Origin of the sequence: Pseudomonas sp. BF-R-24 (genome assembly GCF_019947335.1) — a bacterium.
In the GTDB taxonomy this organism is placed as follows: Bacteria; Pseudomonadota; Gammaproteobacteria; order Pseudomonadales; family Pseudomonadaceae; genus Aquipseudomonas; species Aquipseudomonas jessenii.
The window spans coordinates 56,893-163,509 of record NZ_JAGYGG010000012.1; the positions used below are offsets into that span (position 1 = coordinate 56,893).

General features: G+C 58.6%; 99 protein-coding genes and 1 pseudogene. 67 read left to right on the plus strand and 33 right to left on the minus strand.

From position 1 onward, the window contains the following. Nucleotides 1-40: 40 nt before the first annotated feature. Nucleotides 41-2,020, minus strand: a complete 1,980-nt coding sequence (gene mnmC / locus KGA98_RS12175) for a bifunctional tRNA (5-methylaminomethyl-2-thiouridine)(34)-methyltransferase MnmD/FAD-dependent 5-carboxymethylaminomethyl-2-thiouridine(34) oxidoreductase MnmC (protein WP_223502419.1) — start codon at nt 2,018-2,020, stop codon at nt 41-43. Between the two features lie 207 nt (nt 2,021-2,227). Between mnmC and pap the strand changes: the two genes are divergently transcribed. The 3 genes from pap to KGA98_RS12190 all read left to right on the plus strand — a co-directional run bounded on the left by pap (nt 2,228) and on the right by KGA98_RS12190 (nt 6,242). After that, nucleotides 2,228-3,748, plus strand: a complete 1,521-nt coding sequence (gene pap / locus KGA98_RS12180; RefSeq protein WP_154863392.1) for a polyphosphate:AMP phosphotransferase — start codon at nt 2,228-2,230, stop codon at nt 3,746-3,748. A gap of 102 nt (nt 3,749-3,850) precedes the next feature. Next, nucleotides 3,851-5,035 (plus strand): thiolase family protein, encoded by a 1,185-nt coding sequence (locus KGA98_RS12185; protein WP_223502420.1) that lies wholly within the window; start codon nt 3,851-3,853, stop codon nt 5,033-5,035. A gap of 247 nt (nt 5,036-5,282) precedes the next feature. Beyond that, nucleotides 5,283-6,242, plus strand: a complete 960-nt coding sequence (locus tag KGA98_RS12190) for a DMT family transporter (protein WP_223502421.1) — start codon at nt 5,283-5,285, stop codon at nt 6,240-6,242. A gap of 130 nt (nt 6,243-6,372) precedes the next feature. Here the strand turns inward: KGA98_RS12190 and KGA98_RS12195 are convergent, their stop codons facing one another. Continuing rightward, nucleotides 6,373-7,767 carry a class II fumarate hydratase gene (locus KGA98_RS12195; RefSeq protein WP_223502422.1) on the minus strand — a complete coding sequence of 465 codons (1,395 nt, stop codon included), beginning with the start codon at nt 7,765-7,767 and terminating at the stop codon, nt 6,373-6,375. Between the two features lie 191 nt (nt 7,768-7,958). Here KGA98_RS12195 and KGA98_RS12200 point away from each other — a divergent pair, with 191 nt between their 5' ends. The 7 genes from KGA98_RS12200 to KGA98_RS12230 all read left to right on the plus strand — a co-directional run bounded on the left by KGA98_RS12200 (nt 7,959) and on the right by KGA98_RS12230 (nt 15,775). Further along, nucleotides 7,959-8,483, plus strand: a complete 525-nt coding sequence (locus tag KGA98_RS12200; RefSeq protein ID WP_007997268.1) for a DUF2059 domain-containing protein — start codon at nt 7,959-7,961, stop codon at nt 8,481-8,483. Between the two features lie 12 nt (nt 8,484-8,495). Beyond that, complete coding sequence (locus KGA98_RS12205; RefSeq protein WP_090457159.1) at nt 8,496-8,795, plus strand: BolA family protein; 300 nt, start codon at nt 8,496-8,498, stop codon at nt 8,793-8,795. A gap of 102 nt (nt 8,796-8,897) precedes the next feature. Then, nucleotides 8,898-9,839: a rhodanese-related sulfurtransferase gene (locus KGA98_RS12210; RefSeq protein WP_223502423.1), complete on the plus strand. Its 942-nt coding sequence runs from the start codon at nt 8,898-8,900 to the stop codon at nt 9,837-9,839. Between the two features lie 3 nt (nt 9,840-9,842). Continuing rightward, complete coding sequence (locus tag KGA98_RS12215) at nt 9,843-10,478, plus strand: DsbA family protein (RefSeq protein WP_057713760.1); 636 nt, start codon at nt 9,843-9,845, stop codon at nt 10,476-10,478. Then, nucleotides 10,471-12,288 carry an ABC transporter ATP-binding protein gene (locus tag KGA98_RS12220; RefSeq protein WP_223502424.1) on the plus strand — a complete coding sequence of 606 codons (1,818 nt, stop codon included), beginning with the start codon at nt 10,471-10,473 and terminating at the stop codon, nt 12,286-12,288. Before KGA98_RS12215 ends, KGA98_RS12220 begins: the two co-directional genes overlap by 8 nt. Before the next feature lie 189 nt (nt 12,289-12,477). Next, nucleotides 12,478-14,937 (plus strand): EAL domain-containing protein, encoded by a 2,460-nt coding sequence (locus KGA98_RS12225; RefSeq protein ID WP_057713762.1) that lies wholly within the window; start codon nt 12,478-12,480, stop codon nt 14,935-14,937. A gap of 76 nt (nt 14,938-15,013) precedes the next feature. Continuing rightward, nucleotides 15,014-15,775: an iron-containing redox enzyme family protein gene (locus tag KGA98_RS12230; protein ID WP_263287841.1), complete on the plus strand. Its 762-nt coding sequence runs from the start codon at nt 15,014-15,016 to the stop codon at nt 15,773-15,775. Between the two features lie 136 nt (nt 15,776-15,911). Here the strand turns inward: KGA98_RS12230 and KGA98_RS12235 are convergent, their stop codons facing one another. The 5 genes from KGA98_RS12235 to KGA98_RS12255 form a co-directional block, all read right to left on the minus strand. Beyond that, nucleotides 15,912-16,838: a GGDEF domain-containing protein gene (locus tag KGA98_RS12235; protein WP_057713764.1), complete on the minus strand. Its 927-nt coding sequence runs from the start codon at nt 16,836-16,838 to the stop codon at nt 15,912-15,914. 377 nt (nt 16,839-17,215) lie between these two features. Next, on the minus strand, nt 17,216-17,956 hold the full coding sequence (locus KGA98_RS12240) for a YciK family oxidoreductase (protein ID WP_007999919.1): 741 nt from the start codon (nt 17,954-17,956) through the stop codon (nt 17,216-17,218). A gap of 171 nt (nt 17,957-18,127) precedes the next feature. Then, entirely contained in the window at nt 18,128-18,799 is a 672-nt protein-coding gene (gene mupP / locus KGA98_RS12245) for an N-acetylmuramic acid 6-phosphate phosphatase MupP (RefSeq protein ID WP_057713765.1), read from the minus strand. Nucleotides 18,800-18,803: 4 nt separating this feature from the next. Next, nucleotides 18,804-19,502, minus strand: coding sequence for a bifunctional 2-polyprenyl-6-hydroxyphenol methylase/3-demethylubiquinol 3-O-methyltransferase UbiG (gene ubiG, locus KGA98_RS12250; protein WP_057713766.1), 699 nt, complete (start codon nt 19,500-19,502; stop codon nt 18,804-18,806). A 58-nt stretch (nt 19,503-19,560) separates the two neighbouring features. Continuing rightward, nucleotides 19,561-20,895, minus strand: a complete 1,335-nt coding sequence (locus KGA98_RS12255; protein ID WP_090457151.1) for a TRZ/ATZ family hydrolase — start codon at nt 20,893-20,895, stop codon at nt 19,561-19,563. A 108-nt stretch (nt 20,896-21,003) separates the two neighbouring features. On the opposite strand from KGA98_RS12255, the gene mtnA reads away from it, so the two are divergent. The 28 genes and pseudogenes from mtnA to fabF all read left to right on the plus strand — a co-directional run bounded on the left by mtnA (nt 21,004) and on the right by fabF (nt 53,168). After that, nucleotides 21,004-22,080: an S-methyl-5-thioribose-1-phosphate isomerase gene (mtnA, locus tag KGA98_RS12260; RefSeq protein ID WP_057713768.1), complete on the plus strand. Its 1,077-nt coding sequence runs from the start codon at nt 21,004-21,006 to the stop codon at nt 22,078-22,080. Between the two features lie 446 nt (nt 22,081-22,526). Then, a complete protein-coding gene (gyrA, locus tag KGA98_RS12265; RefSeq protein WP_057713769.1) occupies nt 22,527-25,181 on the plus strand; it encodes a DNA gyrase subunit A in 2,655 nt (884 codons plus the stop codon). Between the two features lie 237 nt (nt 25,182-25,418). Further along, nucleotides 25,419-26,504: a 3-phosphoserine/phosphohydroxythreonine transaminase gene (serC, locus tag KGA98_RS12270; RefSeq protein ID WP_057713770.1), complete on the plus strand. Its 1,086-nt coding sequence runs from the start codon at nt 25,419-25,421 to the stop codon at nt 26,502-26,504. Next, nucleotides 26,504-27,598 (plus strand): prephenate dehydratase, encoded by a 1,095-nt coding sequence (pheA, locus tag KGA98_RS12275; RefSeq protein WP_007939916.1) that lies wholly within the window; start codon nt 26,504-26,506, stop codon nt 27,596-27,598. The genes serC and pheA overlap by 1 nt, the downstream gene beginning before the upstream one ends. A 13-nt stretch (nt 27,599-27,611) precedes the next feature. Next, nucleotides 27,612-28,724 carry a histidinol-phosphate transaminase gene (hisC, locus tag KGA98_RS12280; protein WP_090457149.1) on the plus strand — a complete coding sequence of 371 codons (1,113 nt, stop codon included), beginning with the start codon at nt 27,612-27,614 and terminating at the stop codon, nt 28,722-28,724. Nucleotides 28,725-28,752: 28 nt separating this feature from the next. Continuing rightward, on the plus strand, nt 28,753-30,960 hold the full coding sequence (locus KGA98_RS12285; protein WP_238786611.1) for a bifunctional prephenate dehydrogenase/3-phosphoshikimate 1-carboxyvinyltransferase: 2,208 nt from the start codon (nt 28,753-28,755) through the stop codon (nt 30,958-30,960). Next, nucleotides 30,957-31,646, plus strand: a complete 690-nt coding sequence (gene cmk, locus KGA98_RS12290) for a (d)CMP kinase (RefSeq protein ID WP_007985391.1) — start codon at nt 30,957-30,959, stop codon at nt 31,644-31,646. Before KGA98_RS12285 ends, cmk begins: the two co-directional genes overlap by 4 nt. Nucleotides 31,647-31,766: 120 nt before the next feature. Continuing rightward, complete coding sequence (gene rpsA / locus KGA98_RS12295; RefSeq protein ID WP_007973639.1) at nt 31,767-33,458, plus strand: 30S ribosomal protein S1; 1,692 nt, start codon at nt 31,767-31,769, stop codon at nt 33,456-33,458. A 204-nt stretch (nt 33,459-33,662) separates the two neighbouring features. Continuing rightward, nucleotides 33,663-33,947 (plus strand): hypothetical protein, encoded by a 285-nt coding sequence (locus tag KGA98_RS12300; protein ID WP_223502426.1) that lies wholly within the window; start codon nt 33,663-33,665, stop codon nt 33,945-33,947. A gap of 150 nt (nt 33,948-34,097) precedes the next feature. After that, nucleotides 34,098-34,400: an integration host factor subunit beta gene (ihfB, locus tag KGA98_RS12305; protein ID WP_154910848.1), complete on the plus strand. Its 303-nt coding sequence runs from the start codon at nt 34,098-34,100 to the stop codon at nt 34,398-34,400. A gap of 24 nt (nt 34,401-34,424) precedes the next feature. Further along, a complete protein-coding gene (locus tag KGA98_RS12310) occupies nt 34,425-34,661 on the plus strand; it encodes a lipopolysaccharide assembly protein LapA domain-containing protein (protein WP_223502427.1) in 237 nt (78 codons plus the stop codon). Between the two features lie 61 nt (nt 34,662-34,722). After that, nucleotides 34,723-35,772: an LPS O-antigen chain length determinant protein WzzB gene (locus tag KGA98_RS12315; protein WP_223502428.1), complete on the plus strand. Its 1,050-nt coding sequence runs from the start codon at nt 34,723-34,725 to the stop codon at nt 35,770-35,772. Nucleotides 35,773-36,022: 250 nt separating this feature from the next. Beyond that, entirely contained in the window at nt 36,023-36,595 is a 573-nt protein-coding gene (locus KGA98_RS12320; RefSeq protein ID WP_223502429.1) for an acyltransferase, read from the plus strand. After that, the gene (gene rffA, locus KGA98_RS12325; RefSeq protein WP_223502430.1) at nt 36,582-37,724 is read left to right on the plus strand and encodes a dTDP-4-amino-4,6-dideoxygalactose transaminase; all 1,143 of its coding nucleotides are present in this window, start codon (nt 36,582-36,584) and stop codon (nt 37,722-37,724) included. The genes KGA98_RS12320 and rffA overlap by 14 nt, the downstream gene beginning before the upstream one ends. Further along, nucleotides 37,714-38,997, plus strand: coding sequence for an O-antigen translocase (locus tag KGA98_RS12330; RefSeq protein WP_223502431.1), 1,284 nt, complete (start codon nt 37,714-37,716; stop codon nt 38,995-38,997). Before rffA ends, KGA98_RS12330 begins: the two co-directional genes overlap by 11 nt. Then, a complete protein-coding gene (locus KGA98_RS12335; RefSeq protein ID WP_223502432.1) occupies nt 38,997-40,115 on the plus strand; it encodes an EpsG family protein in 1,119 nt (372 codons plus the stop codon). The genes KGA98_RS12330 and KGA98_RS12335 overlap by 1 nt, the downstream gene beginning before the upstream one ends. Nucleotides 40,116-40,130: 15 nt before the next feature. After that, complete coding sequence (locus KGA98_RS12340) at nt 40,131-41,342, plus strand: glycosyltransferase family 4 protein (protein WP_223502433.1); 1,212 nt, start codon at nt 40,131-40,133, stop codon at nt 41,340-41,342. An 80-nt stretch (nt 41,343-41,422) separates the two neighbouring features. Then, nucleotides 41,423-41,560, plus strand: a pseudogene (locus tag KGA98_RS12345) (Vi polysaccharide biosynthesis UDP-N-acetylglucosamine C-6 dehydrogenase TviB); the annotation flags it as partial. A gap of 144 nt (nt 41,561-41,704) precedes the next feature. Further along, nucleotides 41,705-42,949 (plus strand): glycosyltransferase family 4 protein, encoded by a 1,245-nt coding sequence (locus KGA98_RS12350; RefSeq protein WP_223502434.1) that lies wholly within the window; start codon nt 41,705-41,707, stop codon nt 42,947-42,949. Continuing rightward, nucleotides 42,946-43,803, plus strand: coding sequence for a dTDP-4-dehydrorhamnose reductase family protein (locus tag KGA98_RS12355; RefSeq protein ID WP_223502435.1), 858 nt, complete (start codon nt 42,946-42,948; stop codon nt 43,801-43,803). The genes KGA98_RS12350 and KGA98_RS12355 overlap by 4 nt, the downstream gene beginning before the upstream one ends. 33 nt (nt 43,804-43,836) lie before the next feature. Beyond that, a complete protein-coding gene (locus KGA98_RS12360) occupies nt 43,837-44,847 on the plus strand; it encodes a polysaccharide biosynthesis protein (protein WP_056727149.1) in 1,011 nt (336 codons plus the stop codon). Continuing rightward, nucleotides 44,840-45,967 carry a non-hydrolyzing UDP-N-acetylglucosamine 2-epimerase gene (gene wecB / locus KGA98_RS12365; RefSeq protein WP_090457125.1) on the plus strand — a complete coding sequence of 376 codons (1,128 nt, stop codon included), beginning with the start codon at nt 44,840-44,842 and terminating at the stop codon, nt 45,965-45,967. Before KGA98_RS12360 ends, wecB begins: the two co-directional genes overlap by 8 nt. A 20-nt stretch (nt 45,968-45,987) precedes the next feature. Continuing rightward, nucleotides 45,988-46,950, plus strand: a complete 963-nt coding sequence (locus tag KGA98_RS12370; protein ID WP_090457123.1) for a UDP-glucose 4-epimerase family protein — start codon at nt 45,988-45,990, stop codon at nt 46,948-46,950. A gap of 64 nt (nt 46,951-47,014) precedes the next feature. After that, entirely contained in the window at nt 47,015-48,040 is a 1,026-nt protein-coding gene (locus KGA98_RS12375; protein ID WP_223502436.1) for an MraY family glycosyltransferase, read from the plus strand. Nucleotides 48,041-48,143: 103 nt separating this feature from the next. Beyond that, entirely contained in the window at nt 48,144-50,138 is a 1,995-nt protein-coding gene (locus KGA98_RS12380; RefSeq protein ID WP_223502437.1) for a polysaccharide biosynthesis protein, read from the plus strand. Between the two features lie 112 nt (nt 50,139-50,250). Continuing rightward, on the plus strand, nt 50,251-50,586 hold the full coding sequence (locus tag KGA98_RS12385; protein WP_154910834.1) for a ComEA family DNA-binding protein: 336 nt from the start codon (nt 50,251-50,253) through the stop codon (nt 50,584-50,586). 481 nt (nt 50,587-51,067) lie between these two features. Next, nucleotides 51,068-51,862, plus strand: a complete 795-nt coding sequence (locus KGA98_RS12390) for an SDR family NAD(P)-dependent oxidoreductase (RefSeq protein ID WP_223502438.1) — start codon at nt 51,068-51,070, stop codon at nt 51,860-51,862. 31 nt (nt 51,863-51,893) lie between these two features. Beyond that, entirely contained in the window at nt 51,894-53,168 is a 1,275-nt protein-coding gene (gene fabF, locus KGA98_RS12395; protein ID WP_223502439.1) for a beta-ketoacyl-ACP synthase II, read from the plus strand. On the opposite strand, the gene KGA98_RS12400 is transcribed toward fabF, so the two are convergent. The 6 genes from KGA98_RS12400 to rfbB all read right to left on the minus strand — a co-directional run bounded on the left by KGA98_RS12400 (nt 53,165) and on the right by rfbB (nt 58,693). Next, complete coding sequence (locus tag KGA98_RS12400) at nt 53,165-53,722, minus strand: TetR/AcrR family transcriptional regulator (protein WP_057713786.1); 558 nt, start codon at nt 53,720-53,722, stop codon at nt 53,165-53,167. The two genes, fabF and KGA98_RS12400, sit on opposite strands and share 4 nt — an antisense overlap. Nucleotides 53,723-53,888: 166 nt before the next feature. After that, nucleotides 53,889-54,056 carry a DUF2897 family protein gene (locus tag KGA98_RS12405; RefSeq protein ID WP_007985427.1) on the minus strand — a complete coding sequence of 56 codons (168 nt, stop codon included), beginning with the start codon at nt 54,054-54,056 and terminating at the stop codon, nt 53,889-53,891. Between the two features lie 141 nt (nt 54,057-54,197). Further along, the gene (gene eat, locus KGA98_RS12410) at nt 54,198-55,562 is read right to left on the minus strand and encodes an ethanolamine permease (protein WP_223502440.1); all 1,365 of its coding nucleotides are present in this window, start codon (nt 55,560-55,562) and stop codon (nt 54,198-54,200) included. Nucleotides 55,563-55,822: 260 nt separating this feature from the next. Beyond that, nucleotides 55,823-56,692: a dTDP-4-dehydrorhamnose reductase gene (gene rfbD / locus KGA98_RS12415; protein WP_154910832.1), complete on the minus strand. Its 870-nt coding sequence runs from the start codon at nt 56,690-56,692 to the stop codon at nt 55,823-55,825. A 49-nt stretch (nt 56,693-56,741) separates the two neighbouring features. Continuing rightward, entirely contained in the window at nt 56,742-57,614 is an 873-nt protein-coding gene (rfbA, locus tag KGA98_RS12420) for a glucose-1-phosphate thymidylyltransferase RfbA (protein ID WP_154860264.1), read from the minus strand. Then, on the minus strand, nt 57,611-58,693 hold the full coding sequence (gene rfbB / locus KGA98_RS12425; protein WP_154860263.1) for a dTDP-glucose 4,6-dehydratase: 1,083 nt from the start codon (nt 58,691-58,693) through the stop codon (nt 57,611-57,613). The genes rfbA and rfbB overlap by 4 nt, the downstream gene beginning before the upstream one ends. Nucleotides 58,694-59,039: 346 nt before the next feature. Between rfbB and kdpF the strand changes: the two genes are divergently transcribed. From kdpF to KGA98_RS12455, 6 genes are all read left to right on the plus strand, one after another. Next, nucleotides 59,040-59,129 (plus strand): K(+)-transporting ATPase subunit F, encoded by a 90-nt coding sequence (gene kdpF / locus KGA98_RS12430; protein WP_007899818.1) that lies wholly within the window; start codon nt 59,040-59,042, stop codon nt 59,127-59,129. 8 nt (nt 59,130-59,137) lie between these two features. Further along, nucleotides 59,138-60,832 (plus strand): potassium-transporting ATPase subunit KdpA, encoded by a 1,695-nt coding sequence (gene kdpA / locus KGA98_RS12435; protein WP_223502441.1) that lies wholly within the window; start codon nt 59,138-59,140, stop codon nt 60,830-60,832. A 10-nt stretch (nt 60,833-60,842) separates the two neighbouring features. After that, a complete protein-coding gene (kdpB, locus tag KGA98_RS12440; protein WP_223502442.1) occupies nt 60,843-62,903 on the plus strand; it encodes a potassium-transporting ATPase subunit KdpB in 2,061 nt (686 codons plus the stop codon). A gap of 143 nt (nt 62,904-63,046) precedes the next feature. Continuing rightward, nucleotides 63,047-63,592 (plus strand): potassium-transporting ATPase subunit KdpC, encoded by a 546-nt coding sequence (kdpC, locus tag KGA98_RS12445; RefSeq protein WP_223502443.1) that lies wholly within the window; start codon nt 63,047-63,049, stop codon nt 63,590-63,592. 131 nt (nt 63,593-63,723) lie between these two features. Next, complete coding sequence (locus tag KGA98_RS12450; RefSeq protein WP_223502444.1) at nt 63,724-66,375, plus strand: sensor histidine kinase; 2,652 nt, start codon at nt 63,724-63,726, stop codon at nt 66,373-66,375. A gap of 48 nt (nt 66,376-66,423) precedes the next feature. Next, entirely contained in the window at nt 66,424-67,122 is a 699-nt protein-coding gene (locus KGA98_RS12455; protein WP_159390290.1) for a response regulator, read from the plus strand. 123 nt (nt 67,123-67,245) lie between these two features. Here KGA98_RS12455 and KGA98_RS12460 read toward each other — a convergent pair whose 3' ends face one another. Beyond that, the gene (locus tag KGA98_RS12460; RefSeq protein ID WP_057713795.1) at nt 67,246-68,283 is read right to left on the minus strand and encodes a patatin-like phospholipase family protein; all 1,038 of its coding nucleotides are present in this window, start codon (nt 68,281-68,283) and stop codon (nt 67,246-67,248) included. A gap of 221 nt (nt 68,284-68,504) precedes the next feature. Between KGA98_RS12460 and KGA98_RS12465 the strand changes: the two genes are divergently transcribed. From KGA98_RS12465 to KGA98_RS12475, 3 genes are all read left to right on the plus strand, one after another. Continuing rightward, nucleotides 68,505-68,783 carry a hypothetical protein gene (locus KGA98_RS12465; protein ID WP_034150181.1) on the plus strand — a complete coding sequence of 93 codons (279 nt, stop codon included), beginning with the start codon at nt 68,505-68,507 and terminating at the stop codon, nt 68,781-68,783. A 93-nt stretch (nt 68,784-68,876) separates the two neighbouring features. Further along, nucleotides 68,877-69,635: a CHAD domain-containing protein gene (locus KGA98_RS12470; RefSeq protein ID WP_223502445.1), complete on the plus strand. Its 759-nt coding sequence runs from the start codon at nt 68,877-68,879 to the stop codon at nt 69,633-69,635. Nucleotides 69,636-69,866: 231 nt separating this feature from the next. After that, entirely contained in the window at nt 69,867-70,664 is a 798-nt protein-coding gene (locus tag KGA98_RS12475; RefSeq protein WP_090457089.1) for an acyl-CoA thioesterase, read from the plus strand. Here KGA98_RS12475 and KGA98_RS12480 read toward each other — a convergent pair whose 3' ends face one another. The 3 genes from KGA98_RS12480 to KGA98_RS12490 all read right to left on the minus strand — a co-directional run bounded on the left by KGA98_RS12480 (nt 70,665) and on the right by KGA98_RS12490 (nt 73,731). Next, nucleotides 70,665-71,030 (minus strand): Mpo1-like protein, encoded by a 366-nt coding sequence (locus KGA98_RS12480; RefSeq protein WP_057713798.1) that lies wholly within the window; start codon nt 71,028-71,030, stop codon nt 70,665-70,667. It lies immediately after the preceding gene. Between the two features lie 221 nt (nt 71,031-71,251). Continuing rightward, nucleotides 71,252-72,733: a methyl-accepting chemotaxis protein gene (locus KGA98_RS12485; RefSeq protein WP_223502446.1), complete on the minus strand. Its 1,482-nt coding sequence runs from the start codon at nt 72,731-72,733 to the stop codon at nt 71,252-71,254. A gap of 188 nt (nt 72,734-72,921) precedes the next feature. Next, nucleotides 72,922-73,731 carry a TatD family hydrolase gene (locus KGA98_RS12490; protein WP_218494453.1) on the minus strand — a complete coding sequence of 270 codons (810 nt, stop codon included), beginning with the start codon at nt 73,729-73,731 and terminating at the stop codon, nt 72,922-72,924. Nucleotides 73,732-73,968: 237 nt separating this feature from the next. Here KGA98_RS12490 and KGA98_RS12495 point away from each other — a divergent pair, with 237 nt between their 5' ends. The 3 genes from KGA98_RS12495 (at nt 73,969) to KGA98_RS12505 (ending at nt 76,484) form a co-directional block, all read left to right on the plus strand. Beyond that, a complete protein-coding gene (locus KGA98_RS12495; RefSeq protein ID WP_223502447.1) occupies nt 73,969-75,390 on the plus strand; it encodes a transglycosylase SLT domain-containing protein in 1,422 nt (473 codons plus the stop codon). 103 nt (nt 75,391-75,493) lie between these two features. Then, complete coding sequence (locus KGA98_RS12500) at nt 75,494-75,928, plus strand: DoxX family protein (RefSeq protein ID WP_008049052.1); 435 nt, start codon at nt 75,494-75,496, stop codon at nt 75,926-75,928. Nucleotides 75,929-76,175: 247 nt separating this feature from the next. Continuing rightward, nucleotides 76,176-76,484 carry a hypothetical protein gene (locus KGA98_RS12505; RefSeq protein ID WP_057713803.1) on the plus strand — a complete coding sequence of 103 codons (309 nt, stop codon included), beginning with the start codon at nt 76,176-76,178 and terminating at the stop codon, nt 76,482-76,484. A gap of 3 nt (nt 76,485-76,487) precedes the next feature. Here KGA98_RS12505 and greB read toward each other — a convergent pair whose 3' ends face one another. From greB to KGA98_RS12520, 3 genes are read right to left on the minus strand one after another with little or no spacing between them, the layout of a single operon-like run. After that, on the minus strand, nt 76,488-76,985 hold the full coding sequence (gene greB / locus KGA98_RS12510) for a transcription elongation factor GreB (protein WP_057713804.1): 498 nt from the start codon (nt 76,983-76,985) through the stop codon (nt 76,488-76,490). Between the two features lie 34 nt (nt 76,986-77,019). Next, nucleotides 77,020-79,524 carry an ABC transporter permease gene (locus KGA98_RS12515; protein WP_223502448.1) on the minus strand — a complete coding sequence of 835 codons (2,505 nt, stop codon included), beginning with the start codon at nt 79,522-79,524 and terminating at the stop codon, nt 77,020-77,022. Further along, entirely contained in the window at nt 79,524-80,207 is a 684-nt protein-coding gene (locus tag KGA98_RS12520) for an ABC transporter ATP-binding protein (protein WP_046043370.1), read from the minus strand. Before KGA98_RS12520 ends, KGA98_RS12515 begins: the two co-directional genes overlap by 1 nt. A gap of 10 nt (nt 80,208-80,217) precedes the next feature. Between KGA98_RS12520 and KGA98_RS12525 the strand changes: the two genes are divergently transcribed. The 3 genes from KGA98_RS12525 (at nt 80,218) to KGA98_RS12535 (ending at nt 82,623) form a co-directional block, all read left to right on the plus strand. Next, nucleotides 80,218-80,823, plus strand: a complete 606-nt coding sequence (locus KGA98_RS12525; RefSeq protein ID WP_090457081.1) for an arylesterase — start codon at nt 80,218-80,220, stop codon at nt 80,821-80,823. A 56-nt stretch (nt 80,824-80,879) separates the two neighbouring features. Then, nucleotides 80,880-81,173, plus strand: a complete 294-nt coding sequence (locus KGA98_RS12530; RefSeq protein WP_003226812.1) for a hypothetical protein — start codon at nt 80,880-80,882, stop codon at nt 81,171-81,173. A gap of 475 nt (nt 81,174-81,648) precedes the next feature. Further along, entirely contained in the window at nt 81,649-82,623 is a 975-nt protein-coding gene (locus KGA98_RS12535; protein ID WP_057713807.1) for a L,D-transpeptidase family protein, read from the plus strand. 123 nt (nt 82,624-82,746) lie between these two features. On the opposite strand, the gene oprI is transcribed toward KGA98_RS12535, so the two are convergent. Next, entirely contained in the window at nt 82,747-82,998 is a 252-nt protein-coding gene (oprI, locus tag KGA98_RS12540; protein WP_003199355.1) for an outer membrane lipoprotei OprI, read from the minus strand. Between the two features lie 640 nt (nt 82,999-83,638). Between oprI and KGA98_RS12545 the strand changes: the two genes are divergently transcribed. Further along, nucleotides 83,639-83,926, plus strand: coding sequence for a GNAT family N-acetyltransferase (locus KGA98_RS12545; protein ID WP_150812280.1), 288 nt, complete (start codon nt 83,639-83,641; stop codon nt 83,924-83,926). An 86-nt stretch (nt 83,927-84,012) separates the two neighbouring features. Here KGA98_RS12545 and KGA98_RS12550 read toward each other — a convergent pair whose 3' ends face one another. Next, on the minus strand, nt 84,013-85,089 hold the full coding sequence (locus KGA98_RS12550) for a 3-deoxy-7-phosphoheptulonate synthase (RefSeq protein ID WP_007973561.1): 1,077 nt from the start codon (nt 85,087-85,089) through the stop codon (nt 84,013-84,015). Between the two features lie 187 nt (nt 85,090-85,276). Beyond that, nucleotides 85,277-85,720 carry a PilZ domain-containing protein gene (locus KGA98_RS12555; protein WP_079246728.1) on the minus strand — a complete coding sequence of 148 codons (444 nt, stop codon included), beginning with the start codon at nt 85,718-85,720 and terminating at the stop codon, nt 85,277-85,279. Here KGA98_RS12555 and KGA98_RS12560 point away from each other — a divergent pair. The 5 genes from KGA98_RS12560 (at nt 85,719) to cysB (ending at nt 89,673) form a co-directional block, all read left to right on the plus strand. Beyond that, nucleotides 85,719-86,105, plus strand: a complete 387-nt coding sequence (locus tag KGA98_RS12560) for a thioredoxin family protein (protein WP_223502449.1) — start codon at nt 85,719-85,721, stop codon at nt 86,103-86,105. The genes KGA98_RS12555 and KGA98_RS12560 overlap by 2 nt on opposite strands. Beyond that, nucleotides 86,102-87,055 (plus strand): putative 2-dehydropantoate 2-reductase, encoded by a 954-nt coding sequence (locus KGA98_RS12565; protein WP_223502450.1) that lies wholly within the window; start codon nt 86,102-86,104, stop codon nt 87,053-87,055. The genes KGA98_RS12560 and KGA98_RS12565 overlap by 4 nt, the downstream gene beginning before the upstream one ends. Nucleotides 87,056-87,080: 25 nt before the next feature. Then, on the plus strand, nt 87,081-87,986 hold the full coding sequence (locus tag KGA98_RS12570; protein ID WP_223502451.1) for a 5'-nucleotidase: 906 nt from the start codon (nt 87,081-87,083) through the stop codon (nt 87,984-87,986). Between the two features lie 95 nt (nt 87,987-88,081). Then, the gene (locus KGA98_RS12575) at nt 88,082-88,585 is read left to right on the plus strand and encodes a universal stress protein (protein ID WP_057713811.1); all 504 of its coding nucleotides are present in this window, start codon (nt 88,082-88,084) and stop codon (nt 88,583-88,585) included. 113 nt (nt 88,586-88,698) lie between these two features. Next, nucleotides 88,699-89,673 carry an HTH-type transcriptional regulator CysB gene (gene cysB / locus KGA98_RS12580; RefSeq protein WP_015094029.1) on the plus strand — a complete coding sequence of 325 codons (975 nt, stop codon included), beginning with the start codon at nt 88,699-88,701 and terminating at the stop codon, nt 89,671-89,673. A 16-nt stretch (nt 89,674-89,689) separates the two neighbouring features. Here the strand turns inward: cysB and KGA98_RS12585 are convergent, their stop codons facing one another. After that, a complete protein-coding gene (locus tag KGA98_RS12585) occupies nt 89,690-90,172 on the minus strand; it encodes a GreA/GreB family elongation factor (protein WP_150812285.1) in 483 nt (160 codons plus the stop codon). Nucleotides 90,173-90,174: 2 nt separating this feature from the next. Next, nucleotides 90,175-90,585 (minus strand): hypothetical protein, encoded by a 411-nt coding sequence (locus KGA98_RS12590; RefSeq protein ID WP_057713813.1) that lies wholly within the window; start codon nt 90,583-90,585, stop codon nt 90,175-90,177. A gap of 124 nt (nt 90,586-90,709) precedes the next feature. On the opposite strand from KGA98_RS12590, the gene earP reads away from it, so the two are divergent. Both earP and KGA98_RS12600 read left to right on the plus strand, forming a co-directional pair. Continuing rightward, complete coding sequence (gene earP / locus KGA98_RS12595) at nt 90,710-91,852, plus strand: elongation factor P maturation arginine rhamnosyltransferase EarP (RefSeq protein ID WP_223502452.1); 1,143 nt, start codon at nt 90,710-90,712, stop codon at nt 91,850-91,852. A gap of 48 nt (nt 91,853-91,900) precedes the next feature. Beyond that, entirely contained in the window at nt 91,901-92,470 is a 570-nt protein-coding gene (locus tag KGA98_RS12600; RefSeq protein WP_007943632.1) for an elongation factor P, read from the plus strand. 174 nt (nt 92,471-92,644) lie between these two features. Here KGA98_RS12600 and KGA98_RS12605 read toward each other — a convergent pair whose 3' ends face one another. The 4 genes from KGA98_RS12605 to KGA98_RS12620 all read right to left on the minus strand — a co-directional run bounded on the left by KGA98_RS12605 (nt 92,645) and on the right by KGA98_RS12620 (nt 95,961). Continuing rightward, nucleotides 92,645-93,658 carry an alpha/beta hydrolase gene (locus tag KGA98_RS12605; RefSeq protein ID WP_218494459.1) on the minus strand — a complete coding sequence of 338 codons (1,014 nt, stop codon included), beginning with the start codon at nt 93,656-93,658 and terminating at the stop codon, nt 92,645-92,647. A 34-nt stretch (nt 93,659-93,692) separates the two neighbouring features. Further along, on the minus strand, nt 93,693-94,112 hold the full coding sequence (locus KGA98_RS12610) for an organic hydroperoxide resistance protein (protein ID WP_046031808.1): 420 nt from the start codon (nt 94,110-94,112) through the stop codon (nt 93,693-93,695). 363 nt (nt 94,113-94,475) lie between these two features. Then, nucleotides 94,476-94,937 (minus strand): MarR family winged helix-turn-helix transcriptional regulator, encoded by a 462-nt coding sequence (locus KGA98_RS12615; protein WP_150812289.1) that lies wholly within the window; start codon nt 94,935-94,937, stop codon nt 94,476-94,478. A gap of 67 nt (nt 94,938-95,004) precedes the next feature. Then, a complete protein-coding gene (locus tag KGA98_RS12620; protein ID WP_223502453.1) occupies nt 95,005-95,961 on the minus strand; it encodes a LysR family transcriptional regulator in 957 nt (318 codons plus the stop codon). 111 nt (nt 95,962-96,072) lie between these two features. Here KGA98_RS12620 and KGA98_RS12625 point away from each other — a divergent pair, with 111 nt between their 5' ends. Next, on the plus strand, nt 96,073-96,822 hold the full coding sequence (locus tag KGA98_RS12625; RefSeq protein ID WP_223502454.1) for a sulfite exporter TauE/SafE family protein: 750 nt from the start codon (nt 96,073-96,075) through the stop codon (nt 96,820-96,822). Here KGA98_RS12625 and KGA98_RS12630 read toward each other — a convergent pair. Continuing rightward, a complete protein-coding gene (locus KGA98_RS12630) occupies nt 96,812-97,666 on the minus strand; it encodes a LysR substrate-binding domain-containing protein (RefSeq protein ID WP_150812291.1) in 855 nt (284 codons plus the stop codon). The genes KGA98_RS12625 and KGA98_RS12630 overlap by 11 nt on opposite strands. 95 nt (nt 97,667-97,761) lie before the next feature. Between KGA98_RS12630 and KGA98_RS12635 the strand changes: the two genes are divergently transcribed. Then, entirely contained in the window at nt 97,762-97,977 is a 216-nt protein-coding gene (locus tag KGA98_RS12635; protein WP_008049076.1) for a DUF1127 domain-containing protein, read from the plus strand. A 64-nt stretch (nt 97,978-98,041) separates the two neighbouring features. Further along, nucleotides 98,042-99,271: a winged helix-turn-helix domain-containing protein gene (locus KGA98_RS12640; RefSeq protein ID WP_223502455.1), complete on the plus strand. Its 1,230-nt coding sequence runs from the start codon at nt 98,042-98,044 to the stop codon at nt 99,269-99,271. Nucleotides 99,272-99,393: 122 nt separating this feature from the next. Here the strand turns inward: KGA98_RS12640 and KGA98_RS12645 are convergent, their stop codons facing one another. After that, on the minus strand, nt 99,394-100,740 hold the full coding sequence (locus KGA98_RS12645; protein WP_150759484.1) for a class II 3-deoxy-7-phosphoheptulonate synthase: 1,347 nt from the start codon (nt 100,738-100,740) through the stop codon (nt 99,394-99,396). A gap of 150 nt (nt 100,741-100,890) precedes the next feature. Here KGA98_RS12645 and KGA98_RS12650 point away from each other — a divergent pair, with 150 nt between their 5' ends. After that, a complete protein-coding gene (locus KGA98_RS12650) occupies nt 100,891-101,646 on the plus strand; it encodes a spermidine synthase (protein ID WP_102672544.1) in 756 nt (251 codons plus the stop codon). A 106-nt stretch (nt 101,647-101,752) separates the two neighbouring features. On the opposite strand, the gene KGA98_RS12655 is transcribed toward KGA98_RS12650, so the two are convergent. Beyond that, nucleotides 101,753-102,544: a crotonase/enoyl-CoA hydratase family protein gene (locus KGA98_RS12655; RefSeq protein WP_218494463.1), complete on the minus strand. Its 792-nt coding sequence runs from the start codon at nt 102,542-102,544 to the stop codon at nt 101,753-101,755. Between the two features lie 422 nt (nt 102,545-102,966). Between KGA98_RS12655 and KGA98_RS12660 the strand changes: the two genes are divergently transcribed. Continuing rightward, nucleotides 102,967-104,640, plus strand: a complete 1,674-nt coding sequence (locus tag KGA98_RS12660) for a DEAD/DEAH box helicase (RefSeq protein WP_007973525.1) — start codon at nt 102,967-102,969, stop codon at nt 104,638-104,640. A 169-nt stretch (nt 104,641-104,809) separates the two neighbouring features. On the opposite strand, the gene KGA98_RS12665 is transcribed toward KGA98_RS12660, so the two are convergent. After that, a complete protein-coding gene (locus KGA98_RS12665) occupies nt 104,810-105,577 on the minus strand; it encodes a DODA-type extradiol aromatic ring-opening family dioxygenase (protein ID WP_223502456.1) in 768 nt (255 codons plus the stop codon). Nucleotides 105,578-105,679: 102 nt separating this feature from the next. Here KGA98_RS12665 and KGA98_RS12670 point away from each other — a divergent pair, with 102 nt between their 5' ends. Next, complete coding sequence (locus KGA98_RS12670) at nt 105,680-106,336, plus strand: thiopurine S-methyltransferase (RefSeq protein ID WP_223502458.1); 657 nt, start codon at nt 105,680-105,682, stop codon at nt 106,334-106,336. Nucleotides 106,337-106,617 lie beyond the last annotated feature (281 nt).

Consider the following 106,617-nt stretch of genomic DNA (forward strand, 5'->3'; position numbering starts at 1 on the left):
CCGAATCGCCCCGTGAGGGCGACTTCGGCTGCTGTATCGACTACTTGCCCCGGATCAGGCGTCGCAGGGCAAATCGGTTGGGGTGACAGGCTTCGGCCACGCTTCTGGGCAACGGCAGGGGTTCGTTGTCCAGCCAGGCTGCCAGCAGTTCTGCGGACAGCGGCGCGGTGATCAGGCCGCGCGAGCCGTGACCGCTGTTGACGTACAAACCGTCAAGCCATGGGCATGCGACGTCCGGCACCTGCCGGGCATCCTTGCCCAGCGCCGCATACGCCTGAGTGAACGCCTGGGTGTCGGCCAAGGGGCCGACGATTGGCAAGTAGTCGGGGCTGGTGCAGCGAAAAGCGGCGCGCCCCTGGAGACTTTCAGGCGCAAGTTTATCGGCCTGTAAACGCTCGACCAGATCGTGGGAAATCTCTTCGAGCATGGCCAGGTTGCCCAGGTGTTCTGCCGTGGTCGGTGTCAGGTCATCGCTCTTGAAATCGAAACTGGCCCCCAGGGTGTGTTCGCCCAAACGGGCGGGGGCGACATAGCCTTCGGCACACACCACGGTGCTCAGGGCCTGGCTTTGCGGAGTTTGCGCCAAACGGGTGATTTGCCCGCGAATGCGCTTGAGCGGCAGCTCGGCGCTCTCGGGGAAACGCTGGATCTCAGCCGCACCGGCGAGCACCACCACGGGAGCATCGGCAAGCAACCGCTCGCCGTCCCAGGCTTGCCAACGGCCTTCAACCTTGCGCAGTTCCAGCGCATCGTGATGGGTGAGCAATTGAATCTGTGGATGTGCAGCCTGCCACTGGCACAGCGCCGGTGGGTGGACCCAGCCGCCTTCGGGATAGAACAGGCCGCCGTGTGCCAGTCCGATACCGGCCACGGCCTGTGCTTCGGGTTGATCCAGCAGGTGCAGCAAGTCCGCTGGAAACGCCGAGGCCAATTGCGCCTGGCGTTCGGCTTCCTTGGCATTGAAGGCCAGTTGCAGCACGCCGCAATCGTCCCAGTCGCGGCCCCGTTGCAAGTGTTCGAGCAGACGTCGGGTGTAGCCGAATCCACTGACGATCATTTGCGACAGCGCCGTGCCATGGGCGGATAACTTCAGGTAGAGCACACCCTGCGGGTTGCCCGAGGCTTCCCGGGCGATGGCGTCGTGGCGCTCCAGCAATGTCACTTGCCACCCCCGCGCGGCGAGGCTGGCGGCGCTGGCACAACCGGCCAGGCCGGCACCGATCACCAGTGCCTGGCGCTCGCCGGTCAGCGGGGCCGGGCGGGCGAACCAGGGTTTATCCAGGGCCGGGGCCGGCGTTTCCCGGGGCCAGCCGAGGAACTCGCCGCGCAGGATCTCCCATTTGTGGCCGATGCCGGGAGTGCGTTTCATCTTGAAGCCGGCGGCGTTGAGCAGACGCCGCACCCAGCCGGTGCTGGTGAAGGTGCTGATGGATGCACCGGGAGCGGCCAGGCGAGCCAGCTCGGCAAACAGTTCGGCGGTCCACATGTCGGGGTTTTTCGCCGGGGCGAAACCGTCGAGGAACCAGGCGTCGATTCGGGCATCGAGTTGCGGCAGTTGCTCCAGTGCATCACCGATCAGCAGCGTCAGGGTGACGCGGCCGTGGTCCAGCGTCAGGCGCTGAAAACCCTGATGGATGGCCACGTATTGCTCAAGCAGTTGATCGGCAAATACCTTGAGTTCCGGCCACAGTGCCAGGGCCCGTTGCAAGTCGTCCGGGCTCAGCGGGTATTTCTCTACGCTGACAAAATGCAGCCGCGCTCCGGCCGCTGCGTGTTGCTCGAACACCTGCCAGGCGCACAAAAAATTCAGCCCGGTGCCGAACCCCGTCTCACCGATGACCAGCCGCCCACCCTTGGGCAAGGCGGCAAAGCGTTCGGCCAGTCGATTCTGCTCGATGAATACATAGCGGGTTTCATCCAGCCCTGACTTGTCGGAGAAGTACACATCGTCGAACACTCGCGAATACGGGCGACCTTGGTCGTCCCAGTCGAGCTGGGCGTGGGGCAATACAGGTTTCATGGCAGGCTCGGCAACGGCAAGGGCGCCATTCTAGCCGATTGAAGGTGTGGTGCTTGATCCGTGGCAAGGTATGAACGGGCTGAAACCGGGAAAATCATCAACCTGCACAAAGCCCCCTCGCCACAGGAATCCGCAACCATCCGGAAAATCTCCACTGACCTTCAGGTCCATCCGCTAGTCTTGCTCACATCTGGAAGGGAGCCGCCCATGTTTGAATCCGCCGAAATCGATCACGCCATCGACAAAGAAACCTACGACGCCGAAATCCCGGCCCTGCGCGAAGCGTTGCTCGAGGCGCAATTCGAATTGCAGCAGCAACGCCGCTTCCCGGTGATCATTTTGATCAATGGCATCGAAGGTGCCGGCAAGGGTGAGACGATCAAGGTGCTCAACGAGTGGATGGACCCGCGCCTGATCGAGGTCCGCACGTTCGATCAGCAAACCGACGAAGAGCTGGCGCGGCCACCGGCCTGGCGGTACTGGCGGATGCTCCCGGCCAAGGGGCGCATGGGGATTTTCTTCGGCAACTGGTACAGCCAGATGCTGCAGGGGCGGGTCCATGGCGAGTTCAAGGATCCGCGTCTGGATCAGGCGATCAATGCCGCCGAGCGCCTGGAAAAGATGCTCTGCGATGAAGGTGCGCTGATCTTCAAGTTCTGGTTTCACCTTTCAAAGAAGCAAATGAAGGCACGCCTCAAGGCACTGGCCGACGACCCGCTGCACAGCTGGCGCATCAGCCCGCTGGACTGGCAGCAGTCGCAAACCTACGACAGGTTCGTGAAATATGGTGAACGGGCGCTGCGCCGCACCAGTCGCGTTTATGCACCCTGGCATGTGATCGCCGGGGCGGATGCCCATTATCGCAGCCTGGCCGTGGGGCGGATTCTGCTGGCGGGCCTGCAGGGTGCATTGAAGCGACCGAAGATCCATCCGGAAAAGGTCAGTGCCGCGCCAGTGTTCCCCAGTGTCGATCAAGTGAACCTGATCGACAGCCTGGACCTGACCCTGCAGTTGGACAAAGAAGATTACGAAGAACAACTGATCACCGAGCAGGCGCGGTTTTCCGGGTTGATGCGTGACAAACGCATGCGCCGCCACGCGCTGGTGGCGGTGTTCGAAGGCAACGACGCGGCCGGCAAGGGCGGGGCGATCCGCCGGGTAGCGGCAGCGCTTGATCCGCGCCAGTACAGCATCGTGCCGATTGCCGCGCCCACCGAGGAAGAACGGGCGCAACCGTATCTGTGGCGCTTCTGGCGGCACCTGCCGGCCCGGGGCAAGTTCACCGTGTTCGACCGCTCCTGGTATGGCCGGGTGTTGGTGGAGCGCATCGAAGGTTTTTGCAGCCCGGCAGACTGGCTGCGTGCCTACGGTGAAATCAACGATTTCGAAGAACAGCTCACCGACGCCGGTGTGATCGTGGTCAAGTTCTGGCTGTCCATCGATAAACAGACGCAACTGGAGCGCTTCGAAGAGCGCGAAAAGATCCCCTTCAAACGCTTCAAGATCACTGAGGACGACTGGCGCAACCGTGATAAATGGGACGACTATCGCGCGGCGGTCGGCGACATGGTCGACCGGACCAGCACCGAGATTGCGCCATGGACCCTGGTGGAAGCCAACGACAAACGCTGGGCGCGGGTAAAAGTCTTGCGCACCATCAACCGGGCACTGGAGGAGGCTTTCGAAAAATCCGCCAAGCATGAGCGCAAGCGTAAGGACAAGGATTGAGGCCATGGTTACGCATACGCGGGGTGAATGATCGTCGCGGTCGGTGAAGAGCTGGACTTATGCTCGGTCCACTCTCAACCGATAACAACAATGAGGTATGTCATGCGTGAAGTGGTGATCGTCGACAGCGTGCGGACCGGCCTGGCCAAATCCTTTCGCGGTAAATTCAACATGACCCGCCCGGACGACATGGCGGCACACTGTGTCGATGCACTGTTGGCGCGCACCGGTATCGATCCGGCGAGCGTCGAGGACTGCATCGTTGGCGCCGGCTCCAACGAAGGCGCCCAGGGTTTCAATATCGGTCGCAATGTCGCGGTGCTCTCGCGCCTGGGCATCGGCACGGCCGGCATGACCCTCAACCGGTTCTGTTCCTCGGGCCTGCAGGCGATCGCCATTGCCGCCAACCAGATCGCTTCGGGTTGCAGCGACATCATCGTCGCCGGCGGCGTCGAGTCCATCAGCCTGACCATGAAGAGCGTCAACACCGACAACCTGATCAATCCGCTGCTCAAGGAACAGGTGCCGGGCATCTACTTCCCGATGGGCCAGACTGCTGAAATCGTCGCGCGTCGGTACAACGTCAGCCGCCAAGAGCAGGACCTGTATGCGTTGCAAAGCCAGCAGCGCACCGCAGAGGCTCAGGCCGCCGGGCTGTTCACTGATGAAATCGTGCCGATGTCGGTGAAGTATCGCGTCGAAGACAAGGCCACAGGTCAGGCACAGATCCTCGACGGCATCGTCGACCGCGATGACTGCAACCGCCCGGACACCACCCTGGAAAGCCTGGCCGGGTTGAAACCGGTGTTTGCCGAAGATGGCTCGGTCACGGCGGGCAACTCTTCGCAACTGTCTGACGGCGCGTCCATGACTCTTGTGATGAGCCTGGAGAAAGCGCTGGAACTGGGGCTCAAGCCGAAAGCGTTCTTCCGCGGCTTTACCGTGGCCGGTTGCGCGCCGGACGAGATGGGCATCGGCCCGGTGTTTTCGGTACCGAAACTGCTCAAGGCCAAAGGCTTGCGGATTGATGACATCGACCTGTGGGAACTCAACGAAGCGTTCGCCTCGCAGTGCCTGTACAGCCGCAATCGCCTGGAAATCGACAACGCCCGGTACAACGTCAACGGCGGCTCGATTTCCATCGGTCACCCGTTCGGCATGACCGGCTCGCGCCAGGTCGGGCATCTGGTTCGTGAATTGCAGCGACGCAATCTGCGGTACGGCATCGTCACCATGTGCGTGGGTGGCGGGATGGGGGCTACGGGGTTGTTTGAGGTGGTGAGGTAAACTCCGGTTTTTTGCGTTGTCTGCCAGATAGCTTTCGCGAGCAAGCCCGCTCCCACATTGAACGGTGTACGCGGTCAACTGTGGGAGCGGCGGTGCGGCGATCCGACTTGCTCGCGAATGCAGGCGCCGCGGTCTTTCACTTTACGACCCGCACAGTTTCATTCGCGGCCAGACCGAAACTGTGCCTGTGTACGCCAAGGCTCCAGGCCTAGAATGTCGACTCCTGTCAGTTGGCGTTGGGGTTCACATGCACATTTCATCGGGTCGCTGGGGTTACGGTCTGTTCCTGGCTTTGTTGACCGCGTTGTTGTGGGGAATCCTGCCGATCAAGCTCAAACAAGTGTTGCTGGTAATGGACCCGGTGACGGTGACCTGGTTTCGCCTGATGGTATCCGGCGGCTGCCTGTTCATTTACCTGGCGGCCACCAGGCGTCTGCCCAGCCGCAAGGTGCTCGGTCCTCATGGTGGCTGGTTGGTGCTGATGGCGGTACTCGGCCTGGTCGGTAACTATGTGTTGTATCTGATGGGCCTGAACCTGCTCAGCCCCGGTACGGCGCAACTGGTAGTGCAGATGGGACCGATCATGCTGCTGATCGCCAGTCTGTTTGTGTTCAAGGAGCGTTTCAGCCTGGGGCAGGGGATTGGCCTGCTGGTGCTGCTGATCGGCTTTGCGCTGTTTTTCAACCAGCGCTTGAGTGAGTTGCTCACGTCTCTGACCGACTACACCGCCGGTGTGCTGCTTGTGTTGCTGGCGTCCACGGTCTGGACCTTCTATGCCCTGGGGCAGAAGCAATTGCTGACGGTGTGGAATTCGCTGCAGGTGATGATGGTGATCTACCTGTTCTGCGCAGCGCTGTTGACGCCGTGGGTGCATCCGCTCGAAGCGTTGCAATTAAGCCCCTTGCAGGGTTGGTTGCTGCTGGCGTGCTGCCTCAACACCCTGATTGCCTATGGCGCGTTTGCCGAGGCCCTGGCCCATTGGGAAGCCTCCCGGGTCAGCGCGACGCTGGCCATCACGCCGTTGGTGACCTTTGCCGCGGTTGCCATGGCTGCGTGGCTGTGGCCCGACTATGTGCATGCCGAGACGATCAATGGCCTGGGATATGGCGGTGCGGTGCTGGTGGTGCTGGGGTCGGCGCTGGTGGCGTTGGGGCCTTCGTTGATTGCCGGGCTGAAGGCGCGGAAGGTGCGGATGGCAGCCAGTTAGACTGCGTTATCGTTCATCGCGGGCAAGCCACGCTCCCACAGGGTTTGCGTCGTCCACAATATCAATGAACGACTCAGCACCTGTGGGAGCGTGGCTTGCCCGCGATGACGGACGATCAGGTGCTACCGATTCAGCCCTTGGCCCCAGCCTCCAGCATGTTCTCCGGCCTCACCCACGCATCGAACTCTTCGTCTGTCAGATACCCGAGCTGCAACGCCGCTTCGCGCAAGGTCAGGCCTTCGCTGTAGGCTTTCTTGGCGATCTCCGCCGATTTGTCATAGCCGATGTGCGGGTTGAGTGCCGTCACCAGCATCAAGCCACGCTCCAGGTGCTCAGCCATTTTTTCTGCATCCGGCTCCAGACCGGCCACGCAGTGCTGCTGGAAGTTGCTGCAGCCATCAGCCAGTAAACGGATCGATTGCAGCAGGTTGTGGATGATCACCGGTTTGAACACGTTGAGCTGCAAGTGGCCCTGACTGGCGGCAAAGCCAATGGCGACATCGTTGCCCAATACCTGGCAGGCCAGCATCGACAGCGCTTCGCATTGGGTCGGGTTGACCTTGCCCGGCATGATCGAACTGCCCGGTTCATTGGCCGGCAGCCTGACTTCGGCGAAGCCGGCGCGTGGGCCGGAACCCAGCAGGCGCAGATCGTTGGCGATTTTCATCAGCGTCACGGCGAGGGTTTTCAGCGCGCCGGACAGCGTGGTCAGCGGCTCATGACCGGCCAGCGCGGCAAACTTGTTCGGCGCGGTGATAAACGGCAAACCGGAGAGGGCGGCCAATTCTGCGGCGATGGCCTCACCGAAGCCGTGGGGTGAATTGAGCCCGGTGCCGACGGCCGTTCCGCCCTGGGCCAGCTCGCAGACCGCGGGCAGTGCGCTGCGGATCGCCCGCTCGGCGTAATCGAGTTGCGCGATGAAGGCCGAGATTTCCTGGCCGAAGCTGATCGGTGTCGCATCCATCATGTGGGTGCGGCCGGTCTTGACCAGTTTCATGTGGCGTGCGGCCAGTTCGGCCAGACCGCCAGACAGTTCGCTGATCGCCGGCAGCAAGTGCTGTTGCACTGCCTGGACGGCCGCGATATGCATGGCGGTGGGGAAGCAGTCGTTGGAGCTCTGGGAGCGATTGACGTGATCGTTGGGGTGCACCGGGGACTTGCCGCCACGGGGGTTGCCGGCCAGCTCGTTGGCGCGACCGGCGATCACTTCATTGACGTTCATGTTGCTCTGGGTACCGCTGCCGGTTTGCCAGACCACCAGCGGAAACTGGTCGTCGTGGTCACCGGCGAGCACCTCGTCGGCCGCCTGCTCGATCAGGCGGGCGATATCGGCGGGCACGTCGCCATTGCGATCATTGACCCGTGCCGCGGCTTTCTTGATCAGCGCCAGGGCATGCAACACGGCCAGCGGCATGCGTTCGTTGCCGATGGCGAAGTTGATCAGCGAGCGTTGCGTCTGAGCGCCCCAATAGGCTTCATCCGGGACTTCAACCTGGCCGAGGCTGTCGGTTTCGATACGGCTCATCTTGCTCACTCCTGTAGGTCCGATTGCGCAGTTTAGGCCGTGATCGACGGCCGTGGTTCCATCAGTCTGAAATTGACCATTCAACCCCTCTAAATCAAGTGCGACAAGGCTTGGGGTTGAGCGACACACTTTTTTAGGCGCAGAATGGACGCCCTTGGGGTCTTACCTCGCCAGCTAAAAAAGGAAACTCGATGACTCGTCTTCGTGCCATCTGTACCGCCGTTGCTTTGGTCTGCGCCAGCGGCCAGGTTCTTGCCGACACCGCCAGCCATAACGCCAGTGCCGAGGCTTTCCTGACCATGGCGCACGCTGACAAACTGGGCACCCCTGTGTACATGCAAGTACAGCAGATGTTTGCCCAGCGTTTCGAACAGACCAAAGCCCCTGAGTCGAAAAAGGCCGTGCTGGAAACCTACCAGGCCAAGGCCAACGCCGCTCTGGACCAGGCCATTGGCTGGAACAAGCTGAAACCGGACATGGTCAAGCTCTACACCACCAACTTCACCGAATCCGAGCTCAAGGACCTGGTTGCGTTCTACCAGTCGCCACTGGGCAAGAAAGTCCTGGAAAAAATGCCTCAGCTGACCCAGCAATCGGCCCAGATGACCCAGGCCAAGCTGGAAAGCGCGGTGCCTGTGGTCAACAAGCTGCTGGCTGACATGACCGCCGAGCTGACGCCGAAAGACGCAGCCGCGCCAGCCAAGAAAAAGCCTTAAGCGGAGTTCGGTATGACCATGCAACAACGCATCGAATCGACGCTGGGCCTGCTTCAGCCCGAGCATCTGCAAGTGCTGGATGAAAGCCACATGCACAGCCGTGGGCTGCAAACCCATTTCAAGGCTGTGGTCGTCAGTACGCAGTTCGAAGGCCTGAACCGGGTCAAGCGCCACCAGAAGGTCTACGGCACGCTTGGCGAGCTGATGGGCGAGTTCCATGCGTTGGCGCTGCATACCTACACGCCAGAAGAATGGGCACAGATTGACGCAGCTCCGGCCTCGCCGACCTGTGCCGGCGGCAGCAAGCACTAAACACCGGTTTTTTGTTAGAATGCCCAACGCGCCGCTAACCCGGCGCGTTTTTTTTCGCATCCGGTTCACCCCTTACGAGGGTAGCCACCTGGAGATTTACCCATGACACAACAGATTGTCGTGGCGGCACTGTATAAGTTCGTCACCCTGGAAGATTACGTCGCCCTGCGCGAGCCCCTGCTGCAAGCGATGGTCGACAACGGCATCAAAGGCACGCTGCTGATTGCCGAAGAAGGCATCAACGGCACCGTGTCCGGCAGCCGCGAAGGCATCGACGGGCTGATGGCCTGGCTCAAGAACGACCCGCGCATGGACGACATCGACCATAAAGAGTCGTACTGCGACGAGCAGCCGTTCTACCGCACCAAAGTCAAACTCAAAAAAGAAATCGTCACCCTCGGCGTGGAAGGCGTGGACCCGAACAAAAAGGTCGGCACCTACGTCGATCCGCAGGATTGGAACGCGCTGATCAGCGACCCGGAAGTGTTGTTGATCGACACCCGTAACGACTACGAAGTCTCGATCGGTACCTTCGAAGGCGCCATCGACCCGAAAACCACCAGTTTTCGCGAATTTCCCGATTACATCAAAGCCAACTTCGACCCGGCCGTGCACAAGAAGGTCGCGATGTTCTGCACCGGTGGCATCCGCTGCGAGAAGGCCTCTAGCTACATGCTCAGCGAGGGCTACGGTGAGGTTTTTCACCTCAAGGGTGGCATCCTGAAGTACCTCGAGGAGGTGCCGCAGGAAGAAACCAAGTGGCAGGGCGATTGCTTCGTGTTCGACAACCGCGTGACCGTTCGTCACGACCTGAGCGAGGGCGACTACGATCAATGTCATGCCTGCCGCACGCCTGTGAGTGTGGAAGACCGCGCGTCCGAGCATTACGTGGCCGGCATCAGTTGCCCGCATTGCTGGGATAAGCTGAGCGAGAAGACCCGTCGCAGTGCGATCGACCGGCAGAAGCAGATCGAACTGGCCAAGGCTCGTAACCAGCCTCACCCGATCGGCTTCAACTACAAGCAAGCATCTACCGAGGCCTGAACCATGTCTGCGCGCCTGCTCTATGTGATGGACCCGATGTGTTCCTGGTGCTGGGGGTTTGCCCCCGTGGCCAAGTCACTGGTCGAGCAGGCGCAAGCCGCGGGTGTGGATGTGCACTTGATCGTGGGTGGTTTGCGCACCGGTAGCGGTGCGGCGCTGGAGCCGACCACCCGACGCTACATTCTTGAGCACTGGCAGGCGGTCACCGAGGCCACCGGCCAGCCCTTCAAGTTTGAGGGCGCGTTACCCGATGGCTTTGTCTACGACACCGAGCCTGCCTGCCGGGCACTGGTGACGGCGCGCGGACTGGCGCCGGATTGTGCCTGGAAGCTGCTCGGGCTGATTCAGCATGCGTTTTATGTCGAAGGTCGGGACGTCACCCGCGCCAGCGTGCTGGTGGAACTGGCCGAGCAGGCCGGCGTGCCGCGCATCGAGTTCGCCGCCGCTTTCGACCGTGCCGACATGCACACTGCGACTGAAGCCGATTTCACCTGGGTCCAGGACCTGGGCATTGCCGGTTTCCCCACCCTGCTGGCCGAGCGTAACGGCCAACTGGCGTTGTTGACCAATGGCTATCAGCCGTTGAGCGAGTTGTCCCCGCTGCTCGGCCGCTGGCTGGAGCGTGCTGCCTGTGCATGACCTGCCTGATGATGTCGCACCCGCTAAACGTGTCGACCGTCTGAGCTGGGCGGAAATCCGCCGCCTGGCCCTGCATCACAAGAAATCCCTGTGGATCGCCAACGGCGTAGCCGTGCTGGCGACCTTGTGCAGCGTGCCGATTCCCTTGCTCCTGCCGTTGCTGGTGGACGAGGTGTTGCTGGGGCATGGTGATGCCGCGCTGAAGATCATGAACCACGTGCTGCCCGAAGGCTGGCAGAAGGCCGCTGGCTACATCGGCCTGATGCTGGTGGTGACCTTGACCCTGCGTTGCACGGCTCTGCTGTTCAACGTGGTGCAGGCGAAATTGTTCGCCGGGTTGGCCAAGGACATCGTCTACCGCATTCGCATACGCTTGATCGAGCGTCTCAAGGGTATCTCCCTGGGCGAATACGAAAGCCTGGGCAGCGGAACGGTGACTACGCACCTGGTCACCGATCTGGACACGCTGGACAAATTCGTCGGCGAAACCCTCAGCCGTTTCCTCGTGGCCATGCTGACCCTGGTCGGCACGGCGGGCATTCTGATGTGGATGCACTGGAAACTGGCTTTGCTGATTCTGCTGTTCAACCCGCTGGTGATCTATGCCACGGTGCAGTTGGGCAAGCGGGTCAAGCACCTGAAGAAACTCGAGAACGACAGCACTTCGCGCTTTACCCAGGCGCTGACCGAAACGCTGGATGCCATCCAGGAAGTTCGCGCCGGCAACCGCCAGGGGTTTTTCCTCGGTCGCTTGGGCCAGCGCGCCCGGGACGTGCGCGACTATGCGGTGAATTCGCAATGGAAAACCGATGCATCGAACCGGGCCAGCGGTTTGCTGTTCCAGTTCGGCATCGATATTTTCCGGGCCGCGGCGATGCTCACCGTGCTGTTTTCCGACCTTTCAATCGGCCAGATGCTCGCGGTGTTCAGCTACCTGTGGTTCATGATCGGCCCGGTCGAACAGTTGCTGAACCTGCAATATGCCTACTACGCTGCCGGCGGTGCGCTGTCGCGGATCAACGAGTTGCTGTCCCGAGCCGATGAGCCCCAATACCCGGGCGGCATCGACCCTTTCGTCGGTCGCGAGACGGTCGGGCTGGAAGTACAAGGGTTGAGCTTCGGTTACGGTGACGAACTGGTCCTGAACCAGATGAACCTGTCCATCGCCCCTGGCGAAAAGGTCGCGATCGTCGGCGCCAGTGGTGGCGGCAAGAGTACGCTGGTGCAACTGCTGCTGGGCTTGTACACGCCGTTGGCCGGAACCATTCGCTTCGGCGGTTCGACCCAGCAGGAGATCGGCCTGGAAACCGTGCGGGAAAATGTTGCCGTGGTCCTGCAACATCCGGCGCTGTTCAACGATACCATCCGGGCCAACCTGACCATGGGTCGCGAGCGCAGTGACGAGGCCTGCTGGCAGGCGCTGGAAATCGCCCAATTACACGGTACGGTTCGGGATTTGCCCAAGGGCCTGGACAGCATCGTCGGGCGCTCCGGGGTGCGGTTGTCCGGCGGGCAACGTCAACGCCTGGCCATCGCCCGGATGGTACTGGCCGAGCCCAAGGTGGTGATCCTCGACGAAGCCACCTCTGCGCTGGATGCCGCCACCGAATACAACCTGCACCAGGCCTTGGCGCGGTTTCTGAGCAACCGCACCACGTTGATCATTGCCCACCGCCTTTCGGCGGTAAAACAGGCCGACCGTGTGCTGGTGTTCGACGGCGGGCAAATTGCCGAGGATGGCGATCATCAGCAACTGATTGCCGACGGTGGCCTGTACGCCAAGCTGTATGGGCATTTGCAGCGGTTGTAGTGAAATGATATCAAGGTTGCAGGGCGCCACTTCAATACTATAAAAAAACATCATCGCGGCCGAATTCAGTGGTCGCGATATTCCCCTCCGGGCATAGCTTGTCGCTTGCCGGGATCGGAATCGCAACCTAGTCTAGCTATAGCGATTTCGTCCGGAAGACGAGCAAGCAGTGCTAATGCAAGGGACCTCATGAATCAAACGCGGACTCTCGGAACGCCACGGCTGTTGGGCATCGTCTGGCCATTTATCGCCGTTGTGGTGTTTCAAGCCTTGTTGGGCGGCGTTAGCCTTTACGTACTGTCGGCGGTTCGCGGCTATGTTGCCGGCGAAAGCCTCTGGTCCAAGGGCCAGAAGGACGCAATCTATTACCTCAACCTCTATGCCGACAGTGGCGACGAAGCGATTTTTCGTAAATACCAGCACGCCATTTCCGTGCCTCAGGGCGGGCATGAGTTGCGCGTGGCGCTGGATCATCAACCGCCGAATGTAGAGGCGGCACGTGTGGCGATTCTCAAGGGTGGCAACCACCCGGAAGACGTTTCCAGCCTGATCTGGCTGTACCTCAACTTTCGTCACTTCAGTTACCTCGAAAAAGCCATCAACCTTTGGACCGTGGGGGATGCCTATCTGGTCCAGCTCGATGACGTTGCGCGGGACATGCATCAGCACATCACTGCCGGCCCGGCCTCCGGTGCGGATGTACAGCGCTGGAAGGAGCAGATTTTCGCCATCAACGACGGCGTGACGCCGGCGGCAAAGGCGTTCAGCGATGCCTTGGGTGAAGGTTCGCGGGTCATTCTTCGTTTGCTGCTGCTGACTAACCTCGCCACTGCTCTTGGATTGATTGCGCTGGCGCTGATGCGCACCCATAAACTGCTCAAGCAGCGCCATGCGTTCGCCGATGCGCTGCAACTGGAAAAAGAACGGGCGCAGATCACCCTGCAATCAATTGGTGATGGGGTGATCACCACGGATGTTTCCGGTGCAATCGCCTACATGAATCCTGCGGCCGAGGCGATGACCCACTGGAAGGCCGAGCAGGCGACGGGATTGCCCCTGGCGGCGCTGTTCAACCTGTTGGACGAAAATGCCCAGACAGATGGTTTCACCCTGATCGAGCATATTCTGAGCGGCCAGCTCAGTGGCGGCAGTGAACACTCCAAGTTGATTCAACGCCTGGACGGCAGCACGGTGTCGGTCACGCTGGTGGGCGCGCCCATCCGCAATGCCGGAAAAGTCAGCGGGACGGTGCTGGTGCTGCATGACATGACCCAGGAGCGGCAGTACATCGCCAATCTGTCGTGGCAGGCGACCCACGATGCCTTGACCGGCCTTGCCAACCGTCGCGAGTTCGAATATCGCCTGGAACAGGCGCTGCACAACCTGACCCGCCATTCGGGTCGCCATGCCCTGATGTTCCTCGATCTGGACCAGTTCAAGCTGGTCAACGACACCTGCGGCCACGCGGCGGGGGACGAACTGCTGCGGCACATCTGCGCGCTGTTGCAATCGGGGCTGCGCGAAGGCGACACCCTGGCGCGCCTTGGCGGCGACGAGTTCGGCATCCTGCTGGAAAACTGCGCACCGGAAGCGGCGGAGAAAATTGCCGAAAGCCTGCGCCAGACGGTGCAGAATCTGCATTTTGTCTGGAAAGGCCGGCCTTTCGTGACCACAGTCAGCATCGGGCTGGTCCATGTCGCGCAGAACCCGACGACGCTCGAAGCCTCGCTGCGTGCTGCCGACATGGCGTGCTACATGGCCAAGGAAAAGGGTCGGAACCGGGTCCAGGTCTATCATCCGGATGACTCGGAATTGTCCCTGCGCTTCGGCGAGATGGCCTGGGTGCAGCGTTTGCACATGGCGCTGGAGGAAGACCGCTTCTGCCTGTACGCCCAGGAAATCGCCCCCTTGGGTCATGTCGATCAGGACGGCGGGCACATTGAAATCCTGCTGCGATTACATGATGAAGCCGGGCGGATGATCTTGCCCGACAGCTTCATTCCGGCAGCTGAACGCTATGGCTTGATGAGCTCGCTTGATCGTTGGGTGGTGCAGAACGTGTTCAAGATCATCGCCCAATGCCGGGCCGAGCAAGGCCACGGACCGCTGGCCATGTGTGCGATCAATCTGTCAGGCACGACGATCGGGGATGAGGCGTTTCTGGACTTCTTGCGCGAACAGTTTGTGACGTATTCGATTCCGCCTGAAATGATTTGTTTTGAAATTACTGAGACCAGTGCTATTTCAAATCTTGGCAGCGCCATTCGATTCATTAATGAACTCAAAGGCTTAGGCTGCCATTTTTCACTGGATGACTTTTGCGCCGGAATGTCCTCATTCGCGTACCTGAAACATTTGCCTGTAGACTTCCTGAAGATCGACGGGAGTTTCGTAAAGGATATGCTGGACGACCCGATTAACCGCGCCATGGTCGAAGTGATCAATCACATTGGCCATGTAATGGGTAAGCGCACGATTGCCGAGTTTGTCGAAACGCCCCAGATCGAGCAGGCATTGCTGGAGATCGGGGTGGATTACGCTCAAGGGTATGTGATTGAACGCCCGCAGTTGTTTACCAGCGATAGTCTGTTAAGTCGTCCCGCCAGGCCTCAACCGCTGTTGTTCAAGGCGCCTGGCACGTTCCGTTGAGACTCCTGCCGGTCTTACAATCACAATCAAAAGGAGCTCGACAGTGATCGATACATTCAACCGAACCGGACCGCTCATGGAAGCTGCAAGTTACCCTGCCTGGGCCCAGCGCCTGATCCAGGATTGCAGCGAGAGCAAGCGCCGGGTTGTCGAACACGAACTGTACCAACGCATGCGAGACAACAAACTCAGTGCGAAGACCATGCGCCAGTACCTGATCGGTGGCTGGCCGGTGGTCGAACAGTTCGCGTTGTATATGGCACAAAACCTGACCAAGACCCGCTTTGCCCGTCATCCCGGCGAAGACATGGCCCGTCGCTGGCTGATGCGTAACATCCGCGTCGAGCTGAACCACGCCGATTACTGGGTGAACTGGAGTCGCGCGCACGGTGTCAGCCTGGAAGAGCTGCAGGCTCAGCAGGTTCCCCCCGAGCTTCACGCCCTGAGCCATTGGTGCTGGCACACCAGTTCAGCCGACTCGCTGATCGTTGCGATTGCCGCCACCAACTACGCCATCGAAGGGGCGACCGGGGAATGGTCGGCGGTAGTGTGTTCCAACGGTATCTACGCCGCCTCGTTCCCCGAGGAAGATCGCAAGCGGGCGATGAAGTGGCTGAAGATGCATGCCCAGTACGACGATGCCCATCCATGGGAAGCCCTGGAGATCATCTGCACATTGGCGGGCACCAACCCCGGCAAATCCCTGCAGGTGGAGTTGCGTCAGGCCGTTTGCAAGAGCTACGACTATATGTACCTGTTTCTCGAACGTTGCATGCAAATGGAGCACGCAGAGCGGGTACCGGTCGTGCGTGAGCGGATGGCGCTGGTCGAGAGCTGATCCAGAAATCACGCAATAAAAACTGTGGGAGCGGGCTTGCTCGCGAAGGCGGAATATCAGTGACATCCATGCCACCTGATACACCGCATTCGCGAGCAAGCCCGCTCCCACATTGGTTTGTGTCGTGGCTGAAAAATCAGCCCGCCATCTCCAGCCGGTTACGACCTTCGCGCTTGGCCACATACAACGCGCTGTCTGCCCGTCGCAACAGGCTTTCGGCAGACTCGCCGGGCAACAGGGTCGAACAGCCGAGGCTGACCGTCAGCAGGATCCTGTGACCATCGGCCAGGTACTCTTCAGACTGGGCTGCAAACCGCAGCCGCTCACCGACCATGGCCGCGGCCTCGCGACAGGTATTCGACAGCAGGATCAGGAACTCCTCGCCGCCATAGCGGAACACCATGTCCACGTTGCGCAGCTGGTTTTTGATCGTGGCGGCGACCGCCTTGAGCACGTCATCACCTGTGCTGTGGCCATGGGTATCATTGACTAGCTTGAAATGATCGATGTCCAGCATCAGTACTGACAACGGTTGCAGATGGCGCCGGGACAGTTCGATTTCCCTTTGCAGCGTCTGGTCCATGGCGATGCGGTTACCGGCACCTGTCAGCGGGTCACGCAGTGCGCTTTGGGTGGCGGTACGGTACAGCAGCGCATTGCGCATCGGGAAAAGCAGTGCGGCCAGCAGTGATTCGAGATTGCCCTGATCCTGTTCGCTGAAACGCTGATTGCGACGGAAGATCAGCTCACCCAGGTGTTCGCCTTCGTGGCTGAGGCTGTAACTGATGGAGTGGTGGCCGCGTTGGCCGAACTCCAGGCGCAGGTCACTGCTCTTGTGCTGATAGCACAAGGCGTCCAACGGCACCAACCGCTGAATCTCGCGATAGAACGTCCCAAGAATGCGTTGCGGCTCCAGACTGGTTTGCAACTGCAGGCTCAGTTGCTGGCGCAATTGCGCAAGACTGACAGGTCTTTCCAGGAGGGGCGGCTGCTGACCAAAGCCCAGGCGCTGCAATTTGGCGCTATCGAAGTCAATTGCGTTGGTCTGGGAAGGTGGTTTCATAAGGCATGCGCCCCTAAGCAGTAAGGCTGTCTTACAAGCAGGGTGAGAGCGGCTTAGGGCTGCGCGTCGTACTGGTCCGTCAGTCCCGTAGGACATTTCGTACAAGTTTAATCCGCTTTGTAGAAGATGAGTAATCTCTGCGCTCAAGCTTCACCCCCGTCTGCTTTCACTTTACGTGTCTGAGCAAACTTAGAGCGAAAGTCGTGCCATTCGGTTCATCCGAATAAAAGTCGTATTAAATCAATTGGTTGTTGTTTGTCTGCTACCTGTGTAGCGCGGCGTATGACGTTTGTTTGACAGGTGCCTGGCTCGAACCCGAGAGCCTTCAAGTGCCGCGACAGGAAGCTGGCGCGGCACTAAAAAGCGACGTACGGTCGTTACTGGGCGTTGAACGCCTGGCCATTGATACCGGTGCTGTCCGGGCCCATCAGGTAAAGGTAGACCGGCATGATCTCCTCGGGCGTCGGGTTGTTCAGTGGGTTTTCACCCGGGTAAGCCTGGGCGCGCATGCTGGTGCGGGTGGCGCCCGGGTTGATGCTGTTGGAGCGCACCGGGGCCACGGTATCGACTTCGTCAGCCAGGGTTTGCATCAAGCCTTCAGTGGCGAATTTGGAGACGCCGTAAGCGCCCCAATACGCACGCCCCTTGCGGCCGACGCTGCTGGAAGTGAACACCACCGAGGCATCCTGCGACAACTTGAGCAGCGGCAGCAGGGTGCTGGTGAGCATGAACATGGCATTGACGTTGACTTGCATGACCCGCATGAAGTTTTCGCCGGAAAGCTGCTCGATCGGCGTGCGCGGGCCGATGATCGAGGCATTGTGCAGGAGACCGTCGAGATGCCCGAATTCGCTTTCGATCATCGCTGCCAGCTCATCGTATTGATGGGGCAGGGCGGTTTCGAGGTTGAAGGGGATGACTGCCGGTTGTGGATGGCCGGCGGCTTCGATTTCGTCGTAGACCTGGGTCAGGTTGGCTTCGGTCTTGCCCAGCAGCAGCACGGTTGCGCCGTGTGCCGCGTAGGTTTTTGCCGCTGCGGCACCGATACCGCGTCCTGCGCCGGTGACCAGAATGACCCGATCCTTGAGCAGTTCGGGGCGGGCGGAATAATCAAACATAAAAAACCTCTACGAAAATTCTTCAGGTCAAGCGCTATCCCTGTAGGAGCGAGCTTGCTCCGGGCGGCGTTCCGACGATGGGCGTAAACGATGACGCGACAAGTCTGGCACCCCGTGGCGCTCTCAGGTTCTTCGCGAGCAAGCTCGCTCCTACAGAGGTCAACGACAGTCTCAGCAGCTACAGAGGGCGCTATCCAAAACCTTGCGCAGCTCCAACGGATGATCAACCACCACATCCGCCCCCCAATGCCGCGGGTTGTCATCCGGGTGGATGTAGCCGAAGGTCACCGCAGCAGTCTTGGTGCCGGCATCGCGGCCTGATTCGATGTCGCGCAGGTCATCGCCGACGAACAGCACGCTGGCCGGGTCCAGGTCGAGCATCTTGCAGGCGAGGATCAGCGGCTCGGGATCCGGTTTGCTGTTCTTCACGTGATCCGGGCAGATCAGCAGCGCCGAACGCTCGGCCAGTCCCAGCTGTTGCATGATCGGCTCGGCGAAGCGCAGCGGCTTGTTGGTGACCACGCCCCAGATCAGGTTGGCCTTCTCGATGTCCGCCAGCAGTTCGCCCATGCCGTCGAACAGCTTGCTATGGACGGCACAACCGACGAGGTAGCGCTCCAGGAACTCCAGGCGCAACTCCTCGAATCCCGGCGATTCCGGGTCCATGGAGAAGGTCACTGCGACCATCGCCTTGGCGCCGCCGGAAATCTCGTCGCGAATGTGTTTGTCGTTCATCGGTGGCAAGCCACGGTCGGCACGCATCGCCTGGCAGATCGCAATGAAGTCCGGCGCGGTGTCGAGCAGGGTGCCGTCCATGTCGAAAAGAACTGCTCTGATTGGCATCGGCTTATTCCTCGCGCAGGGTCTGGATCATGTAGTTGACGTCCACGTCGGAGGCCAGTTTGTAGTGCTTGGTCAGCGGGTTGTAGGTCAGGCCGATGATGTCCTTGACGGACAGGCCGGCCATGCGGCTCCAGGCTCCAAGTTCGGAAGGGCGAATGAATTTCTTGAAATCGTGGGTGCCGCGCGGCAGCAACTTCATGATGTATTCGGCGCCGACGATGGCGAACAGGTACGCCTTCGGATTGCGGTTGATGGTCGAGAAGAACACCTGGCCGCCGGGCTTGACCATGCGGAAGCAGGCACGGATGACCGACGACGGGTCTGGCACGTGCTCAAGCATTTCCAGGCAGGTGACCACGTCGAACTGCTCGGGCATTTCCTCGGCCAGGGCTTCGGCGGTGATCTGCCGGTATTCGACGCTCACGCCCGACTCCAGCTGATGAAGCTGGGCAACCGCCAACGGCGCTTCGCCCATGTCGATACCCATCACGGTCGCGCCGCGCTGAGCCATGGCCTCGCTGAGGATGCCGCCGCCGCAGCCGACGTCGAGGACCTTCTTGCCGGCCAGGTGGACGCGTTCATCAATCCAGTTGACCCGCAGCGGGTTGATGTCGTGCAGCGGTTTGAATTCGCTTTCGCGGTCCCACCAGCGATGGGCCAGGGCCTCGAATTTGGCGATTTCGGCGTAGTCGACGTTGCTCATGGTTTAAGTCCTCTAAAACTTGAAAAATCCTGTTGCCCCGGATTGTGCTCCAGGGTGCTTACGATTCGGTGCGGCCACTGATGCGCCGGCCCCAGGCCTTCGCGACAGTACTTAGCTGTTGTTCATCCAGGCGTGTCAGGCGACGGTCGTCGAGCAACTGCTTGCCGGCAACCCAAAGGTGTTTCACGCAGTCCCGGCCGGTGGCGTATATAAGCTGCGAAACCGGGTCGTAGACCGGCTGCTGGGCCAGCCCCGAGAGATCGAAAGCCACCATGTCCGCGGCCTTGCCGATTTCCAGCGAGCCGACTTCGGCCTCGATACCCAGTGCCCGGGCACCGTTGAGGGTGGCCATGCGCAAGGCTCGATGGGCATCCAGCGCGGTGGCCGAGCCGGCGACAGCCTTGGCCAGCAGGGCCGCGGTGCGGGTTTCGCCGAGCAGGTCCAGGTCGTTGTTGCTGGCCGCGCCATCGGTGCCGACCGCGACATTGACCCCGGCCTGCCACAAGCGCTCTACCGGGCAGAACCCGCTGGCCAGCTTCAGGTTCGATTCCGGGCAATGAATCACATTGCTGTTGCTTTCTACCAGCAGCGTCATGTCTTCTTCGCTGATCTGGGTCATGTGAACCGCCTGGAAGCGTGGCCCCAGCAAGCCCAGGCGCGCCAGTCGGGCCAGCGGTCGTTCACCGCGCTGCTCGACCGATTGCTGCACTTCAAATGCCGTTTCATGCACGTGCATGTGGATCGAGGCGTCCAGTTCTTCGGCGATCACCCGGATTTTTTCCAGGTTTTCGTCGCCCACGGTGTAGGGTGCATGGGGGCCGAAGGTGATTTTGATGCGCTCGTGGTGCTTGAGATCGCCAAACAACTCGACGCCCTGACGAATGGCTTCGTCCGCTGTAGCGGCGCCCGGAATGGGGAAGTCGAGGATCGGAATCGCGATCTGCGCGCGAATGCCGCTGTTGTGCACGCGCTCGCTGGCAACCTTCGGGAAGAAGTACATGTCAGAGAAACAGGTGATGCCACCTTTGATTTGCTCGGCGATGGCCAGATCCGTGCCGTCGCGCACGAAGTCCTCGTCGACCCACTTGGCTTCGGCGGGCCAGATGTGGTTCTCCAGCCAGGTCATCAATGGCAGGTCATCGGCCAGGCCACGGAACAGCGTCATCGCCGCGTGCCCGTGGGCATTGATCAGGCCGGGGCTGAGCAACATGTCGGGCAACTCGCGGGTTTCGGTTGCGTTAAGCTTCAGTGCGGCGGAACGTGGGCCGATAAACACGATGCGTCCATCACGGATGCCCACGCCATGTTCCTTGAGGACAACACCAGCAGGTTCGACGGGTACCAGCCAGGTCGGCAGCAATAACAGGTCGAGCGCAGCGGCAGTGTTCGGCATCGAGGGTCGGTTCCAGTGCTTTTGTAAAGGATGGCGAAGTATACCCGAGCGTCTTCGCGGGGGGATCGCTATAATCGGCGGCTTTTGTTCATGAGTGCGGGGTGAGGGATGCGCGATCGACTGTTGGCTGCGGAAAAGGTAAAGGCCATCGATTGGCGTGATGGCGCTCTCCATCTGCTGGATCAGCGCATTTTGCCGTTCGAGGAAACCTGGATCGCCTACACCAGTGCGGCCGGTGTGGCCGAGGCCATTCGCTCGATGGTGGTGCGCGGTGCGCCGGCGATTGGTATCAGTGCCGCTTATGGCATCGTGCTCGCGGCCCGTGCCCGGATTGCCGAAGGTGGCGACTGGTACGCGGCGCTGGAAGAGGATTTCGCGCTGCTGGCCGATTCCCGTCCCACTGCGGTCAACCTGTTCTGGGCGCTGGGCCGCATGCACGACCGGCTTGATCGCCTGAAAGACAATGCCGATCCGCTGGAGGTGCTGGAGGCAGAGGCCATCGCCATTCACGAAAGCGATCGCGAAGCCAACCTGACCATGGCGCAACTGGGTGTGGACCTGATCCGCAAGCATCAGGGCAACGCCCAGGCGATCCTGACCCACTGCAACACCGGCGCACTGGCCACGGGCGGCTTTGGCACGGCGCTGGGGGTGATTCGTGGGGCTTTCATCGAGGGCATGGTCGAGCGGGTGTATGTCGACGAAACCCGTCCATGGCTGCAGGGCTCGCGGCTGACCGCGTGGGAACTGGCCAATGAAGGCATTCCCGTGACCCTCAATGTCGATTCCGCCGCCGCGCATATCATGAAGACCAAAGGCCCTACCTGGGTCATCGTCGGTGCTGACCGGATCACCGCCAATGGCGACGTGGCCAACAAGATCGGCACCTATCAACTGGCCGTCAACGCCATGCACCACGGCGTGCGCTTCATGGTGGTGGCGCCGAGTTCGACCATCGACATGCACCTGGCCAGCGGCGATGACATTCCGATTGAGGAGCGTGATGGCCGCGAGTTGCTGGAGGTCGGTGGCAAGCGGGTGGGTGCGGATGTCGAAGCGTTCAATCCGGTGTTCGATGTGACTCCGGCGGACCTGATCGATGCGATCGTCACCGAAAAAGGCATCGTCGAGCGCCCGGATACGGCGAAGATGGCGCAGTTGATGTGCCGCAAGCGTCTGCATTAAGGCTCTTTGGCGACTGATGAATTGTATTCGCGAGCAAGCCCGCTCCCACATTGGACCAAGTCGGTCGCAAAATATGTACGCGACGCCGATCCAGTGTGGGAGCGGGCTTGCTCGCGAAGAGGCCCGCAAAGTCAACAAATCAGCCTGAATCGAGCCTGAAATCTGCAATCATCAAGCCTCTAAGCCCCTCTCGTCCCCTTCAAGCCTGTCACCGGTCAACTAACTACTCTCCATGCGCATCTGGGGGATAGGTGCGTGGCGGCTCTTGTGATAACATCCGGCGGTTTCCAGGGTTGCCCGAAGTGGCGACCCGTACTGCGCAGATCCATGGCATAACTCGTTGATTTGTCGTAAGTCGGTGCATGGCACTCAGCCTGTATCGGCGAGCTTCGTTGGTCCCATATGGATGTGACGAAGTTTCACCAGAAAAAGGAATCAGGCTTCTCATGGGCGAACTGGCCAAAGAAATCCTCCCGGTCAATATCGAAGACGAGCTGAAGCAGTCCTACCTCGACTACGCGATGAGCGTAATTGTCGGGCGGGCACTGCCGGATGCGCGCGATGGCTTGAAGCCCGTGCACCGGCGCGTGCTGTTCGCGATGAGCGAGCTGGGCAACGACTTCAACAAGCCGTACAAGAAATCTGCCCGTGTTGTCGGTGACGTGATCGGTAAGTATCACCCGCACGGTGATACCGCGGTGTACGACACCATCGTTCGGATGGCGCAGCCATTCTCCCTGCGCTACCTGCTGGTAGACGGCCAGGGCAACTTCGGTTCGGTGGACGGCGACAACGCCGCGGCCATGCGATACACCGAAGTGCGCATGACCAAGCTGGCGCACGAGCTGCTGGCTGACCTGCATAAAGAAACCGTGGACTGGGTGCCGAACTACGACGGCACCGAAATGATCCCGGCGGTCATGCCGACCCGTATTCCCAACCTGCTGGTCAACGGCTCCAGCGGTATCGCCGTGGGCATGGCGACCAACATTCCGCCGCACAACCTCGGTGAAGTCATCGACGGTTGCCTGGCGCTCATCGACAATCCAGAGCTGACTGTCGACGAGCTGATGCAATACATCCCCGGTCCGGACTTCCCGACCGCCGCGATCATCAACGGTCGTGCCGGCATCATCGAAGCCTACCGCACCGGTCGCGGGCGCATTTACATGCGCGCCCGCTCGATGATCGAAGACATCGACAAGGTCGGTGGCCGCCAGCAGATCGTCATCACCGAACTCCCTTACCAGCTGAACAAGGCGCGTCTGATCGAGAAGATCGCCGAACTGGTAAAAGAGAAGAAGCTCGAAGGCATCACCGAACTGCGCGACGAGTCCGACAAGGACGGTATGCGCGTCGTGATCGAGTTGCGTCGCGGCGAAGTGCCTGAGGTCATCCTCAACAACCTCTACGCCCAGACCCAGCTGCAAGCGGTGTTCGGTATCAACATCGTCGCGCTGATCGACGGCCGTCCGCGGATCCTGAACCTCAAGGATCTGCTGGAAGCCTTCGTCCGCCACCGTCGCGAAGTGGTAACCCGTCGTACCGTGTTCGAACTGCGCAAGGCGCGCGAGCGTGGTCACATCCTTGAAGGTCAAGCGGTTGCCCTGTCGAACATCGACCCGGTCATCGCCCTGATCAAGGCATCGCCAACGCCGTCGGAAGCCAAGGAAGCGCTGGTCAGCACCCCTTGGGAGTCCTCGGCCGTGGTGGCAATGGTTGAACGTGCCGGTGCCGATTCGTGCCGTCCGGAAAACCTCGATCCGCAATACGGTCTGCGCGACGGCAAGTACTTCCTGTCGCCAGAGCAGGCGCAAGCCATTCTGGAACTGCGTCTGCACCGCCTGACCGGCCTGGAACACGAAAAGCTGCTGGCCGAGTATCAAGAGATCCTCAACCAGATCGGTGAGCTGATCCGCATCCTCAACAGCGCCACGCGCCTGATGGAAGTGATTCGCGAAGAGCTGGAAGTGATTCGCGCCGAGTACGGCGACGTGCGTCGTACCGAAATCCTCGATGCCCGTCTCGACCTGACCCTGGGTGACATGATCCCGGAAGAGGAGCGCGTCGTGACCATTTCCCACGGTGGCTACGCCAAGACCCAGCCGCTGGCTGCGTACCAGGCCCAGCGTCGTGGCGGTAAAGGCAAGTCGGCGACCGGCGTCAAGGATGAGGACTACATCGCTCACCTGCTGGTTGCCAACAGCCACACCACGCTGCTGCTGTTCTCCAGCAAGGGCAAGGTGTACTGGCTGAAAACCTACGAAATCCCTGAAGCGTCCCGCGCTGCCCGTGGTCGTCCGCTGGTCAACCTGCTGCCGCTGGACGACGGTGAGTACATCACCACCATGCTGCCGGTCGAGGAATACACCGAAGGTCACTACATCTTCATGGCCACCGCCAACGGCACCGTGAAGAAGACCCCGCTGGAATCCTTCAGCCGTCAACGCAGCGTCGGCCTGATCGCACTGGAACTGGACGAAGGCGACGTGCTGATTTCCGCGGCCATCACCGATGGCGAGCGTGAAGTCATGTTGTTCTCCGACGGCGGCAAAGTGACGCGCTTCAAGGAATCCGACGTTCGCGCCATGGGCCGTACCGCCCGCGGTGTGCGCGGCATGCGTCTGCCGGAAGGTCAGAAGCTGATTTCCATGCTGATTCCGGAAGAAGGCAGCCAGATCCTCACCGCTTCGGCGCGTGGCTACGGCAAGCGCACGGCGATCACCGAGTTCCCTGAATACAAGCGTGGCGGTCAGGGCGTTATCGCCATGGTCAGCAACGAACGTAACGGCCGTCTGGTCGGTGCGGTCCAGGTACTCGACGGCGAGGAAATCATGCTGATTTCCGACCAGGGCACCCTGGTGCGTACCCGTGTCGACGAAGTGTCCAGCCTGGGTCGTAACACCCAGGGCGTGACCCTGATCAAACTGGCCAACGACGAAACACTGGTCGGGCTGGAGCGGGTTCAAGAGCCGTCGGAAGTCGAGGGTGAAGAGCTGGAAGGTGAAGAGGGTGAAGGGTTTGTCGGTGAAGTCGTGATCGACGACGTTGCCGAAGACCAGCAACTCGACGCCGCCGCTGACGAAGAACCACAGGAATAAGTGGGCAAGCAGGGGGCGGATGAAAATTCGCCCCCTTGTTGTTTGTCCCTTTAGAAAATTTCGACACCCACGACGATCAAATGTGGGAGCGGGCTTGCTCGCGAATACGGTCTGACATTCAGCACAGATGTCGCCTGAAACACCGCTTTCGCGAGCAAGCCCGCTCCCACATTGGTTCCGTGGTGATTGATGTTGTGATTTATTGCGTGATACCACCAAATCAGAGCGAGATTGGATGTGAGCAAGAGAGCCTATAACTTCTGTGCCGGTCCTGCGGCGCTTCCCGAAGCTGTCCTGCAGCGCGCCCAGGGTGAACTCCTCGACTGGCACGGCAAGGGTCTGTCGGTCATGGAAATGAGCCATCGCAGTGATGAGTTCGTGTCCATCGCCACCAAGGCCGAGCAGGATCTGCGTGATCTGCTGAATATCCCCTCGAACTATAAAGTGCTGTTTCTGCAAGGCGGCGCCAGCCAGCAATTTGCTCAGATTCCTCTGAACCTGTTGCCGGAAAACGGCTCGGCCGACTATATCGACACCGGTATCTGGTCGCAGAAGGCCATCGAAGAAGCTTCGCGCTTTGGCCACGTCAACGTTGCCGCCACCGCCAAGCCTTACGATTATTTCGCCATTCCCGGCCAGAACGAGTGGAAGCTGTCGAAAGACGCGGCCTACGTTCACTACGCGCCGAACGAAACCATCGGCGGCCTGGAGTTTCAGTGGATCCCGGAAACCGGCGATGTTCCGCTGGTGGCCGACATGTCCTCGGACATCCTGTCGCGCCCGGTGGATGTGTCGCGCTTCGGCATGATCTACGCCGGTGCCCAGAAAAACATCGGCCCGAGCGGTATCGTCGTCAACATCGTACGCGAAGACCTGCTGGGCAAGGCCCGTTCCCTGTGCCCGACCATGCTCGACTACAAGGTCGCGGCTGATAACGGCTCGATGTACAACACCCCGCCGACGCTGGCCTGGTACCTGTCCGGCCTGGTGTTCGAGTGGCTCAAGGAGCAGGGCGGCGTCGAGGCCATCGGCAAGCTCAACGAAGTCAAGCAGCGCACGCTGTACAGCTTCATCGATGCCAGCGGCCTGTATAGCAACCCGATCAACAAGTCGGACCGCTCGTGGATGAACGTGCCGTTCCGCCTGGCTGATGATCGCCTGGACAAGCCGTTCCTGGCCGGTGCCGACGAGCGTGGCCTGTTGAACCTCAAGGGCCACCGTTCCGTGGGTGGCATGCGCGCCTCCATCTATAACGCCGTCGACATCAACGCCGTCAATGCGCTGATTTCGTACATGGCAGAGTTCGAGAAGGAACACGGCTAATGTCTGAGCAAGAACTCAAGGCACTGCGCCTGCGCATTGATGCCCTGGACGAAAAGGTCCTGGAGCTGATCAGTGAGCGTGCGCGCTGCGCCCAGGAAGTCGCGCGAGTAAAGATGGCCTCGCTGGCCGAAGGCGAAGTGCCGGTGTTCTATCGTCCCGAGCGCGAAGCTCAGGTGCTCAAGCGTGTCATGGAGCGCAACCAGGGGCCGCTGGGCAACGAAGAGATGGCGCGGTTGTTCCGTGAAATCATGTCTTCGTGCCTGGCGCTCGAACAGCCGCTGAAAGTGGCTTATCTCGGCCCTGAAGGCACCTTCACTCAGGCGGCGGCCATGAAGCACTTCGGCCACGCGGTGATCAGCAAGCCGATGGCGGCGATCGACGAAGTGTTCCGTGAAGTGGCGGCGGGGGCGGTGAATTTTGGTGTGGTGCCGGTGGAGAACTCCACCGAAGGCGCGGTCAACCACACCCTCGACAGCTTCCTCGAACATGACATGGTGATCTGCGGTGAAGTCGAGCTGCGTATCCACCATCACCTATTGGTCGGTGAAAACACCAAGACCGACAGCATCAGCCGCATCTACTCCCACGCCCAGTCACTGGCCCAGTGCCGCAAGTGGCTGGACGCCCATTACCCGAATGTCGAGCGCGTGGCGGTGTCCAGCAACGCCGAAGCGGCCAAGCGGGTCAAGGGTGAGTGGAACTCGGCGGCGATTGCCGGCGATATGGCGGCCGGCCTGTACGGCTTGACCCGTCTGGCCGAAAAAATCGAGGACCGTCCGGATAACTCCACGCGCTTCCTCATGATCGGCAACCAGGAAGTGCCACCGACCGGCGACGACAAGACATCGATCATCGTTTCGATGAGCAACAAGCCGGGTGCGCTTCACGAGTTGCTGGTGCCATTCCACGACAATGGCATCGACCTGACGCGAATCGAGACTCGTCCGTCGCGCAGCGGTAAATGGACCTATGTGTTCTTCATCGACTTCGTCGGCCACCACCGCGACCCCTTGGTCAAAGGTGTGCTGGAAAAGATCAGTCAGGAAGCAGTGGCACTCAAGGTGCTGGGTTCCTACCCGAAAGCAGTTCTCTAAGGGGCGGTAGCAAATGAGTGGCAATTTCCTCGCTCTGGCACAGCCGGGCGTGCAACAACTTTCGCCTTACGTTCCGGGCAAACCCGTGGACGAACTGGCGCGTGAGCTGGACCTCGATCCAGCCAGTATCGTCAAGCTGGCGAGCAACGAAAACCCGCTGGGCGCTGGCCCCAAGGCGCTGGCGGCGATCCGCGATGCGCTGGCCGAGCTGACCCGTTATCCGGACGGCAACGGTTTTGCCCTCAAGAGCCTGCTGGCCGAGCAGTGCCGCGTCGAACTCGACCAGGTCACGCTGGGCAACGGTTCCAACGACATCCTGGAACTGGTTGCGCGTGCTTATCTGGCACCGGGCCTGAACGCCGTGTTCAGCGAGCATGCATTCGCTGTCTACCCGATTGCCACCCAGGCGGTCGGCGCACAGGCCAAAGTGGTTCCGGCCAAGGATTGGGGGCATGACCTGCCTGCCATGCTGGCGGCGATCGATGCCAACACCCGCGTGGTGTTCATCGCCAACCCGAACAACCCGACCGGGACCTGGTTCGACGCCGAGGCGCTGGACGAATTCCTGCAGGATGTGCCGGAGCATGTGCTGGTCGTACTGGACGAGGCTTACATCGAATACGCCGAAGGCAGCGATCTGCCGGATGGCCTGGATTTCCTGGCGGCTTATCCGAACCTGCTGGTTTCCCGCACCTTCTCCAAGGCCTATGGCCTGGCGGCGCTGCGCGTGGGTTATGGCTTGTCCACGGCGGTGGTCGCAGACGTGCTGAACCGTGTACGCCAGCCGTTCAACGTCAACAGTCTGGCCCTGGCCGCGGCCTGTGCGGCGTTGAAGGACGAAGAGTATCTGGCGCAAAGCCGTCAGTTGAACGAGTCCGGCATGCAGCAGCTGGAGGCCGGTTTCCGTGAGCTGGGGCTGAGCTGGATACCATCCAAAGGCAATTTCATTTGCGTCGATCTCGGTCAGGTTGCGGCCCCGGTGTTCCAGGGCTTGCTTCGTGAAGGCGTGATCGTGCGTCCGGTGGCCAACTACGGCATGCCAAACCACCTGCGCATCACCATTGGCCTGCCGGCAGAGAACAGCCGCTTCCTTGAGGCGCTGACCAAGGTTCTGGCTCGTGGTTGATGTCACTGCGCTGCAATCTGCTGAGCCTATGATCGGTCGCCTGGTGGTGGTCGGTCTCGGGTTGATCGGCGGTTCGTTTGCCAAGGGCTTGCGTGAAAGCGGTCTGTGCCGCGAAGTGGTCGGAGTCGATCTCGATCCGCAATCGCGCAAGCTCGCGGTCGAGTTGGGTGTGGTGGATCGCTGCGAGGAAGACCTGGGCGTTGCTTGTCAGGGCGCCGACGTCATCCAGCTGGCGGTGCCGATCCTGGCTATGGAGAAAGTGCTTGCGCGTCTGGCGGGCATGGATCTGGGGCAGGCGATCCTGACCGATGTCGGCAGTGCCAAGGGCAATGTGGTGCGCGCGGCCACCGAAGCATTTGGCAAGATGCCGTCGTGCTTTGTGCCGGGGCACCCGATTGCCGGTTCAGAGCAGAGTGGGGTGGAAGCCTCCAACGCTGAACTGTTCCGTCGTCACAAAGTGATCCTGACGCCGCTGGAGCAAACCGATCCGGCAGCCCTGGCGGTAGTCGACCGTTTGTGGCGCGAGTTGGGCGCCGATGTCGAGCACATGCAGGTCGAGCGTCACGACGAAGTACTGGCCGCGACCAGCCATCTGCCGCACTTGCTGGCGTTCGGCCTGGTCGATTCGTTGGCCAAGCGCAATGAAAATCTTGAGATCTTCCGTTACGCTGCGGGCGGTTTCCGCGATTTCACAAGAATCGCCGGTAGCGACCCGGTCATGTGGCACGACATCTTCCTCGCCAACCGCGAAGCTGTCCTGCGCACACTCGATACATTTCGCAGCGACCTCGACGCCTTGCGCGACGCGGTCGATGCAGGGGATGGGCACCAATTGTTGGGCGTTTTCACTCGCGCCCGGGTTGCCCGCGAGCATTTCAGTAAAATCCTGGCCCGCAGGGCCTATGTGGACGCTATGAATTCCAACGATCTGATCTTCCTGGCTCAACCTGGTGGCCGCCTGTCCGGTCGGATTCGCGTACCGGGTGACAAATCCATTTCCCACCGTTCGATCATGCTCGGCTCGCTGGCCGAAGGCGTCACCGAAGTCGAAGGCTTCCTCGAGGGCGAAGACGCCTTGGCAACCTTGCAGGCGTTCCGCGACATGGGCGTGGTCATCGAAGGCCCGCACCACGGCCGTGTGACCATCCACGGTGTCGGTCTGCATGGCCTGAAACCGGCGCCGGGCCCGATCTATCTGGGCAACTCCGGTACTTCGATGCGTCTGCTGTCCGGCCTGTTGGCTGCGCAGAACTTCGACAGCACCCTGACCGGCGACGCTTCGCTGTCCAAGCGCCCGATGAATCGTGTGGCCAATCCGCTGCGTGAAATGGGCGCGGTGATCGAAACCGCCGCCGAAGGTCGTCCACCGATGACCATTCGTGGTGGCAACAAGCTCAAGGGCCTGACCTATACCATGCCGATGGCCAGCGCCCAGGTTAAGTCCTGCCTGCTGCTGGCCGGTCTGTATGCCGAAGGCAAGACCACGGTCACCGAGCCTGCTCCGACCCGCGACCATACCGAGCGCATGCTGCGTGGCTTCGGCTACCCGGTAACGGTCAATGGTGCGACCGCATCGGTCGAGTCCGGCAACAAGCTGACCGCGACCCACATTGAAGTCCCGGGTGATATTTCGTCCTCGGCGTTCTTCCTGGTAGCGGCATCGATCGCTGAAGGTTCGGAACTGGTGCTGGAACACGTCGGCATCAACCCGACCCGTACCGGCGTGATCGACATCCTGCGCCTGATGGGCGCCGACATCACCCTGGAAAACCAGCGTGAAGTGGGTGGCGAGCCGGTGGCGGACTTGCGCGTACGTGCAGCTAAACTCAAAGGTATCGAGATTCCCGAGGCGCTGGTTCCGCTGGCGATCGACGAGTTCCCGGTGCTGTTCGTCGCCGCCGCCTGCGCTGAAGGGCGCACAGTGTTGCGTGGCGCCGAAGAGCTGCGGGTCAAGGAATCGGATCGCATCCAGGTCATGGCGGATGGTTTGCTGGCGCTGGGCGTAAAGTGCGAACCAACCCCGGATGGCATCATCATCGACGGCGGCCAGATCGGCGGCGGTGAAGTGCACGGTCATGGTGATCACCGTATTGCCATGGCGTTCAGCGTTGCTTCGCTGCGCGCCAGTGCGCCAATCCGCATTCATGATTGCGCCAACGTCGCGACGTCGTTCCCGAATTTCCTGGCGCTGTGTGCACAGGTCGGTATTCGCGTGGCACAAGAGGCACAGTCGTGATCAACATTGCACCGGTCATCACCATCGATGGGCCAAGCGGTTCGGGCAAGGGCACGGTAGCCGGGATTCTGGCCAAGCGCCTGGGCTGGAACCTGCTGGATTCCGGTGCGTTGTACCGGTTGCTGGCCTTTGCCGCGCATAATCATGGTGTCGACCTGACCAATGAAGAGCTGCTGAAGAAACTCGCCGCTCATCTGGATGTGCAGTTCATCGCGGCGACGGACGGTCAGTTGCAACGCATCATCCTGGAAGGTGATGAAGTCAGCGATGTCATTCGTACCGAAAGCGTCGGTTCCGGCGCTTCCCAGGTGGCTGCGCTGCCCGCTGTCCGCGAGGCGCTGCTGCAGCGCCAGCGGGCTTTTCAGGAGGCGCCGGGCCTTGTGGCGGATGGTCGCGACATGGGCACAGTGGTTTTTCCTGACGCGCCGCTGAAAATTTTTCTGACCGCCAGCGCCGAGGAGCGGGCGCGCCGTCGATATTTGCAGTTGAAGGGCAAGGTCGAGGGTGTTAGTCTGTCGAGTCTGCTAGATGAGATACGTGCGCGCGATGAGCGTGACACCCAGCGAGCGGTAGCCCCGCTTAAACCGGCGGCTGACGCCATACAGCTGGATTCCACGGAATTATCCATCGACCAGGTGCTGGAACGCATCATGAGCGAGATCGCCATTCGCGATATCGCCGGGTGACCAAGAAGGCCGCAGGGGACCAGTCATAGTCCTGCGGTGGCTTCTTTTAAATGAAACTAACCCACACCGTCTGGGGTGTGGAGATGGGCGTATTCTTCGCCCTCATCAACAGGAATTAAAATGAGCGAAAGCTTTGCGGAACTCTTTGAAGAAAGCCTAAAAACCCTGAACCTTCAGGCAGGCTCCATCATCACCGGTGTTATCGTTGATATCGATTACCAGGCTCGCTGGGTAACCGTTCACGCTGGCCTGAAGTCTGAAGCACTCATCCCGCTTGAGCAGTTCTACAACGACGCTGGCGAACTGAACATCAACGTCGGTGACGAAGTTCACGTTGCTCTGGACTCGGTTGAAGACGGCTTTGGTGAAACCAAGCTGTCCCGTGAAAAAGCCAAGCGCGCTGAATGCTGGATTGTTCTGGAAGCAGCCTTCGCAGCCGAAGAAGTGGTCAAGGGCGTTATCAACGGTAAGGTTAAAGGCGGCTTCACTGTCGACGTTAACGGCATCCGTGCGTTCCTGCCAGGTTCTCTGGTTGACGTCCGTCCAGTGCGCGACACCACGCACCTGGAAGGCAAAGAGCTGGAATTCAAGGTCATCAAGCTGGACCAGAAGCGCAACAACGTTGTCGTTTCCCGTCGCAGCGTCCTGGAAGCCGAGAACTCCGCCGAGCGCGAAGCTCTGCTGGAATCCCTGCAGGAAGGCCAACAAGTCAAAGGTATCGTCAAGAACCTCACCGATTACGGCGCATTCGTCGATCTGGGTGGCGTCGATGGCCTGCTGCACATTACCGACATGGCTTGGAAGCGTATCAAGCATCCTTCCGAAATCGTCAACGTTGGCGACGAGATCGATGTCAAGGTTCTGAAATACGATCGCGAGCGCAATCGTGTTTCCCTGGGCCTGAAGCAACTGGGCGAAGATCCATGGGTTGCTATCAAAGCCCGTTACCCGGAAAGCACTCGCGTTACCGCGCGTGTAACCAACCTGACCGACTACGGCTGCTTCGCTGAGCTGGAAGAAGGCGTTGAAGGTCTGGTACACGTTTCCGAAATGGACTGGACCAACAAGAACATCCACCCTTCGAAAGTCGTACAAGTCGGCGACGAAGTGGAAGTCATGGTTCTGGACATCGACGAAGAGCGTCGTCGTATCTCCCTGGGCATCAAGCAGTGCAAATCTAACCCATGGGAAGATTTCTCTGGCCAGTTCAACAAGGGCGATAAAATCTCCGGCACCATCAAGTCGATCACCGATTTCGGTATCTTCATTGGTCTGGACGGCGGCATCGACGGTCTGGTTCACCTGTCCGACATCTCCTGGAACGAAGTGGGCGAAGAAGCCGTTCGCCGCTTCAAGAAGGGCGACGAGCTGGACACCGTTATCCTGTCGGTTGACCCAGAGCGCGAGCGCATCTCCCTGGGTATCAAGCAGCTGGAAAGCGATCCGTTCTCCGAGTACGTTCAAGAGAACGACAAAGGCGCCATCGTTAAAGGCATCGTGAAGGAAGTTGACGCTAAAGGCGCCATCATCACTCTGGCCGACGATATCGAAGCGACTCTGAAAGCCTCCGAAATCAGCCGTGACCGCGTTGAAGACGCGCGCAACGTTCTGAAAGAAGGCGAAGAAGTAGAAGCCAAGATCATCAGCGTTGACCGCAAGAGCCGTGTAATTCAGCTCTCGATCAAGTCGAAAGACGTTGAAGACGAGAAAGAAGCAATCCAGAGCCTGCGCGACAAGCCAGTAGCTACTGATGCTCCTGTGGCCACCACTCTGGGTGACCTGCTGCGTGCACAAATGGAAAAACAGAACTGAGTTCTGACTTTCTGTAAAAAAGGGCGACTTCGGTCGCCCTTTTTTGTGCCTGGCGTTTGGTGAATTGCGTTCGGATGCCTGGGGCGTGAACCAAAAACGCCGAAAGAAGGTCTGAATGTTTAGTCGGATCAAGCGCTTATTTGCAGCTAGTCTTTAGCCTGAGACTAATGATCGCCTGACAGGCTTTCTGGCAAAAGGACGTGAATGAACAAGCTCATTGTCGCAGTGGCAGTGCTGGCATTGGCGGGTTGTACCACCAGTGCCAAAACTCACGTAGTGCGTGGGGTTAGCGGTATTGAGGTCGATTGTTCGGGGCTCGGTTCGAAATGGGACAAGTGTTACAAGCGTGCGGCCAAGGAATGCAAGGGAACGGGCTACCAGGTCGTGGCAAGGTCTGATGATCTCAAGGAAGACGAGGAGGAGGGTGGGCTTTTCGGGTTCAACCCGGCAGGTTTCCTGACGCGCACTATGCTGGTGATTTGCCGATGACAGGGTGATCGTCCAGAGTCTTCCCGTTCCGGGGATCAAGCATTTTTTTGGGGGGGGGATAGATGGTAAAACTCAGGCTGTTCAAAATCGTGCAGGCGTGCTAAAACCTTTGAAGCGCTGATCTAGCTGCTTGAAAAAGAAGGGAAAAATATGACGAAGTCGGAGTTGATCGAACGAATTGTCACCCATCAAGGGCTGCTCTCATCCAAGGATGTGGAGCTGGCCATCAAGACCATGCTTGAGCAAATGTCCCAATGTCTGGCTACCGGGGATCGTATCGAGATCCGGGGGTTTGGCAGCTTCTCTCTGCACTACCGTGCGCCACGGGTAGGGCGCAATCCGAAAACCGGCCAGTCTGTCAGTCTCGATGGCAAGTTCGTTCCGCATTTCAAGCCCGGGAAAGAGCTGAGGGATCGGGTAAATGAGGATGAGGACGAGGATGTAAAGCAGTAATTGATATTTGCGGGAAGCTTTTCGATGAGTTATGTCAAACGCATAGTTTATTTTGTAATCGCACTGCTGATTGTATTTGCGACAGTCATTTTTGTGCTTGAAAATAAGCAATCTGTTTCACTGGTGTTTCTTGGGTGGTCGTCGCCTGAGCTTCCGCTAGCTGTATCGCTAATTTTGGTGTTGCTGAGCGGTATGGCAATAGGGCCTCTTTTAGCTTTTATTTTTGCGCAAAAGAAGAAAAGACATCCTGGAATTAGTTAAAATACGAGCTTGGAACATGAGGCGCAACATCATAAATGTATACTAGAAAAGGCTGGCCAGAATGACGAATGACCCATCGACCAAGCCCGGGTCGGATGAGATAGATTTATTTGAGTTGATGAGATCCCTTTGGGCTCAAAAAGTAATGATACTGTGCACTACCTTGGTTGTTGCTTTGGGTGTAACAGCTTATGCGTTTATCAGTAAGCCAGTATATGAGGCTCGTGTATATTTGCTGCCGCCTACTTTGAATGGAATCGCCGATTTTAACTATGGTCGAACCAAAGAGTTGGAGCTTACACCTTATGCAGTAAAGGATGTGTATGATGTTTTTACTCGCAACTTGCAAAGTGAGACTTTGCGTCGCGCATTCTTTCTAGATGTGTATTTGCCGTCGCTTTCTGAAGCGGATCGAAAAAAATCACAGGATTTATTGTATTCAAAATTTTTAAAGAAACTGACTATAGGGTTACCCTCCAAGGAACAACCAGATCGATATTCAATTTCAGTTCAGGATAATGACCCTGCGCGCGCAACCGAGTGGGTGAAAACCTTCGCAACAAATGCAGGAATAGCCTCTAAAAATGAGGTGATTACCAACGTTACGCGGGAAGCAGAAGTCCGCGCACGTAATATTGGTCAGCAAATCAGTATTTTGCGACAGACTGAAAGTGGGATAAGGAGTGACTCGATTAGCCGACTACAAGAAGCGTTGAGAGTTGCGCAGTCAATTGGTCTTGAAGAGCCTCCTATCATTGCTGGTAATGTTGCCGCCGAAGTCACTGCGACCATGGATGGCCAGTTGACATACATGCGAGGCACCAAAGCGCTGAGTGCAGAAATAAAAAATTTGCAGGAGAGAAAAAGCAACGATCCCTTCATAAAAAATCTTCGTATGCTTGAAATCAAGAAGTTTTTCTATGAAGACTTGCGGATTGATCCCTCCGGCGTTGCTGTTTATCGGCAAGATGGATCGATTGAGATACCTGACGAACCCATCAAGCCAAAGAAAATGCTGTACATAGGGTTGGCTGTGATTGGAGGTGGGCTCTTGGGTTTACTGATTGGTTTGGTTCGTTATTTGTGGGATCGGCGTAGAGTGCTTTCTTGAGGTTTCTCTAAGGCAAGCGTTGGATAATAGGCGCTTGCGTTGATTCTTCGGCGGCATTGTGCGAGATCAGGTTAGTGAATGTACAATCAGTCTTTGGTTTTCGACTGGTTACCGGTTACCAGTGCAATCACTTCTCTCGGTTGTGAGCAGGAAACACAGGGCTTGGCTTACATACTTTAAAGCAAGCTTGTAACTGGTAATGGTAGAAATATTAATACTTAGCACTACAAATTCAATTGGTACATCAAGAATGGCCTATCTAACCGACGAAGAACTTCAAAAATTGGGTTTCAAGAGTCTTGGCAAGCAGGTAAAGATCAGCGACAAGGCGTGTATTTACAATGCGGACAAAATTGAGATAGGTGATTTTTCCAGGATTGACGATTTTTGTGTGATCTCGGGACGCGTAAAAATTGGTCGGTACAATCACATCACGCCGATGTGTCTTGTCGCTGGAGGTATTCCTGGTATCTTCATGGAAGATTTTTGTACGTTGGCATATGGCGTAAAAGTCTTTTCGCAATCGGACGATTATAGCGGCGAGACGTTGACCAACTCTCTCGTTCCGAAAAAATTCAAGAACGAGAAATTTTCCGCTGTTCGACTCGGCAGGCATGTCATTGTGGGAGCGGGGGCGGTTATTTTTCCGGGTGTTGAGATATCAGAAGGTTGTTCTATAGGCTCAATGGCATTAGTCACTAGGTCGACTGAGGCATGGGGGATATATGCCGGCGTGCCAGCGAAGTTTATAAAACAACGTAAAAAAGATCTGCTGAAACTCGAAGTCGAATTTTTAAGTGAGCAAAAAAATGATCCCATTTAATAAGCCGCCATATACTGGTAATGAAGATCAGTACGTTCTCCGTGCCATGCGCAGTGGCAAAATGTCGGGAGATGGTGAGTTCACTGCTTTGTGCCATCAGTGGTTTGAGAAAAAGTTGGGCTGCGCCAAGGCACTATTGACGCCTTCCTGTACTCAGGCATTGGAAATGGCCGCAATTCTAATCGATATTCAGCCTGGTGATGAAGTCATCATGCCAAGCTATACCTTTGTGAGTACGGCAAACGCCTTTGTGCTGCGAGGGGCAAAAATCGTGTTTGTCGACATTCGTCCAGACACAATGAACATTGATGAAGCCCTGATTGAGGGTGCTATTACATCTCGGACCAAGGCGATCGTGCCTGTACATTATGCAGGCGTCGCTTGCGAGATGGATACAATAATGGATATTGCCAAGCGCAATGGTTTGTTTGTAATAGAGGACGCTGCTCAGGGAATGATGTCCACCTACAAAGGGCGTCAACTGGGTTCTATTGGTCACATGGCTGCCTTTAGTTTTCACGAAACAAAAAACTTTACAAGTGGTGGTGAAGGGGGGTTGTTGATTATTAATGATGCTCGCTTCGTTGCTCGTGCAGAAATAATCCGCGAAAAAGGGACAAATCGGAGTCAATTTTTTCGAGGGATGATTGATAAATATACATGGGTAGATGTAGGAAGCAGTTATCTTCCTGGTGAGCTGCAAGCAGCTTATTTGTATGGCCAGTTAGAACGTTGTGAATATATAAATTCTGCACGTCTTGCCCTATGGGCAAAGTACCATGAGCATTTTAAAGCTTATGAAAATAAGGGGGTTGTTGATCTCCCTGTGATACCGGATGGTTGTGTTGCGAATGCCCATATGTATTATATCAAGGTGAAAGATATTGATGTGCGCACAGCGGTACTGAGTAAACTAAAGGACGTTGGTGTTGGTGCAGTGTTTCATTATATTCCTTTGCATTCGGCGCCCGCTGGAAAAAAACTTGGTGTGTTTTCAGGTTATGATAAGTTTACCACCCGTGAAAGTGAGCGCCTTATTCGCTTGCCTCTCTGGTTAGGTATGAATACGGATGAGGAAAATGAAGTCAAGAGCCAAGTAACTGCAGCGATTATGTCCTGTGGCGCGTAACGAGTGCAGCGACAAACTTCAGTATCGGAAAGCTGTTTCCAGCGCCGTATTGACGACTCTTGCCCAGGCTTCAAAAATAGTTGTTGGCTTTCTGATTCTTAAGCTAATCGCTCTATATTTGGGGCCGGACGGGCTGGGGAAGCTTGGCCACTTTATGAGTCTGACTTCGATACTCGCTCTGTTGGCTGGCGGAGGTATCACTCATGGCGTCATAAAGTATTCCGCTGAGTACAGAAATGACAAATTTGGTCTCTATAGGCTTTTGAGTACGGCCTCGGCTTTTGCATTTGTCTTTTCTGTTTCTTTTGCTTTGTTGTTTTTGCTTTTTTCTCATCCGATATCAGTGTTCATACTTGGGGATAGTAGTCTCGCCTGGGTTATATCATTGTTATCGGTTTTTCAGCTCGTGCTAGCCTTTAATATGCTGTTCTCCTCTGTCGCAAATGGACTTGCTGATGTTAAGTCGTTCGCACTTGCTCAGATAATTGGGAACTTAATCTCATTGCCTTTTGCTTGGTTGCTGATATTAAAATTTGGGTTGCCGGGTGCGGCGATAGCGATTATATCGATCTTGGCAATGGCGATATTTCCAAGTGTTTATTTGTATCTGAGGTCTTCACTACGTTTCAGGTTCAGACGTAGGAAAATAGATCCGCTTTTACTTAAAAAATTAAGCTGGTTCAGTTTGATGTTGTGCGTGAGTGCGATCGCATTTCCCGTTGTCGAGATTTATATTCGACAAAATTTAATTACTAATGCCGGCTACACCCAGGCGGGAATTTGGCAAGGTCTAATTAGGCTTTCCAGTGCATATTTGGGTTTTTTTAGTGTCTTTTTGGCATCCTATTTCATGCCGATGATATCTAGGATCAATAATAAAAGAGAAGTAGAGCAACTTACCCATAAGTTTGTAGTTTTTGTCATGGTTGTCTTCGCAGTCGGAGGCGGGACGCTTTATTTTGGGCGGGATTTTTTTGTCCCCTTGCTGCTCTCTAAAGAGTTCGAAGAGCTAAATGAATTTTTACTATACCAGTTAATTGGTGATTTTTTCAAAGCCTCTAACTATGTCATTGGTTTTGTTGCAGTTGCGAGAGCAGCAACCCGGATTTACATTATTTCAGAGGTTTTTCAAGCTGGTTTATTTGTATCTCTAAGCTTATTGATGGGGCAGTTTATTGTTGGCGCAGAAGGGGTCACGGTTGCGTATATGATGTCCTATATCATCTGTTTCCTGGTGAGTATTCTTGCGTTGAAGTTTTGGGTGCGTAACTGATGTCTTTTGAGTTTGTTTGGCCTATTTACGCTATGTTCATATTTTTGACCATTTCCGGTGGTACGGAAATGTTGATTAAACAAGGTTGGGTCAAGCAACTTGCGGTTTTTTCATCCGCTATAGCTCTCGTGATATTAGCGGCACTGCGGAGTTTGGGGGTCGGTAGCGATGACGTTGCCTACGCGCAAATGTTCACGGATGTTCCGTTTTTTTTTGGATGTGATGAGTTTTTATGCGGTTATAGCTACTCCCAGTTCAATGTGGAACTCGGATTTTTTACCCTGCTGTCTATGTTGCGCGGTTTTGGTGGCGAGCCTTTCGTGCTTTTCAGTGTGGTTGCATTAGCCTCTGTAGCGCTGAACGTCAGGGCGATAAAGTTTTTTTCTCCCCATGTCGGTGCTGCGATCCTTGTATATTTTTGTCATTTTTATCTTAATAAAGAACTAAATGCCATACGTCTTGGTTTGGCCTCTGCGCTTCTATTTTGGGCCGCGACGTTTATTCCTGTGCGGAAGATCGGTATGTTCATGCTTCTGCTGATCTGTGCCGCATTTGTGCATGTGTCATCATTGTTGATTCTACTACCGTTCGCTATTTATCAACTTCGACCAAGTCGCAGTGTATACGCGGCCGTCGCATTTTTTCTCCTGGCCTTTACGGCGCTTTTTGATATACAAACATTTTTTTCATATTTGATTAATTTTGGGTTTATAGGTGAGAAAATAAATCTGTATCTCAATGCGGAGATATATAATTACCCGTTACCCTTGTTTAGTGCTGTAAATTTAAAGAATTTGTTTTTTGTAGGGCTTGCTTTGACTTTTTGGTGCAGAATTTCAAGTAGATATGAGCATTTTGAATTGGTTTTTTGCTTCTTTTTTTGCGCAACTTTTATACGGATTGCATTGGGCGATTTTGCAATTGTCGCGGGAAGGAGTTATGCAGCCGTTTCGATGTTTGAATACGTCTTGTTACCGTTTATCATTTTTTCGTTGTTCGGCAAATGGTTGGGCTACGCTCTAATAGTGTTGTATGCAGGGCTGACTTTGTACTTGAATTTGACAGATAATGCGGGTTGGACAGGTGAAGCAGTTCAGTTTTTTAATTTCAATAATTAGTAAGTAGAGAGTAAATTGAAAAATATACTTTTTGTGATGGGTGGTCTGTCCATGGGTGGCGTAGAAACCTACGTGGTCCGTTTGGCCACCGAATTACAGAAGCAAGGCCACACCGTTACTGTGATTTTGCTCTCCAGTAAGCATGATAATTTACTCTTCCAAAAGCTATCGTCCGTAGCAACAGTTTGCGTTGTTGAGTATTTCCCATTTTTTGGAGCGTCCAGTTGGCTAAATGCTTTGGTGCCTGCAAGTGCGTGTTCTCATACTCATTTTGATGTGGTCCATGTTGTTGATTTATTAACTTTGTCATATATGTATTTCCAGCGGGAAAAATATTCTTTCGATGCATTGTCTATCGGCATCTACCACTCTCGAGAAATTATTTGGTGGCGCGATCGAAATGTCTATTTTAGAAAAAAGATGCTTGAGCTGTACGATCAAAATGTAAAGCTTACTCTGTTTCCGAATGAAAGTACTGCGGAGATTGCGGCTACGTACAAGGCTTTAGATAGTAGTGAAGTGACATTATTGCCATTGGGTATATCACTTGAACATTATAGGATGTGTTGTCCTGGCAAGCTGTCTTTAAAGCTGTTGTCTGTTGGTCGCCTTGTGGACTTCAAAATTTACAATAGGCATGTAATATCTATATTGTCAAAGTTGCGACTTGTTGATAATTTTCATTATTTTATATATGGAGATGGGCCCGAAAGAGAAGCACTTGAAGTTTATTCGATCCAGTGTGGTGTAGCGCAGTTTGTCCACTTTATGGGTGAAGTAAAATATTCCGATCTTCCTGAAATTTTTAATGATGCTTTTTGCTTTATAGGCTCTGGTACCACTCTCATTGAAGCCTCGGCAGCGGGTGTGCCATCAATTGTTGGGATAGAATCAATATCGACTCCCCATACCTGTGGCTTTTTTTCGGAAATTGATGGCTACTCATACAACGAAGCTTCAGCCACAACGCGTCGAATTCCTATTATCGAATGCATAGAAGCGCTATATCGAATGGAAGTTCCTCAGTATAATTTACTGTCTGATGCGCATAGAGCTAAAGCTGGTCAGTTTAATATCGAAGATACAACTTCAAGGTTTATCGATTTGTCGAAATCTTATCCAGATTTCAAGATTCGATTCAATAGATGCCGAGCGATACTTTCTTTTGTGTACTCTATTGTCAAGCTTGGGCCGAAGGCTCTCAAGTCAAGATTTGATAGCATGTAAAGTGTTGCCCGAGTTTCTGGATCTGCAATATGTTGAAGTCATTTTACGGTTGCTCCAGCAGTTAGTCGCAAGGAAATTCAATGCTTAAACTCGAAAATGTAAAGTTGGCCGTCGTAGGCCTTGGTTATGTGGGCCTGCCGCTGGTTTTAGAGTTTGGCAAGAAAATGAGCGTGGTTGGGTTTGATATCAGCAAAACAAGGATTGATGCGCTGAAAGAGGCCCTATCAGCTCCTGAGTTATTGACTAAGTTGTCGACTGCAGCCGTTTTGCAGAGTGACAGATTTGATTGGGAAAACACCTCGAAAAAGACTTGGTCCGAGTTGCTCGCGTTGGCCAAACGCTCAAAAGAAGGTGCTTGCTAGATGAAAATCCTCGTGGTTACGCAATATTTCTGGCCTGAGTCGTTCATTATTAATGATTTGGTCAAGACCTTGACGGCTCAAGGGCACGACATCAAGGTTCTTACTGGTAAGCCAAATTACCCTGATGGTGTTGTCTATGGTGGTTACAGTGCTTCTGGATATCAGGAAGAAAAATTCGAGTCTTCCGTTAGTGTTTGTCGTGCACCACTCAGACCACGTGGTGCTTCCGGTGCAAAAAATCTTGTTCTGAACTATTTGTCGTTTATTTTAAATGGCCTTAAATATTACCCGGCCGCAGTAAAGGGTGAAAATTTTGACGCGATTTTTGTGTTTGCACCTTCACCTATTACTTCAGTAATTCCTGCGATTTACTTGAAGTGGAAACTCAAGAGTCATCTGGCTGTATGGGTTCAGGATCTCTGGCCGGAGAGCTTGAGTGCGACCGGGTTCATCAAGAACAAAGCAATATTGCGCGTTGTGGGCTGGCTGGTGAAAGGTATTTACGCCTTCGTCGATACGCTTCTTGTTCAGTCGAGGGCATTTCGAGAGCCGGTCGCCCGTTACGCCAACCCTGGCAAGGTCGTGTACTACCCAAACTCATATCAGGACGTGCCGCCGAGTCTCGAAGAGACCCGGATTCCCGCACCCTTGCTCGCGGAGCTCGACAACCATTTCTGTCTGGTTTTTGCCGGAAACCTGGGGACCGCCCAGTCGGTCGAAACCCTCGTTGAGGTAGCTGACAAGCTTCGCCATTTGTCGGAACTCAGGATTGTGTTGGTCGGCAGTGGCAGTATGTCGAACTGGATCGAAACCCAGAAGAAATCCCGCGGTTTGGACAACCTTGTTCTCGCCGGACGCTTTGCGGCCACTGAAATGCCACATTTTTTCAGTCGCGCCGAGGGATTATTGGTGACGTTGAAGCAGGATGAGGCGTTCTCCTATACCATCCCTAGTAAAGTTCAGGCTTACCTGGCTGCGGGGAGGCCGATTATCGCTGCGCTGGACGGGGAGGGCGCGCGCGTCATTCATGAGGCGGGAGCCGGTCTGACCACTGCAGCGCAAGACGCCGTAGGTATGGCCAACTGCATTGAGCAACTTTTTCGCATGACTTCGGATGAGCGGGAATCGTTGGGGCAGGCAGGTCGGGCTTACTACCTCGAGCATTTCGAAATGGAGCGGCAAAGTCAGCGTCTGGTCGAAATCCTCAGTAGCAGGATCAATGAATTAAAAGGTAGCTCAAAATGAAAGTTCTCGTGTTAGGGGTCACCGGAATGCTGGGTAGCACAGTGTTCAGGCAATTCCATGGAAACCCGCGCTACGAGGTGTGGGGCACTTTGCGCAATCCGGGTGGCTCAAGATACTTCTCTGAGGACATGCACAGTTCGTTGATCAGCAATGTCGACGTGCTTGACCAGGACTCGCTGGTTTCGGTGCTGGCACGGGTCAAGCCGGATGTCGTCATCAACTGCGTCGGGCTCATCAAACAATTGGCCGATGCCAAAGATCCGCTTTCCGCACTCCCTATCAATGCCATGTTGCCCCATCGTATTGCCAAGTTGTGTGCGTTGTCCGGCTCTCGCCTGATTCATATCAGCACCGATTGCGTATTTTCCGGCCGTAAAGGCATGTACGCCGAGGAGGATATCTCTGATGCAGAGGATCTCTACGGCAAGTCCAAGTACATCGGTGAGCTTCACACGGACCTGAATGCCGTCACCCTGCGGACCTCGATCATTGGTCACGAACTGGGGAGCCAGTATTCACTGGTGGACTGGTTCCTGTCCCAGAGCGGGTCGGTCAAGGGTTATGAGAAGGCCATTTTCTCTGGACTTCCTACCGTAGAGCTGGCGCGTGTCATTCGCGACTACGTGATCCCGAATCCGCAACTCCATGGCCTTTATCATGTGTCGGTGGCGCCGATCGACAAGCTGTCGCTTCTTAAACTGGTAGCTGAAGTTTATGAAAAGCAAATCGATATCGTCGCCGATAGTCAAGTTTCTATAGATCGTTCACTGGACTCCTCGAAGTTCCAGGCTGTGACCGGTTACGTTCCACCTTCATGGTTGGAATTGGTTAAATCGATGCGCGCGTTGCGTTGATCATTAAATTCAATCAGGTTTGGGAAGATCGTTATGTTCGATAATAAAGTTTTGATGATCACGGGCGGTACGGGCTCGTTCGGCCATACGGTGTTGAAGCGTTTTCTGGATACCGACGTAAAAGAGATTCGCGTATTCAGCCGTGACGAGAAAAAGCAGGAAGATATGCGCATTGCTTTGTCGAATGACAAAGTGAAGTTCTACATCGGTGACGTTCGTGATCGCGATAGCCTTGATCAGGCTATGGTGGGGGTGGATTACATTTTCCACGCCGCAGCCCTGAAGCAGGTGCCTTCCTGCGAGTTCTACCCGATGGAAGCCGTGCGTACCAACGTCATGGGTACCGAAAACGTTCTGAATGCGGCCATCGCTTCGGGTGTGCAGCGCGTTGTTGTGCTCAGCACCGACAAGGCTGTTTATCCGATCAATGCGATGGGTATTTCCAAGGCCATGGCTGAAAAGCTGATGGTAGCCAAATCGCGGATGATTCCGGCGACAGGCCCGGTGATCTGCGCAACCCGCTACGGTAACGTCATGGCATCCCGTGGTTCGGTGATCCCGTTGTTCATCAATCAACTGCAGAGCGGTGAGCCGCTGACCGTCACCGACCCGAACATGACACGCTTCCTGATGTCGCTCGAGGATTCTGTTGACCTGGTTCTGCACGCGTTCGAACACGCCGAGCAAGGCGATATTTTCGTCCAGAAAGCACCTGCCTCGACAGTGGCGGACCTGGCGCAAGCGCTCAAGGAGCTGTTCGCTCGTGACAATGCCGTCAAGGTCATCGGTACCCGCCACGGTGAAAAACTTTACGAGTCGCTGATCTCCCGTGAAGAAATGGCCAAGGCCGAAGACATGGGGCGCTACTACCGTATTCCTTCGGACAATCGCGACCTTAACTACAAGAAGTTTTTTGTTGAGGGCGAACAGGAGATTTCCGATCTCGACGACTACACCTCCCACAACACCGAGCGTCTTGATGTAGAAGGCGTGAAGAAAGTTCTGTTGAATCTGGAATACATTCAGGAGCAACTTGATGCTTAAGGTCATGACGCTGGTTGGTACGCGACCAGAACTTATCAAGATGAGCCGCGTTATTGCCGAGCTTGATAAGCAGGTTAATCATGTACTGGTTCACTCGGGTCAAAACTACGACTTCGAATTGAATCAGGTTTTTTTCGACGATCTTGAAATTCGCAAGCCTGATTACTTCCTGGGTGCCGCCGGTGATACCGCTGCCAAGACCATTGCCGAAGTGATTTCCAAGGCGGATGAAGTATTTGAGGCCGAAAAGCCTGATGCGCTTCTGCTCTACGGCGATACCAATACCTGTCTGGCCGTCATCGCCGCCAAGCGCCGCAAGATTCCGGTGTTCCACATGGAAGCCGGCAACCGCTGTTTTGACCAGCGCGTCCCTGAAGAACTGAATCGCAAGGTGCTTGATCACCTTAGCGATATCAACATGGTCCTGACCGAACATGCCCGGCGTTACCTGATTGCTGAAGGGATTCGTCCTGAAACCATCATCAAGACCGGGTCGCACATGGAGGAGGTGCTCGACTATTACATGCCGAAAATCCTCACCTCCGACGTGCTCGCACGAGAAGGCCTGGAGCAGGACAAGTTCTTCATCATCAGCGCTCACCGTGAAGAAAACGTCGATACGCCGGACAACCTTCGTGATCTGCTCAAAACGCTGCGAGCCCTGGCCGACAAGTACCAGTATCCGATTATCGTTTCCACGCATCCTCGTACCCGCAAGCGCCTGGAAGCGATCGGTGAATCGCTGGACCACCCACTGATTCGCTTCTCGAAGCCATTCGGTCTGCTCGACTACATCAAGTTGCAGATGTCGGCGTTCTGCGTGCTGTCCGACAGTGGAACCATCACTGAGGAAGCCTCTCTTCTGAATTTGCCTGCCATTACTATTCGTAATGCGCACGAGCGCCCAGAAGGGATGGACGAAGGCACTCTCATCATGAGTGGCCTGAAAGTGGAGGGCGTTCTGGATGCCGTACGTGTGGTAACCAGCCAGCATGATCGTACCCAGCGTGTTATCCCGGTCGTGAGGGATTACCAGGCAGGCCCTGTGTCGAAGCAGGTAGTTCGGGTCGTATTGAGTTACACCGACTACATCAATCGTACTGTCTGGTCGAAATCCTGAGCGCCGTCGAGGTTTGAAAAATGCGTGTTTTATTGACAGGTGCAACGGGCTTCGTTGGTCGTGCGGTATTGGGCCGCTTGGCGGCCTCTGACGATCTGGAGCCAGTGGCAGCCATTCGTGGGCACGCCTTGCCTGACTGTCCTTCGCGCGTTACTACCGTCCGAACTGCCGGGCTTAGTGCTGATACCGACTGGTCGCAGGCGCTGGATCATGTAGAGGTTGTCATTCATGGCGCGGCTCGCGTTCACGTCATGAATGACACCGAATCCGATCCGCTGGAGGCGTTTCGCAAGGTGAATGTCGAAGGCACGCTAAGCCTCGCACGGCAAGCAGCCGCGTTGGGTGTTCGTCGCTTTGTGTTCATCAGTTCGATCAAGGTCAATGGCGAAGGTACGCCGATCAATCAGCCGTACTTCGCTGACGCGACCCCCGCGCCTGGCGATCCGTATGGCATTTCGAAAATGGAGGCCGAGCAGGGGCTGCGCGAGATTGCGACCGCCAGCGGGATGGAAGTGGTGATCATCCGTCCGGTGCTCGTTTACGGCCCGGGTGTGAGAGCCAACTTTCTGAACATGATGCGTTGGCTGGACAAGGGCATTCCCTTGCCATTCGGGGCTATCCATAATCGGCGCAGCCTGGTCGCGCTCGAAAACCTTTCTGATTTGATCGTCACCTGCATCCGTCATCCGGCCGCCGCCAATCAGACCTTCCTCGTCAGTGATGGGGAGGATTTGTCCACGACACAATTGTTGACGCGGATGGCGCAGGCGTTGGGTAAACCTGCACGCTTGCTGCCTGTGCCGAGCGTATTGCTTGAGCGCGGTGCACAGCTACTGGGCAAGCAGGCTTTGTCCCAGCGACTGTGCGGCTCGTTGCAGGTCGATATAAGCAAAACTCGGGAATTGCTGGGCTGGACTCCTCCGGTCAGCGTCGATGAGGCGCTTGTGTCGGCTGCCAACTACTACAAGGAAAGGCAGCGCTAAGCTGGCTTATGACAGTGCCGGTTCAATTGCAGAATTGATTTTGGCTGTTTCAGGAAGTTGACCTTTGAACACAATATGGCTGTTGGCGTTGGTGGTGGGTGTTTCATTCTTGGGCACAGGTGCATTGCGCAAATACGCATTGGCACGCAGCTTGATAGATATTCCTAATGCGCGTAGTTCACATTCGGTTCCGACCCCTCGGGGTGGTGGTGTGGCTATTGTCGTGAGCTTTCTGATTGCGTTGCCTGTCCTGGCCTGGACAGATGCCGTGGCCTGGCCGATGGCGCTGGCTCTGCTGGGGGCCGGCGGCTGGATCGCAATCGTTGGTTTTCTCGATGACCATGGGCATATTGCCGCGCGTTGGCGCCTGCTTGCGCATTTCGGTGGTGCCATCTGGGCATTGTTCTGGATTGGGGGGATGGCGCCGATCAATCTGTTCGGCCACGAGTTCAGTCTCGGCTGGTTCGGTTATGTCATCGCAGCGTTCTATCTGGTCTGGATGCTCAATCTCTACAACTTCATGGATGGTATTGACGGTCTGGCCAGCGTCGAGGCGATTTGCGCCTGTGTCGGTGCTTGCCTGGTTTACTGGATCGCGGGCCACAGCAGTCTCGCCATTGCTCCGCTTGTACTGGCGATGGCCGTTTTGGGTTTCCTTGTCTGGAATTTTCCGCCGGCGAAGATCTTCATGGGCGATGCCGGCAGTGGTTTTCTGGGCATCATATTGGCGGTGATGTCGCTCTATGCGGCATGGACGAACCCACTGTTCCTCTGGGCCTGGCTCATTTTGTTGGGCGTCTTTATTGTTGATGCCACCTTTACCCTCATTCGTCGGCTGTTGCGCGGGGACAAGGTTTATGAGGCCCATCGCAGCCATGGATACCAGTATGCTTCACGAAAATATGGCAGTCATCGGGCGGTTACGCTGGCAATCGCTGCGATCAATTTGTTGTGGTTAGTACCAGTGGCTATATTGGTCGTCATGCAGTATCTCGATGGCGTGGCGGGATTGGTCCTGGCCTACGTGCCTATGGTGTTGCTGGCTTTCAAGTTTCACGCAGGCGAGTTGGAAATCGCTGGCAAGGCGTGATGGACGCATTGGTTTTTGAGTATTGCTTTATCGGTAAGTGAGTTACCGAAAGCTGTAGTTGCTGTATCAATGCTAGAAGCTTCGAGAGGTGTTTAGAGGGGTTATGGATAAGATTCGGGCAAGGTTGTTAAGTCTGCCAAGACGACATAAGCGTATTCTGCAGGTTCTGACCGATATTTCGTTGGTCTGGTTTGCCCTGTGGATGGCGTTTGTTGTGCGACTTGGGGTGGACGAGTTAGTCAACCCGTTCACTCAGCACGTCTGGCTTTTTGTCAGTGCACCTGTCATCGCCATTCCTCTTTTCATTCGCTTTGGCATGTACCGTGCGGTCATGCGGTACTTTGGAAATGACGCGCTCATTGCCATTATCAAGGCGGTGACACTATCGTCCTTGATACTTGGCGTTGTGGTGTACTGGTACAGCAATCATCAAAACGTCGTTCCCCGTTCGATCATTTTCAACTATTGGTGGTTGAGCCTGATCATGATCGGCGGGCTGCGCTTGGCCATGCGTCAATATTTTATGGGCGACTGGTTCAGCGCTGCCCAGCACGTCCCGTTCACCAGCCGGGATGACGGTCTGCCGAAAGTGGCTATCTACGGCGCAGGGTCTGCAGGTAATCAACTAGTTGCTGCCTTGCGGATGGGGCGCGCCATGCGGCCTGTTGCTTTTATCGACGACGACAGCGGAATCGCCGACAGGGTGATCTCCGGATTGCAGGTGTATAAACCCAAGCACATCCAGCAGATGATCGACAACACGGGTGCTCAGGAAATTCTCCTCGCCATTCCTTCGTCCAACCGTGGACGCCGTCGCGAGATTCTCGGGTTTCTCGAAGGCTTTCCGTTACACGTTCGGAGCGTCCCGGGTTTCATGGACCTGGCCAGCGGCCGGGTCAAGGTCGATGATATCCAGGAAGTAGACATTGCAGACCTGCTCGGGCGTGACGCAGTCCCGGCCCAGGCTGATTTGCTCGAACATTGCATCACGGGGCAGTCCGTGTTGGTCACGGGCGCCGGGGGCTCCATTGGCTCCGAGCTTTGCCGGCAAATTCTGACGCTGCGCCCGACAACGCTTCTACTGTTCGAACACAGTGAGTTCAATCTTTATTCCATCTTGTCCGAACTGGAGCAGCGGATCGCTCGAGAGTCGCTGTCCATCCGTCTTTTGCCGATTCTCGGGTCGGTTCGTAACCCGGACAAGTTGTTGGATGTCATGAAAACCTGGCGAGTAGACACGGTGTATCACGCCGCGGCCTACAAGCATGTCCCCATGGTCGAACACAACATTGCCGAAGGCGTGCTCAATAATGTGATAGGCACGCTCAATACGGCCCAGGCCGCGCTCCAGGCAGGGGTGGCCAACTTTGTCCTGATTTCCACCGACAAGGCCGTGCGACCAACCAATGTCATGGGTAGCACCAAGCGCCTTGCCGAGTTGACGCTGCAAGCGCTGAGTCGTGAGTTGGCCCCGGTGTTGTTCGGTGATACGAGCAATGTTTCCCGTGTGAACAAAACGCGCTTCACGATGGTACGGTTTGGTAACGTCCTGGGATCATCGGGTTCGGTCATTCCGTTGTTTCACAAACAGATCAAGTCGGGCGGTCCGCTGACGGTCACGCATCCGAAGATCACTCGATACTTCATGACCATCCCTGAAGCGGCACAGCTGGTGATCCAGGCGGGCTCCATGGGACAGGGCGGTGATGTCTTTGTTCTGGACATGGGCGAGCCGGTGAGGATCGTCGAGCTGGCCGAGAAGATGATCCATTTGTCCGGCCTGAGCGTGCGCTCGGAAAAAAACCTGCATGGCGACATCGCTATCGAGTTCACCGGGCTGCGTCCGGGCGAGAAGCTTTACGAAGAGTTGCTGATCGGTGACAACGTGGCGGCCACACAGCACCCGATGATCATGACGGCCAGCGAGGACCACCTGTCCTGGGATTTGCTGAAGGGCAAGTTGAGCGAGTTGCTCGCGGCGGTGGATCAGGACGACTATACGCGCGTCCGCCAGCTGTTGCGTGACACTGTCAGCGGCTACACCCCGGACGGTGAGATCGTTGACTGGATCTACCAGCAGCGCCGCCTGGAACCCTGATTGTTTCATATCCAGTAACGTACACATTTTTGACAGTTCAATAGCATCGCCTAAGTTTGGAGAGCGGCTTCGGAAAAGCTGCTTTCTCAAACGATGGCATGGAGCTTCACTAATGCGTACAAGCAGTTTCTACTCTCTGGTATTCGCCCTTCTCACCAGCGCCTCTCTTACGGCAATCGCCGCACCTGCCAAGGCTCCTGAGGTGACGAATGCGCCTCTGGCGCAGGATGTGGCCGTCAAGGCACCATCCGGCAAAGTCGATCTCAATAGTGCTGATGTATCTACGCTGCAACGTGAGCTGGCTGGGGTGGGCGAGGCCAAAGCGAAAGCAATTGTTGCTTATCGTGAAAGTAATGGTGCGTTTGCGTCAGTTGACGAATTGCTGGAAGTGAAGGGTATCGGCAAAGCGCTTCTGGATAGAAACCGCGACAGGATCGAGGTGAACTAACGGCGAGACTGGACGACAAAGGTCGATCATTGATCGGCCTTTGTCTGTAGCGAGAGTTAAGCTCGGCGGGCCAGCCGCAGTACTTGAATGGTTTGTCGGTTACCCGAAATCAGACAAAGTACAGGTCCGCGTTGTTCAGCAGGGTTGCCAATCAGACATCGCTTTGATCGACTTTCGGGTTGGTTCGACGCATGAAAGTCCTGTCGCTCAGTCACCGTTGAATGCGCACTGTTCATCCGCCCCACCATTTATCGGTCGGCCCGTAGTACCGTTCATTCCATCGCAGAGGTTCGGCGCGGTTTTGCGTTGATTCAGGGTCTACTCTCTCATTCTGGCTTGGGCACTGACGAGAGCCGACCGCTTCGTGGATATGGAAAATTACGGCTATCATATTACGTTTGAATTATGCGTATAATAAATACCGCTTGCGTCGAAGTGCCTTGGCGTCAGGCGTCCTTCAGCATTCTCCAGGAGCACCGTCATGAATTCAGTTCAGTCCCAAGGTACGGCCCTCGTCACCGGCGCTTCTTCAGGTATCGGGGCGGTTTACGCTGAGCGGTTGGCAGCCCGTGGTTTTGATTTGTTGCTGGTGGCTCGCGACGAGCCGCGGCTGGAGGTGGCAGCGAGTAAGCTGCGCTCCGAGCATGGGATCAAGGTCGAAGTGCTGAAGGCGGATCTCACCCAGAAGGAAGACGTGCTGCAACTCGAACAGCGGTTACGCAGCGATTCGAGTATCAGCCTGTTGCTCAATAACGCCGGTGTGGCGGCGGACGGGCTGTTGGCCAATGCCGATACCAATCAACTGGAGCGAATGATTCAGTTGAATATCACCGCTGTCACGCGATTGGCCTCGGCGGCTGCGGCCAGCTTTACCAAGGCCGGGCGCGGCACGATCATCAATATCGCATCGGTGGTGGCTTTATTTCCCGAGCGTTTCAACGCGACGTACAGTGCCAGCAAAGCCTATGTATTGAGCTTGACTCAATCGATGAGCGCCGAACTGGATGGCACTGGGGTGCAGGTTCAGGCGGTGCTGCCCGGTGTGACACGAACCGAGATCTGGGAGCGCTCCGGTATCGATGCTTCACAAATTCCAGCGGAAATGGTGATGGAGGCGGGTGAGATGGTCGATGCCGCATTGTCGGGTCTGGATCAGGGTGAATTGATCACCATTCCTTCGTTGCCCGATGCGGCGGATTGGGATGCGTTCGTGGCGGCGCGTCATGTCATGGCGCCTAACCTTTCCAGAAGCAAGGCCGCTGCCCGTTATCGGTAAGCGCCATCAATCGGCTTGAGGTGTATTTGGTATGAGTGATCGTCGAGTAGTTGTAACGGGCATGGGCCTGGTGTCACCGCTGGGGAGCGGTGTCGAAGCGGTCTGGGCTCGGCTGTTGGCCGGGCGTTCCGGGCTGCGCAATTTACCGCAAGAGGTGGTTGCCGATCTGCCGGCCAAGGTTGGCGGTGCAGTGCCTGCTCTGGCTGACGATCCGGAGGCGGGGTTCGATCCGGACCGGGCAACCTCACCCAAGGAGCAGAAGAAGATGGACCGCTTCATCCTGTTCGCCATGGAAGCGGCGCGTCAGGCACTGGAGCAAGCCGGCTGGCAAGCGCTGGATGCCAATGCCCAGGAGCGCACGGCCACCATCATCGGTTCAGGTGTAGGTGGTTTCGGCGCGATTGCCGAGGCGGTTCGCACCACCGATAGCCGTGGTCCGAGACGTTTGTCTCCATTCACTATCCCTTCATTTCTGGTCAACCTCGCGGCAGGTCATGTGTCGATCCAGCATGGTTTCAAGGGGCCATTAGGCGCGCCGGTCACGGCATGCGCCGCCGGGGTTCAGGCGATTGGTGACGCGGCGCGGCTGATCCGTACGGGGGAGGCGGATATCGCGGTGTGCGGCGGTGCGGAAGCGGCGATCGATCGGGTCAGCCTTGCCGGGTTTGCGGCTGCTCGCGCCTTGTCCAGCGCTTACAACGAAACGCCTGAGCGCGCTTCGCGACCGTTCGACAGTGGTCGTGATGGATTTGTCATGGGAGAAGGGGCCGGGCTGCTGGTCATCGAGTCTCTGGACCATTCACTGGCCCGGGGCGCACACCCGCTGGCGGAGTTGGTCGGCTACGGCACCAGCGCCGATGCCTTTCACCTGACCGCCGGCCCCGAGGACGGCAGCGGTGCGCGGCGAGCGATGTCGTTGGCGTTGGCACAGGCAGGTGTTTCACCGGCTCAGGTTCAGCATCTGAATGCGCATGCAACCTCGACTCCGGTGGGAGATCTGGGAGAGCTGGCGGCGATCAAGGCATTGTTCGGCGCGCAAAACGGCATCGCCGTGACATCGACCAAGTCGGCGACCGGGCATTTGCTCGGTGCAGCGGGTGGACTCGAAGCGATCTTTACGCTGCTGGCGATCCGCGACCAGATCGTGCCGGCGACCCTCAACTTCGAAAACCCGGACCCTGCCGCTGAAGGCGTGGACATCGTTCATGGCAATGCTCGGCCAATGACCATCGAATACGCATTGTCCAACGGCTTCGGATTTGGCGGGGTCAATGCCAGTGTGCTGTTCAAGCGTTGGCAGGGTTAATCCTGCGAGTGTTTGAGGTGTTCGCGTGCGACGTCGAGAATCCGTTGGGCAAATTCGGCGTCGGCAACGCTACGCGATAACAGCAAGGCGCCGACCAGCGTAGACATGATCACAATGCTGCGCTCGGCGCTCCGCTCTCCGTCAAGGGTGTGCTGGATCTGATCGAGTCGCGCCTGGAGCACGACGTCGCTGGTTGGACTCGGTTGACCACGCAGTCCCAGTTCCGAAGAAATGGTCAACAGCGGGCAGCCTTCCTGAGGTGAGGTTTGATGCCATTCGGACAGATAAGCGTCGATGAAGGATTCGAGTGGATGCTCCTCGGCGAAGATTTGCGCGCACAACTCGTCGACTTGTGCGCCAGCCTCTTGCAAGGCTTTCTCTACCAGTTCGTCTTTGGACTTGAAGTGCGAGTAAAAGCCGCCGTGGGTCAAGCCCAGTGCTTTCATCAGGGGTTGCAGCCCGGTCGCGCCGATACCGTCGCGTCGAAATCGCGCTGAAGCTTCCTTGATTATGCGTTGGTGGGTCTGGGCTTTATGGTCCTGCGAGTAACGCATCTGATATCTCCGCATCAATGCGGACATATTAACCAATGAAAATTGCATGGTGACTGTACTTCTACTTCTAAAAAACATGCAGATGCTTCGATATGGGTCAGAAGCGGCATGAATTCAGGTGCTTTCACGCAAAAACAAACCCCGCCGTTCCAGGCGGGGTTTTCAGTCAGCGGTCCTGCGCTTCCTTGGCGTCCATTTCCGCATTGCGTTCGGCGACGCGCTTACGTTGCTCTTCGGTCAGTTCGACCTTGTTGGCGGTGTCACGCAGCAGCATCAGACCACCAACGATCGAGCCGATGGCAACGACCAGAATCAACCAGGCATACCAGGGCATAGGACTCTCCTTGAAAGCAGGCGGGTTGGCGAGGGTTCGCCAACCGATCGTGCATACCACTTTGAGTGATGGGGTTTTGTCGCAGTTCCATCGCTATTACCCCCATTCTATGCCTGTTGTTCAAGGTTCACTCGAACGCTTTCAATGTCCGGTCAACATCGCATCCGCTGGTGCGTCGGCGCGCAATTGCGCGGTGAGCATGAAGTACAGGAAGCCGGCCGCCATGAAGCCCAGGAAGATCAGGCCGATCAACGTGTTGAACCAGGCCATCGCCACCAGGCACACCACCGCCAGCATCAGTGCAATGAACGGCACCAGCGGGTAGCACGGGGCGCGGAAAGTGCGCTCCAGGTTCGGTTCGGTTTTACGCAGTTTGAACAGGCTGAGCATGCTCATGATGTACATCACGATGGCGCCGAACACGGCCATGGTGATCATCGCGGCGGTCAGTGTCATGCCGCCGAGGTTGATCAGGCCGTCGCTGTAGATGGCTGCAATGCCGATCACACCGCCGGCGATGATTGCCCGGTGCGGGGTTTGAAAGCGTGACAATCTGGCCAGGGAGGAAGGCAGGTAACCGGCCCGGGCGAGGGCGAAGAACTGCCGCGAATAGCCAAGGATGATCCCGTGGAAACTCGCCACCAGGCCGAACAGGCCGATCCACACCAGCATGTGCAGCCAGCCCGAGCTTTCGCCGACCACGGTTTTCATTGCCTGCGGCAGCGGGTCGTTGATGTTCGACAGGGTGCGCCAGTCACCGACACCACCGGCGAAGAACATCACACCCATCGCCAGCAGCACAAGGGTCAGAATACCGCTGATGTAAGCCTTGGGAATCGTGTGTTTCGGGTCCTTGGCTTCTTCGGCGGCCATGGCTGCGCCTTCGATGGCGAGGAAGAACCAGATGGCAAAGGGGATGGCCGCGAACATCCCGGCAATCGCCGGGGCACCGAACACGTCGGAGCCGGCCCAGCCATTGAGTGCGAAGTTGCTGAAGCTGAACGCCGGGGCGACCACGCCCATGAATACCAGCAATTCAGCGACCGCCAACACGCAGACCACCAGTTCGAAGGTCGCCGCCAGTTTCACCCCGAGGATGTTGAGGCCCATGAATACGATGTAGGCACCGACTGCCGCGTGTTTCGGGTCCAGGGCGGGAAACTGGACATTGAGGTAGGCGCCGATGGCCAGGGCAATCGCCGGTGGGGCGAAGACGAATTCGATCAGTGTCGCCAGCCCGGCGATCAAACCGCCTTTTTCGCCAAAGGCGCGACGACTGTAGGCAAAGGGACCGCCAGCGTGAGGAATGGCGGTGGTCAGTTCGGTGAAGCTGAAAATGAAGCAGGTGTACATGGTGGCGACCATGAATGAAGTCACCAGAAAACCCAAGGTTCCGGCCACGCCCCAGCCATAGCTCCAGCCGAAATACTCTCCGGAAATCACCAGCCCGACCGCAATGCCCCACAGGTGCAAGGTGCCCAGCGTGGGTTTGAGTTGTGTGTTCATGGGTTTGCTCCCTGAGTGGTTTGGAAAGCTCAGGGGAGGCCAGTGCAGTGGGCGTGCCATTTCACGATTGCACGTCGTAATGGGCTGAAAGCTGTCGTATCGGGGATGTTCGCCACTGGATGCGCGAATATTGTGCATCAGTCAGGGGCGCGTGGCTGTTTCAAATGCGGCTTTCGCGAGCAAGCCCGCATACCCGCTTCCCACACCGCGGCAACGCGCAGGTTTGGTATTTCAATGCAGGTGCGGGCAGCGGTTGATATTCAGGCTTGCAGATTGAGGCACTCGCGTAACGCCGTTTGCCAGTCTGGTTGACTGACACCCCAGTCGCGTTGCAAGCGACTGCAATCCAGGCGCGAGTTGAGCGGCCGGGCTGCGGGTGTCGGGTAGTCGCTGGACGGGATCGGTAACAGGTCGGCGCAGGGCTTGCCCTGTTGTCGCAGCGCTTCACCGATCGCCTGAGCGAAGCCGAACCAGGAGGTCTCACCTTGAGCGCTCAGGTGATAAGTACCCCAGTTGGCAACCTGACTCGTCTGCCAGCGTTCAATCAGGGCAAGGGTGCTATTGGCGATTGTACCGGCCCATGTAGGTGCGCCGATTTGATCGGCGACTACACGTAACTCAGGTTTCTCTTGCAGCAAACGTTGCATCGTCAGCAGAAAGTTGCGGCCATGCGTTGAATAGACCCAGCTGGTACGCAGAATCAGATGTTTACCTTGCACTTCCCTGATGGCCTGTTCACCGGCCAGCTTGCTCTTGCCGTACACCCCGAGCGGATTGGGCGTGTCGTCCTCGTTGTAAGGTCCGGCTTTCATCCCGTCGAATACATAGTCCGTGGAGTAATGTATCAACGGGATGTCGAGAGCCAGCGCTTCTTCGGCAAGGATTCCGGGAGCTACGGCGTTAATGGCAAAGGCTGATTGCGGTTCACTTTCTGCCAGATCAACCGCTGTATGGGCCGCCGCGTTGATGATCAGATCGGGCCGGACGTTTTGCACCTGACGGCGAATCTGATCGGGTTGCGCGAGATCGAGCTGATCACGACCCAATACGACCAGTTCGCCGAGAGCACCCAGCCGCCGTTGCAGCTCATGTGAGACCTGACCATGCCGGCCATTGATGAGAACTTTCAAGGATACAATCCAGTCTCGTACCGGGGCAAATCGGGCTCACACAGGCTCATTACTCTTCCCCTGCCAATTTGGCCAGGTATTGGCCATATCCGGTTTTGCCAAAGTATCGGGCACGCTCCAGCAACTGTTCGCGGTTGATCCAGGCATTTTCATAGGCGATCTCTTCGAGGCAGGCGACTTTGAGACCCTGGCGGTGTTCGATGGTCTGCACGTACTGAGAGGCTTCGAGCAAGCTATCGTGGGTGCCGGTGTCGAGCCAGGCGAAGCCTCGACCAAAACGCTCGACCTGCAGATCGCCACGTTGCAGATAGGCATTGTTGACGTCTGTGATTTCCAGCTCGCCGCGAGGCGAAGGTTTCACCGCCTTGGCGATCTTGATCACATCGTTGTCGTAGAAGTACAGGCCGGTAACGGCATAACTGGATTTCGGCGCTTTCGGTTTTTCTTCGATCGAAAGGGCACGGCCATCGCTGTCGAAATCAATCACGCCGAAGCGCTCGGGGTCCTTGACCCAGTAGCCGAACACGGTGGCGCCGGAGGTGCGTTTTGCCGCGTTCTGCAATTGTTCGCCAAAGTGCTGACCATGGAAGATGTTGTCGCCCAGGATCAGGCACACGGGGTCATCGCCAATGAACTCTTCGCCAATCAGAAAGGCTTGGGCCAGACCGTCCGGTGAGGGTTGCTCGGCAAAGCTGAAATTCACTCCGAACTGGCTACCGTCACCCAGCAGATTGCGATACTGAGGTAGATCCTGCGGGGTGGAGATCAGAAGAATATCCTTGATGCCGGCCAGCATCAGCACCGAGATCGGATAGTAGATCATGGGCTTGTCGTAGACCGGCAACAGCTGTTTCGACACACCGAGCGTAATTGGATGCAGGCGTGTGCCCGAGCCACCCGCCAAAACGATACCTTTGATCATGCGAGCAACTCCTTGGAGTTGATGGCGCCAAGGCGTTCGCCCTGATAGCTGCCATCTTGAACACGGCGGCACCATTCCATATTGTCCAGGTACCATTGAACGGTTTTGCGCAAGCCGGTTTCGAACGTCTCTTCGGGCACCCAGCCCAGTTCGCGCTCAATCTTGCTGGCGTCGATTGCGTAGCGTAAGTCATGACCAGGACGATCCTGGACGAACGTGATCAGGTCGGCGTAGTGCGCAAGGCCCTCAGGCTTGTGCGGTGCCAATTCTTCGAGCAGGGCGCAGATGCCACGCACCACGTCGATGTTCTTTTGTTCGTTATGCCCGCCGATGTTGTAAGTCTCACCGACGGTGCCAGTGGTCACCACTTTGAGCAGTGCCCGGGCGTGATCCTCGACAAACAGCCAGTCGCGAACCTGCAAGCCATTGCCATACACCGGCAGCGGCTTGCCGGCCAAAGCATTGAGGATGACCAGCGGGATCAGTTTCTCGGGGAAGTGGAACGGCCCGTAATTGTTCGAACAATTGGTCAGCAGCACCGGTAGGCCATAGGTTCGCTGCCAGGCACGGACCAGGTGGTCGGACGCTGCCTTGCTGGCAGAGTAGGGCGAACTCGGCGCGTAGGGCGTCGTTTCCGTAAACAGATCGTCGACACCATGCAGGTCGCCGTAAACCTCGTCGGTGGAGATGTGATGAAAGCGGAAGGCGCTTTTTTCAGGCTCCGGGAGAGCCTGCCAATAGGCGCGGGTGGCTTCGAGCAGGCTGTAGGTGCCAACGATGTTGGTCTGGATGAATTCCGATGGCCCGTCGATGGAGCGATCGACGTGGGATTCCGCTGCCAGGTGCATGATCGCATGAGGCTGGAAACGCGCCAGCACTGCACTGACGGTCGCCTGATCCACAATATCGGCCTGAACAAACTCGTAGCGAGTGTCGTTGGCAATGCTGGTCAGCGATTCGAGATTACCGGCATAAGTCAGTTTGTCCAGGTTGAGCACTTCATGCTCAGTGTGTTGAATCAGCTCGCGAACAAGGGCCGAGCCTATGAAACCGGCTCCGCCGGTAATAAGGATACGCATGTAGGGCCAGCCTTTTTCAGTAATGCGAATAACGGTAGCTTGCAGGTACGAGAGAGGAGGTGCAAGAGGTCCTGACCCCATTCGGTTTCGTCGTGCCAATCGGGCTGGATTATCCATGACTTGCAGCCTTCACTCACTACATCTCGCGCACAATTTTAGAGCTTTACCTGCGACATTTCCGCTTTTCAGCTTACTGGAACGCCTTCCCGCACCCTGGAACCCCCGCGTAAGCCCACTCTTTACGCTTTTTTTATGCCTCGCCCGCACCCTCGATCTCGTTCCTTTACAGCCTCCTTCCCGACAATGACTCCACACGCGGCAATACGCCGTAACACGGAGAACTTCCATGAGCGTTCTGGATGGGGTGTCGCTGCTGCTCGCAGTGGGGCTGTTCATTTATCTGTTGGTTGCGCTGCTGCGCGCGGACCGGAACTAGGAGCGGCTATGCACAGTTATGACTATTGGCTGATCCTCGGTTTTTTTGCCCTGGTTTTGGTCCCGGCGCCGTTTCTCGGGCGCTTCTACTACAAAGTGATGGAAGGGCAGCGAACCTGGCTGACGCCGATTCTCGGTCCGGTCGAGCGTGGTTGTTATCGTCTGGCCGGCGTCGATCCGCAAGCCGAACAGAGCTGGCAGAAATACGCCCTGGCCTTGATTGCCTTCAACCTCGCGGGTTTCCTGCTGCTGTTCACGATCCTGTTGTTCCAGGGCCACCTGCCGCTCAACCCGCAGAACCTGCCGGGTCAGGAGTGGACGCTGGCGTTCAACACCGCCGTCAGCTTCATGACCAACACCAACTGGCAGGCCTACAGCGGCGAAGCGTCCCTGAGCTACTTGAGCCAGATGGCTGGCCTCACCGTGCAGAACTTCGTCAGCGCCGCCACCGGTCTGGCGGTACTGGTCGCGCTGTGTCGCGGCATCGGCCGCAAATCCACCCGGACTCTGGGCAACTTCTGGGTCGACATGACCCGCGCCACCCTCTACGGCTTGCTGCCGCTGTGCCTGCTGCTGGCGCTGTACCTGGTCTGGCAGGGCGTGCCACAAACTTTCGCGCAGTACGTGAATGCAGTGACTATGCAGGGTGTTGACCAAGTAATTCCGCTGGGGCCGGCTGCCAGTCAGATCGCGATCAAGCAATTGGGCACCAATGGTGGTGGCTTCTTCGGCGTGAACTCGGCGCATCCGTTCGAGAACCCGACGGCGTGGAGCAATCTGTTCGAAGTGGCCTCGATCATCCTGATCCCGGTGGCGCTGGTGTTCACCTTCGGTCACTACGTAAAGGACCTGCGTCAGAGTCGGGCGATCATCGCCTGCATGCTGGCGCTGTTCCTGATCGGCGGCGCGACCTCGCTGTGGGCTGAATACCAACCTAACCCTGCCTTGAACAACGTCGCTGTCGAGCAGACCGCGCCGCTGGAAGGCAAGGAAGCGCGTTTCGGCACCACCGCCACCGTGCTCTGGTCGGTGACCACTACGTCCGCGTCGAACGGTTCGGTAAACGGCATGCACGACAGCCTCAACCCACTGAGCGGCATGGTGGCCCTGGTCAACATGATGGTCGGCGAAGTGATCTTCGGCGGCGTTGGCGCCGGGCTCTACGGCATGTTGCTCAACGTGCTGATCGCGGTGTTCCTCGCCGGCCTGATGATCGGTCGTACTCCGGAATACCTCGGCAAGAAACTGCAAGCCAGGGAAGTGCAATTGCTGGTGGTGACCCTGATGGTCATGCCGATTGGCGTACTGGTGCTCGGCGCGATCGCCGCCAGCCTGCCAGGCCCGGTGGCTGCGGTGAGCAACCCTGGGCCTCACGGATTCAGTCAGCTGCTCTACGCCTACACCTCGGCCAGTGCCAACAACGGTTCCGCTCTCGCTGGCTTCGGCGCCAACACCCCCTTCCACAACCTGATGCTGGGCCTGGGCATGTTGATCGGTCGCTTCGGCTACATCCTCCCGGTCCTGGCCCTGGCCGGCAGCCTGGCGCTGAAGAAAACCGCTCCGATCGGGCAGAACAGCTTCCCGACCCACGGCCCGCTGTTTGTGACCCTGCTGACCGTGACCATTTTGCTGGTGGGTGGTTTGACCTTCTTGCCGACGTTGGCGTTGGGTCCGATTGCTGAACATCTGAGCATGGGCTTCTGAGGATCTGATGATGAATATGCCCGTAACTAAACCGGTCGCCACCGTCAAAGCGCCGGAACAACCAAAAACCGCAATCTCGGCCCTCTGGCGCCCGGCGTTGCTGCAAGCCTTCGTCAAGCTCGACCCACGGCAGTTGCAGCGTGCGCCGGTGATGCTGGTGGTCGAACTGACGGCGATCCTGACCACCGTGCTGTGCTTCATTCCCGACACCACAGTGCCGACTTTCGTCGCCGCGCAAATCGCTGTGTGGCTGTGGTTCACCGTCCTGTTCGCCAACTTCGCCGAGGCCTTGGCCGAAGGTCGCGGCAAGGCCCGTGCCGACAGCCTCAAGGCCGGCAGCGAAGGCCTCGCTGCCAGGCGCAAGACCGGCAATGGCAGCTTTCAGGTGGTGCCCGCCGCCAGCCTGCGAAAAGGGGATGTGGTGCGCGTCGAAGCCGGGGAGATGATCCCCGGTGACGGCGAAGTGATCGAAGGCATCGCGGCGGTCAACGAAGCAGCGATTACCGGTGAATCGGCCCCCGTGATTCGCGAGTCCGGTGGCGACCGTTCGGCCGTCACCGGCAACACGCGGCTGGTGTCCGACTGGCTGCTGGTGAAGATTACCGCCAACCCCGGTGAGTCGACCCTGGACCGCATGATCGCCCTGGTCGAAGGCGCCAAGCGCCAGAAAACCCCGAACGAAGTGGCGCTCGATATCCTGCTGATCGGCCTGACCCTGATCTTCCTGCTGGTGGTCGTCACCCTGCAACCGTTCGCCCACTTCGCCAATGGCAGCCTGCCGCTGGTGTTCCTGGTGGCGCTGTTGGTCACGTTGATTCCGACCACCATCGGCGGCTTGCTGTCGGCCATCGGTATCGCCGGTATGGATCGCCTGGTGCGCCTGAACGTGATCGCCAAGTCCGGTCGTGCGGTGGAAGCGGCGGGGGACGTGCACGTCCTGCTGCTGGACAAGACCGGCACCATCACCTTCGGTAACCGTCGTTGCTCGGCGGTATATGCCGCGCCTGGCGTGACAGCCGGGGAGTTGGCCGAAGGCGCGTTGCTGGCCTCGCTGGCCGATGACACTGCGGAAGGCAAGTCGATCGTCGAGTACCTGCGCGGCACCCATCCGCAGCCGGAACCGTCCGCTGAAGTGCTGACAGCCGTGCCATTCAGTGCCGAAACCCGCTTGTCCGGTGTCGACTATCAGGGGCGCGTGTACCGCAAGGGCGCGGTGGATTCGTTGCTGGCGTTCGTTGGCCTCAAGCGTGCTGACCTGGCACCGGCCCTGTCCCGTGAAATCGACAAGATCGCCCAAAGCGGCGGCACCCCGTTGCTGGTGTGTGCCGACGGCAAGTTGCTCGGGGTGATCCACCTCAAGGACGTGGTCAAGCCCGGTATCCGCGAGCGTTTCGCCGAGTTGCGCAAACTGGGGATCCGCACCGTCATGGTCACCGGCGACAACCCGTTGACCGCCGCTGCCATCGCCGCTGAGGCGGGTGTGGACGATGTGTTGGCCGAAGCCACGCCGGAGAAAAAACTGGCGCGCATTCGTCACGAGCAAAACGACGGTCGTCTGGTCGCCATGTGCGGCGACGGCGCCAACGACGCCCCGGCCCTGGCCCAGGCGGACGTCGGCATGGCGATGAACGACGGCACGCAGGCGGCCCGTGAAGCGGCCAACATGGTCGACCTCGACAGCGACCCGACCAAGCTGCTGGATGTGGTGCAGATCGGCAAGGAGTTGCTGGTCACCCGCGGTGCGCTGACGACCTTTTCCATCGCCAACGACGTGGCCAAGTATTTCGCAATCCTGCCGGCGCTGTTCGCCGCGATCTACCCGCAACTGGGCGTGCTCAATGTGATGCACCTGAGCAGTCCGCAGAGTGCGATCCTCTCGGCGATCGTGTTTAACGCCCTGATCATTGTGGTGCTGATTCCGCTGGCGCTACGCGGTGTGCGGGTTCATGCGGCGAGTGCGGCAGCGTTGTTGCGGCGCAATCTGTTGATCTACGGCCTGGGCGGGATTCTGGTGCCGTTCGTGGGAATCAAGGCGATCGACATGCTGTTGACGGCGTTGCATCTGGTTTGACTGAACCCCCCCTGTAGGAGCGAGCTCGCTCGCGATGGTGGTTAACGATAACGCGCCCTTTCTGACAAAGCGCGGCGCCTTCAGATCCATCGCGAGCAAGCTCGCTCCTACAGGTTTTTTCCTGTGAATTCGAGGATTTTCAAATGTCCACATTGATACGTCCGGCCCTGAGCCTGCTGGTCCTGATGACGCTGATCACCGGCGTCGCTTATCCACTGGTGGTCACCGGCGTGGCCCAGGTCGCGTTCCCGGATCAGGCCAACGGCAGCCTGGTGCGGGATGCCGAGGGCAAGGTCCGCGGGTCCTCTCTGATCGCTCAGGATTTCGTTGGCGACGCCTGGTTCCACCCGCGTCCTTCGGCCGGCGCCTTTGCCACCGTGTCGAGCAGTGCCAGCAACCTGTCGCCGAGCAACCCGGCGCTGGCGATACGGGTGATCGACGATGCCAGCAAACTGCTGGTGCCAGGCCAGGGACCGGTGCCATTGGCGCTGGTCACTACGTCCGGCAGCGGTCTCGATCCGCACTTGCCACCGGCGGCGATTGCCTATCAACTGGCGCGTCTCGCGACGGCGCGCAATCTTCCGGTAGCGACCCTGCAACAACTGCTGGACGCCCACATCGAGCAGCCATTGGTAGGCCCGCCGGTGGTGAATGTGCTTGAGTTGAATCGGGCGCTGGAAAAACTGTAAATCAGCGGCGCTGCCAATCGCGGGCAAGCCCGCTCCCACAGGAGTACGCATTCCAATTTGTGGGAGCGGGCTTGCTCGCGAAGACTGCAGAGCAGTCACTACATCAATCCAGGTAAAAAGAGACCCCAAGCATGAGCAACTCCGGCCGCGCCGACGCGCTGTTAGCAGACCTGCCCCGCGATGGCCGTGGCCGGCTCAAAGTGTTTCTCGGTGCCGCGCCGGGTGTCGGCAAGACCTACGCCATGCTGCAAGCGGCCCATACCCAGTTACGCCAAGGGGTGAAAGTCATTGCCGGCGTCGTCGAAACCCACGGCCGGGCCGAAACCGAAGCACTGCTCGGCGGCTTGTCGCAGCAGCCGTTGGTACGCTCCGAGTACCGTGGCGTGTTGCTCGAAGAAATGGACCTCGACGGTCTGCTCCTCGCCAAACCCAAGCTGGTGCTGGTCGACGAACTGGCGCACACCAACGCACCCGGCAGTCGTCACGAAAAACGCTGGCAGGACATTCAGGAACTGCTCGCCGCCGGCATCGATGTGTACACCACGGTCAACGTCCAGCATCTGGAAAGCCTCAACGATCAGGTGCGCGGCATCACCGGCGTGCAGGTCCGCGAAACCCTGCCGGACTGGGTATTGCAGGAAGCCTACGAACTGCTGCTGATCGACTTGCCACCACGGGAGCTGCTGGAGCGATTGCGCGATGGCAAGGTCTATGTGCCGGAGCAGGCGCGGGCGGCCATCGATGCGTTCTTTTCCCAGACCAACCTGACGGCCCTGCGCGAACTGGCGATGCAAACCGCGGCGGCTCAAGTCGATAACGATCTGGCCCAAGGGTATCGTCAGTTGGGGCAAGCGGCGCCGGCCGTGCGCGGGCGTTTGCTGGTAGGGGTCGACGGCGATGCCCAGGCCGAGCGCCTGGTGCGTCATGCCAGTCGCGTGGCCCAGCGGCGGCACCTGCCCTGGAGCCTGGTGCACGTGGACAACGGCAGCGGGCGTGACGAGCAGTCCCGCCTGCGCCTGCAAAGCGCCCAGCAACTGGCCGAGCGTCTGGGCGGCGAAGTGGTGTTGCTGCGCGCCGGTGAAGTGGCGAAAACCTTGATCCAGCATGCCGCCGAACGCCGCGCCAGCCTGGTGCTGGTGGGCCAGTCCCGGCCGCGTTTGCGCCGACGTCTGTTCGGTGGCGGGTTGGCGGCGCGTCTGCTGCGTAATGCGCGCGGGCTGGAAATCAACGTTCTCGACAGCGATCACCAACCGCATCAACCCCATCGGCGGTCGATGCATTCACTGGTCTGGTTCGACTATGCATTGGCCGTGGTGGCGACGATTCTGGCCAGTGCTCTGGCCTGGGCCGTGGCGAGCGTATTGCCACTGCCGAACATTTCCCTGGTGTTCCTTGCGGCGGTATTGCTGGTGGCGGTGCGCAGCAGTCTCGGGCCGGCGCTGGCCTGTGCGGCGCTGTCGTTCCTGACCTATGACTTCCTGTTCATTCCGCCGAATTTCTCTTTCAGCATCCAGCGCGAAGAAGACGTGCTGACCTTACTGTTTTTCCTGCTGATGGCGGCCCTCACCGGCAACCTCGCGGCGCGCCAGCGCAGGCAATTGCAGGCACTGCGCGATACCCAGGAAGAGACCACCGAACTGCTCGACCTGTCACGCAAACTGACCGCCGCCACCGACCGCCAGGCCGTGGTCAGCGCGGCTGCCCAGCACCTCAACGGTTGGAGCGACGTGCAACTGTGCCTGCTCAATCGCGACGGGCAAAACGGCTGGAAAGTCGAAACCGGTGGCCCGCTGGAGTTCACCGAAGCTGAGCGCGCCGCCGCCGATTGGGCCTGGCAGCACGATCAACCCGCGGGTGCGGGCACCGGCACCTTGCCGTTCGGCCGCTGGTGGTGGTGGCCGTTATCGGTGGAAGACGGCCCGCTGGCGTTGCTTGGCGTGTGCGCCAGGGAAGGCCAGGCCCTGAGCGGCCAACGCCGACGCTTGTTGACCGCGCTGACCCAACCGCTGGCCCAGGCGCTGGCCCGGGCGCAACTGGCCGATGATCTGGAAGCGGCGCGGCTGCACGGCGAAACCGAGCAGTTGCGCAGCGCCTTGCTGGCTTCGGTGTCCCACGATTTACGCACACCGTTGACATCCATGCGCGGCAGTATCGATAGCCTGCTGGCCCTGGGTGAAGCGATCCCGCTGGAGGATCGACGTGAACTGCTCGAAGGCACCCGTGATGAAGCCGAGCGCCTCGACCGGTACATTCAAAACCTGCTCGACATGACCCGGCTCGGCCACGGTGCCCTGAAGCTGGCGCGGGACTGGGTATCGCCGGCAGACATCGTCGGCAGTGCGCTCAACCGTCTGCGGACAGTCCTTGCGCCGTTGCAGGTCAGCACCGACGTGCCGGCCGAGTTACCGTTGCTGTTCGTGCATGCCGCGCTGATCGAACAGGCACTGATCAACGTGATGGAAAACGCTGCGCGGTTTTCGCCGTCCCACGGGCGTTTGCAATTGTGCGCAGGGGCTGATGAAAGTGAGCTGTTTTTCTCGGTCAGCGACGAGGGCCCGGGGATTCCGGAGCAAGATCGGGCGAAGATTTTCGACATGTTCTACACCGCGGCGCGGGGTGATCGCGGCGGGCAGGGTACCGGGCTGGGGCTGGCGATTTGTCAGGGCATGGTCGGTGCCCATGGCGGGCGTATCAGCGTCGCCGACGGCATCGAGGGGCGCGGCACCTGCATCACGTTGCACCTGCCGCTACAGGCTCAGCCGGGATACGAAAGTGAAGCCTGATCACGCTTGCGCTACTCTCTTGCCACTTCTTTGTGTTGACGTGAATTCATGAGCCAGACCGCGACCATTTTGGTCATTGACGACGAACCGCAGATCCGCAAATTCCTGCGCATCAGCCTCGCCTCCCAGGGCTACAAAGTGCTGGAGGCGGGCACCGGCAGTGAAGGACTGGCGCAAGCTGCGTTGAACAAACCGGACTTGCTGGTACTCGATCTCGGCTTGCCGGACATGGACGGCCAACAGGTATTGCGCGATTTTCGCGAATGGTCGACGGTGCCGGTACTGGTGCTCTCCGTGCGCGCCAGTGAAGGGCAGAAAGTCGAGGCCCTGGATGGCGGCGCCAATGACTATGTGACCAAGCCATTCGGCATTCAGGAATTCCTGGCGCGGATCCGTGCGTTATTGCGCCAGGCGCCCGCAGGCGAGGTGCAACAAGCGGAGCTGAACTTCGGTCCGTTGACGGTCGACCTGGCGTATCGCCGGGTGCTGCTCGACGATGTTGAAGTCGCGCTGACTCGCAAGGAGTACGCCGTGCTGGCGCAACTGGCGAGGCATCCCGGGCGGGTGATCACCCAGCAGCAATTGCTCAAGGACATCTGGGGGCCGACTCACACCGAAGACACTCACTACCTGCGCATCGTGGTCGGGCATTTGCGCCAGAAACTGGCGGATGACCCGACCCGGCCACGGTTCATCGTGACCGAGGCTGGGGTGGGGTATCGGTTGTTGAGTGAGGGCAGCCTTTAGTTCTTTGTTGTCTGTTCTGATGCCTTCGCGAGCAAGCCCGCTCCCACAGGAGTATGCATTCCAATGTGGGAGCGGGCTTGCTCGCGAAGAGGGCATTACATTCAGTCGAGAACTTTCAGACGTTCAGTTCTGCTCATTCTCATACCGGTCCAGCGTATCCCGCGCAATCTCCCGTCCCAGCGCGATCAACTCCGGCGCCTTGTAGAACTCGAAAAACCGACACACGCGCTTGGGCACGTTGATCAGGATATCCGGCGGATACCCTGCAATCTTGTACTGCGCCAGCGACGTCTGCATCACCTCGAAACTCTGGTTGATCAAATCCAGCAAGGACGCCGGCCCGACGTTGTCGATGATGAACGAACCGGTGGCGGAGCGGGGGGCGCCACTGGTTTCCGGAGCGGCCGCGGGTTGCTGCGCCTGGGGCTCGGCGGATTCGATCCACGGGTTGAGCTCCGCACCTTCGGCCTTCAAGGCTTCCTGTTCCAGAATCAACAATTGCTCGGCTTGTTTGCGCCGGAACGGCAACTTCGAGCCGACGGAGTTGATCAAGCTGTCGAAGCGGGTCTTGAAGGCGGCGGGACGCTGGATGACCGGCAATTGATAGTGGCGCTGGTTGGTGGCGTTGAGGTTGACCGCGATGATCAAATCGCAATGGCTGGACACCACCGGCACGATCGGCAGCGGGTTGAGAATGCCGCCGTCCACCAGCATGCGGTTGCCTTGCATCACCGGGGTAAACAGGCTGGGAATCGCTGCCGAGGCGCGCATGGCCTGATGCAGGCAACCTTCCTGGAACCAGATTTCCTGCTGGTTGGTCAGGTCGGTGGCAACCGCGGTGTAGGGGATGCGCAAATCTTCGATGTTGATCTCGCCGACGATCTTGCGGATCTGTCCGAAGACTTTCTCGCCACGGATCGCCCCCAGACGAAAACTGACGTCCACCAGACGCAACACGTCGAGATAATCCAGGCTCTCGATCCAGTCGCGGTAGTCATTGAGTTTGCCGGCGGCGTAGATCCCGCCCACCACCGCGCCCATGGAGCATCCGGCGATACAGGCAATGTCATAGCCGCGCCGTTCGATCTCTTCAATGACCCCGATATGTGCATAACCCCGGGCTCCACCCGAGCCCAATACCAGTGCGACACGCTTTTTCATGGATCGCCCTCGTTTGAATGATTCAACAATGCACCCATCGAGGGCCTTGCTTCAATCGCCATGGTCGTTCGAGGGGACAATCGCGTCGTATTTTCGACACTCCATGGCGGCACATGGTTATTCTCGTCGGCGCTATAGTTTGCACAGCGGACCAACGGCACTTTTCAGGTGCCACAACGTCTTACCTGCATGACTGTTGACCTATTCTTGAGGAGTGAGTGATGAAAGCCTGGATCTGCGTGCCATTGATTGCCCTGGCGCTGGCCGGTTGTGCCGGCAAAACCGCTTATCGCGACAGCTGCGGTAGTAACCTGGATGCGGCATGGCATGAACTGGACCTGGCCAAAGCCGAAGGTTTCGCCGGGACCGTCAGCTACTCCAAGGCCCTGTCGCTGTTGACCGCGGCCAAGACCCAGCAGCAATTCGAGGGATTCGAAGGTTGCACCAAAAAAGCCGAGAAGGCTCGTTTCTATATTCGTGAATCGCGCGCAGGGCGTTAAAAGCAAAAAGCGGTGACAAGCTCTAAGCTGCAAGAGCCTTCGAGCTTTCAGCCTGGAGCTTGCAACCTGGCGCTGTTTACGGAGTAAACCCCCATGATCGATCGGTTGGTGGCTCGGGTTCTGGGCCTGGAAGTTCGTCTGCTGGCCTGTCAGGCCCGCTTGAAAGAGCGTACAGACCCTGAAGCGTTACATGATCTGCGTACAACCATGCGACGGTTACGCAGCCTGTTGCGACCCTTGCGCGGGTTGCCCGGCGTCGAACAACTGGAAGCGGCGGCCTCCCGGGTGGGCGATCTGACCACACCATTGCGTGATCGCGAAGTGCTGGCGGCGTACCTGCTCCAGCACCATCAACCCCAAGCCGCACAGTGGCGCATGGCGCAAATGGCCGAGGCTTACCCGGCCGTGGCGACCAGTCCCGAACTCGCGCAAATGTTGATCGTCCTCGATGCGTTTCCGCGTTTTCTGCGTGCCGCCCAGCGCCAGGGATTGCTCAAGGGCCTGCGCAAGCGCATCGAAAAACGCCTGGGCAAGCAATGGAAAAAACTCGACGAGGCACTGCACGATCCGACCCACGACCGTCATCGGCTGCGCCTGCTGATCAAGCGCGTGCGCTATGGCATCGACGCTTATCCAGAGCTGGACCGTTTGCCGAAAGCGGCCATGCCCCGGCTGAAATCGGCCCAGGGTGCGCTGGGTGACTGGCACGATTGCGTGCAATGGCTGGCGATGGCTGAACGGGAAGCGGATTTGCAACCCTGTGTTGCCGTATGGGAAGCCACCATGGCCGAGGCCGAAACCCGAGCGGACCGCGTTCTGGAAAAATTCAGCAAGGCCTGTTTCAAATCCTGAGACCACTCGAGATCCTTTGTGGGAGCGAGCTTGCTCGCGATGAGGTCGTGACATTCAACATTGATGTTGGCTGTCCGGGCGCTATCGCGAGCAGGCTCGCTCCTGCAGGTCATATGTCCGGCACGAGCCTTGTGCGACTTATCTGTCAGTCAATTTGGCCGGAATAGGCGATGTATCAACGTCGCCAGATGGTTAAGATCCCTTCATCTTTTTCCATTCCCAGAGGTTTTCATGCGTTTTTCCGAACTGCTCAACGCTGTCCGCAGCCAGCCGATGGAGCTGTCTATCCCGGCCTCATGGGCCCAGGGGCGAGCCAGTTTCGGTGGCCTGGTGGCCGCTTTGCAGTACGAAGCCATGCGCGCCCGGGTTCCGGCGGATCGACCGGTGCGTTCGTTGGCAATCACCTTTGTCGGCCCGGTTGAGCCCGAGGTGCCGGTCAGTTTTGACGTCGAGGTGCTGCGCGAAGGCAAGGCCGTCAGCCAAGTGCTGGGCCGGGTGATGCAGAAGGGCCAGGTGGTGACGTTGATCCAGGGCAGCTTCGGCGCCTCGCGACCTTCGGAAGTGGCGGTGGCCGCTGAGCCGGCACCTGAAATGAAGCACTGGGACGAATGCCAGGAATTGCCTTTCGTCGAAGGCGTCATCCCGGAGTTCATGCGGCATCTGGCGATGCGCTGGAGTGTCGGCGGGCTGCCGTTCAGCGGTAGCACATCCCGGCAAATGGGTGGCTGGGTACGTTTGCGCGGCGACGTAAAGGAAGAGGCTATCGGCGAGGCGCATATCCTGGCGCTGGTGGACGCCTGGCCGCCGGCCCTGATGCCGTTTTTGAAGAAGCCGGCGATGGGCAGCACGCTGACCTGGACCATCGAATTCGTGCAGCCGCTGCTGGAACTGAACACCCTGGACTGGTGCAAATACCTCGTCGAAACCGAATACGCCGCCGACGGCTACGGGCATGCCGCCGCAAAAATGTGGAGCGCGGATGGCCGGTTGATCGCCATGAGCCGGCAGACCGTGACTGTGTTCGCCTGATCAGTGACGGCGGTGGCGCTCACGCCAGGCGCGCCACCAGCCGCCGCTGAGGAAGAACCGTGGAAACGTCAGGAACTGCTCGACCAACAGGCGTGATACCGCATCCTTGCGATCACTGAAGGGTTCGGAGGCTTGGGTCTCCAGGTTGTGGCCGTGGCGTTGCAAGGCCAGGGCCGCAATCACACCGATTACGCCGATGGCGATATTTGCCAGGCTCAGGCTGAACACCCCGGTCACAATCAGCAGAAATGCCACGATGAACAGCGGCACCGCGATCAGGTGCAGCACCAGATTGGTCGGGTGCTGATGATTGTTCGGGTACGCTCGCCATTGCCAGGCGGGTAGGTTGGGGTGACGTTTGCCCATGATGCTGATCCTCGATCCATGTTGAACTACATGATTGAAGGATAGGCCCGGTAAATGCTGGCGGCGAATCAAGGCTGGCTATTGGCTTGATAGGTGCCATGACTGGAATAGATGGTGCCAGTTCTGAAGCCTTCGCGAGCAAGCCCGTTCCTACATTTTGACCGTATTCCAATGAAAGAACGCGGTCACCTGTGGGAGCGGGCTTGCCCGCGAAGAGGCCCTCAAAGTTTGAGCTGACCTATCGCCTTGCTTAATTCCCCGGCCAACGCCGCCAGCTCATTGCTGGTGATCGCCGAAGTCACCGTCTGATGCACCGTGTTCTCGGTCACGTCACGGATGCTCACCACCGCCCGGTTCATTTCCTCCGCCACCTGGCTCTGCTGCTCGGCCGCCACCGCGATCTGCGTGTTGCTTTCACGCATCTGCGCCACCGCTCCGGTGATCTCGGCCAATGCCGCGCCGGCCTCTTGCGCCTGTTGTACGCAGTCGTCGGCCTTGAACGAGCTCTCTTGCATGAAATCCACGGCGTCCCGTGTGCCGGCCTGCAACGCCGAGACCATGAGGGTGATCTCATCCGTGGAGGCCTGCACGCGTTTGGCGAGGTTGCGTACTTCATCGGCGACTACCGCGAAACCGCGACCCATTTCGCCGGCCCGGGCCGCTTCGATGGCGGCGTTGAGCGCCAACAGGTTGGTCTGCTCGGCGATGCTGTGAATCACTTTGACCACGCCGTTGATTTTCTGGCTGTCCTCGGCCAGGCGTTGAATCATCTCGGCAGTCTGCTGGACGCCGGTGGACAGTCCGGCAATCGACCGCTGCACCCGTGTCACAACCGCCTGCCCGCTGCCGGCCAGGGTATCGGCCGATTGCGAAAGGTCACGGGTGGCACCCGCGTGTTGAGCGATGTGATAGACCGTGGCGGTCATTTCATTGATCGCTGTGGCGGCCTGATCGGTTTCGCTTTGCTGGCCCAGCATGCCGTGGCGCACTTCATTCATGCTGGCCGCCAGCCGTGCGGCGCCGACGTCCAGTTGCCGGGCGGTGCTGGCGACGGTGTTGACCACCCGTTGATAACCGGCCTGCATGGCGTTGAAGGCGTTGGCCATTTGCCCGACTTCGTCGCTGCAGGCCAATGGCACGCGGGCCGACAGGTCGCCGGTTTTCTCCACGTGCAACATGACGTCTTTCAAGGTGTTGAGCTGGCTGAGCAGGAAGCGGATCAATAACTGCGATGCACCGAGCATTGCCAGCATCAGGATGAACACCGCCGACGCGTAGTTGGCGAAGCGCTCGCTGAACACCTGGCTCAGGCTTGGCCCGTGGGCAATCACGGCGACCTGCTGGCCGTCGGCGCGCGAGAACACTTCGGCACCCATCAACGGATTGTCACCGAACAGCGGCATTGAGTTGATCTCGACCCAGCCGTTTGCATGGGTGAGTTGCGGTATGGGTTGTCCATTGAGCGACGGCGCCTGTCCGCGATTGAACGTCAGCAGGTTATCGGTCGCGGGCAGCGGTTGCCCGGCAGGCCAGGTGCCAAGTAATTGCGCCTGAGACTGAGCCGAAGCCCGGGATGCATGACTGCGGGCCTGTTGTTCTAGCTGCACGGCGTACAGCACCAGCAAGAGCGTGGTGATGAAGGCGACAGCGTTGACCGCCCAGAATTTGTATTTCAGCGAGATATTGCTAAGCCAGGCACCCATGGAGGTCTTCTCTGATAGCGGAAACAGTTTTGGCAAGGTGCCATTATTGTGCCGCTACTCAGAAATTCGAACCTTGATACACGTCAATGTGGGAGCGGGCTTGCTCGCGAAAGCAGGGTATCAGTCGACATCAATGGTGTTTGATAGTCCCCCTTCGCGAGCAAGCCCGCTCCCACAAGGGGCAGTGTTTACAAGGCGATGGTGGGCAGCCGATAAAACGCCCGCGCGCACGCGGTGGTATGCGCTGCCAGATCCTCCTGGCTTTCCCCGCGATGCAGTGCCACTTCGCGCAGTACTTCGGTCAGGTACGCCGGCTCGTTTCGCCCGTTTTTCGGCTTGGGGCGCAGGCTGCGCGGCAGCAGATACGGTGCATCGCTTTCGAGCATCAGGCGTCCGCGCTTGATCTCCTTGACCAGTGGGTGCAAATGCGTGCCCCGGCGTTCGTCGCAGATCCAGCCGGTAATGCCGATGTGCAAGTCCAGGTCGAGATAACTGAACAGTGCCTTCTGCTCTCCAGTGAAGCAGTGCACTACGGCGGCCGGCAGTCGGTCGCGGAAGTCGCGCAGGATTTCCAGCAGGCGCTGGCTGGCGTCGCGTTCGTGCAGAAAAACCGGCAGCTGCAATTCGACGGCCATGGCCAGGTGTTCTTCGAGGACCTTCTCCTGTTGCGGGCGCGGCGAGAAATCACGGTTGAAATCCAGCCCGCATTCGCCCACGGCCACCACATTCGGCTCCAGGAGCAAGCTGCGCAAACGTCGGGCGCTGTCGGCGTTCCAGTCGCTGGCGCAGTGAGGGTGAATACCGGCGGTGGCGAACAGGCGCTGGGCGCTTTCGTCCAGTTGCTGGCACAGCTCAAGGGCCTGTTCACTGCCCTCGACACTGGTGCCGGTCAGCACCAGTTGGCACACGCCGGCCGCGTAGGCGCGGTCAAGTACGGCCTGGTGTTTGTCGGCAAAACTGGCGTTGGTCAGGTTGACGCCGATATCGATGAGTTGCATGGTGCTACCTCGGCCCAAAGGCCGGAAAGCATATCAGAGCCGTGGATTTATAAGAAAAACCAAGAACTACAACGGGTTAACGCTGTCTCTTGAGCCGCGGACCAGACCTGGTTGGTAGTTTTGCCATCATTGTGCCAGTCTTTCGCACGTTGCCAGCGCCTTGGGCGCTCTGTTTTTGTCGCCGCGCTTGATGGTTTTCGTCATTGAAGCGGGCCTCATTTTCTTTCCGGAGAGTGGATGATTCGTCCCTCGGTTTTGCTACTGCTGTGTTGTTCGCTGCTACTGCCGATGACGGCGGTCGCGCGTCTGCCCGGGCCGCTGCAAGCCGTACCGGCGAGCAAGGTGCGCGATCTTGCGGAAATACGCAGCAGTCGTGTGCTGCGGGTGTTGGTCAACCAGAGCCGCAACAGTTCCGGTGAAGTCCAGGGGCAGGCGATCGGGGTCGAATACCATCGCCTGAAAGCGTTCGAGCAATACCTCAACGGCCACGCCCGTGACGGTCAGGAAATCACCCTCAAAATCATTCCCAAGGCCAAGGATCAACTGCTTGGCGCATTGCAGCGCGGGGAGGGCGATCTGGTGGCGCCAGGCGAGTTGCTCGAGCTGCAACCCGGCTTCGCCGTCAGCACCAGTGAGCCGATTGCCAGCAACATCCCGTTGGTCCTGGTGGGCATCAAGGGCGAACGCCACTACACCAGGCTTGAACAGCTTTCCGGCAAGACCCTGGCATTACCCGCAGGCAGCGCCGCCGGGGATGCCGTCAGCCAGATCAATCAAAAGCTCGCCTTGCACAAACTGCCACCGGTCACGATCGAATGGGTCGATCCGAGCCTTGCCGTCGAGGATGTACTGGAGATGGTGCAGGGCGGGATCTTCCACCTGACCATCGTCGAGCAACCGATCGCCGAACGCTGGGGCAAGATCCTGCCCAAGCTGCGTTTCGACAAACAGGTACTCGTCAGTGATCCGGGAGAGGAATTCTGGTTCGTGCGCCGTGATGCCTCGATGCTGCGGGCCAGCATTGATCGCTTCCTCACCGTCTACAAAAAACCATCGGATCAGGACGCCGCGTTCCTGCGGATCTATCGTCGTCTCTATCAAGTGCACTATCCACTGGCCAAGGCGGACCGACAGCGCCTGGAAAAACTTCGCCCGGTGCTGCAGAAACACGCCGACGCCCAGGGCATGGACTGGCTGAACCTGGCGGCGCTGGCCTTCAAGGAGTCATCCCTGCAACCCGTCGCCCGCAGTGGCGGTGGCCCCACCGGTCTGATGCAGATCACGCCTTCTGCGGCGCAGCGGGTGGGGGTCAACAATATTCAGGACCTTGATGGCAATGTGCAGGCCGGGGCCAAGTACCTGGCGATGATCCGGCGCAAATTCTTTGCCAGTCCGAAACTCAACGAGCGCGAACGCATGGCCTTCGTGCTGGCGGCCTACAACATCGGGCCGGAGCGGGTGCAAGGCATGCGCGCCGAAGCCCGTCGGCGAGGCTTGAATCCCAACCAGTGGTTCTTCCAGGTCGAACGCATTGCCATGGAGCAAGTGGGTATGGGGCCTGTCAGCTATGTTAATAGCGTGAACAAGTATTACTTGGCGTTCGACCGGGAGCGGGAGTCGTTGGAGCCCCAGGGGCAAAAGGTTGTCTCACGCAAATGATCAACTAATCTGATTGTTATTACGGGTTTTTTGCGCTTTTAGAATGCGAATTACTGATTAATATAGCGGCCAACCAACACACACTGACAAGGAATGAAACAGCATGAGCACACTGATCAATAAGGTACTGTCTACACGCGCTGGCTACGGCCTGACCGTTCTGCGCATCGTGGTCGGCATTATTTTCGCCGCTCACGGTTCGCAGAAGCTCTTCGGGGCATTCGGTGGCTATGGTCTGGCTGGAACCGCGCAGTACATGGAAAGCATCGGACTGACGCCGGGTTACCTGATGGCGGCACTGGCGGGCGGCACCGAATTCTTCGCTGGCCTGGCCCTGATCATCGGCTTGCTGGTTCGCCCGGCCGCACTGGGCCTGATCTTCCTGTCGCTGGTCGCGATTTTCTCGGTGCACATCAGCAACGGTCTGTTCATGGCCAACAACGGTTATGAGTTCGCCCTGGCGTTGCTCGGTGGCAGTATCGCGGTATTGATCGAAGGTGCGGGCAAGCTCTCGGCGGACCGTGCCATCGCCGGTTGACCGCTCTGGTTCAACGAAAAGGCCCGCATTGTGCGGGCCTTTTTTGTTGAGCGTCATTCTTGACACTGTCCAGTCAGCTTCTCTAGGATGTTGCTCATGCGCCGATTTAAACAGCTACTTGCGGGGCGCCAGGTGACTCATCCAGTTGCCGATAGAAGCCGGAACAGGCTTCGAAATACCGCTAAAGCGCTGGTTCGGTGTTGCCTCTCACCTGCCATGCAGACTTTTGAGGCAGAGACACGACACAATGAATGCACTAAACCCCGTTGTACGTCCCGCGCCGATCACGGCACACCTGACCCAGCGCAATCCAAAAATCCTGCTTGGCGGCAAACATCAGCCGACGCTCTTGCGTTATCTCGATGGCTGGCCACGTCGTACCGGCGGTCCCGCTGCCTTCCTGATCCAGTTTGTCGAAGACGGTGAGTCGCTCGCTCGTTTCGCCAACGACAGTTTCGATCTGGCAGTGATTCAGTCCCCCAGCCTCGAAGATGCGCCTGAAGTGATCCGGCAACTGACCCGCGTTGCCCGGCAGGGGCTGATTACCCGGCTTTAAAGCTTACGGGTACTCGATTGCCACGATGTACACACACTGCTCACCCGTCGGTGTCTGGACCCGGACTTCGGCGTCCAGTGCCTTGCCGATCAATGCGCGGGCCAGGGGCGAGTCGATGCTGATCAGGCCCTGTTTGAGGTCCAGTTCATCCGGCCCGACAATGCGGTAGCGCGACTCTTTGCCGTCCTCGTCTTCGATCGTGACCCAGGCGCCGAAATAGACCTTGTTCGGATCGCTGGGTTTTTCGCTGACAACCTTGAGCGCTTCCAGGCGTTTGGTGAGAAAACGCACGCGGCTGTCGATCTCTCGCAGCATCTTTTTGCCATAGGTGTATTCGGCGTTCTCCGAGCGATCACCCTGGGCCGCGGCTTCGCTGACAGCCTGGGTAACCTGGGGCCGACGTACATGCCACAACTCATGGAACTCGGCGCGCATCCGCGCTTCACCCTCGGGGGTGATCAGCGCGGTGCCAGCGGTGCGGGGAGGGCGGTAACGGCTCATGACAGCTTCTTGTGGTGAGGATGGCAGGAGTCTATCAACCCTCGCGCAGAACTGTCAGCGGGCTGGCGTTCAATGCCCGACGGGTGCCGAACACCCCGGCACCACCAATGAGCACGGCGCCCACCAGTGGGAGCAACAACAGCCATGGATGTGGATGCCACGGCAGATCAAAGGCGTAGCGGTAGAGCACCCAGCTCACCACTTCCGAACCCAGCGCCGCCAGCAAGCCACTGACTGCGCCCAGCAAACCGAACTCGATACGCCGGGCCTTGACCAGCAATTGCCGCTCCGCCCCCAGCGCACGCAGCAGCGCGCCCTGGCGAATGCGTTCATCCAGCGTCGCTTGCAGGCCGGAGAACAGCACCGCCATCCCCGCCGCCAACACGAACAACAACACGTACTCCACCGCCAGGGTTACCTGGGCGAGGATGCTGCGCAGTTGCTCCAGCAAGGCTTCGACCTGCAGGATGGTCACCGCCGGGAAGGCGCGGGACAGGTCGACAATCTGTTGGTCGTGACCCGCTGCCAGATAGAAACTGGTCAGGTAGGTCGCTGGCAGATCCTTGAGGGTGCCGGGCTGGAAGATCATGAAGAAGTTCGGCTGGAAGTTGTCCCAGTTGATCTCCCGCAGGCTGGTGACCTTCGCCTCGCGATTGACTCCGCCAACGCTGAAAACCAGGTGGTCGCCGAGCTTTATTTTCAAACTCTCGGCGACCTTGCCTTCTACCGACACGCCGGGAACATCGTCCGGTGTCTGTTGGTTCCACCAATTGCCGGCCGTGAGTTTGTTGCCCGACGGCAGGTCCGCGGCCCAGGTCAGGCTCAGGTCGCGCTGGATCGCCCGGTCGCCGGCCGATTCCTTGGTGACGATTTGCTGCACAGGCTCGCCGTTGATGCTGATCAAGCGTCCAGGCACTACCGGGTACAGCGGCGCCGATTGCGCCGATACGGTGATCAGGTGATCGGTGAAGGCCTGTTTGTCCGCCGGCAGGATGTTCAGCGCGAAGTAGTTTGGAGCGTTTTTCGGCAGCTGGTTCTGCCAGGTGTCCAGCAACTCGCCGCGCAGCAGCGCAATCAGCGCCATTGACAGCAGAATCAGGCCGAACGCCAGGGACTGGCCCGCGGCAGCGAGCGGATGACGCAGCAGTTGGCCCAGTCCCAGGCGCCAGGGCAAGGACGCACGAGCAAGCATGCGCCGCAGGCTCTTCAACAGCAGCAACAACAAGCCGCCCAGTACCAACGCTGCAATCACGCCGCCGCCGAGCAGGGCAAAGGTCAGCACCAGGTCCAGGCTCAGGCGCCACATGATCAGGGCGAGGGCGCCCAGCGCTGCGCCGTAGACCATCCAGGTGCTGGAAGGGATCGGCAGCATGTCCCGGCGCAGCACGCGCAATGGCGGAACCCGGCCCAGAGCCGCCAGTGGCGGCAAGGCGAATCCGGCCAACGCCACCAGTCCGGTACCGATCCCGGCAATGGCCGGAAACAGCCCGCCCGGAGGCACGTCGGTCGGCAACAAGTCATGCAGCAGGGCAAACAACCCCAGCTGTGCGAGCCAGCCGAGGAGGGCGCCGCTGATGCTGGCCAGCAGCCCGAGTACAGTCAGTTGCAGGCTGAACAGCACCATGGTTTCCCGACGCGACAACCCGAGGCAGCGCAGCAAGGCACTGGCATCGAACCGTCGGGTGGCGAAGCGGGTTGCCGACAGCGCCACCGCCACGCCGGACAGCAACACCGCCACCAGGCTGGCCATGTTCAGGTAGCGTTCGGCTTTGCCCAGGGCGCCACCGATCTGTCGATTACCGTCGCGGGCGTCCTGCAAGCGCTGGTTGGCGGCAAGCCCCGGTTTGATCAGTTGCCGATACGTCTCGAGTGCCTGAGCGCTGCCTCGCCATAATTCGCGATAGCTGACCCTGCTGCCGGGCTGCACCACGCCGGTGGCTGCAAGGTCGTCGAGGTTGATCAGCACCCGCGGTGTCAGGCTGTAGAAATTGCCGGCGCGATCGGGTTCGTAAGTCAGCACCCGCGCCAGTTTCAGGGTTTTCATGCCGACATCGATGCTGTCGCCGATCTTCAGGTCCAGGGCGGTCAGCAGGCGTGCCTCGACCCAGGCTTCACCGGGTTGCGGTCCGCCACCGACTATTTGCGTGGCAAAGGGGGCGGGCGCGCTTTTCAATTCGCCGCGTAGCGGGTAGGTGGCATCGGCCGCCTTGATGCTGGACAGCTGAATGCTGTTGTCGGTGGCGATGACGCTGGAGAACTCCACCACTTGAGCGTGTTCCAGACCCAGTTCGGTGCCGCTTCTTATCTGTTCAGGGCGCGCAGGCGAACTGCCTTCGAGCAGCAGGTCGGCACCGAGGAATTCGGTAGCGCGCAGCATCATGGCGCCGTTCAGGCGCGCGCCAAAGTAACCGATGGCGGTGCTGGCGGCCACGGCCACCAGCAAGGCGAAAAACAACACGCGCAATTCACCGGCGCGGGCATCGCGCAGCAATTGGCGGATGGCGAGACTGAACAGGCGCAACAGCGGCAGGCGTGCCATCAAGGCTCCAGAGGGGCGACCAGCAGGCCGGCTTCAAGACGGATCAGGCGCCGGCAGCGATGGGCCAGGCGTTCATCGTGAGTCACCAGCACCAGGGTCGTGCCGCGCTCCTGGTTGAGCTCGAACAGCAAGTCGCTGATGCGCTCGCCGGTGTGGCTGTCGAGGTTGCCGGTCGGTTCGTCGGCGAACAGCACATCGGGCTCGGCGGCAAACGCTCGGGCAATCGCCACGCGTTGTTGCTCGCCTCCGGAGAGCTGGCGCGGCGAGTGAGTCAGGCGTTGGCCCAGTCCCACCCGTTGCAGCAATTGGGTGGCGCGTTCGCGGGCGTCTTTGCGGCCATCGAGCTCCAGTGGCAACATGACGTTTTCCAGGGCATTGAGACTGTCGAGCAGCTGAAACGATTGAAAGACAAAACCCACGTGCTCGGCGCGGATGCGCGCCCGCTGGTCTTCATCGAGGTTGCTCAGGCCTTGCCCGGCGAGTGTGACTTCGCCGCTGCTCGGCAGGTCGAGGCCGGCAAGCAGGCCCAGCAGGGTGGACTTGCCGGAGCCGGAAGCGCCGACGATGGCCAGGCTGTCGCCCTTGTTCAGTTCCAGGCTGAGTTGGTGCAGGATGGTCAGTTCACCTTCCGCGCTGGGAACCACTTTGCTAAGGTCCTTCGCGATGAGAATGCTTGCGCCCATGGAGAGTCCGATGCGTGTCTGGTTTTTGAGTGCTGGCCTGGCCTTGATGTGCATGGCCCAAAACGCAGCGGCGGGTACAGTCCTGATCGTTGGCGATAGTATCAGCGCCGGTTTCGGGCTGGATACCCGGCTGGGGTGGGTGTCGCTGCTTGAGCAACGGCTCAGGCACGAAGGTTTCGACGACAAAGTGATCAATGCGTCCATCAGTGGCGACACCAGTGCCGGAGGCCAGGCGCGCCTGCCCGCGCTGCTTGCAGAGCATAAACCGGAACTGGTGATCCTCGAGCTGGGAGGCAATGATGGTCTGCGCGGGATGCTGCCAACTCAATTGCAACAAAATCTTGCTTCGATGATCGACAGCTCCCGGGCCAGCGGTGCCAAGGTGTTGCTGCTCGGCATGCAATTGCCACCCAATTATGGTGCGCGTTACACCAAGGCATTCGCCGAGGTCTACAGCAACCTGGCCGATGAGAAAAAGATCCCGCTGGTGCCGTTTTTCCTCGATGGCGTAGGCGGCCATCCGGACTTGATGCAGGCTGACGGCATACACCCGGCGGCCGGGGCCCAGGACAAGTTGCTGGAAAATGTCTGGCCTACTCTAAAACCGCTGTTATGACACTTTTCTAGAAGCAGGCTTTCGGCTAAGGTGGCGCCCCCGATTTGGAGCCCCCGATGCCGCGTCCCGCCTGGTCACTATTTGCCTATCAACTGATCGAGCCTGACGAACAGCTGGATCTGTTCGCCTGCCAGGAAGTGCGGGTGCATCTGGTGACTCGTCAGCTGGAGTTGGGCGGTTCGGCGGACCGGACCCTGTGCGGCAGTCTGTTGCCGGCGCAACCGCGCTGGTCGAGTGTTGATCGCCGGGTTTTTCAGGACCAGCGGCTGTGTTCGTTGTGCCGGGCCATTCTTGAGTCGCAGAAGCGAGGGACGTCGCCGATCTGGCCTGAATTGCGGTTTGAGCTTTGATCTGTCATTGCGCGTTAGCCTTTTTGCCGACTGTGCGTGTATCCGTTTCTGCGGTATCGGCGGCATTGCCCTCTGGCCAGTTGCGCTCGGCCTGTTGAGTGGTGAAGAGCACGGGTGTGCGCCGACCTGCCGTTGCTCTGCTCTTCTGTAGGAGCGAGCTTGCTCGCGATGGGCGTCAACGATAACGCGTGCTGCCTGAATGCCCGCGTTGTCCTGGCGTTTTCCGCGAGCAAGCTCGCTCCTACAGGGAAACGCGTTCAGTTGTGATCGGCCCGGCCAGCAGGCCGCCTCACCCTCAAAAATCCACACCGCCTGCCCTACAGCCTTCGCGAGCAAGCCCGCTCCCACACGGGATCGAAGATAATCGCAAAATCGGCCCGCACTGCCTGTAATCGGGCGATCTCCCCGAAATAACGGACTGCAGTGTACAATCTCGTTCTTATACTCTCAGTTGATCATGCATAGGATTTTCCGGATGTTGTCGCGCTTTCCTGCCGTCACCCGCTGCCTGACTCTTGCCGCCCTCTTGGTGGCCGGTCCAGTCGCAGCATTGGAGCTTCCCCTGCCACCGCCCGGTGAGGACATCATCGGCCAGGTGCAGGTGATCAAGGCCAAGTACGAAGATACCTTCGCCGACCTTGGTACCGCCTACGATCTGGGCTACACGGAAATGGTCGCGGCCAACCCGGGTGTCGATGCCTGGTTGCCTGGCGCCGGTACGGAAATCATTCTGCCGACTCGCTTCATCCTGCCACCAGGTCCGCGTGAAGGCATCGTGATCAACCTGGCCGAGTACCGCCTCTACTACTACCCGAAAGGCAAGAACGTGGTGTACACGTTCCCGCTGGGTATCGGTCGTGAAGGCTGGGGCTCGCCGATTGCCCACACCAGCATCACCGCCAAGACACCGAACCCTACCTGGACGCCTCCGGCTTCGATCAAGGCCGAGCACGCAGCAGACGGTGATCCGCTGCCCAATGTCGTGCCGGCCGGCCCTGACAACCCGCTGGGGCCGTTCAAGTTCACCCTGGGCACACCGGGCTACCTGATCCACGGTTCGAACAAGAAGTTCGGTATCGGCATGCGCACCAGCCACGGTTGCTTCCGCATGTTCAACAACAACGTGCTGGAAATGGCGGGCATGGTGCCGGTCGGAACGTCGGTGCGGATCATCAACGACCCGTACAAGTTTGGTCTCAGTGGCGGCAAGGTCTATCTGGAGGCGCATACGCCGCTGGACGACAAGGGCAACCCGTCGGTGGTCGACAAGCACACCGCAGTCATCAATGCGATGCTCAAGCGTGAAGACATCACCAACAACCTGCGTATGAACTGGGATGTGGTGCGGGATGTGGTCGCCGCTGAAGACGGCCTGCCGGTTGAGATCGCTGTGCCGGGCAACGGCGTTGCACCGATGGTATCGAGCATGCCGATCGACCCGCTGCAGTAACGCTGGCAAAGAGCCCGTCGGCGCGGACAGCGTCGACGGGTTTTTTATTGCCTGGAGAAACGCCAGGCAATAAAAAAGCCGACCCAAAAAATGGGTCGGCTTGATAACAATCCCGAAGGATTATTACTTGCGGCTAGCTTTGTCCAGCATGCGCAGAGCACGCTCGTTAGCTTCGTCAGCAGTCTGTTGTGCTTTTTGAGCAGCAGCCAGAGCTTCATCAGCTTTACGGTAAGCTTCGTCTGCACGAGCCTGGGAGCGAGCAGCTGCGTCTTCAGTAGCGGTCAGACGTGCTTCGGTTTCTTTCGATGCGCTGCTGCAACCGGTAGCCAGAACTGCGGCCAGAGCCAGAGCAGAGAATTTCAGAACGTTGTTCATCGTGTTCCCCTTCAAGGACTTTCTATTAAGTAGCTATCTCCTCCGATTGAGGAAATAGCCGGCGTACATACTACCCATTACTTGTAGTAAGTAAAACTGACGTGACGCAAGAAGCAAAAAAAATTGTAGGCGTTGATTCTTTTTCGAGCAACTTTTAACTGAACTGTTTAAAAAATATCCAGCTGCAAGGCCCGTGGCTGAGCGAACTGGAGAGAAAAAGTTCCTTCGGCACACCGCTCTTTTTCCCGCCTGGCTAAAGTCCGCCTACATGGATTCGTCTACACTTTTGTTCGGCTTTTGCGTAGCGCCTCCCAATATCTTTCTCGATGTTCAGGTGACTTTAACAGCGGGCGCTCGTCTTAAGTCTCAACATCCGGCAATGTTCAGGCTATCGACCCGCAGTGATCTTCGGTCGAGCGCAATCCTGCGTGATCCGGAGCAGCACCCGCCAACCCGCACGATGACGAGCGCACCTTGAGCATTTCTGCCAATGGTGCCTACTATTTGTACGTGCTCGGTAGCGCGAGATCGGTGCAGCTCTTCTCGGTGTCCACTCAGGCACGGGGTGGCGTAGATGTTCCTTCGCCGGAAAAACATCGGTAAGGTAGGGGTCGGAATTCCAGACCCGCGAGGAGTAGTGATGAGCGAGGCGTTGTCCATCCACCATGACCAGGCTGGTCATCAGTTCGAGACCAGTGTGGACGGTCATCGTGCCTATCTGACCTATATGGATCTGGGGAAACAGACCCTGGATATCTATCGCACCTTCGTGCCCAACGCATTGCGTGGTCGCGGTATTGCGGCAGCCTTGACCGAGAAGGCGCTGGAGTACGCTGACGAAATGGGCTACACCGTCATTCCATCGTGCTCCTACGTCGAGCGCTACATGGAGCGTCACCAGCGGCATGCGGCCAAGCTGAGTCAGTGACCTTCAACAAAACGAATACATAAAAAAACGCCGGGTTCAGCCCGGCGTTTTTTTTGTGTGTGTTTTTTGCGTCGCCAATCAGGCGATCAACTGCGATCGCGTTTAGGCAGCACATCCTTGAGCTTGGCATGCATGCTGCGCAAGGTGTTTTCGGTCGCGGTCCAGTCGATGCAGGCGTCGGTGATCGACACGCCGTATTGCAGGTCGGCGAGGTCTTTCGGGATCGCCTGGGCGCCCCAGTTCAGGTGGCTTTCAACCATCAGGCCGATGATCGACTTGTTGCCTTCGAGGATCTGGTTGGCGACGTTCTCCATCACCAGCGGTTGCAGCGCCGGATCCTTGTTGGAGTTGGCGTGGCTGCAATCGACCATGATGTTCGGCTTGATCTTCGCCTTGTTCAGCGCCTGCTCGCAGAGCGCAACGCTGACCGAATCGTAGTTCGGTTTGCCGTTGCCGCCGCGCAGCACCACGTGACCGTAGGCATTGCCCTTGGTGGTCACGATCGACACGCCACCTTCCTGGTTGATACCCAGGAAGCGGTGCGGGCTGGAAACCGATTGCAGGGCGTTGATCGCCACGGTCAGGCCGCCATCTGTGCCGTTCTTGAAGCCGACGGCCGAGGACAGCCCGGAAGCCATTTCACGGTGAGTCTGAGATTCGGTGGTGCGCGCGCCGATGGCCGACCAGCTGATCAGGTCCTGCAAGTATTGCGGGGAGATCGGGTCGAGGGCTTCGGTGGCGGTCGGCAGGCCTTTTTCGGCCAGGTCCAGCAGCAACTGGCGACCGATGTGCAAGCCGTCCTGGATCTTGAACGAGTCGTCCAGGTACGGGTCGTTGATCAAGCCTTTCCAGCCGACGGTGGTACGTGGCTTCTCGAAATACACGCGCATGACCAGATACAGGGTATCGGACACTTCGGCGGCGAGAACCTTCAGGCGCTCGGCATATTCGTGGGCGGCCTTGATGTCGTGGATCGAGCAAGGCCCGATGACGACGAACAGGCGATGGTCGGTGCCATCCAGAATGTTGCGAATGACTTCGCGGCCCTTGGTGACGGTGCGCAGTGCGGCGTCGCTCAGGGGAATATCGCGCTTGAGCTGATCGGGAGTGATCAGTGTCTCGTTGGAGGCGACGTTTAGGTCGTTGATCGGTAAATCAGCCATCGTTTACTCGTCAGGTCACGGGTGCCGGCCGCCAGCGAACCCGCGCGGCGGAGCACAGCAAATTAAGCGCGTCGGGGAGCTGAACCTTAGCGCGTTACACCGTGGCTCGACAATGGGCAGACGCCGGTTTGGTGGGGTTTCGCAGTCAGTTTCCCTGCCGCGAGGGGCAAACCGATCAAGAATGCCTTTATTCCAGCACCGGTTGCGCAAAAGCCTTGCGCACCGAATCGTGAGAGAACTCGTCGGCATGCTCCTGGACCCATTCGAGGGCCAGGGCCTGGATGTCCTGCAAGTCTTCGTGGGCCTCATGCAGGCGGCAGTAGCGTTCGATCTGGCACACCTGTTCGCCCATCCGGGCGCTGAACAGCGTTTGTTCATCGACGAAGGCGATGCCTACCAGATAACCGCGCTTGCGTCGCAGGCACCAGGCGACATAGCCCAGGTAGCGCATGTCCGGGTTCACGGTCGGCATGCGTACCTCCAGCGCCGTGCCGTGACGCCACGCGCGGTGATAATTGCAAGCCATGCCCCCGAGACTGATAGTGTGCAGCTGTCGTCGCGAAAGACACTCAGGTTTCAGCAACGTTAATTCGACGGGCACATCGTCAGGGTGAGGAATGAATCGTCCCATGAACACAGACTCCATGTGTCGGCCATCTGACATTGTTCCTCCCAGTATAGTGGTCGAATTGGAACTGACCGATTTTGACGCCGACCAACGGCTGCTGGCGATGAGCGGTGTATCGCTGGTCATTTTCACCAGTGTCGGCTGCGCCAGTTGCCGTTTTGCCCGCGAGCAATTGCCGACACTCGGCCTGGCAGTCGATCGACTGTGCTGGATCGATGCCGGCAACAACGGCGGTGTGGTCGAGCGTTATCAGGTCTTTCACTTGCCGGCGCTGTTTGTCGTTCGCGACGGTGAATTCTTTGGAGCACTGAAATCGCGCCTGACCGGCACCGAGCTCAATCGGGCCGTGCGCCAGGCGCTGAGTCGAACAGCAGAGGAGTTGCCATGATGGGAGCAGTTGCCAGGCCGACGATCGGCATTATAGGGACCGGCGCAATCGGCGGTTTCTACGGGGTGATGCTGGCGCGTGCCGGTTTTGATGTGCATTTTCTGCTACGCAGCGAGTTCTCCGCGGTGGCCGAGCATGGCTTGCGAGTCGATAGCGCGCCCCACGGTGTACTGACGTTGAACCCGGTGCAGGCCTATTCGGACGCGCAAGACATGCCACCCTGCGATTGGCTGCTGGTGGGCGCGAAAACCACCAGCAACGCCGACCTGGCACCTGTCATCCTGCAGGCGGCGGCACCGAACGCCAAGGTACTGCTGTTGCAAAACGGCCTGGACGTCGAAGACAGCCTGCGCGCGTTGCTCCCCGATTCGCTGCATGTGCTTGGAGGGCTTTGCTACATCTGCGTCCATCGCGAGGCGCCGGGCGTCATTGACCATCAGGCGCTGGGCGCGGTGCATGTGGGTTATCACAGCGGTCCCGCCGATGGGCCGGCACGCAGCGCAATTGTCGAAGAGGGCGTCGGGCTGTTTCGCAGCGCCGGCCTCGATTCCCAGGCCATGGCGAATCTGCATCAGGCGCGTTGGCAAAAACTGGTCTGGAATATCCCTTACAACGGTCTCTCGGTTTTGCTGGGGGCGAGTACTACACCGTTGATGGCCGATGCCGACAGTCGCGAGCTGATCAAGGCGCTGATGGCTGAAGTGGTCCAAGGCGCTGTTGCCTGCGGGCACGACGTACCGGCAGGCTATGCCGAGCATTTGTTCATGGTGACCGAAAAGATGCCCGACTACTGGCCGAGCATGTACCACGATTATTTGCACAAGCGACCGCTGGAACTGGCCGCGATCTACGCCCGGCCTTTGGCGGCGGCGAAGGCTGCCGGGTGTGAGATGCCACGCATCGAGGCCTTGTATCGCAGTTTGAGTTTCATTGATCGACGCAATACCTGAGTCGACCGACCTGAGGGGGAAGGGCATGCCAAAGGCAATTGACGACAAGCTGGTGCTGGCGATTTCTTCGCGGGCGCTGTTCGACCTGAGCGAAAGCCACAAGGTCTACCTGTTGAGTGGCGTCGAGGCCTACCGGCAATATCAGATCGAACACGAAGACGAAATCCTCGAGCCCGGCGATGCCTTCCCGTTGGTGCAGAAACTCCTGAACCTCAACAACAGCCTCGGCCGCGCCCGGGTCGAGGTGATTCTGGTGTCGCGCAACAGCGCCGACACCGGGCTGCGGGTGTTCAACTCGATTGACCACTACGGACTGGCCATTTCCCGTGCGGCCTTTGTCGGCGGGCGCAGTCCGTATCCCTACCTCAAGGCCTTTGGCTGCGACCTGTTTCTCTCGACCCACGCCGAAGACGTGCGCAATGCACTGGACGCCGGGTTCGCGGCAGCGACCATTCTGTCGGGCGGTGCCAGCCGTGCGGCCAGCGACGAGTTACGCATTGCCTTCGATGGAGACGCGGTACTGTTTTCCGATGAGTCGGAACGCATTTATCAGGCCGGTGGTCTGGAGGCGTTCCAGGCCAGCGAGCGTGAGGCCGCCCGCGAACCGTTGCGCGGTGGGCCGTTCAAAGGGTTTCTCGCGGCCCTCAACCTGTTGCAGCGTGAGTTCCCGGAGGACACCTGTCCGATCCGTACCGCGCTGGTCACGGCGCGATCGGCGCCGGCCCATGAGCGGGTCATTCGCACGTTGCGCGAATGGGACATCCGTCTCGACGAGTCGCTGTTCCTCGGCGGCCTGACCAAGTCGGCCTTTCTCGAAGCCTTCGCGGCCGACGTGTTTTTCGACGATCAGGCCGGTCACTGCGAGTTGGCCCGAGAAGTCGTCGCCACCGGTCATGTGCCCCATGGCATAAGCAACGAGCAAAAGGTTTAAGCCCACCGTTCAATGCGTTGCGCGGGACGTCGTAGTCGCCAAGGCACTGCTAAGCTGAATCAAATCTCCGCCATGTTGGCAGTCGAGGAGGTCATATGATTCGTTCGATGCTGTATGCCACTGACCTTGGTCTGTACGCGCCCGTGGTGATGCAGCATGCCCTGGAACTGGCCAGGACCTTCAATGCCAGTTTGTATGTCGTGCATGCGGTTGAACCCATGGGGTTGTTTGCCGAATCGGTGCTGCAAAGTTATCTCGATGAACAGGCGCTGAACGAGTTTCACAGCCAGGGCCTCAATACGGTGATTGCCAGTATCGAGCAGCGGGTACTCGACAGTTTTCGTGAGGAGTTGGGGGATGAAGGGGAACACGACCTGGAGCGGATTCAGGCAGTACGGGTGCTGCAGGGCGATCCGTCGCAGGTGATTCTGGACCAGGCGCAGAAACTCTCCGTGGATTTGTTGATCGTAGGTAGTCACAGCCATGGTGCTGGTGCGGAAACGCCTCTGGGGCGAACCGCCGCCCGTGTGTTGCAACTGTCCAAGGTGCCGGTCTATCTGGTGCCGCTGGTGCAACGTCGTCGTCAAGGGGATCTCTAGAACACGAATAATGGCAATTTGATAAAAAAGTTCTAGATTTATTCTTCGAGCCATTAATATAGTTATATACCGTCGCTGATGCCCGTGGCGTCTACCTGCTTTGAGGGATTCATATGAAGCTTCAACAATTGCGCTACATCTGGGAAGTGGCGCACCACGACCTCAACGTTTCCGCTACAGCCCAAAGCCTTTACACCTCTCAACCGGGCATCAGCAAGCAGATCCGTCTGCTGGAAGACGAACTGGGCGTCGAGGTTTTTGCCCGTAGCGGCAAGCACCTGACCCGTGTCACCCCGGCCGGCGAGCGCATCATCACCACCGCTGGCGAGATTCTGCGCAAGGTTGAAAGCATCAAGCAGATCGCCCAGGAGTTCTCCAACGAGAAGAAAGGCACCCTGTCGATTGCCACCACTCATACCCAGGCGCGTTATGCGTTGCCGCCGGTGATCAGCAATTTCATCAAGCAATACCCGGACGTGGCCCTGCACATGCATCAGGGATCGCCGATGCAAATCGCCGAAATGGCCGCTGACGGCACCGTGGATTTCGCCATTGCCACCGAAGCGCTCGAGCTGTTCGGTGATCTGGTGATGATGCCGTGCTACCGCTGGAACCGTTGCGTGGTCGTGCCTCAGGGCCACCCGCTGACCAAGCTGTCGAAACTGACCCTCGAAGCGCTGGCCGAATACCCGATCGTGACGTACGTGTTCGGTTTTACCGGCCGTTCGAAACTTGACGAAGCCTTCAGCCATCGCGGCCTGACGCCGAAAGTGGTGTTCACCGCCGCCGACGCCGACGTGATCAAGACCTATGTTCGCCTGGGTCTGGGCGTAGGCATCGTGGCAAAAATGGCTGTCGACACCAAGCTCGATAGCGACCTGGTGGTACTCGATGCCAGCGAACTGTTCGAGTCCAGCGTAACCAAGATCGGCTTCCGTCGCGGCACCTTCCTGCGGGGTTTCATGTGTGACTTCATCGAGAAGTTCGCGCCGCACCTGACCCGCGAAGTCATGGCCAAGGCCATTCAGTGTCACAACAAGCAGGAACTGGAAGAGCTGTTCGAAGGCGTCGAACTACCCGTTCACTGATAGCGTTTCCTGCCGGTCAAACCACCTCGGTGACAGCGAACTGTTGCCGAGCGCCCGCTACCATGATCTCCACCTCATCGCCCTCGAACTTGCCCAGCAGGCTTTTGCCCAGCGGTGAGCGCGGGGTGATGACGGTAATCAGTTGCCCCACCAGATCGACCTTCAACCCTGCTGCATCGGGGGCCAGAAACAGCCATTGTTCGCGCCCCTTTTCGTCCTCCAGCCCCAGCAGCGCGCCCACTTCGATGCCCCGCTGATCGTCATACGGACGCAGGGCGAGGTTCTGGCAGAGGCTCAGTGACTGGCGAATTTCCTCGACCCGCCTGGCTTGCCCGGCCGCGAGATAGGACGCTTCCAGCCCCAGGGTGTCGTACTTGTTCTCGGCGATGTTTTCTTCGTGGGTCGCCGTTTCGTAGGCGGTTTGCGCGGCCCGTTCGGCGATGTCGAGATCGATCCGCAGCTTGTCGATAATCAGTTGGTGGACGGTTTGCTTATTCATGATCAATCGCAGAATTGCAGGACGTTGGCGCGGCTTTTTTCGCTGGGTGCAGTCCGGTCCTGTTGCAGCCAGAACTGACAGTTCGGGTTGGCCAGGTTGCGACTGCTGCTGCGTGCCTGATCAAGACGTTGCTGCTGTTCGTTCTTGCGCAGGTTTTCTTCATATTGCTCGAACAGTGGGCTCTGTGGCGGAATGTTCGGCAGCGGTTGAGCCGCTGCGGGTGGTTGGGCCAGCTGTTCAACCGCCGCCGCGACCGGGGCGAGTTGCTCGCTGAAAAGCAGGCGCGACGCGAGCCAGCAGGTCAACACAATGGCAATGAACCCGAGCCACATGCCGAGGGCGATACTGCCGGTCAGTTGCAGGGCGCTGAGGCTGATCGGGAAGGATCGGCGCGGAGTGGGGCGATGGGGCATGGTTGCCTCTTGGCGAAAGGTCACTGGCGAGTGGCGATTGTCGCATGAAGAATAATCGCCGTCGGCTCTTCTGCACGGGGTAATTTATGCGGACAATCGGCGCCTTTGCCAACGGGAGCCTGGAATGCCTGAAATGAAAACCCGCTGGGATATTTTTTGCACCGTGGTCGACAACTTCGGCGACATCGGCGTGACCTGGCGACTGGCCCGGCAACTGGTGGCCGAACATGGGCTGGCGGTGCGTCTATGGGTCGATGACCTGCGAGCGTTCGAGCGCCTGTGCCCGGAAATCGACATCCATGCTCCCAGGCAGTGGCAGCACGACGTCGAAGTACGCCAATGGCCAGCCGAGTGGCAACCGACCGAAGCCGCCGATGTGGTGATTGCTGCATTTGCCTGCCAATTGCCGAGCGCCTATATGGAGGCCATGGCCGAACGGGAGAAGACGCCGCTGTGGATGAACCTGGATTACCTGAGCGCCGAGGACTGGGTCATCGGCTGCCACGGTTTGCCCTCGGTGAAGTACAAAAACGTGCAGAAGTTCTTCTTCTTCCCAGGATTCAAGAAGGGCACCGGCGGACTGCTGCGTGAGCGAGGGTTGCTGGAACGGCGTCGGCAATTTCAGCAAAACCCGCAGGCTCAAAGAAAATTCCTGCAAGGTTTGGGAATTGATCCTGCGCCCGGCGCGCAGCTGATCTCATTGTTTGCCTACGAAAACACCGGTCTGGCCAGTTGGCTCGATGCAATGGCCGGCGATACTACTGCCACTCATCTGCTGGTGCCGGAAGGGCGGATTCTCGGTGACGTCGAGCGTTGGCTCGGTATACAGGGTTTGGCGGCCGGTGCCGTGCATGTGCGTGATGCCTTGACCGTGCAAGTGCTGCCATTCGTCCGCCAGGACCAGTACGACCGGTTGCTGTGGTGCTGCGATTTCAATGCCGTGCGCGGCGAAGATTCCTTTGTGCGCGCCCAATGGGCTGGCCGGCCATTTCTCTGGCAAATCTACCGGCAGGAAGAAGACATCCACCTGGACAAGCTCGAAGCCTTCCTCGAACTTTATGTAAAAGGGTTATCTGCGCCTGCGCGGGAGGCGATCAGCGGTCTCTGGCGGGCGTGGAACGCCGGTGAAAAAATGGCCGACCACTGGCAATTCACTCGTAAACACTGGCCAGAGCTGGAAAAACACGCCGAGGCGTGGTGTCTGGAGCAGGCCTTGCAGGCCGATCTTGCCACGGCGCTGGTACAGTTTTATGGAAATTGGATATGATACGCGGCCTAGATTTTTGTAAATCCCATCCAAATTCGGATATTCGCAATGAAAACTGGTAAAGAACTGAAACCCGGGACCGTGATTCGTCTCGAAAACGATCCTTGGCTGGTTCAGAAAGCTGAATTCACCAAGTCTGGTCGTAACAGCGCGATCATGAAGACCAAGCTGAAAAACCTGCTGACCGGTTACAAGACCGAGATCGTTTACAGCGCCGACGACAAACTGGACGACGTAATCCTCGACCGCAAAGAAGCGACCCTGTCCTTCATCAGCGGCGACACCTACACGTTCATGGACACCACCGACTACACCATGTACGAGCTGAACGCTGAAGACATCGAAGCCGTTCTGCCTTTCGTTGAAGAAGGCATGACCGATGTTTGCGAAGCGATCTTCTTCGAAGAGCGTCTGGTTTCCGTAGAGCTGCCGACCACTATCGTGCGTCAGGTTGACTACACCGAAGGTTCCGCTCGCGGCGACACTTCCGGCAAGGTGATGAAGCCTGCCAAACTGAAGAACGGTACCGAGCTGTCGGTTGCTGACTTCATCGAAATCGGCGACATGATCGAGATCGATACCCGCGAAGGCGGTTCCTACAAAGGCCGTGCCAAATAAGCACAGCTTCAGGAATGAAAAAGCCCGACCATTGAGTCGGGCTTTTTTTTGCCTTCGATTTCGGGTTCAACCAGAAACCCTGTGGGAGCGAGCTCGCTCGCGATGGCGTCCGACCATTCAACAAAGATGTTGCCTGACAGTCCGCTATCGCGAGCAAGCTCGCTCCCACAGTTTTTATTTCAGGTGTTCCTTGAGCTCTTGCGAAGCCTGCAGCATCGCCGAACGCACCGCTGGCACCTGGCTCACCACGTTGAGCAAACCGTAGTCGTGGATCAGGCCGTTGTAGCGAACCGAGGTCACCGGCACACCGGCCTCGTCCAGCTTGCGGGCGTAGGCTTCGCCTTCGTCGCGCAACACGTCGGCTCCGGCGGTCTGCACCAGCGCTGGAGGCAATCCTTTCAACTGGGCGGTGGTTGCGCGCAGTGGCGAGGCGTAGATCTCGTTCCGTTGCTTGGCGTCGGTGGTGTAGTTGTCCCAGAACCACTTCATCATGTTTTTGGTGAGGAAGTGCCCTTCGGCAAACTGGTTGTAGGACGCGGTTTCGAAGTTGGCATCAGTCACCGGCCACAACAGCACCTGGAACCTGATCGCCGGTGTGCCCTTGTCCTTGGCCATCAGCGCAACCACAGCCGCCATGTTACCGCCGACACTGTTGCCGGCTACTGCCAGGCGCTGGCCATCGACGTTGATCTCTTTGCCGTGCTCGGCCACCCATCGGGTTGCGGCGTAAGCCTGGTTGATCGCCACCGGGTAATGCGCTTCCGGCGACGGCGTGTAGTTCACGAATACGGCCGCGGCACCCGAACCCGTCACCAGGTCACGCACCAGCCGCTCGTGGGTCGGGAAGTCCCCCAGCACCCAGCCACCGCCGTGGAAGAACATGAACACCGGCAGCTCGCCCTTGACCCCGGCCGGCCGGACGATGGTCAGGCTGATCGGTTGGCCGTCGACTTGAATGGTCTTCTGGCTGACATCGGCTTTTGGCAGCGTCAGCTTCACCCCGGCCTGCGCGCCCACCAGCACGGCGCGGGCCTCGGCGGGCGTCATTTGCTCCATCGGCTTGCCGGTTCCGGCGTTGAGAACGTCGAGGAACGCCTGGGTGTTGTGTTCAACCCCGGTACCTGCGAACGCGTTGCTGATGGACAAGGCGAGAAGGGTACCGGTCAAGACTTTGCTGAAAGTGTTCATGTTCGTTTCCTGTTCGGGCCTGGGTAGTCAGCGCTTAGACGGTTACGTGCAGACGCACATCGACGTTGCCACGGGTGGCGTTGGAGTACGGGCAGACCTGGTGGGCCGCATCGACCAGTGCTTGAGCATCGGCTTGTTCAAGACCCGGCAGGCTGATGTGCAGGTCGATGTCCAGGCCGAAGCCGCCAGGGATCTGGCCGATGCCGACATGAGCGGTGATCGAAGCGTCGTTAGGAATGCTGCGCTTGGTCTGGCTGGCCACGAATTTCAGGGCACCGATGAAGCAGGCGGAGTAGCCGGCAGCGAACAGTTGCTCCGGGTTGGTGGCTGCGCCGCCGGCACCGCCGAGTTCTTTGGGCGTGGCGAGCTTGACGTCGAGGATGTTGTCGCTGGAAACCGCACGACCGTCACGGCCACCGGTGGAGGTTGCGATTGCGGTGTAGAGAGTTTGCATGGTGAAAGCCTCGTTCAGGGTTTTGTTTGTTTTGCGCTAAATGTTTGCGCGCTAAGTAAGTGCGAAATAAATGTATCGCGCTAATGTTTAGCGCGCAAGATATTTTTTAAAGAAATTTGAAAAAAGACACAAGGCTGTGGGGGGTTAGGTTGAAAGTATTGAACTAGAGCTATCGAGGGGGGATTTTTTCAGCAGAGATTTTTTCAGAAGCAGGTGGCGAGCCCGATCTTTCGGTACAGCACAAAACAAATGTGGGAGCGGGCTTGCTCGCGAAGGCGATAGATCAGTCGACTCTTGTGTTGACTGAAACACCGATTTCGCGAGCAAGCCCGCTCCCACAAGGGATTTGTGGTGGTTTGGAGACTAGAGGCTGTCTTGCAGGTGGCGACGCAACTCCTGCAGTTCCGCCTGCAGGTTTTTCAGGCGCTCCAGGGTCATCCCGCTGGCGCCGAGGATGCATTGGGGAATGTCCCGGGCCTTGTCGCGCAACGCCCGGCCCTGTTCGGTGAGTTCGACGATCACCACCCGCTCATCTTCGCGGCTGCGGGTTCGGCTGAGCAGGCCTTCGGCTTCCAGGCGCTTGAGCAGCGGCGTCAACGAGCCAGGATCGGTCAGCAACCGCGTGCTGATTTCACCTACGGTCAAACCGTCCTTTTCCCACAACACCATCATCGCCAGGTATTGCGGGTAGGTCAGGCCCAGCGCTTGCAGCAAGGGTTTGTAGACCTTGGTCATCATCAGCGAAGTGGAATGCAGGGCGAAGCACGCCTGATTGTCCAGCAGCAGGTTGTCGCAGTTGTCCGGGGTGTTGCGCTCGGTGGTCATGTCGAAGCCTTGATCTGTGATCTGAAGAATCTAGCGGGCGAATCTTTAATGCGCCAGATAATTTTGATCAGTGCCGTTGCAAATGGGTTTGCAGCACCAGATCCCAGGGCGGAATCGGGCTGAAGCGGGTTTTCAGGTACTCCAGCAACAAGCGACTACGGGAGTTGGGCTGTTGTTCCAGGCGCAAGGCGTAGATGCCGGTGCTTTCCGGTTTCGGCAGACCGCTGTCGCAGAACAGCGGCAGCAACTCACCCCGCAACAGGTATTCGCTGGCCAGCCAGGTCGGCAGGTGCGCGATACCCAGTCCGGCCAATGCGCCGCACACCAGCGCCTCGGCATTGTTGGCGCTCATGCGGATCCGCGCCGGCCGGTGCAACTGCATTTGCCCGTCGCGCTCGAAACGCCAGGCGAAGGGCGGAGCCAGGCCATCCCAGTCGAGTCCGTCGTGTTCGATCAGCTGTGTCGGCTCGGTCGGCACGCCGCGACGCCGCAAATAATCAGGGCTGGCGCAGGCGATACGCACCATGCTCGCCAGTGGCGTGGCCACCAGCCGGGTATCGGCCAATTGCCCGGCGCGCAGCACCAAATCGACCTTGCCGAGGTTCAGGCCCTGCATGTCGACGAAGCTGTCGATCAAGTGCAGCTGCACATCGAGCCCGGGGTAGAGCATCAGGAAATCGGCAATCACCGGTGCCAGGTGCCGGCGACCAAAGGCTGCCGGCGCATCGATACGAATCAGGCCTTTCGGCGCGCTGCTCAGGGACACCGCCTCGGCCCGGGCCAGGCGCAATTCGGCGACGATCCGCCGTGCGCGCTCGGCAAAGGCCAATCCTGCCGGCGTGGCGCGTACCGCATGCGTGCTGCGCAGGAACAGCTGACTGCCGACCGCGCTTTCCAGGCTGTCGATACGCCGTGCCACGGCCGAAGGGGTTAGCGGATGACGGCGCGAGGCGGCGGAAAAACTGCCGGTTTCCAGCACGTCGAGGAACAAGGCCAGTTGGTCGGTCAGTTGATTGGGGTTCATGGCAGGTTTGTGCTTGTGCGAATTTGGCACAGCCATTGTGCGATGCTGTGCGTTTCCGCGCCAGAAGCAACTGCGTAGGATCAAAGTCCTGACGGCAACGGGGAAAATACGGTGATTGAGTTCTTGATGTATCTGGTGTTCGGCGCTGCGTTAGGCACGCTCGGCGGTTTGTTTGGCATCGGCGGCGGCCTGATCGCCATTCCGCTGCTGGGCGTGCTGTTCGGGCTCGATCAGCAGATTGCCCAAGGCACCGCGCTGGTGATGGTGGTGCCGAACGTGATGCTGGCGCTGTGGCGCTATCATCAGCGCAACCGGATCGAACTGCGCCACGCGTTACCGCTGGCCATCATGGGGTTCTGCTTCGCCTGGCTCGGGTCGATCTGGGCGGTGGGCATTGATGCGCAAACCATGCGCATAGGCTTTGTCGCGTTTCTGATCGCACTCTCGGCGTACAACCTCGTTCGCATGTTCGCCGCCAGTGCTCCGCCGGCTTCGCAGATGAACTACTCATGGCCCTGGCTGGGCCTGCTTGGCGCTGCATCCGGCACGATGGGCGGGTTGTTCGGCGTGGGGGGCGCGGTGGTGGCGACACCGGTGCTGACCAGTCTGTTCGGCACGAGCCAAGTGGTTGCGCAGGGGCTGTCGTTGGCGCTGGCCTTGCCGAGTACGGGGGTGACGCTGGTGACTTACGCCGTGCACCATCAGGTCAGTTGGGTGATCGGCTTGCCCTTGGCGGTCGGTGGGCTGATGAGCATCAGTTGGGGCGTGAAGGTTGCCCACGCATTGCCGGAGCGGCTGCTGCGTGGGCTGTTTTGCGGGTTCCTGGTGTTCTGTGCGGTGATGCTCGCCTTCAAAGTTTGAAGCCTTCGATGATGTGTTCGGCCAGGCACTCGGTGATGGGGGACGGGTTATGCAGGTTGCGCACCAGCATGATGCTGGCCTCGGGCAGCAGCGGCAGGTCCTGGGCCTCACCGAGGATGCGCATGTCCGCGGTGATCAGGCTTTCAAGTTGCGCCGTGACGGCCAGGCCGGCGCTGACCACGGCCATGATCGCCGACAGGCTGTCGCTGTTGTACGCCACCCGGTAATCGCGCCCCCGGGCATCCAGGGCATTGCAGGCCCACAGGCGGCAGAAACAATCACTGTTGAACATTGCCAGTGGCAGCGGCGTCTGCTCATGAGCGCTGTAGCATTGCGCTTCGGCCCAGACAAAACGTTCCTTGCGCAACAACTGGCCGATTTCGCTGCCCGGTTCACGGGTCACGATGGACAGGTCGAGGTCCTGGCGCATCAGCAGTTGTTTGGATGATTCGCAGTGCACTTCTATCTGAATCAGCGGGTAAGACTGGGCAAACCGGCGCAGAATCCCCGGGAGGAACCGCATCACATAATCGTCCGGCGTGCCGATACGCACCGTGCCGACCATGTCGGGCTCACGCAAGGTATTGAAGACCTCGCTGTGCAGCTTGAGGATGCGTCGCGCATAGCCGAGCAGCACCTGGCCTTCAGCCGTCAGTCGTACCTGCCGCCCGTCGCGCTGGAACAACTGACGCTGCAGCACATCTTCTTCCAGTCGTTTCATCTGCATGCTGACGGCGGACTGGGTGCGGTTGACGATTTCGCCGGCGCGGGTAAAGCCGCCCTGGTCGGCGATGGCGACGAAGGTGCGCAACACTTCGGTATCGATACTCGGGTAGGCGGACATCCATCAATCTCCGAGATATGTGACATCAGAAACATTCGTTGGATTGATCTTAGACCCGGCGCGAGACTGGAGCCATCCAAACGGAGGGCAACAAGATGAAAGGTCAACACGAGTTCCAAGGATCAGAAAAACACTCGATTCACGTGATATCCGATCTGCTGCACAAGGTCGGCCGCTGGTACGAATTGCATCGCGAGCGCGAATTGTTGGCGAGCTTGAGCGACGAAGCACTCAAGGACATCGGCATGAGCCGTGCGGATGTGGAGAACGAGTCGATCAAGCCGTTCTGGAATGACCCGATGCATAAATGATGAATGCCACGCTACACAAACCCCTTACCGGTGAGGTAGGTTGCGAGCAGACAAGGAGGCACCCATGCCCGCAACGTTGTCCTTTACCCTCAAACAGGCTCGGCGTCTGGCGCTGGCCGCCCAAGGGTTCAACGGGCGGTCGCCGCCAACGGCGATCAAGGCTGTTGCGCTCAATCGCCTGATCGAACGGCTGGGCATTTTGCAGATCGATTCGGTCAATGCATTGGTGCGCTCGCACTACCTTCCGCTGTTTTCCCGTCTCGGTAACTACTCTTCCGATTTGCTCGACCAGGCTGCCTGGAGTCAGGGCCGGTGCCGTACGTTGTTCGAGTATTGGGGCCATGAAGCCTCGTTGTTGCCACTTTCCATGTTCCCGCTGATGCGCTGGCGCATGCAGCGTGCCAGACGTGGCGAGGACATTTATCAGCAGCTGGCGCGCTTCGGTCGTGAGCAACAGGACACAATTCGCCGGGTGCTGGCCTCGGTCGAGGAGCAGGGCGCGCTGGGGGCCGGCAGCCTGTCGACCCGTCAGGAACGGGCCGGCCCCTGGTGGGACTGGAGCGCGGAAAAGCATGCGCTGGAATGGTTGTTCGCTGCCGGTGAAGTGACTGTTGCCGGACGGCGCGGATTCGAAAGGCTCTACGATCTGCCGGAGCGAGTGATTCCCTCGGCGGTGCTTGCGCACCCCGTCCTGAGTGAAGGCGAGGCCCAGCGCGGCCTGTTGCGGCATGCGGCAACGGCCTTGGGGGTCGGTACGGAGAAGGATTTGCGTGACTATTTCCGCTTGAACCCTGCGGACAGTCGTCCACGTTTGGCCGAGTTGGTCGAGGCCGGGGAATTGCTGACCTGCGAAGTCCAGGGCTGGCGACAACCGGCCTATTGTCTGCCCGAGCCAAAAGTGCCGCGTAAAGTCGTGGCCAGTGCCTTGCTTTCGCCGTTCGATTCGTTGATCTGGGAACGCAGCCGGACCGAGCGGCTGTTTGATTTCCGCTATCGGCTGGAGATCTACACGCCGCCGGACAAACGGGTGTACGGCTATTACGTCCTGCCGTTTTTGCACAACGAACGGATTGCCGCACGAGTCGATCTGCGCGCCGAACGGGGGGCGGGCCGTTTGGCGGTGCATGCGGTGCATGAGGAGGAGGCGGGGCTGGATGACGAGGGGATGTTGGCGTTGGCGGTCAATCTGCGGCAGATGGCGGATTGGCTGGGGCTGGCACAGGTTCAGCTGAATTGCCCGCGGGCGAGTGCGGCGAGGTTGCGGGTGGCACTGGCACAAATTGGCGGTGTTTGAACTGACGCCATCGTCGGATCGCCGCCCGGAGCAAGCTCGCTCCCACATTGGTTCTGTGTCGTTCACAAATCAAGTGTGGGAGCGAGCTTGCTCGCGATGGCGGTCTATCAGAGAAGCAAAATCTAGCGCCGAACCTGCTTCAAGGTTTCAGCAATCAAAAACGCCAGCTCCAGCGACTGATCGGCATTCATCCGCGGGTCGCAGTGGGTGTGATAGCGATCCGACAAGCCATCCTCGGTAATCGGGCGCGCACCACCGATGCACTCGGTCACGTTCTGCCCGGTCATTTCAATGTGGATACCCCCGGCATAACTGCCTTCGGCTTCGTGTACCTGGAAGAACTGCTTCACCTCGCCAAGGATCTGTGCAAAGTCGCGGGTCTTGTAGCCGCTGCTGGCCTTGATGGTGTTGCCGTGCATCGGGTCCGAACTCCACAGCACCTGCTTGCCTTCGCGCTGGACGGCGCGGATCAGCTGCGGCAAGTGATCGCCGACCTTGTTTGCGCCCATCCGCGCGATCAGGTTCAGGCGACCCGGATCGTTCTGCGGGTTGAGCACGTCGATCAAGCGAATCAGGTCGTCCGGGTTCATGCTCGGGCCGACCTTGACCCCGATCGGGTTGTTCACCCCGCGCAGGAATTCGACGTGGGCGCCGTCCAGCTGACGGGTGCGGTCGCCGATCCACAGCATGTGGGCCGAGCAGTCGTAGTAGTCGTTGGTCAGGCTGTCGCGACGCACGAAGGCTTCTTCGTAGTTCAGCAGCAGCGCTTCGTGGGCGGTGAAGAAACTGGTTTCGCGTAACTGCGGCGAGCTGTCCATGCCGCAGGCGCGCATGAATGCCAGGGTTTCATCGATACGGTCGGCCAGGTGGCTGTACTTTTCCGCCAGCGCCGAGTTGGCAATGAAGTCCAGGTTCCACTTGTGCACCTGGTGCAGATCGGCAAAACCGCCCTGGGCAAATGCACGCAACAGGTTCAGGGTGGCGGTGGACTGGTGATAGGACTGCAGCAGGCGTTCCGGGTCCGGCACGCGGCTTTTTTCGTCGAAACCGATGCCGTTGACGATGTCGCCACGGTAGGCGGGCAAGGTCACGCCATCGATGGTTTCGTCATTGGCCGAACGGGGCTTGGCGAACTGCCCGGCCATGCGCCCGACCTTGACCACCGGACAACCGGCGGCAAAGGTCATCACGATCGCCATCTGCAACAACACCTTGAAGGTGTCGCGGATTTTCGCCGCGGAGAATTCGGCGAAGCTTTCGGCGCAGTCGCCACCCTGCAACAGAAACGCGCGGCCCTGGGTCACCTCGGCAAACTGACGGCGCAACTCCCGGGCTTCACCGGCAAACACCAGTGGCGGATAGCTGGCCAGGGTCTGCTCGACCTGCTGCAGATGCGCGGCGTCGGGGTATCGGGGTTGTTGCTGGATCGGCAGGGCGCGCCAGCTGTCAGGGCTCCAGGGTTGGCTCATCACGGTCTCTAGTGTTTTCGCTCGGACGTCCATGTTATCAGCAAATTAGTGCGTGACCTGTTCCTGTCGCTTCGCCGACAATCTCGCCTTTGCCGCTCTCTACACGCGGTGTTATTGCGTTGCCGGCCCCGGTGACGATCAGGAGATGAAATGACTGAGGAGCGCGTCGAGCATCTGCTCGCCGAGGTACAGGACGAGTTCGGCGTGATTCGTGTGCTGGAAGTGGCCGATTACCGTTTTCTCGAGTTCGGTGATGCCATCGAGCAAAGCTGCGTGTTCACGGCCGATCCGAGCTGGCTCGAGTACGACTACACCCGGGCGATGCTGATTGGTGCGCTGTGCCACCAGCAACCGGAAAGTGCGCTGTTTCTCGGCCTCGGCGCCGGGACGCTGACCCAGGCCTGCCTCAAGTTCCTGCCGCTGGAAGATGTCGAAGCCATCGAACTACGCCCGGACGTACCGCGCCTGGCTATTGAATATCTGGGGCTGGATGACGATCCGCGTCTGTACATCCGCGTTGGCGATGCGCTGGAACTGCTGGACACCGCTGAGTCGGCCGACCTGATTTTCGTCGACCTTTATACCGATGTCGGTCCGGGTGTCGGTCATCTGGCCTGGAGCTTTCTGGAAAACTGCCAGAAGCGATTGAATCCGGGTGGCTGGCTGGTCATCAATCAGTGGGCGACCGACGATGGCAAACCCCTGGGCGCCGCCTTGTTGCGCGGTTTGTATCACCGACATTACTGGGAGCTGCCGGTGAAGGAGGGCAACGTGATTCTGATCGTGCCGTCGGAGCTGGACCAGGAACTGGACATGGACGGCCTGATCGCCCGCGCCGAAGCGCTGGCGCCGCGGTTGGGGTACTCGCTGGATTCGTTGATCAAGGCGATTCGCCCAGCTACCTGAGTTGTCAGTGATGGCCCCATCGCGAGCAGGCTCGCTCCCACATTTGACCGCGATCCCCTGTGGGAGCGAGCTTGCTCGCGATAGCTTTCTTACTGGCAATACAAGGCTAAAGCCCTTTGAAGACACCCGGCCGCCGCTCCACCATCGACCGCACACCTTCCTTGACGTCCTCGGTAGCCATCAACTTTTTGACTAGCTGCGGCAACGCCTGTGCCGCCGCGGTTTCCCCTTCATACCGGGCCTGTCGCGCAGACATCAGCGTCGCCTGCACCCCAAGCGGTGCCTGACGGGCGATCCGTTCGGCCAATTCAATCGCCCGGGGCAGCAAGTCCTCACTGGCCATGACCTCCTGCACCAGACCCAGGTGCAAGGCATCACGGGCGTCGAATTCATCACCGGTCAGCAACCAGCGCATGGCATTGCCCCAGCCGGCGACCTGATGCAGGCGCAGGGTGGCGCCGCCGAACGGGAAGATTCCGCGTTGCACTTCCATTTGCGCGAACCGGGTGTTGCTGGCGCACAGGTTGATGTCGGCGGCCAGCATCAACTCGATGCCGATGGTCAGGCAGTAGCCCTGGGCGGCGACGATTACCGGTTTGCTGACCCTGGGACCTGCGAACACCGCCCACGGATCACAGCCGCCGGGTGGAACCTGCCAGCCATCTGTCAGTGTGACGCTGGCATTGACCAGGTCGAGCCCGGCGGTGAAGTGTTCGCCATGAGCGAACACCACCGCCACCCGCGCCTCGCTGTCGGCTTCGAACTCGCCATAGGCCAGGCTCAACGCGTTGAGCAGGTCGAGATCGAAGGCATTGCGCTTGGCCACCCGATCCAGACCGATCAGGAACACATGACCATGCCGTTCGCGGCTGACTCGACTGGAGCTGGGCTGATTCATGGAGCGGTCCTCGGGGTGGGAAAGGCGTGCCAGACCGACGGTCTGCACGGCAAAGGGTGAACCGTTTTAGCGCTATCACCCGCAGGGCCGGGCCTTTGAAAAATAGACGGCTGACCGATTATTCGCAAAGCCTGTTACACAACGGTGTATCCGGTGGATTTCCGATAAAAAAAGCTCCCTTTTTGGGCGAATTCCGGTATAGTGCGCGCCGGCCTTTAACCGGGCCGCGTTTAGGTAGCGCAATTCCCCGAAGCCAGCTTCGGCTGCACGTCCGCCCAGCGGACTCTTCCTTGACGATTCTTTTCATTCATTCGTTTTCGCAAATCCCCGCCGACAAAGCTGCCAGGGCGACTCTTGAGTCTCAACACGGCATGTGCAGCTTTGGAGCATGGGTCTTTGCGGATGCACTTAGAGGCAGACCCATGACCCAGGAAATCGGCGGCTTCGCCGCTCTTGAACTTCATCCAAATATTGTCGCTGCAGTAGTCGCTACCGGCTATGAAGAGCCTTCGGCCATTCAGCAGCAGTCGATCCCGATCATTCTCGCCGGTCACGATATGATTGGTCAGGCGCAAACCGGTACCGGTAAAACCGCTGCCTTTGCCCTGCCAATTCTGCACCGCATTGATCCGTCCAAGCGCGAGCCGCAAGCTCTGATCCTGGCCCCAACTCGTGAGTTGGCGCTACAAGTTGCAACCGCTTTCGAAACCTACGCCAAGCAAATGCCGGGCGTGACTGTTGTGGCTGTCTACGGCGGCGCGCCGATGGGCCCACAACTGAAAGCAATCCGTAATGGCGCGCAAATCGTTGTCGCCACTCCGGGCCGTCTGTGCGACCACCTGCGTCGCGACGAAAAAGTACTGGCGACCGTGAACCACCTGGTTCTCGACGAAGCCGACGAAATGCTCAAGCTGGGCTTCATGGACGACCTGGAAGTTATCTTCAAGGCCATGCCGGAAACCCGTCAGACCGTACTGTTCTCGGCTACCTTGCCGCAATCGATCCGTGCCATCGCCGAACGCCACCTGCGCGATCCGAAGCACGTCAAGATTCAGAGCAAGACCCAGACCGTTACCGCGATCGAGCAGGCTCACCTGCTGGTTCACGCTGACCAGAAGACTTCGGCCGTTCTCAGCTTGCTGGAAGTGGAAGATTTCGACGCCCTGATCATGTTCGTACGCACCAAGCAAGCGACCCTGGACCTGGCCAGTGCCCTGGAAGCCAAAGGCTACAAAGCCGCTGCGCTGAACGGTGACATCGCCCAGAACCAGCGTGAGCGCGTGATCGACTCCCTCAAGGATGGCCGTCTGGACATCGTTGTGGCGACCGACGTTGCCGCTCGTGGCCTGGACGTTCCGCGCATCACTCACGTGTTCAACGTTGACATGCCGTACGACCCAGAGTCCTACGTTCACCGTATCGGCCGTACCGGCCGTGCCGGTCGCGAAGGTCGTGCACTGCTGCTGGTGACTCCGCGTGAGCGCCGCATGCTGCAAGTGATCGAGCGTGTAACCGGTCAAAAGGTTGCTGAAGTTCGCCTGCCGGACGCTCAAGCCGTTCTGGATGCGCGCATCAAGAAGCTGACCAACAGCCTGTCGCCGCTGGTGGCTGAAGCCGAATCGACCCACGGTGATCTGCTCGATCGCCTGACCGCCGACATCGGTTGCAGCCCGCGTGCCCTGGCCGCAGCCCTGCTGCGCAAGGCTACCAACGGTCAAGCGCTGAACCTGGCCGCTATCGAGAAAGAGCGTCCACTGGTGCCGAACAATGCACCGCGTGGTGATCGTCCTGAGCGCTCCGGTGATCGTCCTGAGCGTGGTGACCGCGAGCGTCGCGCTCCGATGCCACTGGGCGAAGGCCGTGCACGTTGCCGTACCGCGCTGGGCGCGCGTGACGGTATCGCCGCCAAGAACCTGCTGGGCGCCATCCTCAACGAAGGTGGCCTGGCGCGTGAAGCGATCGGTCGCATCCAGGTGCGTGACAGCTTCAGCCTCGTCGAGCTGCCGGAAGATGGTCTGGAGAAGTTGCTGACCAAGCTGAAGGACACTCGCGTTGCCGGTAAGCAGTTGAAGCTGCGTCGCTACCGCGAAGATTGATCCGCTCTCGGGCTGATTGACCGAACATAAAAAATCCCCGACTGGTTCGGGGATTTTTTTTGCCTTTCAATCGGCGGCGCGGCATTCGCGAGCAGGCTCGCTCCCACAGGTGCCGCAGATCAAATGTGGGAGCGAGCCTGCTCGCGATGGGGGCAACTCGGTCTGTCTGTCAGCCGAAGCGGTAAATATCCATGCCCAGCGCTCCCATGGTGAACCCTTGGTGAGCAACGCTGAACTGCCCGCCAGCGGCGCGGGCAAAGTACAACGGCAACAAGTGCTCATCACTCGGATGATTGCGTACAGCGTTTGGCGCCTGCGCGCGATAGTCGTGCAGCGCGGCTTCGTCGTTCGCTGCGAGTTTGTCGATCATCCAGTCGCGAAACGCCAGGGCCCAGGGCTCAACGCTCTCGGGGCCGGCATGCCAGTCCAGTTCCCGCAGGTTGTGAGTGATGCTGCCGGAGCCGATCAGCAGGACGCCATGCTCGCGCAGGCTGGCCAGCGCGTGGCCAACACGGGTCTGCAGGGCGGGACCGCCACGGGTGGGCAATGAAACCTGGACAATCGGGATGTCTGCCTGCGGATACATCAGCGATAAAGGCACCCAGACGCCATGGTCGAAAGGCCGATTGCTGTCGATACGTGCAGCAAAGCCAGCGGTTTTCAATAGTTCGGCAACCTCGGCGGCGAGTCGTGGATCGCCGGGAGCCGGGTACTGGACTTCGAACAGGGCTTTGGGGAAGCCCCCGAAGTCATGCCAGGTTTCCGGTTGTGGATTGCCGCTGACCAGCAGCTCATTGCTTTCCCAGTGCGCGGAAACAATCACGATGGCCTTGGGCTTCGGTATCTCGGTGGCCAGGCGGGCAAGTGCCGGCCCGCTGGCGCCGGGTTCCAGGGCGAGCATGGGGGAGCCGTGGGATATGTACAAGCTGGGGAACATGAATGAGCTCCTGAGAGTTAAGATGCAACATCTTCAGTCAGATCATTAATCTAAATCTAATATAAGTTTTAGAGTGTTTTGATCGAATTTTCGGGGTTATTTATGCAGCCGGAGTTTTGGCACAAGAAATGGGCGGCGAACCAGATCGGCTTTCATCTGCCGCAGGTGAACCCTCATCTGAAGCGGTTCTGGCCAGCGTTAAGCCTTGAAGAAGGCGCACGCGTGTTGGTGCCGTTATGTGGAAAAAGCCTGGATTTGCTATGGCTCGCCCATCAACGCCATGAGGTCTTGGGAGTCGAACTGTCGGAAAAAGCCGTCGAGGAGTTTTTCAGCGAACATGGCTTTGATCCGGCCATCAGCGAGCAGGGGCCGTTCAAGGTTTATCGGGCAGGTTCCATTGAGCTGTGGTGCGGCGATTTCTTCGAGCTGACGGCAGGCGATGTGGCCGACTGCTCCGCGCTTTATGATCGCGCGGCGTTGATCGCGCTGCCGGCGGAAATGCGAGAGCGCTACGCCGCCCATTTGAAGCGGATATTGCCGAAGGAGTCCCATGGCCTGGTGATTACCCTGGACTATGACCAGGCGCAAATGTCCGGCCCGCCGTTTGCTGTGCTCGATGATGAGGTGCGGCGGTTGTTCGGGGGCTCATGGGCGCTGAAGATCCTGGAAGATCAGGATGTGTTGAGCGAGAGCGGGAAATTCCTGGAGGCGGGTGTCACGCGGCTTGAGGAGCGGGTGTATCGGGTTTCCAGCCGGTAGGAGCGGTTAGCTGCACTGGCCCCTTCGCGAGCAAGCCCGCTCCCACATTTGACCGCGATCCCCTGTGGGAGCGGGCTTGCTCGCGAAGAGGCCCTAAAAACACCGAAACATTCCAGCAGACAAAAAAAGGCCCGCATCGCTGCGGGCCTTTTGCTTGTGCGCCAGGCATGGCGCGTTGCGCGTAAGCGCAACCAGCTTGGCTGTGGTGGCCTCGCTGGTGACTTGGAGGTGAAAGTCCTCTACACACCCGGCAAGGGGAAGTGTTAGCCAGAGGCAAGGGT

Coding starts and splice junctions, on each gene's coding strand:
- KGA98_RS12575 (WP_057713811.1), top strand. CDS start 88,082: ATGATTCGTTCGATGCTGTATGCCACTGACCTTGGTCTGTACGCGCCC.
- KGA98_RS12310 (WP_223502427.1), top strand. CDS start 34,425: ATGAGTTATGTCAAACGCATAGTTTATTTTGTAATCGCACTGCTGATT.
- KGA98_RS12370 (WP_090457123.1), top strand. CDS start 45,988: ATGCGTGTTTTATTGACAGGTGCAACGGGCTTCGTTGGTCGTGCGGTA.
- KGA98_RS12235 (WP_057713764.1), bottom strand. CDS start 16,838: ATGAAACCACCTTCCCAGACCAACGCAATTGACTTCGATAGCGCCAAA.
- pap (WP_154863392.1), top strand. CDS start 2,228: ATGTTTGAATCCGCCGAAATCGATCACGCCATCGACAAAGAAACCTAC.
- KGA98_RS12570 (WP_223502451.1), top strand. CDS start 87,081: ATGCCAAAGGCAATTGACGACAAGCTGGTGCTGGCGATTTCTTCGCGG.
- kdpC (WP_223502443.1), top strand. CDS start 63,047: ATGTCCACATTGATACGTCCGGCCCTGAGCCTGCTGGTCCTGATGACG.
- KGA98_RS12285 (WP_238786611.1), top strand. CDS start 28,753: ATGATCGGTCGCCTGGTGGTGGTCGGTCTCGGGTTGATCGGCGGTTCG.
- KGA98_RS12670 (WP_223502458.1), top strand. CDS start 105,680: ATGCAGCCGGAGTTTTGGCACAAGAAATGGGCGGCGAACCAGATCGGC.
- KGA98_RS12405 (WP_007985427.1), bottom strand. CDS start 54,056: ATGCCCTGGTATGCCTGGTTGATTCTGGTCGTTGCCATCGGCTCGATC.
- KGA98_RS12455 (WP_159390290.1), top strand. CDS start 66,424: ATGAGCCAGACCGCGACCATTTTGGTCATTGACGACGAACCGCAGATC.
- KGA98_RS12530 (WP_003226812.1), top strand. CDS start 80,880: ATGCCGCGTCCCGCCTGGTCACTATTTGCCTATCAACTGATCGAGCCT.
- greB (WP_057713804.1), bottom strand. CDS start 76,985: ATGAGCCGTTACCGCCCTCCCCGCACCGCTGGCACCGCGCTGATCACC.
- hisC (WP_090457149.1), top strand. CDS start 27,612: ATGAGTGGCAATTTCCTCGCTCTGGCACAGCCGGGCGTGCAACAACTT.
- kdpF (WP_007899818.1), top strand. CDS start 59,040: ATGAGCGTTCTGGATGGGGTGTCGCTGCTGCTCGCAGTGGGGCTGTTC.
- KGA98_RS12605 (WP_218494459.1), bottom strand. CDS start 93,658: ATGAACACTTTCAGCAAAGTCTTGACCGGTACCCTTCTCGCCTTGTCC.
- KGA98_RS12655 (WP_218494463.1), bottom strand. CDS start 102,544: ATGAATCAGCCCAGCTCCAGTCGAGTCAGCCGCGAACGGCATGGTCAT.
- KGA98_RS12475 (WP_090457089.1), top strand. CDS start 69,867: ATGCGTTTTTCCGAACTGCTCAACGCTGTCCGCAGCCAGCCGATGGAG.
- KGA98_RS12515 (WP_223502448.1), bottom strand. CDS start 79,524: ATGGCACGCCTGCCGCTGTTGCGCCTGTTCAGTCTCGCCATCCGCCAA.
- KGA98_RS12240 (WP_007999919.1), bottom strand. CDS start 17,956: ATGTTTGATTATTCCGCCCGCCCCGAACTGCTCAAGGATCGGGTCATT.
- rffA (WP_223502430.1), top strand. CDS start 36,582: ATGATCCCATTTAATAAGCCGCCATATACTGGTAATGAAGATCAGTAC.
- mupP (WP_057713765.1), bottom strand. CDS start 18,799: ATGCCAATCAGAGCAGTTCTTTTCGACATGGACGGCACCCTGCTCGAC.
- KGA98_RS12545 (WP_150812280.1), top strand. CDS start 83,639: ATGAGCGAGGCGTTGTCCATCCACCATGACCAGGCTGGTCATCAGTTC.
- KGA98_RS12635 (WP_008049076.1), top strand. CDS start 97,762: ATGAAAGGTCAACACGAGTTCCAAGGATCAGAAAAACACTCGATTCAC.
- KGA98_RS12390 (WP_223502438.1), top strand. CDS start 51,068: ATGAATTCAGTTCAGTCCCAAGGTACGGCCCTCGTCACCGGCGCTTCT.
- eat (WP_223502440.1), bottom strand. CDS start 55,562: ATGAACACACAACTCAAACCCACGCTGGGCACCTTGCACCTGTGGGGC.
- KGA98_RS12565 (WP_223502450.1), top strand. CDS start 86,102: ATGATGGGAGCAGTTGCCAGGCCGACGATCGGCATTATAGGGACCGGC.
- wecB (WP_090457125.1), top strand. CDS start 44,840: ATGCTTAAGGTCATGACGCTGGTTGGTACGCGACCAGAACTTATCAAG.
- KGA98_RS12505 (WP_057713803.1), top strand. CDS start 76,176: ATGAATGCACTAAACCCCGTTGTACGTCCCGCGCCGATCACGGCACAC.
- KGA98_RS12225 (WP_057713762.1), top strand. CDS start 12,478: ATGAATCAAACGCGGACTCTCGGAACGCCACGGCTGTTGGGCATCGTC.
- KGA98_RS12215 (WP_057713760.1), top strand. CDS start 9,843: ATGTCTGCGCGCCTGCTCTATGTGATGGACCCGATGTGTTCCTGGTGC.
- KGA98_RS12230 (WP_263287841.1), top strand. CDS start 15,014: ATGGAAGCTGCAAGTTACCCTGCCTGGGCCCAGCGCCTGATCCAGGAT.
- KGA98_RS12465 (WP_034150181.1), top strand. CDS start 68,505: ATGAAAGCCTGGATCTGCGTGCCATTGATTGCCCTGGCGCTGGCCGGT.
- KGA98_RS12620 (WP_223502453.1), bottom strand. CDS start 95,961: ATGAACCCCAATCAACTGACCGACCAACTGGCCTTGTTCCTCGACGTG.
- KGA98_RS12335 (WP_223502432.1), top strand. CDS start 38,997: ATGTCTTTTGAGTTTGTTTGGCCTATTTACGCTATGTTCATATTTTTG.
- KGA98_RS12660 (WP_007973525.1), top strand. CDS start 102,967: ATGACCCAGGAAATCGGCGGCTTCGCCGCTCTTGAACTTCATCCAAAT.
- KGA98_RS12460 (WP_057713795.1), bottom strand. CDS start 68,283: ATGAAAAAGCGTGTCGCACTGGTATTGGGCTCGGGTGGAGCCCGGGGT.
- ihfB (WP_154910848.1), top strand. CDS start 34,098: ATGACGAAGTCGGAGTTGATCGAACGAATTGTCACCCATCAAGGGCTG.
- KGA98_RS12640 (WP_223502455.1), top strand. CDS start 98,042: ATGCCCGCAACGTTGTCCTTTACCCTCAAACAGGCTCGGCGTCTGGCG.
- pheA (WP_007939916.1), top strand. CDS start 26,504: ATGTCTGAGCAAGAACTCAAGGCACTGCGCCTGCGCATTGATGCCCTG.
- KGA98_RS12380 (WP_223502437.1), top strand. CDS start 48,144: ATGGATAAGATTCGGGCAAGGTTGTTAAGTCTGCCAAGACGACATAAG.
- KGA98_RS12355 (WP_223502435.1), top strand. CDS start 42,946: ATGAAAGTTCTCGTGTTAGGGGTCACCGGAATGCTGGGTAGCACAGTG.
- KGA98_RS12500 (WP_008049052.1), top strand. CDS start 75,494: ATGAGCACACTGATCAATAAGGTACTGTCTACACGCGCTGGCTACGGC.
- KGA98_RS12535 (WP_057713807.1), top strand. CDS start 81,649: ATGTTGTCGCGCTTTCCTGCCGTCACCCGCTGCCTGACTCTTGCCGCC.
- KGA98_RS12320 (WP_223502429.1), top strand. CDS start 36,023: ATGGCCTATCTAACCGACGAAGAACTTCAAAAATTGGGTTTCAAGAGT.
- KGA98_RS12200 (WP_007997268.1), top strand. CDS start 7,959: ATGACTCGTCTTCGTGCCATCTGTACCGCCGTTGCTTTGGTCTGCGCC.
- fabF (WP_223502439.1), top strand. CDS start 51,894: ATGAGTGATCGTCGAGTAGTTGTAACGGGCATGGGCCTGGTGTCACCG.
- KGA98_RS12495 (WP_223502447.1), top strand. CDS start 73,969: ATGATTCGTCCCTCGGTTTTGCTACTGCTGTGTTGTTCGCTGCTACTG.
- KGA98_RS12525 (WP_090457081.1), top strand. CDS start 80,218: ATGCGTGTCTGGTTTTTGAGTGCTGGCCTGGCCTTGATGTGCATGGCC.
- kdpA (WP_223502441.1), top strand. CDS start 59,138: ATGCACAGTTATGACTATTGGCTGATCCTCGGTTTTTTTGCCCTGGTT.
- KGA98_RS12195 (WP_223502422.1), bottom strand. CDS start 7,767: ATGAGCCGTATCGAAACCGACAGCCTCGGCCAGGTTGAAGTCCCGGAT.
- KGA98_RS12210 (WP_223502423.1), top strand. CDS start 8,898: ATGACACAACAGATTGTCGTGGCGGCACTGTATAAGTTCGTCACCCTG.
- KGA98_RS12185 (WP_223502420.1), top strand. CDS start 3,851: ATGCGTGAAGTGGTGATCGTCGACAGCGTGCGGACCGGCCTGGCCAAA.
- KGA98_RS12665 (WP_223502456.1), bottom strand. CDS start 105,577: ATGTTCCCCAGCTTGTACATATCCCACGGCTCCCCCATGCTCGCCCTG.
- KGA98_RS12610 (WP_046031808.1), bottom strand. CDS start 94,112: ATGCAAACTCTCTACACCGCAATCGCAACCTCCACCGGTGGCCGTGAC.
- KGA98_RS12520 (WP_046043370.1), bottom strand. CDS start 80,207: ATGGGCGCAAGCATTCTCATCGCGAAGGACCTTAGCAAAGTGGTTCCC.
- KGA98_RS12560 (WP_223502449.1), top strand. CDS start 85,719: ATGAACACAGACTCCATGTGTCGGCCATCTGACATTGTTCCTCCCAGT.
- KGA98_RS12585 (WP_150812285.1), bottom strand. CDS start 90,172: ATGAATAAGCAAACCGTCCACCAACTGATTATCGACAAGCTGCGGATC.
- KGA98_RS12255 (WP_090457151.1), bottom strand. CDS start 20,895: ATGCCGAACACTGCCGCTGCGCTCGACCTGTTATTGCTGCCGACCTGG.
- KGA98_RS12315 (WP_223502428.1), top strand. CDS start 34,723: ATGACGAATGACCCATCGACCAAGCCCGGGTCGGATGAGATAGATTTA.
- KGA98_RS12350 (WP_223502434.1), top strand. CDS start 41,705: ATGAAAATCCTCGTGGTTACGCAATATTTCTGGCCTGAGTCGTTCATT.
- KGA98_RS12205 (WP_090457159.1), top strand. CDS start 8,496: ATGACCATGCAACAACGCATCGAATCGACGCTGGGCCTGCTTCAGCCC.
- KGA98_RS12300 (WP_223502426.1), top strand. CDS start 33,663: ATGAACAAGCTCATTGTCGCAGTGGCAGTGCTGGCATTGGCGGGTTGT.
- KGA98_RS12645 (WP_150759484.1), bottom strand. CDS start 100,740: ATGAGCCAACCCTGGAGCCCTGACAGCTGGCGCGCCCTGCCGATCCAG.
- earP (WP_223502452.1), top strand. CDS start 90,710: ATGCCTGAAATGAAAACCCGCTGGGATATTTTTTGCACCGTGGTCGAC.
- cysB (WP_015094029.1), top strand. CDS start 88,699: ATGAAGCTTCAACAATTGCGCTACATCTGGGAAGTGGCGCACCACGAC.
- KGA98_RS12615 (WP_150812289.1), bottom strand. CDS start 94,937: ATGACCACCGAGCGCAACACCCCGGACAACTGCGACAACCTGCTGCTG.
- rpsA (WP_007973639.1), top strand. CDS start 31,767: ATGAGCGAAAGCTTTGCGGAACTCTTTGAAGAAAGCCTAAAAACCCTG.
- mtnA (WP_057713768.1), top strand. CDS start 21,004: ATGCGCGATCGACTGTTGGCTGCGGAAAAGGTAAAGGCCATCGATTGG.
- gyrA (WP_057713769.1), top strand. CDS start 22,527: ATGGGCGAACTGGCCAAAGAAATCCTCCCGGTCAATATCGAAGACGAG.
- KGA98_RS12650 (WP_102672544.1), top strand. CDS start 100,891: ATGACTGAGGAGCGCGTCGAGCATCTGCTCGCCGAGGTACAGGACGAG.
- rfbA (WP_154860264.1), bottom strand. CDS start 57,614: ATGATCAAAGGTATCGTTTTGGCGGGTGGCTCGGGCACACGCCTGCAT.
- KGA98_RS12190 (WP_223502421.1), top strand. CDS start 5,283: ATGCACATTTCATCGGGTCGCTGGGGTTACGGTCTGTTCCTGGCTTTG.
- KGA98_RS12590 (WP_057713813.1), bottom strand. CDS start 90,585: ATGCCCCATCGCCCCACTCCGCGCCGATCCTTCCCGATCAGCCTCAGC.
- ubiG (WP_057713766.1), bottom strand. CDS start 19,502: ATGAGCAACGTCGACTACGCCGAAATCGCCAAATTCGAGGCCCTGGCC.
- KGA98_RS12385 (WP_154910834.1), top strand. CDS start 50,251: ATGCGTACAAGCAGTTTCTACTCTCTGGTATTCGCCCTTCTCACCAGC.
- KGA98_RS12480 (WP_057713798.1), bottom strand. CDS start 71,030: ATGGGCAAACGTCACCCCAACCTACCCGCCTGGCAATGGCGAGCGTAC.
- KGA98_RS12630 (WP_150812291.1), bottom strand. CDS start 97,666: ATGTCCGCCTACCCGAGTATCGATACCGAAGTGTTGCGCACCTTCGTC.
- KGA98_RS12400 (WP_057713786.1), bottom strand. CDS start 53,722: ATGCGTTACTCGCAGGACCATAAAGCCCAGACCCACCAACGCATAATC.
- oprI (WP_003199355.1), bottom strand. CDS start 82,998: ATGAACAACGTTCTGAAATTCTCTGCTCTGGCTCTGGCCGCAGTTCTG.
- KGA98_RS12600 (WP_007943632.1), top strand. CDS start 91,901: ATGAAAACTGGTAAAGAACTGAAACCCGGGACCGTGATTCGTCTCGAA.
- KGA98_RS12485 (WP_223502446.1), bottom strand. CDS start 72,733: ATGGGTGCCTGGCTTAGCAATATCTCGCTGAAATACAAATTCTGGGCG.
- KGA98_RS12360 (WP_056727149.1), top strand. CDS start 43,837: ATGTTCGATAATAAAGTTTTGATGATCACGGGCGGTACGGGCTCGTTC.
- KGA98_RS12450 (WP_223502444.1), top strand. CDS start 63,724: ATGAGCAACTCCGGCCGCGCCGACGCGCTGTTAGCAGACCTGCCCCGC.
- KGA98_RS12550 (WP_007973561.1), bottom strand. CDS start 85,089: ATGGCTGATTTACCGATCAACGACCTAAACGTCGCCTCCAACGAGACA.
- rfbB (WP_154860263.1), bottom strand. CDS start 58,693: ATGCGTATCCTTATTACCGGCGGAGCCGGTTTCATAGGCTCGGCCCTT.
- KGA98_RS12555 (WP_079246728.1), bottom strand. CDS start 85,720: ATGGGACGATTCATTCCTCACCCTGACGATGTGCCCGTCGAATTAACG.
- mnmC (WP_223502419.1), bottom strand. CDS start 2,020: ATGAAACCTGTATTGCCCCACGCCCAGCTCGACTGGGACGACCAAGGT.
- KGA98_RS12490 (WP_218494453.1), bottom strand. CDS start 73,731: ATGCAACTCATCGATATCGGCGTCAACCTGACCAACGCCAGTTTTGCC.
- kdpB (WP_223502442.1), top strand. CDS start 60,843: ATGAATATGCCCGTAACTAAACCGGTCGCCACCGTCAAAGCGCCGGAA.
- KGA98_RS12470 (WP_223502445.1), top strand. CDS start 68,877: ATGATCGATCGGTTGGTGGCTCGGGTTCTGGGCCTGGAAGTTCGTCTG.